The 110985-nt window shown below is 62.5% G+C and carries 113 protein-coding genes, 12 pseudogenes, 1 riboswitch and 1 other annotated feature (2 of these 127 running past the window's edge); of the genes and pseudogenes, 71 read left to right on the plus strand and 54 right to left on the minus strand.

What is annotated here, in order from left to right; genetic code table 11:
- The 9 genes and pseudogenes from P7644_RS20095 to P7644_RS20135 all read left to right on the plus strand — a co-directional run.
- On the plus strand, nucleotides 1-1294 hold the 3' portion of the coding sequence (locus P7644_RS20095; RefSeq protein ID WP_050813863.1) for a sigma-54-dependent Fis family transcriptional regulator. It extends 656 nt beyond the left edge of the window; the window shows 1294 of its 1950 coding nt (coding positions 657-1950); its start codon lies beyond the left edge, outside the window; its stop codon occupies nucleotides 1292-1294.
- Nucleotides 1295-1742: 448 nt separating this feature from the next.
- A complete protein-coding gene (locus P7644_RS20100; protein WP_008905566.1) occupies nucleotides 1743-2699 on the plus strand; it encodes a thiamine pyrophosphate-dependent dehydrogenase E1 component subunit alpha in 957 nt (318 codons plus the stop codon).
- 11 nt (nucleotides 2700-2710) lie between these two features.
- Complete coding sequence (locus P7644_RS20105; RefSeq protein WP_008905565.1) at nucleotides 2711-3730, plus strand: alpha-ketoacid dehydrogenase subunit beta; 1020 nt, start codon at nucleotides 2711-2713, stop codon at nucleotides 3728-3730.
- Between the two features lie 55 nt (nucleotides 3731-3785).
- Nucleotides 3786-4016, plus strand: coding sequence for a biotin/lipoyl-containing protein (locus P7644_RS20110; protein ID WP_008905564.1), 231 nt, complete (start codon nucleotides 3786-3788; stop codon nucleotides 4014-4016).
- A complete protein-coding gene (locus P7644_RS20115; RefSeq protein WP_008905563.1) occupies nucleotides 4013-4693 on the plus strand; it encodes a 2-oxo acid dehydrogenase subunit E2 in 681 nt (226 codons plus the stop codon). The genes P7644_RS20110 and P7644_RS20115 overlap by 4 nt, the downstream gene beginning before the upstream one ends.
- Nucleotides 4694-4887: 194 nt before the next feature.
- Nucleotides 4888-5418 (plus strand): lipoyl protein ligase domain-containing protein, encoded by a 531-nt coding sequence (locus P7644_RS20120; RefSeq protein WP_404303447.1) that lies wholly within the window; start codon nucleotides 4888-4890, stop codon nucleotides 5416-5418.
- 106 nt (nucleotides 5419-5524) lie between these two features.
- Nucleotides 5525-5749 (plus strand): hypothetical protein, encoded by a 225-nt coding sequence (locus P7644_RS20125; RefSeq protein WP_008905561.1) that lies wholly within the window; start codon nucleotides 5525-5527, stop codon nucleotides 5747-5749.
- 134 nt (nucleotides 5750-5883) lie between these two features.
- Entirely contained in the window at nucleotides 5884-6621 is a 738-nt protein-coding gene (locus tag P7644_RS20130; protein ID WP_008905560.1) for an alpha/beta fold hydrolase, read from the plus strand.
- Nucleotides 6622-6670: 49 nt separating this feature from the next.
- Nucleotides 6671-6961: pseudogene (locus P7644_RS20135) on the plus strand (hypothetical protein); the annotation flags it as partial.
- On the opposite strand, the pseudogene P7644_RS20140 reads toward P7644_RS20135, so the two are convergent.
- The 4 genes and pseudogenes from P7644_RS20140 to P7644_RS20155 form a co-directional block, all read right to left on the minus strand.
- Nucleotides 6945-7297 (minus strand): annotated as a pseudogene (locus P7644_RS20140) (carboxymuconolactone decarboxylase family protein). The pseudogenes P7644_RS20135 and P7644_RS20140 sit on opposite strands and share 17 nt — an antisense overlap.
- 18 nt (nucleotides 7298-7315) lie before the next feature.
- Entirely contained in the window at nucleotides 7316-7840 is a 525-nt protein-coding gene (locus tag P7644_RS20145; protein ID WP_008905558.1) for a peroxidase-related enzyme, read from the minus strand.
- 105 nt (nucleotides 7841-7945) lie between these two features.
- Entirely contained in the window at nucleotides 7946-8929 is a 984-nt protein-coding gene (locus P7644_RS20150; protein ID WP_008905557.1) for an MDR family oxidoreductase, read from the minus strand.
- Nucleotides 8930-8978: 49 nt separating this feature from the next.
- Nucleotides 8979-9614, minus strand: coding sequence for a TetR/AcrR family transcriptional regulator (locus P7644_RS20155; RefSeq protein WP_034397988.1), 636 nt, complete (start codon nucleotides 9612-9614; stop codon nucleotides 8979-8981).
- Between the two features lie 275 nt (nucleotides 9615-9889).
- Here P7644_RS20155 and P7644_RS20160 point away from each other — a divergent pair, with 275 nt between their 5' ends.
- Nucleotides 9890-10225: an aminotransferase class V-fold PLP-dependent enzyme gene (locus P7644_RS20160; protein ID WP_404303399.1), complete on the plus strand. Its 336-nt coding sequence runs from the start codon at nucleotides 9890-9892 to the stop codon at nucleotides 10223-10225.
- Between the two features lie 81 nt (nucleotides 10226-10306).
- Nucleotides 10307-10711, plus strand: a complete 405-nt coding sequence (locus P7644_RS20165) for an alpha/beta fold hydrolase (protein WP_085942459.1) — start codon at nucleotides 10307-10309, stop codon at nucleotides 10709-10711.
- 1 nt (nucleotide 10712) lies between these two features.
- Here the strand turns inward: P7644_RS20165 and P7644_RS20170 are convergent.
- Nucleotides 10713-11944, minus strand: a protein-coding gene (locus tag P7644_RS20170; RefSeq protein ID WP_085942460.1) for an IS3 family transposase whose coding sequence is annotated in 2 segments (ribosomal slippage) — nucleotides 10713-11656 and nucleotides 11656-11944 — 1233 coding nt in all. Because the reading frame shifts where the segments join, the coding sequence is not laid out codon by codon here.
- Nucleotides 11550-11666 (minus strand) — a sequence feature (AL1L pseudoknot). (Overlaps the previous gene by 117 nt.)
- Before the next feature lie 78 nt (nucleotides 11945-12022).
- On the opposite strand from P7644_RS20170, the gene P7644_RS20175 reads away from it, so the two are divergent.
- The 3 genes from P7644_RS20175 to P7644_RS20185 all read left to right on the plus strand — a co-directional run bounded on the left by P7644_RS20175 (nucleotide 12023) and on the right by P7644_RS20185 (nucleotide 15187).
- Nucleotides 12023-13380, plus strand: a protein-coding gene (locus tag P7644_RS20175) for an IS3 family transposase (protein WP_274114605.1) whose coding sequence is annotated in 2 segments (ribosomal slippage) — nucleotides 12023-12520 and nucleotides 12523-13380 — 1356 coding nt in all. Because the reading frame shifts where the segments join, the coding sequence is not laid out codon by codon here.
- Nucleotides 13381-13453: 73 nt separating this feature from the next.
- Complete coding sequence (locus P7644_RS20180; protein WP_008902876.1) at nucleotides 13454-13915, plus strand: alpha/beta fold hydrolase; 462 nt, start codon at nucleotides 13454-13456, stop codon at nucleotides 13913-13915.
- A gap of 687 nt (nucleotides 13916-14602) precedes the next feature.
- The gene (locus P7644_RS20185) at nucleotides 14603-15187 is read left to right on the plus strand and encodes a hypothetical protein (RefSeq protein ID WP_404303402.1); all 585 of its coding nucleotides are present in this window, start codon (nucleotides 14603-14605) and stop codon (nucleotides 15185-15187) included.
- A 26-nt stretch (nucleotides 15188-15213) separates the two neighbouring features.
- Here P7644_RS20185 and P7644_RS20190 read toward each other — a convergent pair whose 3' ends face one another.
- Together P7644_RS20190 and P7644_RS20195 are read right to left on the minus strand one after the other, a co-directional pair.
- Nucleotides 15214-15630: a hypothetical protein gene (locus P7644_RS20190; RefSeq protein ID WP_404303403.1), complete on the minus strand. Its 417-nt coding sequence runs from the start codon at nucleotides 15628-15630 to the stop codon at nucleotides 15214-15216.
- The gene (locus tag P7644_RS20195; RefSeq protein WP_404303405.1) at nucleotides 15630-15971 is read right to left on the minus strand and encodes an H-NS family nucleoid-associated regulatory protein; all 342 of its coding nucleotides are present in this window, start codon (nucleotides 15969-15971) and stop codon (nucleotides 15630-15632) included. Before P7644_RS20195 ends, P7644_RS20190 begins: the two co-directional genes overlap by 1 nt.
- A 239-nt stretch (nucleotides 15972-16210) precedes the next feature.
- On the opposite strand from P7644_RS20195, the gene P7644_RS20200 reads away from it, so the two are divergent.
- The 6 genes from P7644_RS20200 (at nucleotide 16211) to P7644_RS20225 (ending at nucleotide 21938) form a co-directional block, all read left to right on the plus strand.
- On the plus strand, nucleotides 16211-16681 hold the full coding sequence (locus P7644_RS20200) for a hypothetical protein (protein WP_404303406.1): 471 nt from the start codon (nucleotides 16211-16213) through the stop codon (nucleotides 16679-16681).
- A gap of 842 nt (nucleotides 16682-17523) precedes the next feature.
- On the plus strand, nucleotides 17524-18054 hold the full coding sequence (locus tag P7644_RS20205) for a GNAT family N-acetyltransferase (protein ID WP_404303407.1): 531 nt from the start codon (nucleotides 17524-17526) through the stop codon (nucleotides 18052-18054).
- On the plus strand, nucleotides 18054-18392 hold the full coding sequence (locus P7644_RS20210) for a nucleotidyltransferase family protein (RefSeq protein WP_404303448.1): 339 nt from the start codon (nucleotides 18054-18056) through the stop codon (nucleotides 18390-18392). The genes P7644_RS20205 and P7644_RS20210 overlap by 1 nt, the downstream gene beginning before the upstream one ends.
- A gap of 160 nt (nucleotides 18393-18552) precedes the next feature.
- Nucleotides 18553-18855 (plus strand): hypothetical protein, encoded by a 303-nt coding sequence (locus P7644_RS20215; RefSeq protein ID WP_404303408.1) that lies wholly within the window; start codon nucleotides 18553-18555, stop codon nucleotides 18853-18855.
- A gap of 69 nt (nucleotides 18856-18924) precedes the next feature.
- On the plus strand, nucleotides 18925-21138 hold the full coding sequence (locus P7644_RS20220; RefSeq protein ID WP_404303409.1) for a hypothetical protein: 2214 nt from the start codon (nucleotides 18925-18927) through the stop codon (nucleotides 21136-21138).
- A gap of 155 nt (nucleotides 21139-21293) precedes the next feature.
- A complete protein-coding gene (locus P7644_RS20225; protein WP_404303411.1) occupies nucleotides 21294-21938 on the plus strand; it encodes a hypothetical protein in 645 nt (214 codons plus the stop codon).
- Between the two features lie 393 nt (nucleotides 21939-22331).
- On the opposite strand, the gene P7644_RS20230 is transcribed toward P7644_RS20225, so the two are convergent.
- From P7644_RS20230 to P7644_RS20300, 15 genes are all read right to left on the minus strand, one after another.
- On the minus strand, nucleotides 22332-23123 hold the full coding sequence (locus P7644_RS20230) for a 2-keto-4-pentenoate hydratase (RefSeq protein ID WP_207374914.1): 792 nt from the start codon (nucleotides 23121-23123) through the stop codon (nucleotides 22332-22334).
- Nucleotides 23124-23134: 11 nt separating this feature from the next.
- The gene (locus P7644_RS20235; protein WP_404303412.1) at nucleotides 23135-23893 is read right to left on the minus strand and encodes an SDR family oxidoreductase; all 759 of its coding nucleotides are present in this window, start codon (nucleotides 23891-23893) and stop codon (nucleotides 23135-23137) included.
- Between the two features lie 38 nt (nucleotides 23894-23931).
- Complete coding sequence (locus P7644_RS20240) at nucleotides 23932-24123, minus strand: 2-hydroxymuconate tautomerase (protein ID WP_008328882.1); 192 nt, start codon at nucleotides 24121-24123, stop codon at nucleotides 23932-23934.
- An 18-nt stretch (nucleotides 24124-24141) separates the two neighbouring features.
- A complete protein-coding gene (locus P7644_RS20245; RefSeq protein WP_008328880.1) occupies nucleotides 24142-25119 on the minus strand; it encodes a tripartite tricarboxylate transporter substrate binding protein in 978 nt (325 codons plus the stop codon).
- Between the two features lie 12 nt (nucleotides 25120-25131).
- Nucleotides 25132-26172 carry a 4-hydroxy-2-oxovalerate aldolase gene (gene dmpG / locus P7644_RS20250; protein ID WP_404303414.1) on the minus strand — a complete coding sequence of 347 codons (1041 nt, stop codon included), beginning with the start codon at nucleotides 26170-26172 and terminating at the stop codon, nucleotides 25132-25134.
- Between the two features lie 13 nt (nucleotides 26173-26185).
- Nucleotides 26186-27100: an acetaldehyde dehydrogenase (acetylating) gene (locus tag P7644_RS20255; protein ID WP_060984466.1), complete on the minus strand. Its 915-nt coding sequence runs from the start codon at nucleotides 27098-27100 to the stop codon at nucleotides 26186-26188.
- Between the two features lie 32 nt (nucleotides 27101-27132).
- Entirely contained in the window at nucleotides 27133-27936 is an 804-nt protein-coding gene (locus tag P7644_RS20260; RefSeq protein WP_008328873.1) for an SDR family NAD(P)-dependent oxidoreductase, read from the minus strand.
- On the minus strand, nucleotides 27933-28535 hold the full coding sequence (locus tag P7644_RS20265) for a hypothetical protein (protein WP_008328872.1): 603 nt from the start codon (nucleotides 28533-28535) through the stop codon (nucleotides 27933-27935). Before P7644_RS20265 ends, P7644_RS20260 begins: the two co-directional genes overlap by 4 nt.
- A 25-nt stretch (nucleotides 28536-28560) precedes the next feature.
- The gene (gene dmpH / locus P7644_RS20270) at nucleotides 28561-29349 is read right to left on the minus strand and encodes a 2-oxo-3-hexenedioate decarboxylase (RefSeq protein WP_008328869.1); all 789 of its coding nucleotides are present in this window, start codon (nucleotides 29347-29349) and stop codon (nucleotides 28561-28563) included.
- 19 nt (nucleotides 29350-29368) lie between these two features.
- Nucleotides 29369-30154 (minus strand): 2-oxopent-4-enoate hydratase, encoded by a 786-nt coding sequence (gene dmpE, locus P7644_RS20275; RefSeq protein WP_008328863.1) that lies wholly within the window; start codon nucleotides 30152-30154, stop codon nucleotides 29369-29371.
- Nucleotides 30155-30177: 23 nt separating this feature from the next.
- Nucleotides 30178-31044 (minus strand): alpha/beta fold hydrolase, encoded by an 867-nt coding sequence (locus tag P7644_RS20280; protein ID WP_008328861.1) that lies wholly within the window; start codon nucleotides 31042-31044, stop codon nucleotides 30178-30180.
- 269 nt (nucleotides 31045-31313) lie between these two features.
- Complete coding sequence (locus P7644_RS20285) at nucleotides 31314-32768, minus strand: 2-hydroxymuconic semialdehyde dehydrogenase (protein WP_404303416.1); 1455 nt, start codon at nucleotides 32766-32768, stop codon at nucleotides 31314-31316.
- 22 nt (nucleotides 32769-32790) lie between these two features.
- Entirely contained in the window at nucleotides 32791-33222 is a 432-nt protein-coding gene (locus tag P7644_RS20290; RefSeq protein ID WP_066786844.1) for a heme-binding protein, read from the minus strand.
- A gap of 144 nt (nucleotides 33223-33366) precedes the next feature.
- Nucleotides 33367-34311 (minus strand): catechol 2,3-dioxygenase, encoded by a 945-nt coding sequence (locus P7644_RS20295; protein ID WP_404303417.1) that lies wholly within the window; start codon nucleotides 34309-34311, stop codon nucleotides 33367-33369.
- 21 nt (nucleotides 34312-34332) lie between these two features.
- Nucleotides 34333-34704 carry a 2Fe-2S iron-sulfur cluster binding domain-containing protein gene (locus P7644_RS20300; RefSeq protein ID WP_404303419.1) on the minus strand — a complete coding sequence of 124 codons (372 nt, stop codon included), beginning with the start codon at nucleotides 34702-34704 and terminating at the stop codon, nucleotides 34333-34335.
- A 126-nt stretch (nucleotides 34705-34830) separates the two neighbouring features.
- On the opposite strand from P7644_RS20300, the gene P7644_RS20305 reads away from it, so the two are divergent.
- On the plus strand, nucleotides 34831-35751 hold the full coding sequence (locus tag P7644_RS20305; RefSeq protein ID WP_066786854.1) for a LysR substrate-binding domain-containing protein: 921 nt from the start codon (nucleotides 34831-34833) through the stop codon (nucleotides 35749-35751).
- Here P7644_RS20305 and P7644_RS20310 read toward each other — a convergent pair.
- The 6 genes from P7644_RS20310 to P7644_RS20335 are packed head-to-tail and all read right to left on the minus strand — an operon-like array spanning nucleotide 35738 to nucleotide 40266.
- The gene (locus tag P7644_RS20310) at nucleotides 35738-36799 is read right to left on the minus strand and encodes an NADH:ubiquinone reductase (Na(+)-transporting) subunit F (RefSeq protein WP_108499289.1); all 1062 of its coding nucleotides are present in this window, start codon (nucleotides 36797-36799) and stop codon (nucleotides 35738-35740) included. The genes P7644_RS20305 and P7644_RS20310 overlap by 14 nt on opposite strands.
- A gap of 7 nt (nucleotides 36800-36806) precedes the next feature.
- A complete protein-coding gene (locus tag P7644_RS20315) occupies nucleotides 36807-37163 on the minus strand; it encodes a phenol hydroxylase subunit P4 (RefSeq protein ID WP_108499288.1) in 357 nt (118 codons plus the stop codon).
- The gene (locus tag P7644_RS20320) at nucleotides 37160-38704 is read right to left on the minus strand and encodes an aromatic/alkene/methane monooxygenase hydroxylase/oxygenase subunit alpha (protein ID WP_108499287.1); all 1545 of its coding nucleotides are present in this window, start codon (nucleotides 38702-38704) and stop codon (nucleotides 37160-37162) included. Before P7644_RS20320 ends, P7644_RS20315 begins: the two co-directional genes overlap by 4 nt.
- Nucleotides 38705-38728: 24 nt before the next feature.
- Entirely contained in the window at nucleotides 38729-38998 is a 270-nt protein-coding gene (locus tag P7644_RS20325; protein ID WP_008344278.1) for an MmoB/DmpM family protein, read from the minus strand.
- A gap of 25 nt (nucleotides 38999-39023) precedes the next feature.
- On the minus strand, nucleotides 39024-40019 hold the full coding sequence (locus tag P7644_RS20330) for an aromatic/alkene monooxygenase hydroxylase subunit beta (protein ID WP_404303420.1): 996 nt from the start codon (nucleotides 40017-40019) through the stop codon (nucleotides 39024-39026).
- Nucleotides 40020-40065: 46 nt separating this feature from the next.
- The gene (locus tag P7644_RS20335) at nucleotides 40066-40266 is read right to left on the minus strand and encodes a phenol hydroxylase subunit (protein WP_008344281.1); all 201 of its coding nucleotides are present in this window, start codon (nucleotides 40264-40266) and stop codon (nucleotides 40066-40068) included.
- A 341-nt stretch (nucleotides 40267-40607) separates the two neighbouring features.
- Here P7644_RS20335 and P7644_RS20340 point away from each other — a divergent pair, with 341 nt between their 5' ends.
- From P7644_RS20340 to P7644_RS20350, 3 genes are all read left to right on the plus strand, one after another.
- Nucleotides 40608-42287, plus strand: coding sequence for a sigma-54-dependent Fis family transcriptional regulator (locus P7644_RS20340; RefSeq protein ID WP_173142690.1), 1680 nt, complete (start codon nucleotides 40608-40610; stop codon nucleotides 42285-42287).
- 8 nt (nucleotides 42288-42295) lie between these two features.
- Entirely contained in the window at nucleotides 42296-43042 is a 747-nt protein-coding gene (locus P7644_RS20345; protein WP_404303421.1) for a GntR family transcriptional regulator, read from the plus strand.
- A 77-nt stretch (nucleotides 43043-43119) separates the two neighbouring features.
- The gene (locus P7644_RS20350) at nucleotides 43120-43812 is read left to right on the plus strand and encodes a hypothetical protein (protein ID WP_146191314.1); all 693 of its coding nucleotides are present in this window, start codon (nucleotides 43120-43122) and stop codon (nucleotides 43810-43812) included.
- 14 nt (nucleotides 43813-43826) lie between these two features.
- On the opposite strand, the gene P7644_RS20355 is transcribed toward P7644_RS20350, so the two are convergent.
- Genes P7644_RS20355 through P7644_RS20365 form a run of 3 tightly spaced genes read right to left on the minus strand, consistent with a single transcriptional unit; the run spans nucleotide 43827 to nucleotide 45688 of the window.
- Nucleotides 43827-44447 carry a MarC family protein gene (locus P7644_RS20355; protein WP_108498389.1) on the minus strand — a complete coding sequence of 207 codons (621 nt, stop codon included), beginning with the start codon at nucleotides 44445-44447 and terminating at the stop codon, nucleotides 43827-43829.
- A 4-nt stretch (nucleotides 44448-44451) separates the two neighbouring features.
- Nucleotides 44452-44937 (minus strand): MaoC family dehydratase, encoded by a 486-nt coding sequence (locus tag P7644_RS20360; protein ID WP_108498388.1) that lies wholly within the window; start codon nucleotides 44935-44937, stop codon nucleotides 44452-44454.
- A 4-nt stretch (nucleotides 44938-44941) separates the two neighbouring features.
- Nucleotides 44942-45688 carry an SDR family oxidoreductase gene (locus P7644_RS20365; protein WP_404303422.1) on the minus strand — a complete coding sequence of 249 codons (747 nt, stop codon included), beginning with the start codon at nucleotides 45686-45688 and terminating at the stop codon, nucleotides 44942-44944.
- A 123-nt stretch (nucleotides 45689-45811) separates the two neighbouring features.
- On the opposite strand from P7644_RS20365, the pseudogene P7644_RS20370 reads away from it, so the two are divergent.
- From P7644_RS20370 to P7644_RS20400, 7 genes and pseudogenes are all read left to right on the plus strand, one after another.
- Nucleotides 45812-46495 (plus strand): annotated as a pseudogene (locus P7644_RS20370) (dienelactone hydrolase family protein).
- A gap of 5 nt (nucleotides 46496-46500) precedes the next feature.
- Nucleotides 46501-47411 (plus strand): annotated as a pseudogene (locus tag P7644_RS20375) (amidohydrolase family protein).
- Nucleotides 47408-47737 (plus strand): annotated as a pseudogene (locus P7644_RS20380) (glutathione S-transferase family protein); the annotation flags it as partial. The pseudogenes P7644_RS20375 and P7644_RS20380, both read left to right, overlap by 4 nt.
- Before the next feature lie 24 nt (nucleotides 47738-47761).
- Nucleotides 47762-48052, plus strand: coding sequence for a hypothetical protein (locus tag P7644_RS20385; RefSeq protein ID WP_404303423.1), 291 nt, complete (start codon nucleotides 47762-47764; stop codon nucleotides 48050-48052).
- On the plus strand, nucleotides 48010-48300 hold the full coding sequence (locus P7644_RS20390; RefSeq protein WP_404303450.1) for a DUF3987 domain-containing protein: 291 nt from the start codon (nucleotides 48010-48012) through the stop codon (nucleotides 48298-48300). Before P7644_RS20385 ends, P7644_RS20390 begins: the two co-directional genes overlap by 43 nt.
- 130 nt (nucleotides 48301-48430) lie before the next feature.
- Nucleotides 48431-48925, plus strand: a complete 495-nt coding sequence (locus P7644_RS20395) for a hypothetical protein (RefSeq protein ID WP_404303424.1) — start codon at nucleotides 48431-48433, stop codon at nucleotides 48923-48925.
- A gap of 471 nt (nucleotides 48926-49396) precedes the next feature.
- Nucleotides 49397-51808 (plus strand): hypothetical protein, encoded by a 2412-nt coding sequence (locus P7644_RS20400; protein WP_404303426.1) that lies wholly within the window; start codon nucleotides 49397-49399, stop codon nucleotides 51806-51808.
- A gap of 380 nt (nucleotides 51809-52188) precedes the next feature.
- On the opposite strand, the gene P7644_RS20405 is transcribed toward P7644_RS20400, so the two are convergent.
- Both P7644_RS20405 and P7644_RS20410 read right to left on the minus strand, forming a co-directional pair.
- The gene (locus tag P7644_RS20405) at nucleotides 52189-54057 is read right to left on the minus strand and encodes a UvrD-helicase domain-containing protein (RefSeq protein WP_404303427.1); all 1869 of its coding nucleotides are present in this window, start codon (nucleotides 54055-54057) and stop codon (nucleotides 52189-52191) included.
- The gene (locus tag P7644_RS20410) at nucleotides 54054-56402 is read right to left on the minus strand and encodes an AAA family ATPase (protein WP_404303428.1); all 2349 of its coding nucleotides are present in this window, start codon (nucleotides 56400-56402) and stop codon (nucleotides 54054-54056) included. Before P7644_RS20410 ends, P7644_RS20405 begins: the two co-directional genes overlap by 4 nt.
- Nucleotides 56403-57037: 635 nt before the next feature.
- Between P7644_RS20410 and P7644_RS20415 the strand changes: the two genes are divergently transcribed.
- Entirely contained in the window at nucleotides 57038-58231 is a 1194-nt protein-coding gene (locus tag P7644_RS20415; RefSeq protein WP_404303429.1) for a hypothetical protein, read from the plus strand.
- A 39-nt stretch (nucleotides 58232-58270) separates the two neighbouring features.
- On the opposite strand, the gene P7644_RS20420 is transcribed toward P7644_RS20415, so the two are convergent.
- Nucleotides 58271-58723 (minus strand): helix-turn-helix domain-containing protein, encoded by a 453-nt coding sequence (locus tag P7644_RS20420; RefSeq protein ID WP_404303431.1) that lies wholly within the window; start codon nucleotides 58721-58723, stop codon nucleotides 58271-58273.
- A 78-nt stretch (nucleotides 58724-58801) separates the two neighbouring features.
- Here P7644_RS20420 and P7644_RS20425 point away from each other — a divergent pair, with 78 nt between their 5' ends.
- Nucleotides 58802-59074, plus strand: coding sequence for a hypothetical protein (locus P7644_RS20425; RefSeq protein WP_404303432.1), 273 nt, complete (start codon nucleotides 58802-58804; stop codon nucleotides 59072-59074).
- 114 nt (nucleotides 59075-59188) lie between these two features.
- On the opposite strand, the gene P7644_RS20430 is transcribed toward P7644_RS20425, so the two are convergent.
- The 3 genes from P7644_RS20430 to P7644_RS20440 all read right to left on the minus strand — a co-directional run bounded on the left by P7644_RS20430 (nucleotide 59189) and on the right by P7644_RS20440 (nucleotide 61395).
- Nucleotides 59189-59500 (minus strand): HU family DNA-binding protein, encoded by a 312-nt coding sequence (locus P7644_RS20430; protein ID WP_404303434.1) that lies wholly within the window; start codon nucleotides 59498-59500, stop codon nucleotides 59189-59191.
- Nucleotides 59501-59570: 70 nt separating this feature from the next.
- Entirely contained in the window at nucleotides 59571-60386 is an 816-nt protein-coding gene (locus P7644_RS20435; RefSeq protein ID WP_404303435.1) for a DNA/RNA non-specific endonuclease, read from the minus strand.
- 310 nt (nucleotides 60387-60696) lie between these two features.
- Nucleotides 60697-61395, minus strand: coding sequence for an SOS response-associated peptidase (locus P7644_RS20440; RefSeq protein WP_404303437.1), 699 nt, complete (start codon nucleotides 61393-61395; stop codon nucleotides 60697-60699).
- 36 nt (nucleotides 61396-61431) lie between these two features.
- Between P7644_RS20440 and P7644_RS20445 the strand changes: the two genes are divergently transcribed.
- From P7644_RS20445 to P7644_RS20555, 23 genes and pseudogenes are all read left to right on the plus strand, one after another.
- Nucleotides 61432-61878 (plus strand): LexA family protein, encoded by a 447-nt coding sequence (locus P7644_RS20445; RefSeq protein WP_404303439.1) that lies wholly within the window; start codon nucleotides 61432-61434, stop codon nucleotides 61876-61878.
- 20 nt (nucleotides 61879-61898) lie between these two features.
- Nucleotides 61899-62000 (plus strand): annotated as a pseudogene (locus tag P7644_RS20450) (hypothetical protein); the annotation flags it as partial.
- A gap of 174 nt (nucleotides 62001-62174) precedes the next feature.
- Nucleotides 62175-62417: a hypothetical protein gene (locus tag P7644_RS20455; RefSeq protein ID WP_404303441.1), complete on the plus strand. Its 243-nt coding sequence runs from the start codon at nucleotides 62175-62177 to the stop codon at nucleotides 62415-62417.
- Nucleotides 62414-63586: a site-specific integrase gene (locus P7644_RS20460; protein WP_066784041.1), complete on the plus strand. Its 1173-nt coding sequence runs from the start codon at nucleotides 62414-62416 to the stop codon at nucleotides 63584-63586. The genes P7644_RS20455 and P7644_RS20460 overlap by 4 nt, the downstream gene beginning before the upstream one ends.
- Entirely contained in the window at nucleotides 63586-64047 is a 462-nt protein-coding gene (locus P7644_RS20465; protein WP_404303442.1) for a hypothetical protein, read from the plus strand. The genes P7644_RS20460 and P7644_RS20465 overlap by 1 nt, the downstream gene beginning before the upstream one ends.
- Nucleotides 64028-65227 (plus strand): hypothetical protein, encoded by a 1200-nt coding sequence (locus tag P7644_RS20470; RefSeq protein WP_404303443.1) that lies wholly within the window; start codon nucleotides 64028-64030, stop codon nucleotides 65225-65227. The genes P7644_RS20465 and P7644_RS20470 overlap by 20 nt, the downstream gene beginning before the upstream one ends.
- Nucleotides 65217-66575, plus strand: a complete 1359-nt coding sequence (locus P7644_RS20475; protein WP_404303444.1) for a hypothetical protein — start codon at nucleotides 65217-65219, stop codon at nucleotides 66573-66575. Before P7644_RS20470 ends, P7644_RS20475 begins: the two co-directional genes overlap by 11 nt.
- A gap of 27 nt (nucleotides 66576-66602) precedes the next feature.
- A protein-coding gene (locus tag P7644_RS20480) for an IS3 family transposase (protein WP_291447256.1) occupies nucleotides 66603-67750 on the plus strand; the annotation gives its coding sequence in 2 pieces (ribosomal slippage) (nucleotides 66603-66864 and nucleotides 66864-67750; 1149 coding nt in all).
- Nucleotides 67751-67796: 46 nt separating this feature from the next.
- Nucleotides 67797-68315, plus strand: a complete 519-nt coding sequence (locus P7644_RS20485) for a hypothetical protein (protein WP_404303445.1) — start codon at nucleotides 67797-67799, stop codon at nucleotides 68313-68315.
- Complete coding sequence (locus P7644_RS20490; RefSeq protein WP_066784037.1) at nucleotides 68308-68709, plus strand: TetR family transcriptional regulator; 402 nt, start codon at nucleotides 68308-68310, stop codon at nucleotides 68707-68709. Before P7644_RS20485 ends, P7644_RS20490 begins: the two co-directional genes overlap by 8 nt.
- Nucleotides 68710-69393: 684 nt before the next feature.
- A complete protein-coding gene (locus tag P7644_RS20495; RefSeq protein ID WP_060986573.1) occupies nucleotides 69394-69825 on the plus strand; it encodes a nuclear transport factor 2 family protein in 432 nt (143 codons plus the stop codon).
- Nucleotides 69826-69869: 44 nt separating this feature from the next.
- Nucleotides 69870-70088 carry a hypothetical protein gene (locus P7644_RS20500; RefSeq protein WP_060986574.1) on the plus strand — a complete coding sequence of 73 codons (219 nt, stop codon included), beginning with the start codon at nucleotides 69870-69872 and terminating at the stop codon, nucleotides 70086-70088.
- Between the two features lie 49 nt (nucleotides 70089-70137).
- Nucleotides 70138-70641 (plus strand): RNA polymerase sigma factor, encoded by a 504-nt coding sequence (locus tag P7644_RS20505; protein WP_060986575.1) that lies wholly within the window; start codon nucleotides 70138-70140, stop codon nucleotides 70639-70641.
- An 18-nt stretch (nucleotides 70642-70659) separates the two neighbouring features.
- Nucleotides 70660-71562, plus strand: a complete 903-nt coding sequence (locus P7644_RS20510) for an anti-sigma factor (protein WP_066785942.1) — start codon at nucleotides 70660-70662, stop codon at nucleotides 71560-71562.
- Between the two features lie 189 nt (nucleotides 71563-71751).
- Complete coding sequence (locus tag P7644_RS20515; RefSeq protein WP_092699702.1) at nucleotides 71752-73179, plus strand: YncE family protein; 1428 nt, start codon at nucleotides 71752-71754, stop codon at nucleotides 73177-73179.
- On the plus strand, nucleotides 73176-73535 hold the full coding sequence (locus P7644_RS20520) for a DUF305 domain-containing protein (RefSeq protein WP_008904210.1): 360 nt from the start codon (nucleotides 73176-73178) through the stop codon (nucleotides 73533-73535). Before P7644_RS20515 ends, P7644_RS20520 begins: the two co-directional genes overlap by 4 nt.
- 70 nt (nucleotides 73536-73605) lie before the next feature.
- Nucleotides 73606-74139: pseudogene (locus P7644_RS20525) on the plus strand (RNA polymerase sigma factor).
- Complete coding sequence (locus P7644_RS20530) at nucleotides 74136-74738, plus strand: hypothetical protein (protein WP_008904212.1); 603 nt, start codon at nucleotides 74136-74138, stop codon at nucleotides 74736-74738. Before P7644_RS20525 ends, P7644_RS20530 begins: the two are co-directional and overlap by 4 nt.
- 85 nt (nucleotides 74739-74823) lie before the next feature.
- On the plus strand, nucleotides 74824-76056 hold the full coding sequence (locus tag P7644_RS20535; RefSeq protein ID WP_062405656.1) for a sulfite oxidase: 1233 nt from the start codon (nucleotides 74824-74826) through the stop codon (nucleotides 76054-76056).
- Nucleotides 76053-76400 (plus strand): cytochrome c, encoded by a 348-nt coding sequence (locus P7644_RS20540; protein ID WP_082753531.1) that lies wholly within the window; start codon nucleotides 76053-76055, stop codon nucleotides 76398-76400. The genes P7644_RS20535 and P7644_RS20540 overlap by 4 nt, the downstream gene beginning before the upstream one ends.
- Before the next feature lie 633 nt (nucleotides 76401-77033).
- A complete protein-coding gene (locus tag P7644_RS20545; RefSeq protein ID WP_235516236.1) occupies nucleotides 77034-78284 on the plus strand; it encodes a site-specific integrase in 1251 nt (416 codons plus the stop codon).
- Complete coding sequence (locus tag P7644_RS20550; RefSeq protein WP_008903160.1) at nucleotides 78281-79282, plus strand: tyrosine-type recombinase/integrase; 1002 nt, start codon at nucleotides 78281-78283, stop codon at nucleotides 79280-79282. Before P7644_RS20545 ends, P7644_RS20550 begins: the two co-directional genes overlap by 4 nt.
- Nucleotides 79275-80302 (plus strand): annotated as a pseudogene (locus P7644_RS20555) (tyrosine-type recombinase/integrase). Before P7644_RS20550 ends, P7644_RS20555 begins: the two are co-directional and overlap by 8 nt.
- A gap of 164 nt (nucleotides 80303-80466) precedes the next feature.
- Here P7644_RS20555 and P7644_RS20560 read toward each other — a convergent pair.
- Nucleotides 80467-82863 carry a DNA polymerase II gene (locus P7644_RS20560; protein WP_404303305.1) on the minus strand — a complete coding sequence of 799 codons (2397 nt, stop codon included), beginning with the start codon at nucleotides 82861-82863 and terminating at the stop codon, nucleotides 80467-80469.
- Between the two features lie 568 nt (nucleotides 82864-83431).
- A complete protein-coding gene (locus P7644_RS20565; protein WP_404303279.1) occupies nucleotides 83432-83803 on the minus strand; it encodes a hypothetical protein in 372 nt (123 codons plus the stop codon).
- Between the two features lie 1210 nt (nucleotides 83804-85013).
- Here P7644_RS20565 and P7644_RS20570 point away from each other — a divergent pair.
- Nucleotides 85014-85167: pseudogene (locus tag P7644_RS20570) on the plus strand (DUF6691 family protein); the annotation flags it as partial.
- A gap of 7 nt (nucleotides 85168-85174) precedes the next feature.
- Here P7644_RS20570 and P7644_RS20575 read toward each other — a convergent pair.
- Nucleotides 85175-86539 carry a chloride channel protein gene (locus P7644_RS20575; protein ID WP_404303280.1) on the minus strand — a complete coding sequence of 455 codons (1365 nt, stop codon included), beginning with the start codon at nucleotides 86537-86539 and terminating at the stop codon, nucleotides 85175-85177.
- Complete coding sequence (locus tag P7644_RS20580; protein WP_008902878.1) at nucleotides 86509-87459, minus strand: LysR family transcriptional regulator; 951 nt, start codon at nucleotides 87457-87459, stop codon at nucleotides 86509-86511. Before P7644_RS20580 ends, P7644_RS20575 begins: the two co-directional genes overlap by 31 nt.
- 120 nt (nucleotides 87460-87579) lie before the next feature.
- Between P7644_RS20580 and P7644_RS20585 the strand changes: the two are divergent.
- From P7644_RS20585 to P7644_RS20630, 10 genes and pseudogenes are all read left to right on the plus strand, one after another.
- Nucleotides 87580-88700 (plus strand): annotated as a pseudogene (locus P7644_RS20585) (YeiH family protein).
- A gap of 66 nt (nucleotides 88701-88766) precedes the next feature.
- The gene (locus tag P7644_RS20590; RefSeq protein ID WP_008902880.1) at nucleotides 88767-89819 is read left to right on the plus strand and encodes a YncE family protein; all 1053 of its coding nucleotides are present in this window, start codon (nucleotides 88767-88769) and stop codon (nucleotides 89817-89819) included.
- On the plus strand, nucleotides 89816-90598 hold the full coding sequence (locus tag P7644_RS20595) for a substrate-binding domain-containing protein (RefSeq protein ID WP_404303282.1): 783 nt from the start codon (nucleotides 89816-89818) through the stop codon (nucleotides 90596-90598). Before P7644_RS20590 ends, P7644_RS20595 begins: the two co-directional genes overlap by 4 nt.
- 37 nt (nucleotides 90599-90635) lie before the next feature.
- Nucleotides 90636-91906 (plus strand): annotated as a pseudogene (locus tag P7644_RS20600) (molybdopterin-dependent oxidoreductase).
- Between the two features lie 9 nt (nucleotides 91907-91915).
- Complete coding sequence (locus tag P7644_RS20605) at nucleotides 91916-92596, plus strand: c-type cytochrome (RefSeq protein WP_404303283.1); 681 nt, start codon at nucleotides 91916-91918, stop codon at nucleotides 92594-92596.
- 64 nt (nucleotides 92597-92660) lie between these two features.
- Nucleotides 92661-92981, plus strand: coding sequence for a high-potential iron-sulfur protein (locus tag P7644_RS20610; protein WP_404303284.1), 321 nt, complete (start codon nucleotides 92661-92663; stop codon nucleotides 92979-92981).
- Entirely contained in the window at nucleotides 92960-93382 is a 423-nt protein-coding gene (locus P7644_RS20615) for a DUF305 domain-containing protein (RefSeq protein ID WP_404303285.1), read from the plus strand. Before P7644_RS20610 ends, P7644_RS20615 begins: the two co-directional genes overlap by 22 nt.
- A 31-nt stretch (nucleotides 93383-93413) precedes the next feature.
- Nucleotides 93414-94808 carry a hypothetical protein gene (locus P7644_RS20620; protein WP_404303286.1) on the plus strand — a complete coding sequence of 465 codons (1395 nt, stop codon included), beginning with the start codon at nucleotides 93414-93416 and terminating at the stop codon, nucleotides 94806-94808.
- A complete protein-coding gene (locus tag P7644_RS20625) occupies nucleotides 94805-95395 on the plus strand; it encodes a hypothetical protein (protein WP_404303287.1) in 591 nt (196 codons plus the stop codon). Before P7644_RS20620 ends, P7644_RS20625 begins: the two co-directional genes overlap by 4 nt.
- Nucleotides 95340-96077, plus strand: coding sequence for a hypothetical protein (locus P7644_RS20630; RefSeq protein ID WP_404303288.1), 738 nt, complete (start codon nucleotides 95340-95342; stop codon nucleotides 96075-96077). The genes P7644_RS20625 and P7644_RS20630 overlap by 56 nt, the downstream gene beginning before the upstream one ends.
- Nucleotides 96078-96092: 15 nt before the next feature.
- Here P7644_RS20630 and P7644_RS20635 read toward each other — a convergent pair whose 3' ends face one another.
- The 11 genes and pseudogenes from P7644_RS20635 to P7644_RS20685 all read right to left on the minus strand — a co-directional run bounded on the left by P7644_RS20635 (nucleotide 96093) and on the right by P7644_RS20685 (nucleotide 103594).
- A complete protein-coding gene (locus P7644_RS20635) occupies nucleotides 96093-96707 on the minus strand; it encodes a class I SAM-dependent methyltransferase (RefSeq protein WP_404303289.1) in 615 nt (204 codons plus the stop codon).
- A gap of 57 nt (nucleotides 96708-96764) precedes the next feature.
- Nucleotides 96765-97601: an anti-sigma factor family protein gene (locus tag P7644_RS20640; protein ID WP_404303290.1), complete on the minus strand. Its 837-nt coding sequence runs from the start codon at nucleotides 97599-97601 to the stop codon at nucleotides 96765-96767.
- A gap of 1 nt (nucleotide 97602) precedes the next feature.
- Complete coding sequence (locus P7644_RS20645; protein ID WP_404303292.1) at nucleotides 97603-98127, minus strand: RNA polymerase sigma factor; 525 nt, start codon at nucleotides 98125-98127, stop codon at nucleotides 97603-97605.
- Nucleotides 98128-98163: 36 nt separating this feature from the next.
- On the minus strand, nucleotides 98164-98541 hold the full coding sequence (locus P7644_RS20650) for a hypothetical protein (protein ID WP_404303295.1): 378 nt from the start codon (nucleotides 98539-98541) through the stop codon (nucleotides 98164-98166).
- Nucleotides 98542-98620: 79 nt separating this feature from the next.
- Complete coding sequence (locus P7644_RS20655) at nucleotides 98621-99346, minus strand: 2,3-diphosphoglycerate-dependent phosphoglycerate mutase (protein ID WP_404303296.1); 726 nt, start codon at nucleotides 99344-99346, stop codon at nucleotides 98621-98623.
- Nucleotides 99347-99532: 186 nt separating this feature from the next.
- A complete protein-coding gene (locus tag P7644_RS20660; RefSeq protein ID WP_404303297.1) occupies nucleotides 99533-100327 on the minus strand; it encodes an ABC transporter permease in 795 nt (264 codons plus the stop codon).
- Nucleotides 100324-100986: an ATP-binding cassette domain-containing protein gene (locus tag P7644_RS20665; RefSeq protein ID WP_404303298.1), complete on the minus strand. Its 663-nt coding sequence runs from the start codon at nucleotides 100984-100986 to the stop codon at nucleotides 100324-100326. The genes P7644_RS20660 and P7644_RS20665 overlap by 4 nt, the downstream gene beginning before the upstream one ends.
- Entirely contained in the window at nucleotides 100973-101332 is a 360-nt protein-coding gene (locus tag P7644_RS20670; RefSeq protein ID WP_404303300.1) for a DUF190 domain-containing protein, read from the minus strand. The genes P7644_RS20665 and P7644_RS20670 overlap by 14 nt, the downstream gene beginning before the upstream one ends.
- 58 nt (nucleotides 101333-101390) lie before the next feature.
- Nucleotides 101391-101832: pseudogene (locus P7644_RS20675) on the minus strand (hypothetical protein).
- Entirely contained in the window at nucleotides 101832-102260 is a 429-nt protein-coding gene (locus tag P7644_RS20680; RefSeq protein ID WP_404303301.1) for a hypothetical protein, read from the minus strand. The pseudogene P7644_RS20675 and the gene P7644_RS20680 overlap by 1 nt, the downstream one beginning before the upstream one ends.
- On the minus strand, nucleotides 102257-103594 hold the full coding sequence (locus tag P7644_RS20685) for a voltage-gated chloride channel family protein (RefSeq protein WP_404303451.1): 1338 nt from the start codon (nucleotides 103592-103594) through the stop codon (nucleotides 102257-102259). Before P7644_RS20685 ends, P7644_RS20680 begins: the two co-directional genes overlap by 4 nt.
- 81 nt (nucleotides 103595-103675) lie before the next feature.
- Nucleotides 103676-103748, minus strand: a riboswitch (Fluoride riboswitch).
- 500 nt (nucleotides 103749-104248) lie between these two features.
- Between P7644_RS20685 and P7644_RS20690 the strand changes: the two genes are divergently transcribed.
- The 4 genes from P7644_RS20690 to P7644_RS20705 are packed head-to-tail and all read left to right on the plus strand — an operon-like array spanning nucleotide 104249 to nucleotide 107508.
- Nucleotides 104249-104881, plus strand: coding sequence for a hypothetical protein (locus P7644_RS20690; RefSeq protein ID WP_404303302.1), 633 nt, complete (start codon nucleotides 104249-104251; stop codon nucleotides 104879-104881).
- Nucleotides 104878-105498 carry a tyrosine-type recombinase/integrase gene (locus P7644_RS20695; protein ID WP_404303303.1) on the plus strand — a complete coding sequence of 207 codons (621 nt, stop codon included), beginning with the start codon at nucleotides 104878-104880 and terminating at the stop codon, nucleotides 105496-105498. The genes P7644_RS20690 and P7644_RS20695 overlap by 4 nt, the downstream gene beginning before the upstream one ends.
- A complete protein-coding gene (locus tag P7644_RS20700; RefSeq protein ID WP_008903160.1) occupies nucleotides 105495-106496 on the plus strand; it encodes a tyrosine-type recombinase/integrase in 1002 nt (333 codons plus the stop codon). The genes P7644_RS20695 and P7644_RS20700 overlap by 4 nt, the downstream gene beginning before the upstream one ends.
- Nucleotides 106489-107508, plus strand: coding sequence for a tyrosine-type recombinase/integrase (locus P7644_RS20705; RefSeq protein ID WP_015012965.1), 1020 nt, complete (start codon nucleotides 106489-106491; stop codon nucleotides 107506-107508). The genes P7644_RS20700 and P7644_RS20705 overlap by 8 nt, the downstream gene beginning before the upstream one ends.
- A 172-nt stretch (nucleotides 107509-107680) precedes the next feature.
- Here the strand turns inward: P7644_RS20705 and P7644_RS20710 are convergent, their stop codons facing one another.
- Both P7644_RS20710 and P7644_RS20715 read right to left on the minus strand, forming a co-directional pair.
- The gene (locus P7644_RS20710; RefSeq protein ID WP_404303305.1) at nucleotides 107681-110077 is read right to left on the minus strand and encodes a DNA polymerase II; all 2397 of its coding nucleotides are present in this window, start codon (nucleotides 110075-110077) and stop codon (nucleotides 107681-107683) included.
- 568 nt (nucleotides 110078-110645) lie between these two features.
- On the minus strand, nucleotides 110646-110985 hold the 3' portion of the coding sequence (locus P7644_RS20715) for a hypothetical protein (RefSeq protein WP_404303279.1). It continues 32 nt past the right edge of the window; the window shows 340 of its 372 coding nt (coding positions 33-372); the start codon falls outside the window, past its right edge; the stop codon is at nucleotides 110646-110648.

Raw genomic sequence — 110985 nt, forward strand, 5'->3', positions numbered from 1 at the left:
CGGACGGCGCGATTTTCTAGAAGTGGCGACAGAGGGCTTGCTCGCGCTGGACGAGGAAGGCCGGATCGTTGCGGCCAACCAGGCCTTTCTGCAATCCGTGGGGCGCACGCCGGCGATGCTGACCGGCGCCCATGTCGAAGACGTTTTCAACGCGCGGATGGAGCGACTGCTTGGCGCTTCACTGGCCCACCCGGAGCCGCTGGCGTTGCGTTTGCTGCACTCGGGCGAGCGGTGTTTTGCCCTGGCGCGCGGGCCACGCAAGCTCACACCAGTGACCGAACGCCAACGACCGATGCTGCATACCCCGGATGACAAGGCGCTGCGTGAACTTGCTGGGAACGATGCCAGCATGACGCGCAATGCCCAGCAGGCCCTCCGTGTGGTAGACAAGGGCCTGGCGATCTTGCTGCAGGGTGAATCGGGCACCGGCAAAGAGGCCTTTGCCAAAGCGATCCACGAGGCGAGCACGCGGCGATCCAAAGCCTTTGTCGCAGTGAATTGCGCTGCCATCCCGGACACCTTGATCGAAAGCGAACTCTTTGGCTACAAAGAGGGCGCATTCACCGGCGCACGCAGCAAGGGGGCCAGGGGCAAGGTTCAGCAGGCCCACGGCGGCACGCTGTTTCTGGACGAAATCGGGGACATGCCTTTGGCGATGCAGACCCGCTTGCTGCGCGTACTGGCCGAAAGGGAAGTCACGCCGCTGGGTTCAGAAACTTCGGTGCCCGTGGACATACAGATAGTTTGCGCCACGCACAGGGACCTCAACGAGCTGGTCGCCAACGGACTTTTCCGCCTGGACCTGTTTTACCGCCTCAATGGCGTCACGCTGGCGTTGCCCAGTTTGCATGAGCGCACAGACAAGGAAGGCTTGATCCGCCAGCTGCTGCAGGAGGAAGGCCGGTCGCTCTATGCCCGTGCGGGCACGGCCTCCCCCCATGCGTTGGCCGCGCTGCAGACCTACCACTGGCCAGGCAACATCCGCCAACTGAAGAACATACTGCGCGCCGCCCTGGCTTTGAGCGGTGGCGAGGCCATCGAACTGGAACACCTCCCGCTCGACATCCAGGGTGCCATGCGTGCCAGCTTGCCCCCACCCCGCATGCTGTCGATTGGCTTACCAGCATCACCTGTCGATGCCGCCGCTGGTTCGGAGCGGGATGATTTGGTGCAGGTTCTGAGAGCGCACCACTGGAACATCACCCATGCGGCGCGCAGCCTGGGCATATGCCGAGCGACTGTCTACCGTCGCATGCAAAAGTTGGGCATCGTCAGCCCCAATCAGCAGGCCTGAATCAGAAGGCGCCGGCACTTTCCGCTTTTGGCGTGATTGGCCGCGAGAGGTCCAGCCCTGGCTTTCCTAGTTGGCGGCGGGGTTGCAGATATACGCAGGTGCGACACCTGTCGCTCGTTCGCTTGCTGGTGCGACACCTGTAGCACACAGGTGTCGCTGCCATGGGCATTCAGCAGGCCGACACACCGCCCTCAAAGCCTTTGGAACGCCCTCAAACCGGCTTTTAGTGCGGTCTCTTTAAGGGTATTCCCGCGATTCTTCTACAGATCCGACTTATGGCATGGCCTTTGCAAAAAAGTACCTGCGAGACGCGCCACCAGGGGGTGACCACTTTGCTTGCGAAGCGGTCCGACGTCGACGAGTTGGCGGCGCACCTGCGTCGTTCGTGTATCTGAGCATTTTTATAGGAGACAAACCAATGACACCAAACCGCGAGAAACAGCATTGGATGTATCGCAACATGGTCACGAGCCGCAAGTTCGAAGAGACCATTGCGAAAATCTATTTCGAGGGCAAGTTGCCCGTGTTCAGCATGGCCGACGGCCCGATTCCCGGTGAGATGCACCTGTCCGACGGGCAAGAACCTGTGGCGGTGGGCGTCTGTGCGCATCTCGAAGCAAGCGACATCGTCACCGCCACGCACCGTCCGCACCACCAGGCCATTGCCAAGGGGGTGGACCTCGACAAGATGGCTGCCGAGATCTTCGGGAAGGCGACCGGCCTTTCAGGCGGGCGTGGCGGGCACATGCACCTCTTTGATCCGAAGGTGAACTTTGCCTGCTCGGGGATCATTGCCCAGGGCATGGGCCCAGCCGTCGGTGCCGCCCTTAGCCGCAAGATGCAGAAAAAGCCCGGCGTTGCCGTGGCTTTCGTTGGCGAGGGTGCCGTGAACCAGGGCGGCTGGCATGAAGCGATGAACCTCGCCGCGACCTGGAAGCTGCCTTTCATTTGCGTCATCGAAGACAACGCCTGGGGGATTTCGGTGTCCAAGGAGGCTTCGACCGCGATCTCCAACAACGCAGACCGTGCGGCCGCTTACGGCATACCTGGCAAGCGCATCGCAGGCAACGACCCTTACGCGATCTATGAGGCCGCTGGTGAAGCGATTGCCCGCGCCCGCGCTGGTGAAGGCCCGTCCCTGCTGGAGATCGAAACGTATCGGCTCGCTGGCCACTTCATGGGTGATGCCGAAGGCTACCGCCCCAAGGGCGAGAAGGACGCGCTGTTCGCGAAGGACCCGATTCCGAAGATGCGCGCCAAGATGATCGCCGATGGCGTGGCCACCGGCGCAGAGCTCGACGCGATAGAGGCACAGGCCGCTGCCCGCGTTGAACAAGCCATCAAATTTGCCCGCGAAAGTGCGGATCCGGCGCCAGAAACCGCGCTGACTTCCGTGTTCGCTTAAGGAGACAGAGCATGAGCGTAGCCAACGAAAGAAAACTGACCATTGCTCGCGCCATGGCCGAGGCCGTGCAACAGGAAATGCAGATCGACCCCACCGTCTTTGTGATGGGTGAGGACATCGGCGCCCTCGGCGGCGTTTACGGCAACACACGCGGTTTGCTGGAGGAATTTGGCCCTGAGCGCATTCGCGACACGCCGATTTCCGAGACCGCCTTCATCGGCGCCGCTGTCGGGGCTGCCCAAGACGGGATGCGCCCGGTTGTCGAACTGATGTTCGTCGATTTCTTCGGCGTCTGCTTTGACGCGATCTACAACCTGATGGCCAAGAACATCTACTTTTCGGGTGGCAACTTCAAGGTGCCGATGGTGCTGATGACGTCGACCGGTGGCGGTTACTCCGACGGCGGGCAGCACTCGCAATGTCTGTATGGCACCTTTGCGCACCTGCCCGGCATGAAGGTGGTTTGCCCGTCGAATGCCTATGACGCCAAGGGGCTGATGACCGCAGCCATGCGCGATGACAGCCCTGTCGTCTACATGTACCACAAGGGCCTGCAAGGCATGGGATGGCTTGCCACAGAAGCGGGCGCAACGGTGCACACCCCAGTGGAAAGCTACACGGTCGAAATCGGCAAAGCCAAGGTCGTGCGCTCAGGAAAAGACGTCACCATCGTCAGCGTCGGGATGGGCGTGCACAACGCTCTGAAAGCAGCCGAGAAGCTGGAGAGCCAAGGCGTCAGCGCTGAGGTGGTCGATCTGGTCAGCCTGGTCCCGCTGGATCGCGACACGATCCGCGCCAGCGTCGCCAAGACGGGTCGCCTCATCGTCGTGGACGAGGACTACATGTCTTACGGCGTCTCCGGCGAGATCATCGCCAGCGTGACGGAACATGACATCTCGGCCCTCAAGGCCGCGCCCAAGCGGGTGGCGTATCCAGATGTGCCGATCCCCTACGCAAGGGTCATGGAGCAGTTCTGCCTGCCCAACCCCGACAAGATCGTTGCCGCGTTCAACAGCATGAAAGCGGCCTGACCGTGCGTCTCGGGGCCGCCTTCACAGGCGGTCCCACCCAACACAGGAAAGCTCCATGACAGACATCATCATCCCCACCAACCTCTGGGAAGAAGACGTAGAAACCGTCATCACCACTTGGTTGGTCAACGACGGGGCCACCGTTGAAAAAGGCGCGTTGATCGCCGAAATCATGACTGCGAAGGTGCAATACGAAATCCACGCGCCCGCGTCGGGCACCGTAGCTATCAAAGAGAAGGCCGACGCGGTGGTTTCCAAAGGCGCTGTCATCGGAACAATTGCATGACCGACGGCGTGCGCACCGTAGCACTGAAAGGCGTGCGCGGCATGATCGCGGACGCCATGGTCAAGAGCCTGGCCACCGCGGCGCAGCTGACCCATCACGGCAGTGCGGACGCTACTGCTTTGCTGGCGGAAAAGGCGCGGCTGGCGGAAGAGGGGACCAAGGCCTCGGTGGAGGATCTGCTGATGCTGGCCGTGATCCGCGCGCTCAAGAAGCATCCCGATGCGAATGGCCGCACCAAGGACCGCGAGGTTCATCTGCACGAAGCGATTGACCTGTCTGTTGCCATCGCACTGCCGGGCAACTTATTGGTGGCCCCGGCGATTTCTGGTGCGGGTGATATGGATGTGAGCGCGTTGCGGAGTGCGCGACAGGACTTGGCGGCGCGGGCCAAGATCAACAAGCTCACCGTGACCGAGATGACGGGCGGCACCTTCACGATCACCAACCTCGGCCTGACGCGGGTGGAGCACTTCACTCCAATCCTGAACGCCGGACAGATCTGCATCTTAGGTATTGGCTGCATGACGGATCGCCCGGTACGGGCACCTGATGGCGGCATAGAGCTTCGCCCTTTTGTCGGCCTCTCGCTCACCTTTGACCACCGTGCGCTGGATGGCGCGCCGGCGGGCGATCTGCTGACCACGATCTGTGAAGAAGTCGAAGGAATGTCCGGGTGACGACGCCTTTGCGCCGATTTGGGTCTGTGTCCGAAGGCTTGACCTTTGAAGCAGGCCTCTTTTCAGCGCAGGGCCCGCAGGTGGGCCTGTGGACAGCAGATGCCAATGCACTCGTGTGCCCGCGCGCCTATGAAACACGCAATGGATTCGCGCAGGCCGCCAGCCTATCGAGCACGCGAGGCTGGCCCGTTCATGTGCGCCCGACCGGAGGTGGCACCGTTCCGCAAGGCCGGGGCATGGCCAACCTGGCGCTCAGCTTTGATGCGCCGGAGGGCTTCACCATCGAAGACGGCTACCGCTTGCTCACCCGGATATTCAGGGCCGGGCTGCGCGTAGAAACACTGGATATTGGGAACACCCCCGGCAGCTTCTGCGACGGCGACTGGAACCTTTCGATAAATGGTAGAAAACTGGTCGGCACCGCGCAACGGTGGCGGCCAACGCACCACGGGAGCCCGCGCGTTCTGGCCCATGCAATGGTCCTTGTGTCAGGGGATATCGCGTCAGGCGCGGACAGCGTTTCCGCCTTTCATCGCGACCTCGGTCTGAGCCCGGTCAAGGCCGACGTCCACACCAGCCTCTGCAGTGCAACACATCACACCGATTTACCCGCCGAAAACCTGTTGGCCGCAGCGCGGGGTGAACTGGCCCATCTTTCAAACCCAATGAACTTTTCAACAAAGGAAACAAACCATATCCACCGACACCATCCACATCCATCTTGAGGTCAAAGTGCCCGAAACCAAGCGCGCTGGTTTCATGACCTTGATGAACGAACTGGTCGAGAGAACGCGCAAATAGCCCGGAACGCTCGTCTATGAGTGGTACGAGGTGGGCGATACCAGCACCTGGCACATCCTCGAGCGTTACGCCGATGCCGAAAACGGTGATCTGCACGTCAAGGGCTTCGCAGAGGGCTATGCGGGCCGCTTCTTCGAGTTGGTGACCAGTTGCACCGGCATCGTGTCGGACAACGCGACGCCCTATATCAAGGGCGTTCTGGCGGGCATCTCTCCACTCTACATTGCGCAAAAAGGCGGCTTCAACCGCTTCTGAGCTGCCCGCACATCTCTTGCTCAGACCGGGCGTAAGATGATGCTTGGTGTGTGGGCCGTCTCGGACATGTTGCAGCGCGCGCCAAGCTCAATCAGTATGCTCGGGGCCAACACGGAAAGCACGAGGACCGACGCATGCTGAACACTGTCACTTATGGGGACGCGCCGGGACCGCCATTGCTGATCGCGCACGGGCTGTTTGGATCAGCGCGCAATTGGGGGGTGCTGGCCAAACGCCTGTCCGAAGCACGGCGGGTGGTCGTCGTGGACATGCGCAATCACGGGTTTTCGGAATGGGCGGCAACCCACAGTTATGAAGATATGGCCGCCGATCTGGCGGCTGTGCTGGACGCACCTGCCGATGTGCTGGGGCATTCCATGGGCGGCAAGGCGGCAATGGTGCTCGCGCTGCAAGCCCCCGACAAAGTGCGCAAGCTGATCGTCGCGGATATCGCCCCGGTGACCTATCGGCATACGCAGATGGGCCCGATTGCGGCGATGCGGCGCGTCGATCTGACCAGCGTGACAACGCGGGCCGAGGCCAAGGCGCAACTGGGTGATCTGGACCCCGGCATCGATGATTTCCTGCTGCAAAACCTTGATCTGAAAGACAAGCGCTGGCGGCTGAACCTGGACGTTCTGGCTGCCGAGATGGACAAGATCATCGGCTTCCCCGATCTGTCCGGATCCTTTGACGGGCCGACCCTGTTCCTGTCTGGCGAGGTGTCGACCTATGTTTCAACAGATCACCGCGGCACGATCAAAGCCTTGTTTCCAAAGGCTCAATTCGCGTGCATTCCTGGAGCGAGCCATTGGCTGCACGCCGAGAAACCGCGCGAGTTTGTGGCCACCGTCTCGACTTTTTTGGGTTGAGGCACACCCGAATTGAGGAACGCTGGCCGCCCCTGAGGACCCATTGCGCATGACTGCAGCTGTACCCGCCACACCCGCGCCGACGCCGTCGCCTCAGCTTACAGTTCCCGACGTGGCCATCAACGTGCGGGACGTATTCGGTTTCGACACCGACATGAAGGTGATGGGTTTCGCCCAGGCCGACGAACATGTTCCCGATCTCGATCCCGACTACATCTTCGACCGGGACACCACGCTGGCAATTCTCGCGAGCTTTGTGCACAACCGCCGCGTGATGATTCAGGGATACCACGGCACAGGCAAGTCGACCCACATCGAACATGTCATCTCGCCGCTTCACCGAACTGATCGTAGGCCTCGAGTGTGCGCATCGCATAGCTGTACGCCGCGCCCGCATTGAGCGCGATCGCGGTGCCCATGGCGCGTCGGTGAGCTCCGCCTCGGTCACGCCCGCCCTGCGCGCGGCTTGCGCATGGACGGCAATGCAACTGTCGCAGCGCGTGGTGACCGCGACGGCGAGCGCGATCAGCTCCTTGGTCTTCGCGTCGAGCGCGCCGTTGCCGTTCTGACCTGCGCTGAGCGCCTGAAAGCCCGCGACCATCCGTGGATTGGCCTTGTGAAGCGCCGCGCCTGCACGGCGGCCGACAAGAAGATAGTCCTTCCAGTTCTTGAACATCGTTGGGCCCCTTGGTGATCAGCCGCGCCCCAGCGCGTAGAACTCGTCGTTGGGCCGCATGCTGGTTACGTTGGCCAGCCGGTTGGACATGCCAAAGAATGCGGAAATGGCTGCGATGTCCCAGATGTCGTCTTCGGTGAAGCCGTGGCTCTTGAGCATGTCGAAGTCAGCTTCACCCACCAGTTGTGCGCTTTGGGAAACTTTCATGCCGAAATCCAGCATGGCCTTCTGACGCGTTGTCAGGTCTGCCTTGCGGTAGTTGGTGGCGACCTGATCGGCGATCAGCGGATTCTTGGCACGAATGCGGAGGATGGCGCCGTGCGCGATCACGCAGTACTGGCACTGATTGGCGGCGCTGGTGGCCACCACGATCATCTCGCGCTCGGCCTTGGTCAGGTTGCCAGGCTTTTCCATCAAGGCATCGTGGTACGCGAAGAAGGCGCGGAATTCGTCGGGGCGGTGCGCCAACGTCAAGAAGACATTGGGGATGAAGCCGGACTTTTCCTGCACGGACTCGATGCGCATGCGAATGTCCTCGGGCATGTCCTTGAGTGCAGGAACGGGAAAGCGACTCACGGGGGCTTGCGTATCTTAGTTCATGGTTTTCTCTTGATTGATGAATCGAAGCTGGCGGGGGAAATCGTGATTTCAGCGGTTCACATCGACAACGATGCGACCACGCACTTCGCCGCTTAGGAGCTGGTTGGCCAACGGGATCGCCTCTGCCAAGCCGACTTCGCGGCTGATATCGCCAAGCTTGGCTACATCAAGATCCGTGACCAGGCGTTGCCACGCGACGAGTCGGTCTGCACGCGGACACATCACGCTGTCGATGCCCGCGAGGGTCACGCCGCGCAAAATGAAAGGCACAACGGTGGCGGGGAAGTCCATGCCTGCGGCCAGGCCGCAGGCAGTCACAACGCCCCCGTACTTGGTTGTGGCGCAGACATTGGCCAGCACATGGCTGCCCACGACATCCACGGCACCAGCCCATCGCTCCTTACCCAGAGGCTTGCCGGGGGAAGCAAATTGAGCGCGTTCGATCACCTCGCTGGCACCCAAGCGCTTGAGGTAGTCCGCGTCTTTCGTCCTGCCGGTAGCGGCCACGACCGTGTAGCCCAGCTTGGCCAAGATCGCGACGGCCACGCTGCCAACGCCGCCAGCCGCGCCCGTGACCAAGATTTCGCCATCCGACGGCTTGACGCCGTGGCGCTCAAGCGCGAGCACGCACAGCATCGCGGTGTAGCCTGCGGTACCAATGGCCATCGCCTGCTGCGGCGTGAACCCCGAAGGAAGAGGAATGAGCCAGTCGCCCTTGAGGCGAGCCTTTTGGGCCAGGCCACCCCAATGCACTTCGCCTACCCCCCAACCGTTGAGCAGCACGGTGTCGCCCGCACGGTAAGCGGGGTTGGCGCTCTCCTCAACAACGCCCACGAGGTCAATGCCCGGGACCATGGGGAAACTTCGCACCACCGGACCCTTGCCAGTGATGGCCAGGCCGTCCTTGTAGTTCAGCGTCGAGTGGCTGACCCGCACGCTCACATCACCTGCGGGCAACTGCGCCTCGTCCATCTGCGCAACCGCTGCGCGATAACCCGATTCCTCCTTCGTGATCAAGATGCCGTTGAACAATTTGCTCTCCTTGGAAAATAGACCGATCGTCTAGTGGTTGACAAAAAAATCACTTCGACCGGAAGCCGGCGAAGAAGAACTGCGTGAACACATCCAGCGGCGCGGCGCGGCGTTCGAGCTTGGCGCGCAAGACTGCGCCTTCCCAGCCGATCCAGAAGAACTCGGCCACTTGCTGCGCATTCACTTCACTCGTGAGTTCGCCCACCTGCTGGGCTTCAACCAGGCACAGTGCGAAACGTCGCTGCCAATCCTCGAAGGTGTGCTGCAGCCGCGCCCGAAAGCTCTCAGGCAATGCGCCCATTTCTTGGCCGAGATTGCCGATCAGACAACCCCGGCGATAGCCAAAGCGCGCCATGGACGACTTGGCGTCATCGATGAAAGCGTGCAGGCGGGCAAGGGGTGTGAGCGTCCGGTTCAGGAGGTGACGGTCAAGCTTGGCCGCGAAGAATTCGCCATAGCGATCGATCAGGCCCAGGCCAAAAGCTTCCTTGCTGTCGAAGTAGTGATAGAAGGAGCCCTTGGGAACACCCACCCTGCTGAGGATTTCCTCGATGCCCGTCGCCGAGAAGCCCTTTTCGGTGAGAACTTCCAGGCCGGCGCGCATAAGCAGCTCGCGCGCATCTGTTAGGCCGTCGCGCTGTCTCGGAGGCCGGCCACGGCGGCGGATGGGGTCTTGCACCTGCATCGAACAATATTAGACCGATTGTCTCTAAAAATGCAAGTGGCAACCGAAGTCAGTGGTTTTCAGCCACCGACAGCATCGCGCCCATCGAATACGTCCACTCTGTCGCGGGGCAACGCTTCAACAAGTCGGCATGCCAACGGGCCTTGTTGCCCAAGCTCGATGGACGCAGTGTAGGTTCTCAGAGTAGATGCAAAAATTCTCATCACTTGCAAAAACTCTGACGCCTTTCACCAGCATCTTTCGACTGGAAATATCAGCGGGGCTGAGTTTTTCTGTTGGATTCCACCGCAACAGGCAGAGTCACCAAGCTCGCAGCAAGTCTGCGTGAGCAGTTAGCAGATCTTAACGGGATCAAGATCCACGATCAGGGCTTGACCAAGTGCGCAATTGTGACTTTTACAAGCGACCGGAAGTCTCCTGAAGAGATCTGCAGGGCACTGAACGCGGCGGGCATCAACGTCTCCGTATCACTCTCAGAATACTCACAGCTCGACCTAGGCGCACGAAGACTGCCTGCAGTGGTTCGGGCTTCTGTTCACTACTACAACACCGCTCAAGAAGTCGAGACATTCGTTGGAGAAATAGCTCGTGTCACCCATCACGCCTCGTGACTCTGCAAAGCGCCTTGGAATCCGAGTTGCAACTTCCTTGTATCAGCACGTTAGGCTCGAGCTACGTTTGGAAGTTCATCAATGCACACGAGAATAGTCACCCAGAGCCAACGCCAGATTGAATATCAGGGCCGTATCAAGCCTGCAAAAGTGTGGACCGGAGGTGTTGGCGCGCCGCTGGTCCTGCTACATGGAGGTTGGGGTGGCGCAGCCGCGCATTGGGACCGCGTCTGGCATCAACTGGCCCAACACTACACAATCATTGCGCCCGAACTTCCAGGCGTGGTCGCTGACGGTTCTTCTGGCGCACCACTTGCAACATACGATGCCTATGCCGAGTGGGTTGAAGCCGTCGTTCGTGGACTCGGCTACGAAAGCGCGTGCTTTGTTGGCAACTCCCTCGGCGCCTCGAATGCATGGCAAGTGGCAATGGAACACGGCCCAATCTGTGAATCGCCCCGGTTTCTGCGGAGGCTGTTTGGTTAAGTCAGCCCACTTCCACAGTGGCCTGACTGGCGAGTTGCCGGTAGTAGTTTGCCTCAGCTTCTGCAGGCGGGATGTACCCGATGGGCTCAAGCAGGCGATGGTGGTTGAACCACGATACCCACTCCAGCGTGGCGAACTCGACTGATTCTTTGGTTTTCCATGGAGCCCGGCGGTGAATCAGTTCGGCCTTGTACAGACCGTTGATGGTCTCTGCCAGGGCGTTGTCGTAGCTGTCGCCCTTGCTGCCCACAGAAGGCTCGATGCCAGCCTCAGCCAGCCGTTCGGTGTACCGGATGCTGACGTACTGCGAGCCTCTATCGGAGTGACAGACCAGGCTGCCATCGCGCTCAGGCTGACGGGCATAGAGGGCCTGCTCCAGGGCGTCGAGAACAAAGTCCATGCGCATTGAGCTGCTTACTCGCCAACCCACGATGCGCCTGGCAAACACGTCGATGACAAAGGCCACGTACAGCCAGCCTTGCCAGGTCGAGACGTAAGTGAAGTCGCTGACCCATAACTGATTGGGCCGTTCGGCGCGAAACTGCCGGTTGACCCGATCCAGCGGGCATGGCGCCTTTGCATCGCCGACCGTGGTGCGCATCACCTTTCCACGCATCACACCGCGCAGGCCCATGCTGCGCATCAGTCGCTCGACCGTACAACGCGCCACGGTCACACCTTCGCGTGTCAGTTGCCGCCACACTTTGTCCGCGCCGTAGACCTGCATGTTGGCCTGCCAGACTCGTTGAATCTGCGGCATCAGCAATTCGTCGCGTTTCGCTCTGGCGCAGCGTTTGTGAGGCTCGCGCACCAGCGCGGCGTGGCGCCGATATGCTGACGGGGCAACCTGCAAGACTTTGCAGAGCGGCTCGACCCCGAAAGCATTGCGCTGCTGGTCGATAAAGGCCCTCAAGACTTGAGCCGGCGGTCGAGCTCCGCCTGGGCAAAAAACGCGCTGGCCAGCTTCAATATCTCGTTGGCCCGGCGCAGCTCTTTGACCTCGCGCTCCAACTCCTTGACCCGCTGGGCTTCGGCTGTTGTGACGCCTTCTCGCGTGCCTGCATCCACTTCGGCACGCTTGACCCACTCGTTCAGGGTCTGCGGCACGCAGCCAATCTTGGGGGCGATGGATTCGATAGCTGCCCATAGCGATGGGTACTCCCCGCGCTGCTCCTGCACCATCCTCACTGCGCGCTCACGCACCTCAGGCGAGAACTTGTTTGTCTTCTTCATGGCTCAATCCTCTCAGAGTGTTGAGCCTCCTCAAAAATGAACTGACCCCCAGAAGTTGGACAAACTTCAAGGGGTTACATGAAGAAGTACAAAACGGAGTTCAAGCTGGAAGTGGTCCAAAGCTTCTTGGCAGGCGAAGGCGGCGCGAAGCTCTTGGCTCGGCGGTGGTCAGTTCCCGAGGAGAAGGTTCGCACGTGGGTGAGCCACTACCGCCTGCACGGCATCGATGGTTTGCGCCCCAAGCGCAGCGCGTACAGTGTGCAGTTCAAGTTGCAGGTGCTGGCTCATCAGGATCGCGAGCAGCTTTCCAGTCGTCAGGTCGCGGCGCTGTATGACATCCGCAATCCCAACCAGATTGTGGTCTGGCGGCGCAATCTCGATCAAGGCCGCCTGCAGGCGTGCGAGACCAGGAATGAAGAACAGCCCAAGATGAAGCCAGAACGACGCTCTGCCGCACCGTCGAGCACGGTCGTCGCCGATGCGGAGAAAGCCCTGCGGGAAGAGAACGACCGACTGCGCGCGGAGGTCGCGTACTTAAAAAAATTGCAGGCCTTGATCCGGTCGAAGAGATCAGCTGCGCCGACAAAGCGCGACTGATTGCCGGGTTGAGGCAACACCATAAATTGGCGGATCTGTTGCAGGTAGCAGGCTTGGCGCGCAGCACGTTCTACTACCAATGCCAGGCGAGCCAGCGCGCCGACCAGCAAAGCGCCATGGAAGCCAGAATCCGCACTGTCTATGACGAGCACAAGGGCCGCTACGGATACCGGCGGATCACGGCAGCGCTGTGCAATTCAATGGCACAACCGGTCAACCACAAGTGCGTGCAGCGTCTGATGCAAAAGATGGGGCTACGTGCGTTGATCCGGGCGAAGAAGCGCTCCTGGCATGTCCCGGGCACCAGCGATGCGCACGTACCCAACGTTCTGCAGCGCGACTTCTGCGCGACCGCGCCGAACCAGAAATGGGCGACCGATGTCACCGAGTTCAATGTAAGCGGCCAAAAGCTCTACCTGTCGGCCTGCATGGACCTGTACAACGGCGAGATCGTCGCGTACCGCATGGCAAGGCGGCCGGTCTTCGAGATGGTTTCCAGCATGCTTGAGGCCGCGCTATCGCGGACCAATTGCGTCGCAGGCCTGATCGTGCATTCTGACCAAGGTTGGCACTACAAGATGCAGCCCTACCGAGCGATGCTCGTGCGACGCGGAGTCGAGCAAAGCATGAGCCGCAAGGGCAACTGCTTTGACAACGCGGCGATTGAAAGCTTCTTCGGCACACTGAAAGCCGAGTACTTCCATCTCGAAAGGCCCGATAGCATTGATACGCTCGAAGCGGGCGTGCATGATTACGTCCACTACTACAACCACGAGCGCATCAAGCTCAGATTGAACGGACTCAGCCCGGTGGGATACCGGCTGAGAAACACCGCCTGATTGGCGGCGAGGCAACCGTCCAACTTCTGGGGGGCAGTTCAAAACCGGGGCGATTCACTGCAGCTCATTGGTCATGGTCGATGGCTTTCCGCCTCCAACGATTCCCGCATTTGTAAGGTTCTTCATCGAACGAGTTCCAGGGATTAGAAAGCTGATTCTTAATGAGCTCAAGAAGGTCAGCTACAGCTCTGATTGTCTGAAATCTGCCTTCTTTAACGCGGAAAACGCCCCGCGACAGGTTAGGGCTACGCTGTTGGACGTAGACCAGCGCCAGCTTGAACATATGCTCACGTTGCTGATGAACAACCGTAGTCGGCCTGCGGTCCCCAAACAGCGTACCCTCATCGTTTGGGGTGCGCAGGACAGGCTGCCGAACGCCGACACTGACGTTGCAATCTCACTGCATCAACGAATTGAGCAGTCAGAGCTTCAGATCATTCCTGACGCCGGACACCTTCCTCAGGTTGAGCAGCCAAACGCCTTCGTAAGAGTCATACGGGAGTTTCTTCAGGAGGACTCATCAGTGACTACCTGAAAGCAAAGACCAGCAGCACTTGACCACCGAGTGCGCTGTAACTTGCCCACGCCCGCAACATTTACTTGACCGACCGGACCCCGGCCCAGTGCCAGTCGGAGTTACTCGGCGTAGGAATGACTCCTCCACTGGTAAACATCAAATCCAAGACAAAGTTACCTTGCAGAACCGAAGTACGCTAGGCCGCATGCTGCTGGGACTGCCATCGACAGGCGATAGTGATCACTGAGTCCGGCAGACTTGCCACGGATCCGTTCAATTGACCACGAGATTGGCCGCACTCGCCTGGTACGTACAAGCACCCTTCATTGGGCCATTACGCTGGAGGCAGGGAGGGGGCAGCCATGCTACGGTTTGACCCGAGTAAAGTCGAAGTCTGAATCAGGCTGATTGCGGAACTTGGCTATGGCTTGGTGAATGACAGATTCGATCCGCCAGCGGCCATTCGAGCCGTCGAATTCGTCCACCAGAAAAGCGAGCCTCTAGTCACCGGATATCGATAAGTGCGTGTTATCGCTAGGTGGCTGCACGCATGGGTGCCATCGGATGATCTTCGACGAATAGGCCTACCAACACCTCTGCAGCGGTCAGTGCTCCCACGACATTGGGTGCTGCTCCATTTTGTTGCAGACAAGCATCACAAGCGATAAGTTAACGCCTAGTGGTACACGAAGAGGCAAATAGCGTATGAGCAAAATATGGGGAATAGCACGGTTCTACGGCATGGGCTCGATGGAATACCTGCTGGAATCTGAAGATTGGCTGGCGGACAGCAAGCTCTTTGACGGAGCCCCACTGCTGCTTTTTGAAACCATGGAAGAGGCCGACGTTGCTGCAAAAGCGTTGCGCACTGGCCGCAACGCCCATGGCGTTCAGTTCATCGTGGACTCCGAGAATCGGGTTCTCACTTGGAAGAGCGCGAAGGCAAAAGAGCTTGCGACGGCCAAACAGCCGCCACGGCCCAGAAAGGCCGCGCAATTCACAATCTTTGAAGACTCGATGGGCTACTGGTGCGTACCGCACGACCAAGAGGCCGCAGCGATTTCAACCCCTGAAAGCTTCCGCAAGGTCGTGCACCGAACGAAAATCGCGGCATGCCGCCAGGCGCTCGAATTGGCCCTCAGAGAAGGTGCGACGGAGTTGCACTTGCACGGCATGGGCGCGACAACTGGGATCAAGCGTGAGTCCATCGCTAAAGGCATTCAGCCGTTCATCTATTTCCCGTCTGTGAAGACGAAAATCGCCCCCCTCCTGCCGTCAGGGAAGCGATGACAGCGCGACCTATCACCTCGAGACATTTACCGGGTTGGCGTTGACCGGCGCAGTGAGTCATTTTCCTTGGCTGCTTCACCCGAGCACATCTTGTAGGCCTGCATGCGCACTTCGACATCAGGCATACCCGCCATCCCGTGATAGGCCGCCTGAAAAACTCGCCTGCCTTGCGGCATTACACCGAAAGTCACGTCACGCTGGTTGATAGCGGCTTCATACGACAGTCCATTTGCCGCCCCCTTGGCCACGACCACCGCCTCCTTCGCAATACTGCCGCAAAGCGCATTGTCGATTTCCTGCAAATCATCGATCAAATCACCCGCGCTCTTGGCCCTGCGATCGACCTGAGCATGCACGAGCAGGGGAAGCACCAGTACCAGTGCAAGAAGTTTCTTCATGTCTAGATCAATCTCGAAGGGTTGTTTGGGCAGCAAGGAAAGCATCACGCCTGCGCGTTATCGGCCTGGATGGCAAACTGCGCTCGATCCTTACCTGAAATCCATTTGGGAGGCAGACCACGACCTGACCAGGTTGCACCAGTGGCTGGATCGCGGTACTTGGGGGCCACCGAAGGGCGCTGCCCACGGGAACTGCGGCCTTGCGGGAATACATCCGCCTGCGTCAAACCAAACTCAGCGATCAACTTTCGGGCCGATTCAATGGCGCCAGAAACTTCCTGAGCGCGCGCATCAGCAATCTGTTTTTCCAAGGCATCTCGTTGGGCCAAGAGTTCTTTGTAGCTGGTTGTCGTCACTATGTTGTTCCTATAAAAATTGATTGGCATGGCCTGTACAGACCACTATTCTCACCAAGCCTCTCAAATTGAGATAACAAATATTACCCCATACTCCAGCTGCAAACGATGAGTTTTAAATGCCGAGATGCATTTGACCGGGGGCGAATTTTGTAGCTGTTTCGCAAGTGCCCGAAGAAAGAGAAAAGACGGAGGGAACCTGCAGAAACGAATGGTTTTGAGAGATACTTTGTCTTGGTTCAACTCCACTGCTTGAGGGATTTTTGAAGATGAAACCGCTTGCGTCCTTCGCCCTGATTGCCGTCCTCTCAGTGGGCCCTGCAGGCTCTTTCGCACAAGGTCGCGACGGCTACTTCTGTACGACGGACCTAGCCACGGGGTTCGCGTTCAACAAAGCAAAGAAACAGTGGGTGACTGTTTCCTTCCATGAAACCGAAAAGTTCTTGATTACCAGGGCGTCCCTCGCCGAGTTGAAACTTGGGAATGTATGGGTCGTGAAAAAAGTCGGCTCCAATACTCCAGACTTTGTATGCCCGGCGGACTTCACCGACGGCGGCTATTTACATTGCAAAGGGTTTAGCGAGTTCACATTCAATCGCAAGAACAACAGATTCTTGAGTTCATACATGATCGGGTATGTCACGGACGCCATAGAGGGCACTGAAACGGCAAGCGCATTGTTGGGACAAGAGGGCAGCAACACACCAGCGATACAAATTGGCAGGTGTAGTCCGCTCTGAAATCCTGAATGGGCATTGCAAATCGAAAGGCTGGGATGAAGAGCCCCGGGCACATCAACGAAGATTCCCTGAGCGCCCAGGAGTTGGCGGAGGCAAGCAGCCAGGGCACTACAGGTACACGACGACATACCAGTGCGTTCGCAATCGAACTTGCACGCCAGCTGGTCAGCACGCTGCCACATGGCCTCCCGGGCCTGTTCAATCCGTGGTTCGACAACTGTCCTGATGACGAGCCTCACAACGGTCCAGAACGCAAGCTTGCCCGTTTGGCCGCACATCTGGACTGCGCCCCCGAGTTGATTCTGGTTGGAGAGGCCGCTGGGTACAAAGGGTGCCGACACACGGGGATCGCCTTCTCCAGCGAAGCTCAGCTATGCGAGACAGGCCTTCCCCGCCTTCCCGTTGAACCGCGCCTCACACGGCGACACATCCCCTACAGGGAATCCTCCGCGACGGTCGTGTGGGGGGAGCTTGAAGACCTCCACTTGAGTGAGACAACCATCTTGTGGAACGCCCTGCCGCTGCATCCTCACAGAGTGACCGACCGCAACTCAAACAGCACCCCGCGGAAGGCCGAAATGGATCTCGGAGCCCCGGCGATGCACATTCTGGCCCAGGCCTTTCCAACAGTGCCCATTGTGGCCATCGGAGGCAAAGCCGAGAAGTTGCTGAAGACCATGAAGGTGCCTACGTTCGCCTCAGTGCGCCACCCTGCAAAGGGTGGGACCACAGAGTTCAGGGCCGGCATGCGGAACTTGGCCAAGAGTTTGCCGAACTTGCGCTCGAAGAAGGTAGATCCAGCCCAGCACCCAGAGTCAGCCTTGTCGCATATTCTGTAGCTGATGCTTATTCGAGAACTCAATCTTGCAGATGCGGGGGCCTTGCGCAATCTTCGCGCCCTGGTCGATGCCGGCGGCACACTCGGACCAGAGTCTGAACGTCTCCGAGCACTCACGCCTGAAGGGATCGAGCAGCTGCTTCGGCCGCCGTATGAGACCGTTGGTGCCTTTGTCGGAGAGAAGTTACTCGGGTCCGCTTCTCTCTACCAATATCCGGTGGAGCCATTTGACCCATTCGATGTGCCTTGGTTTGCACTTGCGGGCGTCATCGTCCATCCACTTGCATGCAAGCAAGGGATCGGGAGAAAGTTGGTCGTATGCCGTCTCAACAGAATGCAAGAGTTAGGAGCCCATGGTGTTTCTCTTCTCGTGAATGTTCCCAATCCAGCGGCAATGGCACTGTACGAGTCGCTGGGTTTCCAGTCCTACGAGGTGAACGAAGGTGCCTACGTGCACAACGGGCAGAGATATGACGAAGTCACAATGAGACTGCGGTTCGCGTCCTTATCCTCCACTGGAGCTGAGTCGCCTTGATGGACGTGAATGAAATCCTTCACTGCGTGGCCAAATGGGCTGTATCCAAGCCTCTGGTCAAGCGTGTATATCTCTTTGGCAGCCGCGCTCGCCAGGACTATCGGCCCGACAGTGATCTGGACTTAGCCATCGAAATCGATCCCCAAACATTCCAGGGCTCCGACGAAAGCGGCGGCTTGGCTACGTGGATGGCCGAGACTGACGGCTGGGCTGAAGAACTCAGTTGTCTCACAGGATTCCAAGTGCAGCTTGAGCAGTTCGTTGATGCGATTCAGACACCCACGATCGCACGCGGCCTTCTGGAATCCAGCCTGATGGCGTATGACAAGACCTCATGAGCCCCCCGGTCGCGACCCTCATGCATTGATTCGTGCACTCGCATCCGCTGTAAGGTCTGCTATCGACCGCATCCCGAATGAGAAGCGGCCTGTCACTTTCAAAAATTTCTCTCGCGGTTCGTGTGGTGACACGGCATTGGTCCTGGGTACCTACCTCGCAGTGGACTGCAAAATCCCCGGCTTCCAATACGTGTCTGGCGAACGGGGCAGCGTGAGCGCGGGCACCTGGACCACACACGCTTGGCTTGAGCGAGATGGCCTGGTGGTGGATATCACGGCAGACCAGTTCAGCGACGAGTGCCGCAGCGTCATTGTCGAGACCAACTCACTCCTGCACTCAAGTTTTCGGGACATCCAACGGATGAAATCGAACTACTTCGAATGGACGGGCGACTTTACTGCCGTTTCTCGCGTATATGCGCTGGTCAAGAATGACATTGGGGAGGCTTGGAAAGCCTGGTGATGCCAGAGGCAAAGTGCCAATTAGCTGCAGGCACAATGCATTCGCACCGAATCAGGAACATGCGACCAGATGGCCAAGATGAACGTGATGCAGGGGCATGTCCAAGCCCCCACGCCAGAAGAAGCGAAGGCGAGTGCCGGCAAACCCATGCGCTGGGCAGCACGCGAACATTCCGGGCTGGCCGTCTCTATCTGTGACCTTACCCGCAAAGAAACCGGACTGGCGTGCAAGTGCGTCTGCCCGGCCTGCGGCAGCGCCCTACAAGCGGTAAATGCTGGGGTCGATAGAGAGCATTTCCTGCGCGCAAATACCCTCGGCCAGTTCTTTCGCCACGAGAGCGGTCAACAACGGGACAACTGCCTTGTTGTCATCGGGCGGATCGCCGCCCTGCAGCTGCTCATCGACCGCGGAGAAATTGACCTGCCACCGCCTACGCGCCGGGCACATGTTCAAGGTCTATCCGGGCATCTGTACCCCGGCGAGGCGACCGCCATACGCCAGCGCATGCATGTGGCGGAACATCGGTGGATCGACTCCCAGCTTGCCTCCATCACCCTTGATGACGGCCACATCGTTTTGATTCGCCTTGACACTCAACGCACGGTGAAAAACGAAGGCGACTATGACGCCATCATCACGATTACCGTAGACAACCCGGATGTCGCATCGTGGGATATGGCAGAAATCCTCGCGAGGATGAAGATAGGCGACCAGGTTCAGTCCTGCTGGGACAAGCATTGGGACGATGGCGAACTCAATAGGTTGGCCAGACAAGACGCCGAGAGGCAAGCAGAAGAGCACCTTGACCTCCTGCCCTCTGTACTAGGCCATCTGGAAGGACTCACGCTGGCCCAGAAGTCCGAAAGCCTTCTGCACCACGTGATCAAGTCAATCCTCCTGCAGGCCAACTCAATCTCCACGCCTGCCTACACTCAGCCTCTGCACCGGTATATGGCGGACGGCGACACGGTCAGCCACGAGGTTGTGCTTGCCCTTGGGGATCTGAATCTAAGTGACTTGTCCTCGGAGTCGCAGTTAGCAGGAATCGTGGCGGACATCTATTGCCGCGCGGATGCTGCGCGCCATGATCCATTCGATCTCATCATTGAAGTGGCAGTGACACACCGGGTCGATGAAGACAAGAGCAAGAAGATCAAGGCCATGGATATCGCCTGCCTTGAAATCGATGTGCGTGGCTTTCGTCAAAGCGGCCGCATTACTGTGGCCGAACTCGCTCACGAAGTCTTGCGAAACCCACAGAACAAGCGCTGGATCCATCACCCGTTGATGGCGCAAAAAATTGCCGGTGAACACCTGGCACTTGATGAGCAAGAAAAGGCCAGAAGGGATGCAATAGAGCAGCAGCGCCGCACACGCGGATGGCTCAATTCAATGACACAAGAGCAATTGCTTGGGATCTACCTTCAAGCCCTGGTTCACTATTGGAAGTGGGGCGGAGACAGTGCAGTTGCCGGCCATTTCGTCGAGCTGTCCGACCTCAGTAGCCGATTGGTATCCATGGGGCTCGCCGGCGCGGCCGAGAGCCCCATTGCTGAAAAAGGTGGTGTGCTTCATTTTCTACACCTGTGCAAAACATACAGCCACGCCCCGGTGCCAGCCAACATCTCACTCACCGAGATGTGCAGCACACTCGCTCAATCACGGTACTTTCGGTCGCTCATCACATACTGCCTGGTGGGGATCAAGGTCTACAAACCGCTGCTTCGAGGCGCACAGGGACCCGAGATGCAGGCCATCCGAACGCATATCCTGAACTCGTTGCAGAGAGGTGAGAGCCATTTCGCCCGGTTGCGGAAGTTCGACGCACTCATCGGAGCTTTGTTTCCTGAACTCCGCTCCAGCCTGGCGGCCGAGTTTGGCACCGAGGATCATGCAAGGGCATTGCAACTTGAAAAGCGCAAGAGAGAGTCTGAGCGGAACGAGAAGGAGCAGGCGTCCCGTGCAGCACTCGAACGAGCAATGAAGCACGAGCAAAACCGGAACGCAGTCACACAGGCCATATTTGAAGCGACCAGGTGCGGTTGGCTACCAAAACTTGGCCTTGCAAGTGACGTCGAGCAGATCCTAGCTACGCGGGAAATGAGAGTCGCGGCCAAAAGATTCATGGCACATGGCTTTGATGTGCAAGAAGTGATCTCCTCTGCATGGAGTGCGCGTGAAAGTGGCACCACAGCGTACGCCTGGTTCCGAACCCGGTACTTCAGCGACGCGTCTGAGGTGCACAAGCTCAAGGATCTCTTAAAGCTGGGGTGGATGCTTTGAACCTTGGGGCTGCAGATGCTTGCGCTAGGGCCAGTTGGATAAAAAAACCAAGCTGCGCATTCCGGTGATGCCCACCAGTTAATCCGGCACCAGGAACACCTGCAGCAGGTATCCTCCGATCAATAATATATTTTCAAGCACCCAAGGAGAGAGAATTGAACAAAAAAGTTGCCGTCTGCATTTCAGCATCAGCCGCTTTATTGATTGTCGGCTGTACCGAGAACGCCAACATAGGAGCCCCCAATCTTCAAACGGATACTCCCAAAGTCCCGCCGTTAGAAAAGACAATAACGCTAAAAGATTTGACTATTGGAAAGCCAATTAAAAGCGTCAAAGGAGCAAAAGAATACAGTAGTAAAATGTATTTATTCAAATATGAATACTTTGGGGAGAAACGAACTTTTAACGTCACAACAAACGATGCTGGTTTAATAACAAAATACCAGACAAGATTCAGCAGTGGATCCGAAAGCCTGAAATCTGCAATCGAAGAAAAGCTGAGTGCTGAAAATGGAAGGCCGGTTAAATTCGACTGTGATAGCAGTAAGTTTTCGCCAGATAGTAGCGCCGATATGGAAATAAAGACCTGCAAAATTGCCAGTCGAGACGAGATTCTAATGATTACAGAGTCACGGATGCAACCAACTGCCAAACAAGCTGGACTTCCTCAACTGCCTGCCGTAGTGACATCGATTGAGTTGGTGGGTAAAGTTCTAAATTCGGATGCAGAAGCTGCCAAAAAGAAAGCAGATGAAAGCAAAGCCCAGGCAGCAGAAGCGAAACGGAAAAGTGACGTTTAACGGACATCTAGATGTTCCTACCTTTGTTCACGACAGCAATGGATCATGTCCAACATTCAGCGTCCGCTTGAATCTCCAGGAACAGACCGCCCTGACCGCTTGCGACCGCTGACTGAGGATCTGCTGTGGAGTTTTCATAGTGCCGGATTGACCGATCACCATCGTAGGAATCCGTGACTACTGATGGCGGCTTTCTCACCGGGGCCTGCCCAGGCCTCACTGGCATCAGGCAAGACGTGACAGTGCTCATTTTCAAACACCGGCCGCTTCCAATCAGAAGGAGGCGCTCGCTAAAAAACTGTGGAAGACCGCAATCGCTGCACTGGCGTCTTTGATGGAGCCGTTCGTTGAACGGGTTGATGTGCAGGCGATCCGCACCTATCAGGTGTCGTTTCACAGACGCCGCACAGTCACATCTACCGACCAAGCGTCCCCAAACGAAAACACCCCCGTCAACCTCCCCCCCACCTCCAGCTCACAAGCCTTTGTCAGCCCACCCGTGATCACCAGATCACCCGCCTCCAGCCGCTGACCAAACACGGCCAGCTCCCGCGCCAGCCGCGCCACCGCGTCCAGCGGGTGGCCGTCGGCGTCGGCGCCCACGCCCTGGCCCAGCGTGTGGTGGCTGCCGTCGTGCAGGCGCACCGCAACGGTGCCCGCCGCCATCATGTCGGTCACCGGCAGGCGCGGCCCGACGACGACCTGGCCGGCGGACGAGTTGTCGGCGGTGTTCTGTTCGAGGTTGAAGCGGTAGCCGGTCCAGGTGGAGTGCACGACCTCGAGGCAGGCGTAGGCGCCCTCCACGGCGGCGGCCACGGTGTGGCGGTCGGCGGGCGCGTGCCGCGCGTCGAGGGCGGTTTGGAGGCGCAGCCCGATCTCGGGTTCGACCCGCGGCTGCACCAGGCGCTCGTGCACCGCGTCGCCCGAGTTCAGCAGCATCCGGTCGGTCAGCGGCCCGATGTTGGGCCGGGCTATGCCCATCTGGCGGCGCATCACTTCCGACGTGTAACCCAGCTTCCACCCGACAACGCGCTCGCCGGCGGCCAGGCGCAGGCCGAGCAGCGCGCGCTGGATGGCGTAGGCGGTGGCGAGGTCGGGCGAGCCGACGGTGGCGTCGGCGTCCAGCGTGCGCCCGGCCTGGCGGGCGGCCCAGATCGCTTCGGCAAGTTGGGCCACCGTCTTCATCCCAGCCGCCCTCAGCCGATGACACCGCCGCCCACGAACAGCACCTGACCGGTGATGTACGAGGCCTCGGGCGCGCCCAGGAAGCCGATGGCCGCGGCGATCTCTTCTGGTGTGCCCAGGCGGTTCATCGGCGTGTCGCGCAGCGACTGGGTGTAGATGGCTTTCATCCAGCCGGTCTCGGCCTCGCTCAGCGGCTGCGGGTTGCGCGGCACGATGCGCTGGCCGTTGTCGATGGCACCGGGTGAGACGCAGTTGACGCGCACGCCGAATTCGGCGAGTTCCATCGCCATGGCCACCGTCATCGCGTGCACGCCGCCCTTGGCCGCGGCGTTGGGCACGCGGTAGATGCCGCGGGTGGCGATGGAGCCGACGTTGACGATGGCGCCATCGCCCTGGCGCTTCATCAGCGCCGCCATTTCGCGGCAGCACCACAGCGTGGGCCAGAGCGAGCGGTTGATCTCGCGCTGCATCTCGTCGGGCGTGTATTCCCAGAACCGCTTGGCCCAGATGGTGCCGCCCACGTTGTGCACCGACACGTCGATGCGGCCGTGGGCCTGCAGGGCCGCCTGCGCCACGGCCTGCGCGGCTTCGTGCTGCTCCAGGTCGGCGGCCACCAGCAGGCCCTCGCCGCCTGCAGCGGTGATCTGGTCGCGCACCGCCTCGCAGGGGCCGGCGGCGCGGTCCACCAGCACCACGAGCGCGCCCTCGGCCGCCATGCGCAGCGCGCAGGCCCGGCCGATGCCCTGCGCGGCGCCGGTCACGACGACCACGCGCCCCTGGTAGCGCTGGGCGGCGATTCCGGTCCTGGTCAGCGGCCGAGGTCTTTGGCGCTGACGCCCGCGATGCCCCAGTTCTCCTTGGGCATTTCGTGGATCCAGACGCGGATGGTTTCCTTCTTCGCGTCGATGGCCTCGTGCAGCGCCTGGGTGACCTTCTCGATCACGGCCTTCTTCTGCTCGGGCGTGCGGCCTTCGAGGATGTAGATCTGTGCGAACGGCATGGTGGTGGTCTCTCGGGGTCAGTTGGCTTTGATGTCCAGCTTGCGGATCAGGGCACCCCAGCGGTTGTTCTCGGCCTTGATGAAGGCGTCGAACTCCTGGGGCGTGGTGACGCGCAGGTTGCCGGAGATGTTGTCGAACGCGGCCTGGGCCTCGGCGGTCTTGGCGCCTTTGGCCCAGGCGTCGTGCAGCTTCTGCACGACGGCGGCCGGGGTGGCGGCGGGGGCGACCAGGCCGAACCAGGTCTCCACCGCGAAGCCGGGGTAACCGGACTCGGCCACGGTCGGAACGTCCGGCAGGGCCTTGGCGCGCGTGGGCGAGGTGACGGCCAGCGCCTTGAGCTTGCCGCTGCGGATGTGCTGCAAGGTGGTGGCCAGCGAGCTTTCCATGCTCATGATCACCGTGCCCGAGAGCAGGTCCGGCACGATCTGGCTCGACCCCTTGTAGGGGATGTTGGTGAGTTCGATGCCGGCCACCGACTGCAGCAGCTCGGCCGCCAGGTGGTTGCTGGTGCCGATGCCGGACGTGGCGTAGCCGAGCTTGCCCGGGTTGGCCTTGGCGTAGGCCACCAGACCCTTGAGGTCGGCGAACGGTGCGCTCGGGTGCACGACGATCACGCAGGGCGTGGTGCCCACCAGCGAGATCGGGGCGAAGTCCTTTTCCACCTGGAACGGCAGCTTGTCGTAGAGGTAGGGCGCGATGGCCAGGCTGCTGATGGCCGACAGCCCGATGGTGTAGCCGTCCGGTGCGGCCTTGGCCACCGCGTCGGTGCCGATGTTGCCGCCGGCGCCGGCCTTGTTCTCGACCACGAAGGACTGGCCCAGCGCGTCGCCCATGGCCTTGGCGGCGGTGCGGCCCATGATGTCGGTGGGTCCACCCGGTGGGAAGGGCACGATGAGCTTGACGGGACGGGCGGGGTAGGCGTCCTGCGACCAACCAGCGGCGGGTGCCAGGGCCAGGCCGGCCCCCACGGAGGCGATGAAATCTCTGCGTTGCATAGGGTGCGTTCCTCAGGCCGCTTTTTTCTGCTCGCGCGCATCTCGCGCGCGAGCCATGGTCATGGCCGTGTCTTCGATCATGTCTTCCTGGCCACCGACCATCTTCTTGCGGCCCAGTTCGACCAGGATGTCGCGCGCCGACAGGCCGTACTTGACGGCGGCGCGTTTGGCGAACAGCAGGAAGCTGCCGTACACGCCGGCGTAGCCCAGCGTGAGCGCGTCGCGGTCGATGCGGATCGGGAAGTCCATGATGGGCGTGACCAGGTCTTCGGCCACGTCCTGGATCTTCCAGACGTCCACACCGGTCTGCACGTCCATGCGGTCGAGCACGGCGACCAGCACTTCCATCGGCGTGTTGCCTGCGCCCGCGCCCAGGCCGGCGGCGGCAGCGTCGATGCGGGTGGCGCCACATTCAATGGCGGCGACCGAGTTGGCCACGCCCATGGCCAGGTTGTGGTGGCCGTGGAAGCCCAGCTCGGTCTCGGGCTTGAGCGCGTCGCGCACGGCCTGCAGGCGGGCCTTCACGTCGGCGGGCAGCATGTAGCCGGCCGAGTCGGTGATGTAGATGCAGTTGGCGCCATAGCCCTCCATCAGCTTGGCCTGTTTCACCAGGCCTTCGGGGCTGTTCATGTGGGCCATCATCAGGAAGCCCACGGTGTCCATGTCGAGCTTTCGGGCGAAGGTGATGTGCTGCTCGCTCACGTCGGCTTCGGTGCAGTGCGTGGCCACGCGGATGGTGTGCACGCCCAGGCCGTGCGCCATCTTCAGGTGGTCGACGGTGCCGATGCCGGGCAGCAGCAGGGCCGAGACCTTGGCCTGCTTCATCAGCGGGATCACGGTGCCCAGGTACTCCTCGTCGGAGTGGGCCGGGAAGCCGTAGTTGACGCTGGAGCCGCCCAGGCCGTCGCCGTGGGTGACCTCGATCAGCGGCACGCCGGCGGCGTCGAGGCCGCAGGCGATACTCTTCATCTGGTCGAGCGTCATCAGGTGGCGCTTGGGGTGCATCCCGTCGCGCAGGGTCATGTCGTGCAGGGTGATTTTTTGCTGGCTCATGGGGTGCTCCGGATCAGGCGGCGATGGGTTCGAGCACGAGCTCGCCCTTCAGGATTTCTTCGGCAAACATCTCGGCGGTGCGCGCGGCGGCGGCGGTCATGATGTCCAGGTTGCCGGCGTACTTGGGTAGGTAGTCGCCCAGGCCCTCGACCTCCATGAAGACGGAGACGCGGTTGCCGTCGAAGACGGGGCCGTTGACCAGCTTGTAGCCCGGCACGTACTTCTGCACTTCCTTGATCATGTCGTGCACCGACTTCGTGATCGCGGCCTCGTCGGGCGTGCCTTCGACCAGGCAGTGCACCGTGTCGCGCATGATCAGCGGCGGCTCGGCCGGGTTGATCACGATGATGGCCTTGCCCTTCTTGGCGCCGCCCACCTTCTCGACCGCGCCGGCCGTGGTGCGGGTGAACTCGTCGATGTTCTTGCGCGTGCCGGGACCGACCGATTTGCTGGACACGGTGGCGACGATCTCGCCGTAGCTCACCGGCTGCACGCGGCTGACCGCGTAGACCATGGGGATGGTGGCCTGGCCGCCGCAGGTGACCATGTTCACATTCATCTCGCGCTGGCCGACGTGCTGCTTGAGGTTGACCGGCGGCACGCAGTAGGGGCCGATGGCGGCGGGCGTGAGGTCGATCATCATCGCGCCCTGTTCGTTGACCTTGCGCGAGTTCTCGGCGTGCACGTAGGCGCTGGTGGCGTCGAACACGATCTGCACGCCGTCGGCCTTCATGTGCGGAATCAGGCCGTTCACACCCTCGGCGGTGGTCTTGATGCCCATCTCCTTGGCGCGCTTGAGGCCGTCGGAGTTGGGATCGATGCCCACCATCCACACGGGTTCGAGCACGGGGCTGCGCTGCAGCTTGGCCAGCAGGTCGGTGCCGATGTTGCCGGGCCCGATGAGGGCGCACTTGATTTTTTTGGTCATGAGTTGACTCCTGGGGGAAGAAGAAAAAAGGTTCAGGTGAGCGTGCGCACCACGCCACCGTCCACCCGCAGCGCGGCGCCGGTGGTGGCGCTGGCCTGCGGGCTGCAGACGTAGGCCACCATGGCCGCCACCTCGTCGGGGCGGATGAAGCGGCGCAGCAGCGAGGTGGGGCGCGCGTCGCGGAAGAAGCGGGCCGCGGCTTCGTCGAAGCTCAGGCCCTGCTGCGCGGCGAGCGTGTCGAAGAAAGCGCGTGCGCCTTCGGTCAGCGTGGGGCCGGGCAGCACGCTGTTGACCGTGACGGCGGTGCCGGCGCAGCACTCGGCCAGGCCGCGTGCCACGGACAGCTGGGCCGACTTGCTCATGCCGTAATGCACCATCTCGGCCGGCGGGCAGATGCCCGACTCGCTGGAGATGAAGACGATGCGGCCGCGGTTGCGCGTCAGCATGCCGGGCAGCGCGGCGCGGGCGAGGCGCACGCCGCTCATCACGTTGACCTCGAACAGGTGCTGCCAGTCGGCGTCGGCGATCTGCTCGAAGGGCTTGGGCTCGAAGATGCCGAGGTTGTTGACCAGGATGTCCACATCGGCCAGCCGGGTCGCCACCTGCTCGCAGCCGGCGGCGGTGCCCAGGTCGGCGGCGATGCCCGACACCTCGGCCTGCGGGTGCTGTTGGCGCAGGGTCTGCAGGGCGCGCTGCACCGACGCCTCGCCGCGGCCGTTGAGCACCACATGGGCGCCGTCGGCCAGCAGGGCCTGGGCGATGGCCAGGCCGATGCCAGCGGTCGAGCCCGAGACGAAGGCGGTCTGCCCCGCCAGGGGGCGTGGTGCCGGGCTCATGGGCGCCCTCCTACGGGCGGACGGGCGTGCAGCCAGCCGGCCAGCCAGCGGGTCAGGCGCGGCGCCACCACCCAGGTCATGAGGACCACCACCAGCACGGTGATGACCATGGTGCGCGGCACCAGCGGCCAGTCGGCCAGCAGCGGCGCCACGGTGAGGAACAGCAGCAGCACGGTCGGGAAGATGCCCAGCCAAGTCACGATCGCCACCTTCCAGCGCGGCGGCGCCTTGGTGGTGCTGCCCGCCGGCGCGAACCAGTAGTCCAGCCCGCTGACCCGGCGCATCTCCTGCGCACCGACGGTGTGGGGTGCGACTTGCGCGAGCCAGCGGGCCCGCTCGGGCGAGTCCTGCCAGGCGGCCAGGTGCGCCTCGTTGTCGAAGGCGAAGACCACGTGGTAGAGCAGGGGCTCGTCGCCGCCGCCGGCCTCGCCAGGGCGCACCAGCTGGCCGCCCAGGTGGCCGCCCAGGTGGCCGGGGAAGTGGGTCGCTGCCTCGATCATGCCGGCCATGGCCGTCTCGAAGCCGGCCACGCCTTGGGGTGCGACCCGGCGCGTGACCAGCACGGTCACGGCGCGCGACGGGGTGGCGGGTGCGTTCATGGGTGCAGGCGGCTCAGGGCGGCGCTCAGACGAATCGCATGCCAACCGTGCCCAGGTCCTGGAAGCGCACGTTCACGCTGTCGCCGGCCTGCACCGCAATGGCTTCGGTCACGCCGCCGGTCATGATGAAGCTGCCCGTCGGGATCTCCTGACCGCGCGCGCCCAGGTGGTTGGCCAGGGCGGCGATGGCGGCGGCCGGGTGGCCCATCACGGCGGCGCCGGCGGCCATGGCCACGATCTGGCCGTTCTTCTCCAGCACCACGCCCAGCGTGCGCAGGTCCAGGTCTTCCACACGACGGGCGCGGCCACCGATCACGAAGCGCGAGGCCGAGGTGTTGTCGGCGATCACGCTCTTGAGGTCGAACTTGAAGTCGCGGTAGCGGCTGTCGATGATCTCCACGCCGGGGATCACGAAGTCGATCGCGGCCATCACGGCGCCGACGTGGCAGCCCGGACCTTTGAGCGGCGCCTTGGTGACGACGCAGATCTCGGCCTCGACCTTGGGGTGGATGAGTTCGGAGGTCTTGATGTCGCTGCCTTCGGCGCAGGCCATGTAGTCGCTGACGAAGCCGAAGACCGGCGTGTCCACGCCCATCTGCTTCATCTTGGCGTAGGAGGTCAGGCCGCACTTGAGGCCCACCGTCTTGTGGCCACGGCTTTCCTTGCGCGCGCGGATCAGGTCCTGGATCGCGTAGGCGTCGTCCCAGTCCATGTCCGGGTGGTCGTCGGTGATCTTGGTGACGTCGTGCGCCTTCAGCTCGGCGTTTTCCAGGTGCTCGGCGAGCTGGGCGAGGGTGTTCTTGTCGAGTTTCATGTGGTTGTTTCCTTCCCGCTCAGGCGACGAAACGCACCGACGTGCCGCCCAGGCCGCCGACGCTGCAATACAGGCTGTCGCCCGCGACCACCGGCACCAGCGGCGACTGCGAGCCAGAGAGGATGATGTCGCCGGCCTTGAGGCCGATGCCCAGACGGCCGAGCGTGTTGGCCAGCCAGGCCACCGCGTTGACCGGCGAGCCCTGCACCGATGCGCCGCAGGACGTGCTGATGATTTCGCCGTTCTTTTCCAGCACCATGCCGGCCAGCGCGAGGTCGAGGTCGCGCGGGCTCTTGCGCAGGCCGCCGAGCGTGAGCACGCCGCAGGAGGCGTTGTCGGCCACGGTGTCCTGGATCTTGATCTTCCAGTCCTTGATGCGCGAGTCGACGATCTCGAAGCACGGCATCACGCAGTCGGTGGCGCGCAGCACGTCGGCCGCGGTGACGCCGGGGCCTTCGAGGTCGCGCGCCAGGATGAAGGCGACCTCTGCCTCGGCCTTGGGCGCGATCATGCTGCTCACCGGGATGGGCTGGCCTTCGTTGTAGACCATGCCCGAGAGCAGGTGGCCGAAGTCGGGCTGGTTGACCTTGAGCATGTCCATCACGACCTTGCTGGTCACGCCGATTTTCTTGCCCACCACGCGCTCGCCCGCGTCCAGCCGGCGCTGGATCATGCGCAGCTGGATCTGGTAGGCGTCCTCGATGGTGATGTCCGCTTCGCGGTCGGTCAGCGGAGCGACGGGTTGGCGGTCGAGCAGCGACTGGTAGAGCTCGTCGCCGTAGTGCTGGATCTTGGAGTTGTCCATGGTGTTCTGTGTGGGAAAAGGGGTCAGGCGGACGCGGCGCCCTGCGCGTCGGCTTCGGCGAGGAAGTTCGACACCAGCTGGGCGAAGCGCGCGGCGTGTTCGATCTGCGTCCAGTGGCCGCAGTGGCCGAACACGTGCAGCTGGCTGTTGGGAATCCACTGGCTCAGCGTGAGCGAGGTCTGCAGCGGAATCACCTGGTCCTCGCGGCCGTGGACGATGAGCGTCTCGTGCGGCAGCGCGCGGATCGCCGATTCGGGGCTGGCCATGGCGTCGACCCAGCGCTGGCGCGGGGCCGGGAACATGGCCGAGAAGGATTCCTGGAAGCCGGGGCGGATGCTGGCCTGGTAGCGCAGCTCGGCCAGCTCGTCGGTGACCAGCGCGCGGCTGTGGGCGAAGATGTCCAGCAGGCGCTTCATGGTGGCCAGCGAGGGCTCGTAGCCCCAGACCGCGTCCAGGCCCGGCGTGATCGGGAAGGGCACACCGACCGAGCCCATGAGCACCAGGCGGCGCACGCGCTGCGGCGCGCGGATCGCCAGCGCCAGCGAGAGCGCGCCGCCAAAGCTGTTGCCGACCACGTCGGCTTTCTCGACGCCCATCGCGTCCATGACATCCAGCGCCTGCTGGACCCAGGTGTCCATGTTGTAGGTCATGCCGGCGGGGCGGTCGGTGTAGCCGAAGCCCACCATGTCGGGCGCGATGACTCGCCGATCCTTGGCGATGACCGGCATGGCGAGGCGCCAGTTGGCCCAGGCGCTTACACCCGGACCGGAGCCGTGGATGAACAGCACCGGAGGCTGTCCCGGCTTGGAGCTGCCGAGGTCGTGCACGTTGGTGTTGAAGCTGCCTGTGCGAACGCTCAGCGCAATTTCAGGGTTGTGTGGGGCATTCATGTGTCTTGTCCTTGAGGTCTTTGCTTTGAAGGGGCGGCGAGTGGGCCGGGACGACTGGTTCCGTTCATGTCCCCCGTCGGTCGCTGCGCGCTCGCCTCCTCCTTTACTTCACTGCACCAGTCGCCCCGGCCCACTCGCTGTCGGCGCACGAGGCCGTTCGTCCAGGGCAGCCGTGGAACCGGCTATGCCGGGCCACAGGCGGCGTCCCCCTCGAAGCGTCGAAGACGCGCACCGGAGGGGGGAAGCCGCGCAGCGGCGCAGGGGGGAGATCACAGCTTCACCATCACGTTGCGGAGTTCCGTGTAGAACTCCAGCGAGTGCACGCCGCCTTCGCGGCCGATGCCCGAGGCCTTGCTGCCGCCGAAGGCGGTGCGCAGGTCACGCAGGAACCAGCTGTTGATCCAGCACAGGCCGACTTCGATGGCCGCGGCCATGCGGTGGGCCTTGCCCAGATCCTGCGTCCACACGGTGGTGGCCAGGCCGTAGTCGGTGGCGTTGGCCAGGGCAATCGCTTCCTCTTCGGTGTCGAAGGGCGCGATGTGGCAGCAGGGGCCGAAGATTTCTTCGCGGATCACGCTGGCGCTTTCGGGCAGGCCGGTCCAGATGGTCGGTTGGACGAAGTGGCCGTTGGCGTACTCGCCCGTCATGGCCGGTTCGCCGCCGCCGGTGATCACGGTCGCACCCTCGGCTTTGGCTTTGGCGTAGTAGCCCATGACCTTCTGCTTGTGCTCCGCCGAGATCAGCGGGCCGATGCCCACGCCCGGCATGTCGGGGCCGCCGATCTTCAGGCCTTCGGCCTTGGCTTTCAGTGCCGCGACGAACTTGTCGAAGATCGGGCGCTGCACGTACACGCGCTCGGTGCCCAGGCAGACCTGGCCGCAGTTCTCGAAGGCGCTGCGGGTGATGCCGGCGATGGCCTTGTCGAAGTCGGCGTCGGCGAACACGATGCCGGCGTTCTTGCCGCCGAGTTCGAACGACACCGGGCGCACACCCTTGGCGGCGGCGGCCATGATGGCTTCACCCGTGCGGGTCTCGCCGGTGAAGGTGATGCCGTTGACACCCGGGTGCTTGGTGATGAATTCGCCGGCCGAGCCGGGGCCGAAGCCGTGCAGCACCTGGTACACGCCCTTGGGCACGCCGACCGCGTTCATCACCTCGCCCAGCAGGGTCGCGGTGGCGGGGGTTTCCTCCGAGGGTTTGACGATGACGGTGTTGCCGCAGGCCAGGGCCGGGCCGACCTTCCAGGTCATCAGCAGCAGCGGCAGGTTCCAGGGGCAGATCACGCCGACCACGCCCAGGGGCGTGCGCAGACCGTAGCTGATGGCCGTGCCGCCGTCGGGCGTGGTCATCTGGAAGCTCTCGGTCGGAACGTTCTTGACGATGTCCGCGAAGATCTTGAAGTTGGCCGCGCCGCGCGGGATGTCGATGTGCGAGGCCAGCGAACGCGGCTTGCCGGTGTCGGCCAGTTCGGCCGCCAGGAAGTCGTCGAAGCGGCGGTTGATCTCGTCGGCCACCGCGTGCAGCAGCTCGGCGCGCTTGACCACGCTCATCGTGCCCCACTCGCCCTTGAGCGCGGCACGGCCCGCGGCCACGGCGGCGTCGACCTCGGCCTGGCCGGCCTCGTGCACCTGGCCGACCACTTCATTGGTGGCCGGGTTGCGGTTGTCGAAGGTCTTGGCGGTGGCGACGAATTCGCCGTTGATGAAGTTCAGGAACTGTTTCATGGTGCGTGAGTGAGATGAAAAATCAGTCGAGGCCCAGGGCTTTCAGGCCGGCGCGGGCGCAGGCCTCGTCCTGCTCGGCCGAGCCGCCGGAAACACCTATACCGCCAATGCGCTGGCCGTCGGTCACGACCGGCAGGCCGCCGCCGAACAGCACCAGGCGCTGGCGCTGGTTCAGGCCAATGCGCAGCAGCTCGTCGTCACCGATGACGCCGCCCCATTGCGAGGTGGGAAAGCCGAAGCTCGCGGCGGTGTAGGCCTTGTCGATCGCGATGTCGATCGAATGCAGGAAGGCATTGGGCATGCGCAGAAAAGCGGCCAGCGTGCCCGAGGCATCGGTCACGGCCACATTGATGCGAATGCCCAATGCCTCCGCGTGCGCCACCGCCGCCTGGCAGGCCATCGAAGCCGCCGACGCGGTGATGACGGAAGAGGGAACAGAGAGAGCGGATGTCATAAGAAGAAGCGGCGAGAGAAAGGTGACTCCAGTTCGAGGGGCACCGAGGAACCGGCTCCGCCGGGCCTCAGGTGCCGTCCCCCCTCCAAGCGCCGAAGGCGCGCCAGAGAGGGGGGAAGCCGCGTCAGTGGCGCAGGGGGGTGATCACGTGTACACCTCGGTGAAAGACGGCACCAGATTGCCCGTGTGATAGAAAATCCCGCTGCCCAGTTGGTCTTCGGTCCAGGTTGTCACCGGCCGGTCGCGCTGGGCCAGGTAGCCCAGGCCGGCGAAGGTCTCATTGCGGTTGCCGCTGGGATCGAAGAAGTAGATGGTTTCGCCGCGCGTGATGCCGTGGCGGGTGGGGGCCACGTCGATGCGCGTCTTGGTCTTGGCCATCACGTCGGCGGACTTGAGCACGTCGTGCCACGAGTCCAGGAAGAAGGCGATGTGGTGCAGGCCGCTGCGCGGGCCGCCCACGAAGGCGATGTCGTGCGGCGTGGTGGTGCGGGCCATCCAGGTGGCCGCCTGCATGTTGCCTTCGGGTCCGACCAGCACCTGCTCGGTCAGGAAGAAGTCCAGTGCCTCGGTCATGAAGCGGGTGTTGTCGGCCACGGTGTTGATGCCGGCCTCGGGATTCATCTCGCACATCAGCAGGCAGTGGTCCAGCCAGTGAGCGCCTGCGCCCTTGAGGCCGTCGGGCCAAGGGTCGGGGTTGGTGCTGCCCACGTCGGTGCCGACAAACTCCTTGCTGGCATAGAGGCGCATTTCGTGCCCGCTGGGCAGCTTGAACTGCAGCATGCGGCCGGTCGAGGGCAGGGTGCCTTCGTCGAGCATGGTGGTCTTCACGCCCCAGGCCTCGATCTTCTGCTGAAGCGCTTCAAGGTCGGCTTCCTTTTCGACCTTGTAGGCCAGGTGGTTCATGCCGGCCTGGTCCGATGGGGTCAGGATGACCGAGTACTTGTCCCACTCGTCCCAGCACTTGAGGTAGACGTTGCCCGCCTTGTCCTTCATGGTGGTCTTCATGCCCAGCACGTTCTCGTAGTGCCGGACGGCCGCGTCGATGTCCATCACTTTCAGGCTGGCGTGCCCGATGCGCATCACACCCATGTTTTGTCTCCTTGTGGTTGGTTACTGCTGCTGAATTGAAGGGCCGGCAGTCGCAGACTCTGCGCGCCCCTTGGAAAACGGTTTTCTCAACTTGCCGGCCACTTCGACGTTCACCGGCGTCTGGGGCGCCACGCGGCAGGCCAGCGTGTAGCCATGGTTCTCTTCGTCGAGCGTCACGTGTGCACGGCTGATCGGCCCCAGGGCCTTGATCTGTCCCTCGACGATGCGGACCTTGCAGACCCCGCAGCCGCCGTTGACGCAACCCACCGGGATGCCCTTGCGGCCGAGCCGGACCATGCCCGTCAGCAGGCTTTCGTTGCCGGCACAGAGATAGGTCTCGTCCGTCTGGGCGACGTGCACGGCGAATTTGGGGCGGGAATCAAACAGGGACATGTCTCAGTTCTTCTTCAACGCAGCAGCTTCAGCTGCCAAAGATAGGGCGGAGCGGTCATACCGTCCAATACCGAATTTTTGCGACCCTATACTGGTGAGGTATTGCGAACCGAACCAGGAGGCCCCATGGATCTCAAAGACATGCGCCAGTTTCTGGCGGTCGCCGAAGAGCGCAACTTCACCCGCGCGGCCGAGCGCCTGCACATGGCGCAGCCGCCGCTGTCGCGCCAGATCAAGGCGCTGGAAGACGAGATGGGTGCGCCGCTGTTCCTGCGCACGCCGGCCGGTGTGGAGCTGACCGAGGCGGGCCAGGCGCTGCTGGACGAGGTGCCCAACCTGCTGCACCTGGCGCAGCGCGCGGCCGAGCGCACGCGGCGCGCGGCGCAGGGGCTGACCGGACAGCTCGACGTGGGCATCTACGGCTCGGGCGTGCTGGACGTCATTCCCCGTGTGCTCGCGAAGTTCCACGCGCAGCGGCCCGAGGTGCGCATCGCGCTGCACAACCTCACCAAGTCCGAGCAGCTGCAGGCGCTGCGCGAACGGCGCATCAGCGTGGGCTTCAACCGACTGGTCCCGCCCGAGCCGGACCTGGTGGTCGAGTCGGTGCTGCGCGAGCCGCTGCTGGTGGCGATGCACGAAGCGCACCCGCTGGCGCAGCGCAGGCAGGTCGGGATGGCCGACCTCGACGGGCTGCCCATGATCCTCTACCCCAACGAGGCCATCCACGGGCTGGCGCAGGAAGTGGCCGAGGCCTTCCGTCAGGAAGGCGTGCGGCTGGCGGTCGAGCAGGACGTCGAGGACGTGGTGACGGCCGTGGCCCTGGTGGCCAGTGGCTTCGGGCTGACCATCGCCACCCGGTCGGCCGCCAGCCTGCGCCTGCCGGGCGTGGTGTTCGTGCCCTTGCGCAGCCGCCACCTCAAGGACCTGGAGTTGAGCTGCCTCTACCGGCGCGGCGATCCGTCGCCGGTGCTGGCCATGTTCCTGGAGGTGGTGCGTGCGCATGGGAAGAGCGAAACGAAGGGCGGCAACGGCCTCAGACCTGCCTGAACAGCGGGCTGCGGGCAGCCTGCGCGTCGGCCGCCGAGAGGAACTTCTCGGTGTAGATGTCGCGCTCGAACAGGCGGCCCTGCATCAGGGTGGAGATGCAGGCCTCGATCATGGGCGGCGGCCCGCACAGGTAGGCCTTCTGGCCCGCAAAGCTGCCGCCGAAATGCGCCTTGGCCGCTTCGTGCACGAAGCCGCGGAAGCCGTCCCAGTCCGAGCCCTCGGGCTCGTGCGAGAGCGCCGGCACGTACGTGAAGTTGGCGTGCTGTTCGGCGAGCGCGCGGAACTCGGCGTCGTAGTACAGCTCCTCGTGCGAACGCTGTCCGTAGACCAGGGTGATGGGCAGCGTGCAGCCGCGCGAGAGCAGGTCCACGATCATCGAGCGCGGGCTTGACAGCCCCGAGCCGCCGGCCATGAACAGCATCGGCTGGCGCGCCGACTCGCGCACGAAGAAACGGCCGTAGGGGCCGGCCACGCGCAGGCGGTCGCCGGCCTTGAGCTGCTCGTGCAGCCAGGTGGTGCCGGCGCCGCCGGGCAGCTTGCGCACGTTGAGCTCGATGCCCTTCGTGGCGGCCACGTCGGCGGGGTGATTGGCGATCGAGAAGGCGCGGCTGCCCACACCCGGGATCTCCACCTGCACGTACTGCCCCGCCTGGAAGTCGATGGCCTTGTCCAGCTGCAGGTGGATCGCTTTGATGGTGGGCGTGAGGTCCTCGACGCGGCTGACCGTGGCCGCGAAGTCGCGCACCGGGATCACGCGCGCATCGGGTTCCTCGTCGATGTCGGCCTCGATGGTGGTGTCGGCCTGCAGCGTGGCGCAGCAGGCCAGGGTCTTGCCGTCGTCGCGCTCGAAGTCCATCAGCGCGAACGGGTTGGCCGCGCCGTGGTCCACCTCGCCATCGCAGACCTGCACCTTGCAGGTGCCGCAGAGGCCGTGGCCGCAGGCGTGCGGCAGGTAGAGACCCTGCCGCAGCACCGCGTCCAGCACCGTCTGGCCTTCTTCGACCTCGATGGTCGCGCCCAGCGGCTCGATCGTCAGTTGGTAGCTCATGGCCGGATCAGCTGAACGAACCTTTGATCCCTGTGAGCCCAGGGGTTCTGAAGCGGATCGCGTCCTTGTGCACCAGGCCGTTCTCGGCCAGCGACTTGGCCGGGTCGGGCGTCCAGGGCTGGCCGTTCTTCTTCCACTCGACCTGGGCCCAGTCGATCTTGGCGAAGTCCGGGTGGTAGCCGTAGATGCCGGGCAGCACCGCGGCCGACAGCGCGCCGAACGGGGTGTCCGGCGGCAGCGGCAGGCAGACGGGGGCGCAGAACATCAGGTGGTCTTCCCAGCCGATGTAGAGCAGCGGGGCGGGGAAGTTCTCGCGCACATCCCTGGGCGTGAACTCGTAGGGGGCGATGGCGACGACGCTCATTTCGTGTCTCCTTTCCACATCGCAAAGTTCTTCTGGTCTTCCGAACCTTCGAAGTCGAAGTTATCGCGGCCGACTTCCATCTCGTAGTACTTGAGCACGGCCATCAGCGGGTCGAAGCCCTCGGCGGTCGGGTCGGTGCCTTCGGGGAAGCAGTGGCCCTGGTAGATCTGGTGCACCGGCAGCCAGCTCTGCACGTACTTCTCGGGCTCGTGGTCGAAGATGCTCTTGCAGTGGTCGCTGCAGAAGTGGTACTTGTAGGCCTTGTAGTCGCTGTCGCGGTAGCAGATCTTGCTGGGGTCACCCTCTTCGGTGAACAGCATCGGGATCTGGCAGGTGGTGCACAGCATCGGCAGCGTCATGTTGTAGAAGCGCTTGCCTTCGGCGGCCTGGTCGCGCCAGAACTCCCAGCGCGGGCGGTAGTACTTGTCGAAGGTCTCGGGGTACTTCTCGCTCAGCCAGGCCAGTTCGTCTTCCTTGGGCACCCAGGTGTGGAACGGGGCGGCGCCGTTGTAGTTGTAGAAGGTGGCCCAGGCCTGGTGGCTGATGTGGTCCTTGCCTTCGCAGGCCTGCTTCCAGCCGGCCGGCTCGCGGATGCCGTAGCGCGCCAGGTCCTTGAACAGGGCGCCGCCGTTTTCTTCGGCGTACATCTCCCAGGCTTCCTTCCAGCTCATCACGCGCTTGGGCAGCATGTAGTCCTGCATCATCGCGACCAGGGTCAGCAGGCGGTAGCCGCGCCAGAACCACTTGTCGATCCAGCGCTGCACGATGGGCACGTTGTCCGGGTCCTGCTCCAGCAGGAACTTGATGCACTCGATGCCCAGCGTCATGTGGCGGCTCTCGTCGCTCTGCGCGCTGAAGCCGAAGGTCACGGTGGACATGTCGCCGTTGTGCGCCGCGCCGCTCATGAAGGGCACGAACAGCAGGTTGGTCAGCACGTACTCGAAGCTGAAGCTGACGGCTGTGAGGAACTCGAACGGACCACCGGTGCAGGCGTCTTCGAAGAAGGACTTCGGCACCGACAGGTACCACACGCGGTCGTACCAGTGGTTCGAGTGGTGAATGCCGTTGAAGTACTTGTTGTAGTGGCTGATCGCGTGCGTCTCGGTCTGGTAGTGGCGCAGCTCGTCGATGGACTGCATCTGCGCCGCGACGCGGGCGCCTTCGCCGGTGAACTGGCGGCCCACATGGGCGAAGCCGCGGTGCGCGTAGTACTCCAGCGGCGTCACGCCCTGGATGAACAGCTTGAGCGCGTTGACGTAGCGCGCGTCGGTCACGCCGAGCTGGCCGTTGTTCTGCGCGAAGGCCTCGATGACGGCGTAGAGCTTCTTCTCCTTCTCGCCCTGGTACTTCCAGTACGCGTCCATCGTCAGGCGGAACGGGTCCTGCCACTTGTCCCAGTCGTGGATCTTGATGCCCTCGTACTTGTCGTACGGGAACACCTTGTCCATCGGCTGGTAGCTGGTCTCCCAGCCCAGGCCGCGGGTCATGGCGGCGTAGCGTTCTTTCAGGCCGAGCTTCTTGCTGGCAACACGGGTGTCCATGCGTTGTCTCCTTCTGCGTTGTGTTCAGTGCTTCCAGCTCAGCGTGAGCTGGTCGTCGTCCTCGTCGATGTAGCCCGAGAGGGTGACGAGGTTGACGTGGATGGCTTGCAGGTCGTAGGGCCGCCCGGTGAGGCCCTCGATGGTTTCGCGGCGGATGGTCAGGCTGCCGGGCGCGTTGATCTTGACCAGGCCGGTCGGGTGGGTCAGCACCGCGTTCGGGTTGTCGGCCACGATGGCGTCGATCACCGGACGGGACTCTTCGTTGTGTTGGAAGGCGATGAATACGTCGGACATGTTGTGGTCTCCTGTTCAGGCCTGGTCAGGCGGTGACGCCGGTCTTGGCCAGGCGCGCCTGCAGCTGCACGCGGGCGTCGCTCAACACGGTTTCTCCGGTCTCGCCCAGGGCCAGGCGGGCGATGGGCGAGAGGGCGGCCTGGGCGCGGTCCATCCAGTGGCCGGCCCAGCCGCGCAGCAGGGCTTTGTTGGCGTCCGATTCGGCGCCCGCGGCCTTGATGACGGCGTCGATCCAGCGCGCGGTTTCGTCGTGCCACTCGGGCATGAAGCTGGTCAGCATTGCGACCGCGGTGCCGCCCTGCAGGGCGACGTGGTCGTCCACGAAGCCACCGTAGATCAGCGGGTACAGCAGGCCGTCGAGCGCGAAGTTCTGCGCCACGAACAGCTCGAACGGGTCGCTGACCACGAAGCTGTCCTCGACCAGCCGGCGCAGGCCCTGCCACTCGGGGGCGTCCAGCCAGGCCTGCTTGCCGTCTTCCAGCGACTGCGGCTCGCCCAGCACCAGGCCCAGGCGGGTCAGGTACTGCGCCACACCCAGGTTGTCCATCGCGTGGAACATGGCCGGCGCGGTGAAGGCGGTGCCGTAGCCGTAGGCGCAGATGGACGCGTTGTTCATGTTGGCGCCCCAGGCCGCGTGGCGCAGCGGCATCAGCACCGTCAGGGCCTTCTCGCGCACGCCGTCGGGCATCTTGCCGACCATGCCGCGCTGCTCGACGAACTGGAAGTTGGCCTCCATCGCGTCCTGCTGCTTGGCGCGGGTCATGGTCCAGGTGGCGTAATAAAACTGGCGCGGGTCTTTGAGCACGTACCAGTCGGCCAGCACGATCTTGCTGCGGCTGGCGTCGAAGAGTTCGTGGCCCGGGTCCCAGGTCGGCCGGTAGTGGAAGTTGACCATCGGCTGAGCGCCGAAGGTGGCCTCCTGGTAGCGGCTGGCGGTCTTATCGCCGCCGATGTATTTCGCCACGTGGGCGTAGGTCTGGCGCAGCGGCGTGATCTCCCGCGCCTGCAGGTCGATGTTCATCGGTGCTTGTCTCCGTTGGAATGGTTGTTGAACGGCTCTCGGGAACTCAGGTGTCCAGACGCTGCACCCGGTTGTTGACGCAGAAGGCCTCGAAGGCCGGGGCCGGCAGCATCAGCTCCACTGCCAGCTCCGGCCAGCCGATCGAGAACTCGAAGGCGACCAGGCCGTCGGCACGGCGCTCGATCACCCGCACGAAGCGCAGCGAGGCGTCGACGGCGGGCAGGGAGGTGTCGGTGGTCTGGGGCATGGTGCTTGGGGCGGTCGGTGCGTTGTCGGACGCGTCCCCTCTCGCAGATGGCGTGCCAGTCCGCCGGGGTTGGGCCAAAAATCTCGATATTTCAGGGAAATCCCTGAGAAAAATGTCGGTGTGCAGCGCAGCATCTGGATCGCCAGACACCCTTCGATAGTCTGTTTCTTGGACTGTTGCGGCGCAGCACGTGAGAAAAATCTCGATTTGATGAGGCGCTTTTTGCTGCGAGTGATCAAATGATCAAATTCAGGCACTGCTTCGCCGGTTTGTCGATTTGGGGCGCTTGGCGGAAAATATCGAGATTCCAGTCGCCGCAGAGCGACCCACCGGAGACACCTTTGGACCCCCATCTGACCTACCCGCCCGACAACGACCTGCGCCGGCTGCTGCGCTTCGAGCCGCACAGCGGCGCCATCTGGCTGGGCGAGCGGCGCATGGTGCTGCTGCACACCGCGGCGCTGACGGCGCTGCGCCACGACCTCATCACCTCGGTCGGCAAGGACCACGCGCGGCGCCTGCTCACGCGCATGGGCTATGCCTGCGGCCTGCACGATGCGGGCTTCGCGGCCAAGACGCGCGGCAAGAAGACACTGGAAGACATGTTCCTGGTCGGGCCGCAGCTGCACATGCTCGAAGGCGCGGCGCGCGTCACGCCGGTGCGGCTGGAGATGGACGCCGCGGCCGGCCGCTTCGAGGGCGTGTTCCGCTGGGACGACTCCTGGGAGGCGCACGCGCACCGGCTGCAATACGGCGTGGTCGACGAGCCGGCCTGCTGGACCCTGCTGGGTTACGCGAGCGGCTACACCAGCGCCTTCATGGGCCGGCTGATCCTGTACAAGGAGACGAAGTGTTCGGCCTGCGGCGACGACCATTGCCTGATCGAAGGCCGGCCGATCGACGAGTGGCCCGACGGTGACGCGCACCGCCAGTACTTCGAGGACGACTCGCTGCTGGAGAAGATGGCCGCGCTGAGCCAGCAGGTCGAGGCGTTGAAGAACACGCTGGAGCCGGCCGAGTCGGGTGGCATGCTGGTCGGCTCCTCGCCGGGCTTCCAGCACGCGCACGACCTGATGCGCCGCGCCGCGGCGACGCAGGTGACGGTGCTGCTCACCGGCGAGACCGGCGTGGGCAAGGAGCGCTTCGCGCGCGCACTGCACGAACACTCCGAGCGCGCCGCCGGGCCGTTCGTGGCGGTCAACTGCGCGGCGCTGCCGGCCGAGCTGATCGAGGCCGAGCTGTTCGGCGTCGAGAAGGGCGCCTTCACCGGTGCCCACGCGGCGCGGGCCGGCCGCTTCGAGCGGGCCGAAGGCGGCACGCTGTTCCTCGACGAGGTGGGCGACATGCCGCTGCCGGCGCAGGCCAAGCTGCTGCGCGTGCTGCAGGAGGGCGAGATCGAGCGCCTGGGCAGCGAGAGCGCGCGCAAGGTCAACGTGCGCCTCGTGACGGCGACCAACGTCAACCTCGAAGCCGCGGTCGAACGCGGGCAGTTCCGGCGCGACCTGTTCTACCGCCTCAACGTCTACCCGATCTGCATCCCGCCGCTGCGCGAACGCAGCAGCGACATCGAGCCGCTGGCTCGGCACCTGCTGGCGCGCTTCACCGCGCTGCACCAGAAGCGCCTGGGCGGCTTCAGCGACCGCGCGCTGCAAGCGCTGGCTCGCCACCGCTGGCCCGGCAACGTGCGCGAGCTGGAGAACCTGGTCGAGCGCGGCGTGATCCTGGCGGCGCAGGGCGGCGTGATCGAGGTCGAGCACCTGTTCCCCAACCAGTCCGAGCCGGCGCAGGACGGCATCGACCCGCAGGGCCGGCTGGCGCGCCGTGCGCCCGAGGACGAGCTGCGCCTGTGCGCGCAGGTGCTCGATGCCGGCGTGCCGATCGAGACCCTGGAGGCGCAGGTGCTGGCCCTGGCGGTCGAGCGCAGCCGCGGCAATCTGGCCGGCGCCGCCCGCCTGCTGGGTCTGAGCCGCGCGCAGCTGGCCTACCGGCTCAAGCGCGCCCAGAACCCCGAACCCGACTGAGCACGTTCATGTTGCACACACTGCTCCAACCCGTCCACGCTGCCGGCCCTGCGCCGCGCAGCGACGAACCCGAACCCCGCACGCTCACCGAACGCGCCTACCGGGCGCTGCGTCACGACATCGTGTGTGGCGATCTGCAGCCGGGCCAGCGCCTGCGCGTCGAGCACCTCAAGGACCACTACGGCGTGGGCGCCGGCACGCTGCGGGAGGCGCTGGCGCTGCTGGTGTCCGACGCGCTGGTCACGGTCGAAGGCCAGCGCGGCTACCGCGTCAGCGCGGTCTCGCTGGACGATCTGCGCGACCTGACCGACACCCGCGTGCGGCTGGAAACCGAAGCGCTGCGCCAGTCGATCCGGCTCGGCGACGCGGGCTGGGAGCGCTCGGTGCGCGGGGCCTTTGCACGGCTCAGCGTGGCCGAGGAGGGCGGCGCCGGCCGCGACCCGGACCAGTGGGAGCGCGCCAACCGCCACTTCCACGAAACCCTGATCGCGGGCCACAGCTCACCCTGGACGCGGCACCTGCTGGACATCCTCTACCGCCACGGCGAGCGCTACCGCCACATCGCCATCCGCATCGGCGCCACGCCGGGCTTCGACCGCGATGTGCACGCCGAGCACCAGGGCATCTTTCTGGCGGCGATGGCGCGGCAGGAGGCGCGCGCCGCGCTGGCGCTGGAAGCCCACATCCGCCTGACCTGCGACATCCTGACGCGGCACGCAGACGCGGCGGCAGGGGGCGGATTTAAGCTGTCTTAATACGGGTAGGGGTACCATGGTCTTCCCCTTGTCCACCTGCAACGGCCATGAAGTACCCACACCTCCGAGTCCTGTCCGTGCTTGTCCTTGCCGCGGGCGCCTGCGCCTGGCCCGCCTGGGCGGCCGACCCTGTCACCGATGCCCTGCAGAAGGCCTACGTGCCCTACCGTGCTGCCCTGTTCAAGACCAACGCCGGCCAGGCCGGCGAGTCCGCCGAAGCGCTTAAGCAGGCACAACAGGCCTGGGCCCAGGTGACCCAGCTGGTGAAGTCCCAGCCCACCGTGCCTTATGCCAACGATGCGCTGATGGCCAAGACGCTGACGGGCGTCGACGGGTACTACGCGGTGGCCGCGCAACAGGTGGCCGCTGGCAAACTGACCGACGCACACGCCACGCTGGAGTCGGTGCGCGACCTGCTCAGTGAACTGCGGCGCCAGAACCAGGTGATCGTCTACAGCGACCACATGAACGCCTACCACGCCCAGATGGAGCATCTGCTGGACGAGGGGCCGAAGTGGCTCCAGGCGGACGGCGGTTTGCCGAAGCTGGCCGCGCAGGCCGGCGTGCTGAACTACCTGGCGGGCCTGCTCGCCAGCGAAGCCACTGCGGCGGCGCAGTCATCGCCAGAGTTCAAGGAACTGCTGGGCGCGGTGACTCGGTCGGTGGAGGCGCTGAACGCGGCGGTGGCGGCGGGCGACAGGGCCTTGATCGAGAAGGCCATCGGCCAGGTCAAGGCGCCCTACAGCAAGCTGTTCATCAAGTTCGGCTGAACCGGGGTCGCTGCTCAGGCGCCCAGCGCCGGGAACAGCTTGACCAGACCGGCGGCCATCACCTCCACCGCGAGCGCGGCCAGGATCAGGCCCATCAGCCGGGTCATCACGTTGATGCCGGTCTGGCCCAGGAAGCGCGCGATGGGCCGGGCCGCGGCGAAGCACACGGCGGTGGCCAGCGCGATCACCACGCCGTAGCCCACCAGGGCGGCGTGCTGGAAGAAGGTCTTGGCCTGGTCGGCGTAGATCACCACCGTGGACATGGTGGCCGGGCCGGTGAGCAGCGGGATGGTCAGCGGCACCACCGCGATCGAGGCCTTGGTGCCCGCGTCGTCCACCTCGCCCTTGGTGGCCTTGGCCTCGGCCGGCTGGGCGTTCAGCATGGACAGGGCCGAGGTCAGCAGCAGCATGCCGCCACCCACCTGGAAGCTCGCCAGCGAGATGCTGAAGAACTCCAGTACCTGCAGGCCCATGATGGCGCAGGTGGCGATGACCACGAAGGCGCTGAATGACGAGATCAGGATGGTGCGCTTGCGCTGCGCCGCACTGAAGCCCTGCGTGTAGTGGATGAAGAAGGGCACGATGGCCAGCGGGTTGACCAGGGCCAGCAGGGTGATCAGGGGCTTGAAGTCCATGCCGCTATTGTGCGGGCTCCCGTCTTCTGAACATGCCGTAGCCCTCCATGTGCAGCACTTTCTCGCCCTGCTGGTTGAACATCTCCCAGATCGTGCGCACCAGGCCGACGTCGGGGCGTTTGCTCATCGGCCGCTTCTCGGTGATGGTGTGCTGCAGCCGCAGCACGTCGCCGGGGTAGACCGGCTTGGTCCACTTCAGGCTCTCCAGGCCGGGCGAGCCGAGGCTGGAGGTCTCGTGCAGGAAGTTGGTCACCATCAGCCGCATGGCCATGGCGCAGGTGTGCCAGCCGCTGGAGCTGAGCGCCCCGAACACCGAGGCCCGGCCGCCTTCTTCACTGAGGTGGAAGGGCTGCGGGTCGAACTGGCTGGCGAAGGCGATGATCTCTTCCTTCGTCGGCGAGATGCTGCCCAGGTCGCGCGTCTGGCCGATCTCCAGGTCTTCCCACCAGATCTTGATGTGCGGGCTGTTCTCGGGTGTGGTCGCGGTCATGGTTCTAGCGTCCTCCAGAGACGTCGATCAGGGACATGGTGGTGTAGCTTGCAGCATCCGACAGCAGCCAGACGATGGCCTGCGCCACCTCGTCGGCCGTGCCGCCGCGCTGCATGGGCACCTGGTGCTTGAGCAGGTTCACCCGGTCGGGGATGCCTCCCGAGGCGTGGATCTCGGTCTCGATGAGGCCCGGTCGCACCGCGTTGACGCGGATGCCGTCGCCCGCTACTTCCTTGGCCAGTCCGATGGTGAAGGCGTCGATCGCGCCCTTGGCCGCCGCGTAGTCCACGTACTGTCCGGGCGCACCCAGCCGCGCCGCGGCGCTGGACAGGTTGACGATGGACCCGCCGTCGCCGCCGTGGCGCGTGCTCATGCGCCGCACCGCCTCGCGAGCGCAGAGAAAACTGCCGAACACGTTGATGTCGAACATGCGCTTCCAGCGCGCCGCGCTCATCTCGTCGACGCGGGCCGTCACGTCGACCACACCGGCGTTGTTCACCAGCCCGGTGAGCCGGCCCAGCTTGGCGTCCACCTTCTCGAACATGCGCAGCACCTGCGCCTCGTCGGCCACGTCGGCCTGCACGGTGATGGCGGTCCCGCCGCTGGCGCGGATGCTGCGCACCACCTCGTCGGCCGCCAGCGAATTCGCGGTGTAGTTCACCGCCACCGCCCAGCCCTGGCGCGCCGCGAGCAGCGCGGTGGCCGCCCCGATGCCGCGGCTGCCACCGGTGACCAGCAAAACCTTGTTCATGTCTGTGCCTCCTGCAAACGGCCCGAAACAGCGGTACAACCGCATCTACCGGAACATAACGCAGCGCCGGGGGCCTCGCCCGTCGCCGACCGGACCCACAACAACCCATCGTTCGGAGACTTCATGGGAACCTTTGCCCAGCTCACCGCCGCCGACGGCTTCACCTTCCCCGCCTACGTGGCCCAACCCGCCGTCCAGTCCAAGGGCGGCCTGGTCGTGCTGCAGGAAATTTTCGGCGTCAACAGCCACATCCAGGCCGTGGCCGACGGTTACGCCGCCGACGGCTATTTCGTCGTCGCGCCGTCCACCTTCCACCACGTCAAGGCCGGCGTCGAGCTGGGCTACACCGAGGCCGACATGGGCGCCGGTTTCGAGCTCAAGACGGCGGTGGAAGCCCTGCCCGCGCCCGGCGTGCTGGCCGACATCCAGGCCGCCATCCGCCACGCCGCGCAGGGTGGCAAAGTGGGCATCGTGGGCTACTGCTGGGGTGGCCTGCTCACCTGGCGCAGCGCCTGCGAACTGGTGGGCCTGAGCGCTGCCGTTCCCTACTAGGGCGGCGGCATGACCACCCCGGCCGAGGTGTCGCGCCAGCCCCAGGTGCCGGTGCTGGCCCACTTTGCCGAAGAAGACAAATGGATCCCGCTGGACAGCGTGCAGGCCTTCCGCCAGGCCCATCCGGAGGTGATGGTGCACACCTACCCGGCCCACCACGGTTTCAACTGCGACCAGCGGGCCAGCTGGAACGCCGACGCCGCCCGCCTGGCGCGCGAGCGCAGCCTGGCCTTTCTGGCGCAACACCTGGGCTGACGGCCATGTCACCCGCCGTGCGGCTGCTGGGACTGCTGGCGGCCGCCACCGCCACGGCAGTTCAGGCGCAGACGCCTTACGCCGGCCCGCTGTTCGACGCCCACCTGCACTACAACGACGAAGCCTGCGTGCACGCCACGCCCGAGCCCGCCTGCCCGCACCCGCTGGAGGACGTGCTCGCGCGCATGCAGCGCAACGGTGTGCGCGCCATCGTCGCCAATTCGCGCCCCAACGACGGCACCCGGGCGCTGGCCCAGGCACGTGCGCAGACCCAGGCCGCCGGCGTGATGGTGGTGCCCTTCGTGCGCCTCTACTGCGACCGGGCGGGCTACCACAACTGGTTCCGCGACCCCGGCATCGCCGAGCTGGTGCAGACCGAGCTGGCGCGCGGCACCCCGAGCGGCCCCTACCGCGGCCTGGGTGAACTCACCTCTACGACAGTGCGAACGCCAACGGGCCGGTGGCGCAGGCGCTGATGGCGCTCGCCGAACAGAAGGATCTGGCCGTTCTGGCGCACGTGGACGACGTGGCCATCGATCTGCTGATGGCGAACGCGCCGTCCAAAGGCCGCAAGCTCAAGCTGGTCTGGGCGCACACCGGCATCGGTGGAACACCCATCGAACGGGTGGACCAGTTGCTGGCGCGCTACCCGCAGCTCATGGGCGAACTCTCCTACCGCCCGGGGCTGACCTGCGATGGCGGCCAGCTCTGCCCCGAATGGCGCGCCCTGCTGCTCAAGTACCCCGACCGCTTCCTCATCGGCTCCGACACCTGGGTCAACCAGCGCTGGCTGTACTACGACGACCTCATGCAGGGCTATCGCGCGTGGCTGGGCGGCCTGCCGGCCGACGTGGCGCGCCGCATCGCGTGGAACAATGGCGCCCGACTCTTTGGGCTGACCCCCGCGAACCGATGATCCAGCTGCACCACTACCCCAGCACCGCCAGCATGGCGCCGCACATCCTGCTCGAAGAGCTGGGCGAGCCCTTCGAGCTGGTGCTGGTGGACCGCATGCGCGACCAGCAGAAGTCGCCCGACTTCCTGCGCCTGAACCCCAACGGACTGATCCCGGTGTTGATCGATGGCGACCTCGTGCTCTACGAAACCGCGGCCATCTGCCTGCACCTGTGCGACACGCGCCCGCAGGCGGGTCTGGCGCCCGCGCTGGGCACGCACGAGCGCGCCCATTTCTACAAATGGATGGCGTGGCTGACCAACACCCTGCAAGCCACGCTGATCGTCTAGGGCGTGTTAACACTAATTGCGATGGAAGTCACCGAATGTGAAACTGCAGGCATGGAGACCCAAGCGCCTGCGCCGCTCATCGGCAGCGCAATGATGGCCGTCATGGCGTCAGTGACACAAGCCAAGGTCGACGTGGAAGGACTGACCGGTGAGGCAACACCCTGTAGCCTGATCGTGGCAGTCGTTGCGGACATAGTGCCAACAGGCCTTACTCGGCAATCAAGCAGTTTCAGCGCCTTAGACATGAGGGCGAAACCCGCAGCAATGAGATTCTTCGGGACCCTCAGGCGACTCGACAGCTTCTTCGACTGACAGCCGGGGCCACTTGCCTACGGCAACAGTTTGCCGCTGAAATGGAGTTGAGCCTGCGTCCAGACGGTGCTTATGCGGATGTCCGTGATCAGGCTTCGAAGGCAGTCGAGATAGCAACCCGAATGGCTGGTGTCATGCATTGCTTCTTTCAACTCGATGGTGACATCGACGAGCGCACGATGCATGACGCAATCGCTCTCATGCGTTGGCACTTGGAGGAGTACAAGCGGCTGTTCGGTGATCCTTGACGAGCTCATGGTTGTGTATGCGAGTTGGTTCGGCAGATCAAAAATTGACAACGCGCGACGTGAGCGGGAACGTGCCTGTGGGGCATTGGTCAAACGAATGCTCGCTTTCAAAAGAAGATACCCCAAGCTCATGGTCATCAGACTCGATGTGGGCTACGGTAAGCAATATGCGGCCCGCGCCGATTCAAGTCACGAGATCCTAGACCACTGGAGTGATCTGTTGCACGCGATCAAGGAGGGCTTTGCCGCGAGCTTTCTTGGCTATGCCGCCAAGATTGAGTACGGAGTGCGTAAGGGCCCCCACATGCATCTAATGCTGCTTTTCAATGGATCGAAAGTTCGCCAGGATGTGACGATCGCTCGGCTCATCGGGGAGCTGTGGAAGAACAAAGTGACGAGGGGTGCGGGGCTATATCACAACAGCAATGATCCGAACTACAAGGCCCGTTTCACTTACTGTGGTGTGGGCGTTTTTAGTGGACTTGATGACGCGACGATCGCGGGGTTTCAGCGAGTTGCTGACTACCTGGTCAAACGAGAGCTCCTTGTCAGGGTGGCAATGCCGCATTTGGGTCGAGCACTCAGGACTGGACTTGTGCTTCCTTCTGCGCATGGCCAGCAGTAGGGATAGAGAGGAGCAGCTTTAGGGGCGGTGGACTGTATTGCAGCGGTTGTCGTCATCTGCGATTAGCCGCCGAGTTCACGCTGCTTGGCACGAAGCAGTCGCCGACGCACCTCGGCGGCTGACGGCTTCAGCGTCCGTTGTCAAGGGTGCTGCGGTCGTCCAGCCTGGCTGCCCGCAGTTGTCGCCGTCAACTCGCTCCGGAATGTTTGCTGTTCGAAGCGTTGGGACGGCGCTACCGACCCAAAGCGGGCGCGGGTAGGTGTCATCCGAGATAACCGCAGGCGGTCACGTACCCGTCGGTCTGCTCACCCGCCGGCCCCTTGGCGTTCCGGGGTGAACAGTATCTTGGTGGCCTGCGTTGCCAGCTTCGGTAGAACGTTCGGCTGCACCTGCGAGTGTCCTCGGCCTTACGCCGCCGGTCGATCAGACGTTGTTAGACCTGTACCATCTCGTACACGGAGGATTCGAAGAGTGACTACCCTTTACGAAGCACTGAGGAACGTTAAGACCGAGGAAGACGTCAAAGACGCATACATAAAGGCGCTGGGGCTAAAGGCGTACACGAAGGGCCTCATCGATATTCAGACAGATGAAGTCTGGTTTGAGGCGAAGCATACGGGCAAGCACAGCACGTATGCCCAGTTCACGCAGCTGCTCCACTACGTCCAGGTCGCCATCAACAACGGCGAGAAGCTACCTGCGTTCCTTGCGGTCATTGACACCGAGAAAGCCGCCATCATGAAGTCGGCCGACGTTGTCCCTTTCTTGGCCAAGAAGACAGTCAAGTGGGGCAAGTCCGCGAGCCAGTACACACAGGAGGCGCTAGAAGCCATCTCCGCACACATCGGCACTCACTTCGTCAGCTTCCGGATTTCGACGCACGAGAAGGAATTCGTCGAAACTCTCCAGACGGCCATCAAATCCGGGGAAATTATCCGGATTCAAATCACCCCGGCAAATCTAAAGCAGGTGTACGACAAGTGGGTTCAGATGATTGGTTTGGAAATCAACGGCGCCAAGGAGGAGGACTACGCCCTCCTGTTCTACGCTGATGTGATGAACGATGGCAAGGTCGAGACCTACCAGGGGCTGCCAGCCCGCCTTGCCTGGGTCGGCAACGCCCCTGCATTCATCCTCAACGGGGCCGTGTACGAGTTGGGCAACAGGGAGGGGTACCGTCGATTCTGGGCCATCTACCACCGCCCGCCAGTAGCGGAGCATCGCGACTATCTGCTGGAGCGACGCGACAGCCTCATCCCGCTCGATGAGCGCATGTTCAAGGGCGCGTACTACACGCCGCTGAACGTCGTCGACAAGGCTTATGACAAGCTAAGCGAGGTGCTCGGAGCCAACTGGCAGAAGGAGTACTTCGTCTGGGACATGTGTTGCGGAGTCGGCAATCTGGAGGTCAAGCATTCGAACCACCGCCGCATCTTCATGAGCACGCTAGACGAGCCCGACCTGCGCATGATGCAGTCCACTAAGACCTGCGCGGCGGCTGTTCGTTTCCAGTACGACTACCTCAACGACGACCTTGCAGAAGACGGCTCCATCGACTACTCAAGGACGAACAAGGTGCCGCCCGCTCTGCGGCAGGCCATCGCCGATGGCAAGAAGATTCTGGCCCTGATTAACCCGCCCTATGCGGAATCCACAAACGCCGACAACACGATGGGCGATGGTGGAGGTGACTCGAAAAAGGAAGTCGCCAGCACGATGATGGGGAAGTCAATGGCTGGGTACGGCTACGCCGCCCGCGAGCTGTACCTCCAGTTCCTGGTGCGCATCGCACGGGAGATGCCGAACGCCACGGTGGCTTGCTTCAGCAAGATGAAGCACGTCAACGCCCCAAACTTCGCCCCATTCCGCGATCGCTGGAATGGGGAATACTTGGGTGGCTTCATCGTACACAGCAAGGCGTTCGAAGGCTTGGCCGGCAATTTCCCTATCGGCTTCCTTATTTGGAAGCTCGCGCCCCTGACTAAACGGGTGCCCCAGTTTACGGACATCACAACCGACGTCATCGACAAGAACGCTAAGCCGATTGGGACTAAAACGTTCTACGCCCTGCCATCGTCCCGCTTAATGGGAGAGTGGATCAAGAGGGTGCCTCCGAACGACGAGGACGCGTTACCGCTAGGGCACGCCTTCTGGCCCGCGAAAGGCACTAAGGATGTTCGCGGTAAGAAGTGGGCGGACGACGCCATCGGCGGCATGATTTGCAAGGGCTCGGATCTGCAGAATGCTCCGGACTCTACGGCCTTCCTGTCGTCCCCCTACTGCAGCGCAGGTGGCCTATACGTCACCCGGCAGAACATCGACCAAGCGGGCGTTGTCTTCGCCGTCCGCCGTGTCATGCCAAAGCGCTGGGTTCACGACCGAGACCAGTTCCTCTCGCCGCTCAAACCTCTGCCTCAAGAGTTCGTCGACGACTGCCTCGTCTGGGCGTTGTTTGACATTCGCAACTACAGCGCGAGCGCAAACGGGCTGCAGTGGAACGGCAGAAGTTGGGACCTAGTGAACCACTTCGTTCCGTATACAGAGGACCAAGTTGGCGCGTCGGAACGCTTCGAGAGCGATTTCATGTCGCAACACCTGGCGGGCAAGACGCTGTCAGCTGAAGCGGATGCCGTGCTCAAGGAGGGGCGCATACTTTGGAGCGCTTACTTCGACCACATTGACTCTCATACGGTGCGAGCCGAGTGGCGCCTTGAGCGCCCCGACGTCGGCTGGTACCAAGTGCGGAACGTGCTGAAGTTGCGCAACGCTTCGGGCGACTACACGCCAGTCAGCTTTGACGCCTTCAATCAGGCGCATGACGTGCTGGGCGCCAAGATTCGCCCCGACGTCTACACACATGGTTTTTTGATGAAATCCGAGTGAGGGGAGGGATCTCGATGGCGTCCGCTCCTGGCCGGGACCGGGTCCCCAGCAGATTTGCCGTTAGCCGACCCATGACCGGTCGAATCTTTCCACCGAAGGTCAGGTTACGGTCTCGCCAAGCAAGACCCGGTACCGGCCATGAGCAGTCATCGACAGACCTTCCTTAAACGTCCGGTCAAGGCTCCGCTCGACTATTGGTAATTGAACAGTTGCCCGGCCAACCCTGCCGACCGAAGTCGACATCTGTGATGGACGCTAGGCCTTGAGAGAGGTTTCTCGACCTTGCCGGGCAGTGCGGTGGCGTCGGATGTCATAGGCCAGTTTCTGCCCTCGCTTCCGCGCCAAGCCAGGTAGCGATCGCGTTCAAAACAAACTATCTGTCAGTCGGGAACTCCGACAACGACCTCATCGGCGTTGAACCATTCTTCCTGAAGCACGAAGCTTTGGACTCGGTCTGGGGCCGAAGAATATGCAACGAGTGCGAGGCTTTCCTTTGCACGGCTCGCCGTCACATAAAACAGCCGCTTGGTGCTTTCAACGGTTTTCTCACCCGCTGCTTTGCCCCCGAACAGGTCTTCGTACTTGAATAGAAAACCTCTTGCCTCTGCGTCATCCATGATGACCATGACACGATCAAACTCAAGCCCTTTCACGCCTTGATGCGTGTCGAAATGAGCGTCCCCCGAGAGGTACTCCATCATTGGACCGATCTGAGAGAACGGCGCATTCAGGAAGGACTGAATGGCAAGCGCCCGTTCGGTCTGCCGGTCCTCGCGCTCATCCTCATCGGAAGCTACGGCTTCAGCACTTTCCTCTGACGCGCTGGCTTGAAGGGATTCAGGAATTTCGAGGAGATTGTGTTTTGCGACGCAGCGCAGAACCTGAAGCAAGGTCGGATTGGCCCCGTCTTTCCAAAGCTCCATCAACACGTCAATTGAAGCATTCACCTGCTTCAGATGTTCCTGGGTGTCTTTGGCCGCGCGCAAGGCCTCTTGCGTGAGGCGCGGGGAGTAGGCTTTAGCGATACGCGCAACAGCAAACCGATCATTGTTCTGCTTGGCATTCACGAGCGAAAGCACTTGGTCAGAGAAGAACCGCGATGCAGGCAGCGTCCCGTCGAGGAAGCTGGTACGCCAACCCTCCACGTCATAGAGCGGAGAGAAAGCATCAAGGAAGCCCAAGCGTGATGCTGCCATCCGATGCTCAAGTGTCAGGGTCTTGATCGCCTTGGGTTCATTCCACTTTTCATCGCCCGTCGTCCTCGACATATAGGCTGCGATTTTCTGTTCAGCGGCGGGCTTGTTTGCGAGGTCACTTGGCAGGATGAAGAGACGAACGACGCCATCAACTGCGGCGGCGATGGGCTGCTGGTGTTGCTGGTCTGTTGAGCTACGGACCTTGTTGATCAGGGCAATGACCCGTTTGGGGCAACGGTAATTGAGCTGCTTTCCGGGGGTCGCCCAATCCGGGGGAAGTCCCTGCCCCAGCCCTTCTTTCCCGTCGTTATAGATGCGCTGCATCATGTCTCCGAGAAGGCCAAGAATGAACTTCCCTTTGAGCTTGGCTTGAACCGCAAACAACGCATCGATCAGATGCTTGTTGGTGTCCTGACTCTCGTCGATGAGCATGATGGGGTAGCGGCCCGTGAGGATGCTTTGCATAGCAGGCTTGGTCTGGAGGAAATGCGCCGTCAGTTGCAAGACTTCAGAATGATTCAAAGCATCGCGCCCGCTATTGTCCCCGGTCGGGCTGTACGTGAATGACTTGACGTTTGGCAGGTTCTGGAGACGCTTGGTTTTGGACTCAATTTTTTTGAGGCGATCCGTCGATGCCTTCGTACCCTTTCGACCCTTGGCCTCATCCACGTTCAGCTTTGCGATGTCTTCTGCCAGGTCAACGCGCAGCCATTCACGGATATCGTGGTTGAGGCCTTCGATCAAAGACCAGGCAAAGCTATGAATTGTGCGAACGTCGATCAGCGGATCAAACAGCAGCCGCCTCTTGATTTCGTCACTGGCTGCATTCGTGAAAGTGATGACCCCCACGCGCTGTCCTTTGACCCGGAGACGCTCGCCCAGAGTCGTCTGCACATGCTGTAGCGCAGTCACAAGGGAGCGCGTCTTTCCAGAACCAGCACCAGCAAAAAGGAAGAAGCTCTTCGGGGTGTCCAGATTCAAGCAAGCTGCGATCTCTTCATCAACATGAGCATCAACGATATCCGTGCTGGCAACGGCTGTCTGGCGACTCATGCGGCGGCCTTCGTAGTCTCGGCGGCGCTTTCCATAACTTCCGCCGGTTCAAGGGCCTTGCCTGAGATGCCATCTTCTTTGCGCTTAAGCTGTGCAGCGAGCCAAAGCAATCCGCTGTCAATGTAGGCCGGTACTTTCATCGTGTCGATCTCGTCGCTGTCGAGAAGATCCATGGTGAATTCAGCCTTGCCGCCTTTCGCCAAGTCAATAAGCATTCGGGGAGCGAGATCGCCGAGATCAGTCGCTGCATCAAGACTTTTGCGAATCCTGCCCATCAGGCCCGTCCCCTCCATCTTCTGGAACAAGTCGAGGTTTTCATAGACCAAGGCGTCTTCAAACGTATTGGCAAGCGCCTCTTTGTGTTCCTTGGATTTGAACTTGGCTGAGATAGGCTGCTGGTAGGCGACGCGAATGCCGTAGCCGCTTGGATCGTTAAGGACGATCTCTTCGGGTTTCTTGTCGAGCAGCGTGTCCAGATCCTCGACCGCAGGAACCCAGGTCTTGAGCGTCTCATTACGGGCCTTGAGGTTTGAGCCACGCACCGGGGGAACCGACACTCCAGCAGCATCCTTCGCGTCAAGGTCTGTGATGATCAACGTGTTCAAACCAAGATGCTCAAGCAAGGACTTCAGCCTGTGCGCATGACTTCCGCCGATCTCAAGCCAGGTGATGTAGCAGCGACGCAGATACTCGTACTGGTCACGCTTGCGAACAAAGTGGGGGACAAGAATGCGCTCAGCAGGCCCTTCGACCAGCACAGCGCCATCAGCAAAGAACAGATCACAGTGCGTCGCCTTCAGGTATCGCTTGACGAAGCGGCCTGTCTCTTCCCCGCTTCCGAAGGTCTCGGATAGGTTGACAACACATGACACCGGCACGGAGCCACCCACTGCCTTGACAGGAAGGCGACGGAAGTACCGCAGGGAAGCGAAGTCGGCTTCGTGTGCGAGATGGCTTGAGTGTGTACTGATGACAAGCTGTGTGCGGAGGTCCTTCGCATCCTTGAGTTTGTCGTGCTTGCGCAAAACGTCATAGGCTTGCTTGATGAAGACTTGTTGGACTTGTGCATGCAGATGCGCCTCCGGCTCTTCAATCAGGACAAGATGAAGCGGTGGACGAAGGGCTTCTTCGAGGTCGGTTGACTTGGAAGCCTTGCCAACCTTCATCCACTTGTCGCGGAAGCTCATCAGCGCAAAGACAATTGAGACCAGATTTTGATACCCAAGGCCGTTTGAGTCTTCAGGGAGGCGGTGCGCAAAACCTTCTCCCTCCTTGAGGTGCGTGGGGACTTCATATTGAACCGCCGATGCATGGTTCAAACCGTCGATGGGCTTGATGCTTGTGGTGATCGTAAGTTTCGGGTCGGTGACGCCGGGATAGCCGATGTCCTCAAGCTCTTTCAGAGCCGTTGAAAAGCAGGTCGCCAAACGTTCGCCAAAAGCGGCCTGAGCGCTATGGAGTGCCTGCAAAGCCTCCAGATCTTTTGGCTCGGGCTGATCGAAGGGGTCAAGATGTTGGGTGTAGTAGTTGCGAAGCTGGCTGGACAGCTTCTTGCCACCCCGCGAGTTCCCGTCCTCCTGTGAATCGTCCCCTCGATTTGAAGCATTAACAAATCCAAATCCGCGTTGTGCGCTGATTTCATCAATGCGAATGATTTTCTTGAACGGGTCTCCTTCGATTGGCTCACTGCCAACCGGAAGGGCCTGAGGAGTGGCAATACCGTTCTTTGGCGTCACGAGCTTTTCGGGGTCAAGGAGATATGCTCGAACCTCAAAGGATGAACGCAGCCGAAGTGACAGGAAGTCCATCATCGACTTCGGCCACAGCGCGAACCCTTCCACGAGCGGGATCGCTGCTGCCGTGGTGCCCTCTGCCGATGCCGGTACAGTGCCCATGACAGAAGCAGCGGAGAGCTTGGCCGCCAGGTACTCTTGCTTCAGGGCTTGGACATCCTTGGGTTCGTAGCGCAGTCGAACGCCGATATGCGCCCCCGCCCAATCGAGGGTGGGAAGAATCTTCTGAACATAGTGAAGATCCTCTGTCGGAACATTCAGCCAGACATCGAGGTGCGGCAGAACTTCACCCCAATTGAACTCTGCTTCTTCCTCTCCGGGAGTGGAGGTCTCCCAGGCGATGGCCATCGCATCAAGCTTGGCCCAATGGAACAAGGTGAAGTCATTGATGGAAAAATCAGTTCGGTCAACAAGGAAGTGGCGAAGCGCAACCATGGCCGACGTTTTTCCGCTGTTGTTCGCGCCCACGAAAACTGTCGTTTGCTCGGCGAAGTCCACCCGTACGGCTTGAAGCTTTCGAAAGTTGCCGATCTCTACATGTTGAATGTGCATGGTGTCTCCCTGTATGTGCCAACTCGACAGGACCTTGGGTCAGCGGGCTTGCCGTCACAAACATATTGCCGCAGAGTGTTAGATGTAACGAGATATTAAGACACGATCTTTGCCTTCGCTCTACCCCTAGACCACGGCAAGATTTGCCGACACAACCGACACAACCGCCTGCTCGCGTGTGATCTCGCCGACGCAACCTGCCATCGACTGTTATTCCAAACTGGCTCCCAGCATCTGCACCCGCCCTCGTGTCGGACAACGTGATTGCAACCAAGGTCAGCGTTGCTCAGCGGTCCTTCGCCGTGAGCAGTGGTACTTCCGCTTTGGGGCGGTACCGCCATTTGGCAATTTTCGAAAGCTGCCGCTGACCGGCACGCCTCATTGGATCCTGGCAGTCAGAGGCACAAGTTTCGACGAAGGTCAGATCCTGGAGGTGCAGCAGTCACTCAGTTTGCGAACAACTGAATGACCGGTGCTGACGGCAGCGGTCGTCGGCATGCCAAAACTCAGCGGCAGCTACCAGCCTGAAGCAGTCAGGGCCTCTCAGACGTGCCTCGCAATCACAAGGTCGCCGTGCGCAATTTTTAGTTGCCTAAAACTGCGTTCCATCTAGAGTGCGGTCGTAGGAGGGACCTATGCACGCCGCATGCGCAAAGATCGCAATTCATCACCAAAAATCGTCGCCTTCAGTGTGCACTGTTGCGCGTCTAGTTGCGGTAGCCGCAGGTGGTCTGGCCCTCTCCAGCGCCGCCGTCGCCTTTCAAATCGCCCCCATGGGCTCAGCCTTTGAATCCAAGCTGACCAACGAAACAGAAAACTCTCTGGCGAGGGCTGCCGATCGCTTGGGTGTCCTGATCAAGGGCCGCGTCCATGAAGAGATCACCCAGATTGGCATGGGTTGTCCGATAGAGCCGGGCACCCTGGCCCAAGACGTCAGCTGCAGCTCTCGGGATCTGCCCTTTGCCACGCCCTATGTCATCTACGGCGTGCGTTGGAATGATCTACCTCCGTTCAAGCTTTCACCCGACGAGGGCAACTGCACCTACCTCGGCAAGTCCTGCAACGTGTCCCAGACCATCCGGTTCTCGACCCAACCGCTGTGTTGGTACTGTCTCTTCAAGGATGCAGAGAAGAAAGCGCAGACCCAAGCGATCGTTGGGTGCAGCAAGACCAAGGGTAGTCTGCAAGGCAATGTGATGACCCGCTCGCACTTCGGCGACTTGCAGTTCCTGCATGCCATGGCCAGTGAGGAGGGAGTACACCCTGGCGCGACCCGCGCCAAGGTGCTGGACTGGCTGGAGTTCGCCTGGAAGGTGTCCTCGCGCGAAATCAAGCCCGACACCTTTCTTCGAGACATCGACAACGCCACTTTGAAAGAGCACTTCGGATGCACACAGTGGAGAGTCTCGGACCTCTACATCCTGGGGCGTCAGGACAAGCTGCTTCCGTACTTGCATCATGTGGCGTTCGGATCTGTGCTCCACACAGTCCAGGACTCGTTTGCTGGAGCCCATGCCTCACGTGAGAACTCAGCTCCAAGTGGCATGTGTCAGGAAACTGGCTTTGCAAAACCGAGGCGGATCGTGGAGTTCCATACCTATGGCGCGCAGGACGGAAGTCTGCACGACGAGCAAGACAGCCGAGAAGCTATGACGCGCGTAAGCGCTGCAGACAGGTGGCCAGATGCTGTGGAGGCGACGCGCAATCTGTCGCGCTTCTATGAAGACCGCGCCCGATGGAGCGACGTCCAGCCCTACATGCAGTGTCTGTTCGAACTGGCGGACGAACGCAATGACTCGTCACCAGGAGAGCCGTACCGTCGCCGCTGAGAGCATGGCGGGGGAGCCCGCCGACTCACTATCCGCCGTTCACTGCGGATTGAGCAGTGCCAGCGCCTTGCGCTTGCCTAGCTTGAGCACTTCAGCGATGCGCTCCAATTGCGCGGCCCGTGGGTGTACCTGGCCCGACTCCCATTTGTAGACAGACAGCGAGGAAGCCCCCAGCAGCTGGGCCATCTGCTTCTGAGTGATGCCCAGATCCGCACGTTTCTCAACCAGTGCCTGCGCATAGAACTGGATCTGCCTTGATCTCTTGGGAGTGGCGTCTTCTGTCACGACCTTGGCCTTGGGCGTATCCGCTACCCTGACTTGGCGCTGGGTGGCTTTGAGCTGGGAGGTCAGGGCCTTGACCTCACGCTTCAATGCCGCGATCTCGGAGCGATGGCCGGTGATGGCCTTGCGCATGCCCTGAAGTTCAGGTTTGAGCTCCTTGCGCGCCATGCGAACAACTTCAGCGCGAAACGCATTCGAAAATGTATTCATGGCCCTGATGGTACGAGATGCCCCTGTCTGCCACTCAGAGCACCACATCGACACCCCCACCTCGTAAGATCCCGCGCCATGACCACCAAACCCACCTGGACGCAGGAAACCCTCGAACAAACGCCGTGGGCGAAGGAGTTCAAGAAGGAAGCGCCCGTCAGCTATGCCACGGCCATTCGTTATGCCCTGGAAGACAGGCTGGAGGTGATCATCGAGCACACCACCGAATCAGGCGAGCCACAGTGGGTCATCCGTGTACTGGAAGATCCCTCGTTCTGGATGGACGCCGTACCCACCAAGGCTGCAGCTGTGCAAATCAGCCGAGAGATGGGCTGGAAGATCGTTCGGTAGCCTTTGATTGGCTACAAACCATCTATCTCCGCCCTCGGCCGACATTCAAGAAAAAACCGCCAGAGGCTTGAGCCCATGGCGGTTCTTTCTCGGCATTCACCGAGAGTGCTGTACTTACATCCCAGCCTTGTCCGCCTTTCGCTTGGCAGCTTTGGGATCCACCACGGCCTTGAACTTCGCACCCGCCACGAACTTCGGCACCGTGCTCGCTGGGATCTTCAGCGCTGCACCGGTCGATGGGTTCTTGCCCGTGCGGGCTGCACGCTTGGCCGACTTGAAGGTCCCAAAACCCACCAGCTGCACGGCGTCGCCCTTCTTGACGGCGGTCTGGATGGTGTCGATCAGCGTTTCCAGTACTGCATTGGCTGCGGTCTTGGACAGATCATTCTTGGAGGCCAGGATTTCAACGAGTTCTGCGCGGTTCATGGATGCTCACGTGTAGAGGTTGGAAAGGCCTGATTTATACCGCCGCCGCTGACACGTCCCTTGCTGCCACTCAATGCTGCAGTGCACTTCTGGGCAAAAACTCCACTCCCGTGCGCTTCACCAACTCCTGGTAGCTGATCGGCCGATCCACCGACTCCCCCTCCTGATTCGTTTGCCAATGCGCCCAGGCTCTTTGGGTGGTCGCGTCGTACACCAGCTTGTACAGATAAGTCGGCACCTTCACCCCATTGGCTCCAATTCGTGGCCCTGCATCCGTGAACACCGGCCCGGTGATCACAAACACATCCCCCTTGGCCCGCTTCACATAGTGCCGCGTGTCCTGCTCGATCTTGTTCCAAGCGCCGCCGTTGTGCTGCGCATTCTGCGGAACCATGTTCGCCAAGCTAAAGCTCTGCGCCATGGCCGTCGGTGTCGGCATGTCCCCCGCGGGTGCCATGTGCCCACGGGAGTAGCCAGAGTTCTTGTAGTCCTCCAACTCCGCCCGTTCGCCACTGGGCAGGCGCGCATCTACAAAGAACCGCTTCGCCCGTTTCTCGTCCGCATCCTCGATGAGTCTGCGGTTCAGGCGCTGGGCCACGAACACCGGTGTCTTGGTGGTTCCGGAGTGCAGCACCGCAAAGGCTTCATAGCAAAGCTCGCGCAGCTGCGGCCGGGGCGTGATGGCCGGTGGCGTGCCATTCGCAAAGAACTGCGGGCACTGGGCAAAGGAGGTGGGCTCGGGAGTGAGCAGCGCCGCACTGTCGAACTGCGGGGAACGCGCCCAGGAAGGATGGGGGAGGGCAGCGCCGGCAAGAGTCAGGGCCAGCAGAGCTGCCAGACGCACACGGCCTGGCCAAGAGGACAAACGATTCACAGAAGAAGACATCAAGTCAAACAAAACGGAGCCCGATTGGAGCACCGTTCATTTGTCACTTGGGGCACGAATGCCCGGATCCCGCAGGGATTTACAGCTGCTTGCAGAGATGTGGTCCGCAAACAGAAAGGGCTCCCAAAGAGAGCCCTTTCTGCCTGCCCGCCCCTGCGGTTCAGTTAACACTTCCCATGGCAGCAGCACCCGCAAATGCAAAGTGCCACCACCATGGGAAGTCCCGCAACTGCTTCAACCAAACCCAAGCAGTTGGTCTGCCAAATTACATGGCGCTGAATTCGCCAAAGGGAGAGGGCTTCTTCATGCGTCACACTGATTCAACAGGTAACTCTACCTGCTGTGCCGGATCCTTCGCTCGGTGCACAAACAGCTGCAGTGGCGGCACCTTGACCAGCGCCTCTGCCTGCTCGATGGTGCCGCGCAGCCAGGTGTCCCAATCCCCCTTTTCGAGCGGCACCACCGTTCGCTTGTCCTGCATATCGGGCGCGCGCTTGGGGTCGGGCCGGTGCATCAGGTTCAGAACGGGCACATCGTCGCAGTTCTGCGTGATCATGGTGTAGCTGGGCAGCACCTCGCCCGTGGCCGGGTCGGTCCACTCGCTCCACAGGCCCGCGAGGCCCCAGGGCTCGCCGTCGGCGCGCTCAAACTGCCAGGGGATGTGTTTGCCTGTTCCCCAGTAAGGTTCGACGTACAGCTGCGCCGGGATGATGCAGCGCTGCCCCTTGCGCCAGGGGCCGCTGTAGGTCCATGACTTGGCCATGCCTTCGCGCCGGGCGTTGACGGTGCTCAGGCGCTTGCCGTCCTTGCCGGTAGGGATATGCGTCTTGGAGTTCGGCGGGATCATGCCCCACTGGCCCACCACCAGCTCGCGCCCGGCTTCGCCCTTGGCCCGCAGGAACGGTCCCCGGTACAGCGGGCTCATCTTGTCGCGCCACTCTTCCTCGGGAACGTCACCGAAGTGCAGCACCAGCTGCTCACGGCCCGGGACCTCGTAGTAGGTACACATGGCAACATTCTGGCAGCAGGGAGCTATACTGTAAATATGTACAGTCTTTGGAATTCCCCGCTCCCTGTGCCGTACGACACGGCGGCGCATTCGCTGGCTTTGCCCCTCTGTGGGGTGAGCGTGCGTGCGGGGTTTCCATCGCCAGCTGACGACTTTGTGGTGGAGCGGCTGGACATCATGCAGCTGCTGGTGAAGCACCCCCAGGCCACCTACTTCTGGCGCGTACGAGGCGACTCGATGCGCGACGCTGGCATTGAGGACGGCAGCATCATCGCGGTGGACCGGGCGATCAAGCCCAAGCACAACAGCATCGTCGTGGCCATCGTGGACGGCGAATGCACCGTGAAGTATCTGCACCAGCGTGCCGGCCGCATCAAGCTGCGCGCGGCCAACCCGACCTATCCCGACATCATCCCCCGCGACAGCCAGACCATTGAGGTGTGGGGTGTGGTGAGCGGGTGCGTGAAGCTGTTTCTCACCTGATCTGATGGACGGAGGCCAGCATGTATGCGCTGGTGGATGGCAACAATTTTTACGTGAGCTGTGAGCGGGTGTTCCGCCCCAGCCTCAACGGCCGCCCGGTGGTGGTGCTAAGCAATAACGATCTTACGGATCAGGTTTGTTAGTAGGATGCATCATGTCTTCCGGACCCCTGGTATTTGGATTCATCGTCTCTTTGAGACGAGTAGCAGGTGGGGGTCTGGGGGAGGAAATGGAGCGCAATGAGATCTGTGGATAACTCGGAGCTGGGACGATGGCGGGAGCTGGATTCAATCCATGTGCTTCGCCTGCTGGCGGAACACGTCAAAGAAGATCTCTCGTTCCACCCAAGATCAAGTCATCTGACCACTCGATGGCACGTCCATGTTGCCGGACATGATTGGGAGTTCTTGTGCACTGGGCCAAAATTTTGGGATGTGCGTATGGACTGTGGCGGCGGCGGTGCCGTTGATTTGGTCATGCACATCTATGGCCTCAACTTCAAGGCGGCCGCAAAGCTTCTGAAAGACATGGGTCTATGAGGCTTGTCTTGGCCACGGCTGATCTCATGGTTGAAGGCCGATCGTTTGAGGGCTTCCCATTGCTGCTGGCCGATGACGGCTGGCCTTTGGAACCAGCACAATCGTTCCTGTGGCACGCCTTGGTCACCCAAGGAAGCATTGAAAGCAAGCTCACATGGGAAGCATATGGCCGCAGGCTTTATGACTACTTTGCGTTCTTGTCTGCCAACGGCCTGGCCTGGGATGAAGACCCAAAGCCGCACGGACTCAGCGTTGTGGCAAGGTATCGCGACTGGTCGCTCGGAGAGCTGGGCTTGAATCCCAACACTGTGAACAAGCGGTTGAATCTGGTGGTCCGGTTTTACGATTGGTGCAAACGCCAGGGGCACATCACTTACCTACCGTTTGGCGTGCGCGATGTTCGCACGCCATCGCATCAGGGCTTTCTTGCCCATGTGGATCGCGCGGGCGGCGTCGTTTCAAAACCGACGGTGATGGCGCGCGAGCGCAAGGCAACGATCAAATTCCTGACCAAAGAGCAGGTTAGGCAATGCCTTGGCGCGAGGCTTGACCCAAGCCATGCGCTGTTGTTCAACCTGATGGTTCGCACCGGGATGCGATCCTGCGAAGCGCGCACGTTTCCTCTAGCCTACGTCTTCAATCCGAGAGCCCGAAAAGGGCTGACACCTGGGCAGATGATCCGCGTCACTCTGGAGCCCGCTGACATGCACATCAAGTATGGCAAGCCCAGAAGCGTGGACGTGCCTTGGTCTCTCATGGAAGACATGTGGGCCTATTCGCTGCACCAGCGAGAAGTCCGGCAGCAAAGAGCCGGGAACGCCCCTGCAGCACTTGTTCTGACAGAGCTTGGAACAGAGTTCTCGAAAGGGGCCATTGTGGATGCGATGAAAGCCATCGAAAAGGAAGTTGGCTTTCCGGTGCGGGCGCACATGCTGCGGCACACCTATGGAACCTACACGCTGTCGGCACTGCGCAAGAGCGCTGACTTCCAGGGTGAGCCGCTGCTGTATGTTCGCGACCGCATGGGGCACTCTGACGTGCAAACCACAGCGATCTACCTGCATCTAATCAATCAGTTGGACGCACAGATCGTTTTGGCCCATGAAGATGAAATGGACATGCTGTTCGCCAACGGTGGCGAGGATTCCATAGCGATGGGGAGTCATTGATGGCCCGCGCCAAGGACTACAAGGCCAAGACACCTGCAATCACAATCGACCTTGCGGCGGATTCTGATGCATCCGGCGCGATCGTCGCGCTGCCTCCCAATCCGCGAAACCACAACATCATTGACTTGCGTCCATGGTTGGGACATGGCTTTGACGACTGGGTTTGGGCGGCAGCGACTGTCTTGAAGGCGCGACTCCACAGCGGCAACTATTCGGTGGCCAGCATTGTGAGCTTCGCGGCCAACGGGATGAAAGTCTTTCTGCCCTACCTCACAGGCAATCAAGGGGGCATCGTGCCGTCGCGTCCATCAGATATGACAGCGACAGATGTCGTTCGCTATATCGCTTGGCTCAGGCTCAAATACCCGAACGGCTCCACTGCCAAGAACTATTACTCTGCCTTCAAGTCGGTGTTGGTTGGACTCATGGACTCATGGACTCATGGACTACGGCTTCATTGACCAATCCCATGATGTTTTGCTACCTGCCAATCCGTTCCCAATGAATGGGGCGACGACGCGAGGTGAAACTCCACTAAGTCAATCTGAAATGGAGCGTTTGGCCGCGGCGCTCAAGCTAGATCTTATTGCCATTCACCACGGGGGGTTCAGCGGTTTGGACTCAGAGGCGCTTGTGGTTCTGATGCTCATTGTTGGCATGCGTTCGGGCATCAACACCACTCCGCTCCTTGAAATGAAGCGGGATTGCTTGGGTCCACACCCCTTTATGCCCAACTTGATGCTGGTCAGAACTTTCAAGCGCAGAGGAAAAGGTGCGCAATTAACGTCACTGCGGCAAACTCATATCCACGACCTTGCAGCGTCGATCCCCATGGATGGCGTCGCGGTGCTAAAAAAGGTGCTGGGAATGACGCAGAACCTCGTCGCCGGGGCACCAGACGGCATCAAAGATCGTGTTTGGCTCTACCGCTCATCACAACGCGGTGACCTCAAGGGGCAAACACTTTGTCTGAATATGGGCCGCGTTCACGAAAATACCAAAGCAATAGTTCACCGCCACGGGTTGTTCGCCGATGACGGCTCAGTGTTGCGAGTCACACTTGGACGCCTACGAAAGACCATGGAAAACCGTCTATGGAAGCTCAGCGATGGCGACCTGCTTGCCGTGTCCGCAGTGATGGGCCATTCCCCCCAGGTCGCAGACAACCACTACTTGCACCTTGATGAGCGCACCAAGGCCGAGGGTGCCAAATTCATTGGCGAGGCGTTGCCAGGCAAACTCAGGGGGCACGACCTCGTGCCCACCCCCACGGGTAGTTGCAAGGACAGCTTGCAAGGCGCGCTCGCTCCGAAGGACGGCTCAACACATTGCGCGGAGTTCACGCATTGCCTAGGGTGTCCGAGCTATGCCATTGTGGGGACGGTCAAGGATCTGCACCGGCTCTTCAGTTTTCAGCGCTTCCTGATGTCGGAGGTAGGCTACTACGCCACGGACGAGTGGAGTGAGTGGCGCCTTCACCATCAGGACCTCATTGCAAGAATCGACCAAATTGCATACGACAACTTCATCCCGGAAATGGTGGCGCAAGCCAAGGCGCTTGCCGAGAAAAATCCCCATCCCTTCTGGGCGATACGCATGCGCCAGTCGCAACTGAGTCGAGAGGCACGCTATGGCCGGTAACGCGATTGCATCGCAGCCGCCAAAGGCCTACGACCTCTTGGCTGCCCAGCCCGCTTCATCCAAAGGGCTGTCGGAATCCGAGAAATCCAATATCGTGGTCAGTGCGGTGGCTGACATGGACGGCAGCAACCACGTTCTGTCCCGATTTGGTGATCCGGTGTGGGACTTCAGGCCCTACTTTGAGCAATCCAATGTGGCCGATGGTCAGAAATACATTCCCTGGCCTGAGGACTGCTCGCAAGAGTTGGTCGACGACTGCAAGGTTGTTCTGTATGTATGGTTCAAGCGAGGCCTGCCAGGCTCCAAGCCTCCGGTGGCAATGGGCATCTGCCAGACTGCCATCGCATCCGCGATTCCGATGATGCGTTGGCTGACTGCGTTGAACATCAAGAGATTCGACCAGGTCAGACCCATACACGTCGCGAACTACGTCCATCACACCAAAGCACGCCTGACCCGCAATGCGCATAGCGTCTACGACAGCTTGCGCATCCTGGACTTCTTATGGGTGTTTCGCAACGAGACTTCATCTCCGCTTGCTGCATGTCCATGGGGCGAGAGCTCACTGTGGCGGGTCAGCGGATTGGCAAAGCAACCCGGAAACCAATTTGGGCGAACTGAAACCGGGAAAACGCCCATCATTCCTGCTGATGTTCAGGCCAAGGTGTTCAACTATTGTGAAGAGGTTCTTGCAGCGGCACCGGAAATTCTGAACGAGCGCGATGCCGGGAGGTTGGGGTTTAGAAATCCTGCGTTGATCCGCATTCGGGATGCTGCACTTTACGTCCTGTCGATAACCAGTGGCATGCGCAATGAGGAGGCGATTGGGGTCGAGTCTGGGTCATGGCGCAGCGAAGTGCGAGACGGCGTTCAATTCCACTGGGTCGCTACCACCGAGCATAAGACAGGAAAAGGCAAGGTCGAATTCTTGATCCCCGAACTCACAGTCAAAGTCTTGGATCTGATGAACCGCTATGCAAAGCCGCTTCAAGAAAAGCTGGCTCTTGAAGTTGCGGAACTGGAGTGCAATCCAACACCTCAGGATTTGACGAATCGGATGCTGCGATTGGCGAAGGCAAAGCGAGACGTCAGAAAGCTTTTTCTATGCACCAGCATGTCTGGTCAGAGTGAATCGGCTGGATACCACGTTGATGCGCTATCCAATGGTGGATCAAAGGTCTCATTCCGACGATTGGCCATGGCTGCCGGAACGGACTGGCAGTTGGCACCGCACCAATGCCGTAGAACTTACGCGCGCAACATTGTGGAGTCGCGCATGGGGCGCTCCTCGCTTGTATTCCTCAAATGGCAGTTTGGGCTGCTGCCGGTTTCGATGACACCTTGTTAAGGTGGAAGATGAAACCGGAGGTGGTTCATGGAGAGAAGAAGGACATTCAGCCGCGAGTTCAAGCTCGAGGCGGTCAGGCTGGTCACCGAGCGTGGCGTGGCTGTGGCCCAGGCAGCCAAGGACCTGGACGTTCACGAGAACGTGCTGCGCAAGTGGGTTCGTGAGTTGCGAGAGGAGCCCCAGGAGGCGTTCCCTGGCAACGGCAAGCAGAAGGCCCAGGACGCGGAGATAGCGCGACTGCGCAAGGAGGTTGCCAAGCTCAAGATGGAGCGCGACATCCTGAAAAAAGCCGCGGCCTACTTCGCGAAGGAGTCGATGTGAAGTTCGGCTTCGTGGCGAAACACCGAGGGGCCTGGCCGGTCAATCTGATGTGCGAGGCGCTCGGTGTCTCGCGGGGTGGCTTCTACGCGTGGCTCACACGGCCCAGGAGCCAGCGCAGCCTCAGCGATGAAGTGCTGGGCGCGCAGGTCCACCAGAGCTTCGTGCGCAGCGACCGCACCTACGGCGCGCGCCGTGTGTGGCACGACGTGTTGGAGCAAGGTCAAGCCTGTGGTCTGCACCGCATCGAGCGACTCATGCGAGAGCAGGCACTACGAGCCAGGCCCCGACGACGTGGACTGCCCAAGGACCGGGGCACGCGCAGCGCGGTGGCCGATAACGTGCTGGACCGCCAGTTCCGGGCCGATGGCCCGAACCAGAAGTGGGTAGCCGACTTCACCTACATCTGGACAGCCGAGGGCTGGCTGTACGTGGCGGCGGTGCTGGACCTGTACTCGCGGCGCATCGTGGGCTGGTCGATGCAGGAGAGCATGACCTCGCAGCTCGTGGTGGATGCGCTGATGATGGCCGTGTGGCGGCGAGGCAAGCCGGTGGCCTTGTTGCATCACTCGGACCAGGGTAGCCAGTACACCAGCGAGCACTTCCAGAAGCTGCTGGATGAACAAGGCATCACTTGCAGCATGAGCCGGGCCGGTGAGGTCTGGGACAACTCGGCCATGGAGAGCTTCTTCAGCTCCCTCAAGACCGAGCGCACGGCCAGGAAGGTGTACCGCACACGAGGGCAGGCCCGTTCAGATGTGTTCGACTACATCGAGTGCTTCTACAACCCGACGCGCCGGCATTCGACGCTCGGCTATCTCAGTCCCGTACAGTTCGAGAAAGCTCAAGAAGCTTAGGTCGGTGTCAACGGAACCGGCAGCAGCCCAGTTCAAACATTCCAGCATGAGCATGACCCAGTTGTATGCGTCCAACCCAATGCAGGATGCATCGCTGTTCGATGAAGTTCTGGAGGAGATGACCAACTTCAAGGTGGACTTGATTGAGTCTTGGCTTGGGGATCAGCCTTTGAGCGGCGGAGCCGGGCACGAAATCAAAAAGGCGCGCGCGATTGCCTTGAAAAGTCGCACGGCATTGTTGGCGGAGACGGCGCCTCAAGTTCACATCCGTGCTACCGGCCACGGGTGGTGCTTGGCCCAGGAAAAAGGATGCGGAGGCGCGGGATTGTATGAAACAACCCGATGTGTGGGATGTAAGAACGGTGTGATTGATCAGTCGTTTGCGGACGTCTGGAGAGGTATCTATGACCAACAAAACGAATTGCTGGCCATTGACGATGCGGGGCCAGCGGTCAAGCAACGCGCTGAGCGTGACGTTCAATGGGCGCGCCAGGTCATGGTGGATCTCGGGGTGCTCCCACAAGCGTCGTGTGAGTCAAATTTGAGCGGAGCTTCAAATGAATGATCCCAAGGCTCGTAGTCGAAAGAAAACTGTTGATGAAATTCAACGGGCCATTGTGCAATTGCAGGCTGACCAAGGCAAGCTGTCCATCTCTGCGGTTGCCAAGTTGGCTGAAGTCACCCCTGGACTGATTCACAACACATACCCTGACCTCGCCGAGAAAATTCGAGGCCTGGTGGGCAAGGCGACGCGCGCCCAGCGCGACGCCAAGCATGACGCACTGGTTCATGAGCGCGAGGTAAACCGCGCTCTAAGGCAGGAACTCGCTGAGACGCGTGCGGACTTGTCAAAGCTTGCGTCGATCAATCAAGTGCTTGTCCATGAAGTGGCCTTGCTCAAGGGCATGGCCACGGGGAAGGTGGTCTCGATTCTTCAACCCAAAGGCACAGGCATTTAGTCATGTTCGCTCTGGTTGGTGGCAATAATTTTTACGTTAGTTGGTCTTGACCTATGAGATGGGAGACTGCACTCGGCCAAGAGCGACCAACTGATGTGAGAACCCGAGCGGCAGTTTGAGGCTGGTTGCGGACGACCGCCGCCAAGTTTGTGAATGGCCGCAATGTTTATCAACAGTCACTCGCACCTACGGTGTCCAGAGGACGGCAGCGCCGCCCATACAAGTCTCTCACCAGGGCGGAGCCTGCGGGATGTCACATTCAACTTGAGAACCAGAGAAACATGCCATCGACTTGCATACGCCGGCGACCTCTTGCGAATAAGGTATCAATCCAAATCGCCGTCATCTGCAAGGCGCGAACGCACCATCCGCAGTAAGCGTCGCCCCTTTTTGCATGGTTGATCGCAGTCGGTGAGGTAAACAAGCGCTGGGTGCCCGCGCTGCTGATGTGAAACATTGACTTTGTTCGATGAGCCAACACGCGGAACACCCTCTGCTGCGTGCGCCTTTGACTTCGCGAGCACATCAGCCGAAGCACTGGTCCGGTGGCGACAAAAAAGATATCAAGAAAGTTTGTGTTCATTGGAATACCAGCCCGGCGCTCACCGTCTACCCACATGAAGGAACCTGAAGGTCCCTCCGCTGGCCCCACCTCAACGACGCTTTCCAATCTCAGGATCAACCATGTTCAAGACCCTCGTACTTGCCGCCACCGCCTTGACTCTCGCCGCTGGCAGCGTCTCTGCCGCCCCTCTCGACGACGCCCGCACGCACTTTCAGGCCATCGCCTCGGGTGATACGCAGATCGTCATGCGCGCTTACGCCGACCAGGCTCAGCTGAACTGGGTGGGCGGTCCGCTGGATGGTACGTATGCCACCACAGAGAGCATCCGCGCCACCTGGGAGAAGTTTGGCAAAGCGGTTGGCCCCTTGAAACTCACCGTGGGCCAGATCGACGAGTCGGCCAACCCCAAGGGATCCACCGTGTCCGCCAACGTGGTGTTTGAGGGAAAGATGCCCATCAAGGTGCGCTATGTGCTGACCTTCCGCGAAGGCAAGATCGTCAGCGAAACCTGGCAGATCGACCCCAAGCTGGCCGTGGCCGCAGCCTACTGACATGGCAGACAAGTCATCAGCTTGACGAACCGCCAACGACTGCCATGAAACACCCCACCTCCTTGGCCAGCGTGCTTGTTGCAACGGCATCGCTCATGGCTCCGCTTGCGCAGGCGATGACAGCCGGCCCACCGGCCACGCTGGTCGGTGTCGGACTGGTCGATGGAAAGGGCCAGCCGTTCTGCGCCTGTCAGGCTGTTCAAAAGCCTGGTGAGCGCGCCAATGACCACTTCAAGGTCATGTGGCAAATCGTCGTGGAGTGACACCTGGCGATACCTCCAGAGCCCGCTGCGACCCAATTGGACTGCGCCGATGCACGAAGACACCCAATTCCTGGCCTGGCTGCCGCGCCTGCGCCGCTACGCGAGAGCGCTGGCGGGCAACCGCGAGGACGCCGACGATTTGGTGCAGGACACCCTGGAGCGGGCATGGACCAAGGCAGACAGGTGGCGCGGCGTGTCCGACATGCGCGCCTGGCTATTCAGCATGATGCACAACTTGTACGTCGATGGCGTGCGTCGGCCCAAGCTCAGCACCGTGACGATGGACGAAGACACCCCCGAGGTGCCTTTGGCACCCACACAAGGCGATCGGCTGGCGGTGCTCGACCTGCAGGCCGCGCTCGATCTGTTGCCTGTGGAGCAGAAAGAGGTTCTGTTGCTGGTCGCGCTGGAAGACATGGCCTACGCCGATGTGGCACTGACGCTGGGCATTCCCATCGGCACGGTCATGTCGCGCCTGTCGCGTGGCCGCGAGCGCTTGCGCGGGGTGATGGAAGGCCGTTCTGAGCCGGTGCGCTTGAAGGTTGTCAAATGAATCATCGAAGGGCTCGCCATGAACGCTGAACTTCCCCCGTCCACCAACGCGCCGGTCACCGAAGCCGAACTGCAAGCCTTCGTCGACGGCCAACTGCCCCCAGCCCGCAAACTTGACATTGAAAGCTACCTGGCGACCCGGCCCGCAGAGGCGCTGCGGCTTGAGGCCTATCGGGCGCAGAAGCGCGGACTGCATGCCTTGTTCGACCCTGTGCTGAACGAGCCGTTGCCACAACGCCTGCGGGCGTCTGCCCGACCTCGCATCGCCTCTCAAACCCCTTGGTACCTGCAACGCCTGGTCGCCGGGCTGGCCATTGCGGTCGTCAGTGGCGCGGCGGGGTGGGGACTGCGCGGCGGTTTGCCGACGTCTGGCACAGGCGACTCAGCGCAGCTGGCTGCGGTGACGGCGACGCCAGGTGCAGTCACGCGGGCGTCGACCAACGAATTCACGCAACGTGCCGCGGTGGCCCACGCGGTGTACAGCCCAGATGCCCGGCGCGCGGTCGAGATCGACGCAGCGAACGAGGACCAATTGGTGGCCTGGTTGTCCAAACGCATGGGCGCACCGATGAAGCCACCCCATTTGCAGGCCCAGGGCTACACGTTGGAGGGTGGGCGCTTGTTGCCGGGCGGGCAGGGGCCGGTGGCGCAGTTCATGTACCGCAACGAGGGGGGCAACAAGCTCACGCTGTATGTGTCCAACGACGTCGGTGACATTGGAAGTGCCGGTGGATGGAGCCCGGCGGTAAGAGCTGAACCAACCAATGACACCGCCGCCTTCCGTTTTGCTCAAGAGGGCGCAATCAACGTCTTCTACTGGGTCGACGGACCGTTTGGCTACGCGCTGTCATCCGATGCCGACCGCAGTGTGTTGGCCCGGGTGTCGACCGAGGTGTACCGGCAGTTAGGCGTCTCTCGCTGAGGGGCCCTGAGGCCAGCCCGGTGCTGCCGTTGTTTGCTTGCGGCATGGAATCAAACGCGGCGCAGCGCGCTCTTGATCGTTTAGGCGCTGTTACACCACCTTCGTTTTCTTCAAGGTACTGCCCACGCAAGGGCAGACCGTCTTGTTTTCTGTCTTGCTCTTCTGCAACCCATCAACTCAAAGGCATCCATGAGTACCCAACGCCGCGACATCCTCAAGTTTTCCCTGGCAGCGGCCACCGCCGCAGCGTTGCCCGCCGGCCCGAGCCTGGCCCAGGCCCAGACCCCGACGCCCGCACCAACACCAGCAACAACGCTGGCGCCCGGCACAGCGGGCAGCAACATCGACCCGCGTGACCGCGTCTTCATCACCAACGAAGACTCCAACACCTTGGTGGTCATCGACCCCAAGACCAACACCGTCGAGTCGACGATCAACCTGACCAGCTTTGACGAAGACCCTCGTCCCCCGTTTCGCTTTGTGACGGCCGGCGTGGCGCCAACGCACGCGGCGATGGTCCACAAGCCGCTGTACCACGGCTGTATCGATGCGCACGGCGCGGTGCCGTCGCCCGATGGCCGGTTGCTGGCCACCAGCGGGCGCGGCTCCAGCAACATTTATCTGATCGACGCCGAGCAGCGCCGCGTCATCGGCAACACACCCAACCCTGCGTCTGGGCCCACCACCAACCCCGAGCGCCTGAGTAGTGGCCTGCTGCTGGGCCGCGAACCGCACGAGCCCACTTTCACGCGCAACGGCCGCGAGCTGTGGGTCACGCTGCGCGGTGAAGACCGCATTGCCATCGTCGGCGTCGATCGTGCCGTTCGCCAGCTCAAGGGGGCCGACAGCCCGGGCTCCAGCGCGGTTCGCCAATACCTGCCCACGCTGAGCGGCCCGGCGCAGGTGTGGTTCAACCGTGAGGGTACGTTGGCCTTTGTGGCCAGCCAGAAGGTGTCGAAGATCGACGTGTTCCGCGTCAACCCCGGCGCGGATGGCCACAGCCAACCGCAGCGGCTGACCACGCTGGACATCAGCGCACAGGACAAACCCGGCTTCACGCCCTTCATGAAGACCACACCCGACGGTGCCGAGGTGTGGTTCTCGCACAAGCTGGCTGATGCGGTGTCTTGCCGCTCGACGCAGGGTGGCTTCGACCTGATCGACACCGTGCCACTCGGCATGGGCGCTCGGCCCAACCACGTTGAGTTCGTGCGCAATGCGCGCGGCAGCGTGGTCTATGCCAGCCTGGCGCGCATCGACGATGGTGGCCCCGGCGGCGTGGCGTCGAGCCCGATCGCCATCATCGACCGCAGCGCTCCGGGCGGACAGCGCAAGGTGGTGGGCACCTTCTCCAGCCGTGGCCGCGAGTCGCACGGGTTGTGGACCAACCCCGAGAACACGCTGCTGTATGTGGCCCACGAACAGGACGAGCTGCCCGGCACGCCCAACGCGGGCCAGACCGTGTGCAGTGCATTTGATGTGAGCGACCCGCTGCGCCCGACCTTCATTGCGCAGATCCCCCTGGGCAATCTGACGCTGCCCTCTGGCGCGCTGCGCAACAAAAAGAGCATCAACCTCGTCTACGTGCGTGTGGGCGAGAAGGGCCAGACGGCATGAGCGGCGCGCACACCAGCCACGGCGCCAGCGCCGCGCACACCAGCGCATTCCAGCGGGATATGGACGAATCGATGGCCCGCATGATGCAGGCCATGCACAGCCCGGGCTACGCAGGCCAGGCCGACCAGGACTTTCTGGCGATGATGATTCCGCACCACGCCGGCGCTGTGGACATGGCGCGGCTGGTGTTGCAGCATGGGCGCGATCCTGTCACCCGGCAGTTGGCCGAGGAAATCATTGCCGGGCAGACGGTGGAGATCCAGAGCATGCAACGCCGACTGCACACCCTGCAGCAGCGCACAGCCAAAGGTGCGGAAGCGGAATTTCCGTCGCTGGGTGGGACGCGGGGGCCTTGATCGACAGCCCTAGGGAAAGTACCGATGAGCGCCACGGAATGAACCAAGCCACGCAGCGCTCTTGATCACCATGCTGTTCCAGTCTGCCGAGTCCCGCTATAACCAATGGGTGCGTGAGCACTACCGTTTTTTGCTGCGCAGTGCGTGGGCGCTCACTGGTTCGCGCGCCATTGCCGAAGACGTGGTGCAAGACTGTTTTGCCAACGCCTGGAAGCACCGGGAGTAACTGCGCGACGCTGCGCTGGCACGGGCTTGGCTCTTTCAGATCATGCGCCGCGCCGCCTTTCGCCAGGCCGCACCCAGCATGCAGTCGCTGGACGATGAAGAGCAGCCCGAGCAAGCGGCGCCCGACGCGGGGCTGGACGACAAACTCGATGTCGTCAAGGCGCTCGCGCGCCTGGCGCCCATCCACCGCGAGGTGCTGGTGCTGTTTTATTTCGACGACATGCCCACCGCCCAGATGGCCGAGGCGCTGGAGATCGCGCCCGGCACGGTGTTGTCGCGCCTAGCCCGTGCGCGCGACGCTTTGAAGCTGGCCATGGGGGTACCTGCGACACCCAAGGCCGATGTCAACGTTACCCCGTTTCGCAGGACCAAGACATGAGCCCCGATACCGACGCGCCTTTCCTGCCCGACAGCGAATTCGATTTGCGCGCGCGCGCCGAGTTGGCGATCGCCTTCGAGGCCAGCGACGCACCGGCACACCTGTACCGAAAGCCGCAGCCGCTGCTGGCGCGACGCGGCTTGCAGCGTTTTCTGGCTGCGCTTTTGCTGGCCGGTGGCACCAGCGGCGGGGTGCTAGCCGTGCGACCGCCAGCGATGGTGCGCGACGCGATCGACCACGAATACCACGAGCGCAGCTTGCGGGGCAGTTTCATGGAGCAGCGCCAGTTGCTCATGCACCTGGGCATGCGGGACGCCAACGTGGTGCCCGGGTTTCCCCAACTCATGCGGCCATGCGATATCGAAGGTCACCTCGCTTACCACCTCACCACGTTCTTCGAGAAGGGCGGCATGGTGACGGTGTATGCCTTTGACCAGCCTGTGGACCTGCGCGAGGCCAGCGGCTGGTGGAGCAACGTGCACTGGAAGGTGATCCGCTCGCGCGAGGGCAAGCCCTTGTTGCTGGTGGCCCAGAAAAAGAAGGCACTGGCGGTCGCGCAGACGGCACTGCAGGCACCTCCCGTGTCCGGGCCAGGCTGAGGCACCGCGTCCCTGTCAACGAATCAACCGCTCACCCCTTTCACCCCAACCGGCGCACGACGCCCAACCACCGGAGACCCCAGAAATGAACCAACAACCCACCTCGCTCCCCCGGCGCCACCTGCTGGCCGGCAGCGGCGCTGCTTTGGCTGCCGTTGGTCTGGCCAGCTTTGGCCGCACCGCAGCCGCTGCTGGTGAGACCGCGCCCGTCGCCGTGGCCGGTGCTGCCAAGCCTCTGCCAGCGTACGTGGGCTGGAAGGACCCGGCCAGCCTGATCGTGCACAGCAGCACCACCATTGAGACCAAGCGCAGTGTGTTCGGCACCAGCGTAATCACGCCGTCCGAGCAGCTCTACATCCGCAACAATCTGCCCGCGCCCGACGCCTCGATCCTGGGCAACCGCGATGCCTGGGAGATCAACATCGAGGGGGTGAAGAACCCGCGCAAACTCACGCTGGGCGACCTCAAGCGCATGGGCATCGAGACCACGGCGATGGTGTTGCAATGCTCTGGCAACGGACGCGGCTACTTCCCCAACAAGCCCAGTGGAACGCCTTGGCAAGTGGGCGCAGCAGGCTGTGTGGTGTGGAGCGGTGTGCCGGTGCGCTGGGTGGTGGATGCCCTGGGCGGCGTGGAGGCCGGCATGGCCTACCTCACCGGCACAGGCGGCGAAAAACTCCCCGATGGACTGGACCCCAAGAGCGTGATCGTGGAACGCTCGGTGCCTGCTGCCGCACTCGCCGATGCCCTGCTGGCCTGGGAAATGAACGGTGTGCCGATTTCGCTGGCCCACGGCGGCCCACTGCGCTTGATCGTGCCGGGTTACACGGGCGTGAACAACATCAAGTACGTCAAACGCCTGGCCTTCACCGCTCAGGAGACCGACGCACGCATCATGTCGCACGGCTACCGCATTTCACCGCCCGGCGCGAAGGGCGACCCGTCGCAGCCATCGGTGCAGGAAATGACGGTGAAGTCGTGGATCAACGGTCCCGGCACGGACGGCGCCCCGCTTAAAGCGGGTGACACACAGATCCATGGCGTGGCGTTTGGCGGCATGAACGCGGTGGCCAAGGTCGAGGTTTCTCTGGACGGCGGAAAAACCTGGCAGCTCGCGCGCATGGTGGGGCCCGACCTCGGCCGCTTTGCGTGGCGGCAGTTTGTTTTTGCGGCACGCCTGCCGGCGGGCCAGTTCACCCTGGCGAGCCGAGCCACCGACACCGCAGGCAACGTGCAGCCCGAACAACGCATGGAAAACGCGGGCGGCTACAACAACACCAGCTGGGCCGACCACGCCGTGAAAGTGAGCGTGGCATGAAGCGCACAATCCAAAAACACGCGTTGGTCGCTGCCCTGTTGTCGTTGGCATTCACAGTGCTGCCCGTGCACGCCGCCGACGATGCCGCGCAACTTCAACAAGGCAAGGTGTTGTTCGGCCAAGGCGCGGTGCCTGCCTGCGCCCTGTGCCATGCGCTCAAGGACGCGGGAGCCGAAGGCGCCGTGGGCCCCAGCCTGGACGAGCTCAAGCCCGATGCCAAGCGCGTGGCCACCGCGCTGCGCAATGGCATTGGGCAGATGCCGTCCTACAACGGCAAACTCAGTGATGCGCAAATTGCCGCCCTGGCGGCCTACGTGGCCAAGGCTTCGGGTGGATCAAAGTGATGGCTGGTTGGCCACAGCGCTGTTGCGCCAACTGACAAAAAGGACGGGATCACCTGCAAACAGCGATCCCGACTGAGTGGCTGACCCAGGGCGGGTCAGCCACTCACCATCACTTGCCTGGTTTGATGTCGGGGACCACCATCCAGCCAGCCCCCATCATCACAACCGCCGGGAACTTCTCGCCGGCCTAAGTCTTGCCCAGCATGGCCTTGTGCTCGCGGTAAACCATCAACGCTGGCGACACGCCCAGGTGATTGATCGCACCATGCTTGATGCTGCTGCAGTCTTGCTCGTCGAGCTTGCAGATCTCTGCACGCTGTTGTCAACTCTCTAGCAATGTCAACTGCGCGCCTGAAACCTGTCTCTGCGCATTACCACGATGCATGAATAGGAGTGATCGCAATCCGGCACGCCAAGGGCATTCACGTTGAAAACTCGAACGGCAGCAACCGCTGCTTATGGAGAGCTCTCCATAAGCAGCGTTATGCACAGCACGCAGTTATGGACAGTTGGCCAGTCTGAACGCGCCAGAGGCTGTGATCGCCCTGGTAGATCGCAAGGAGGCGGTGCCGTTGAACTGGACATAAGTTCGCAGTCGGCGCATGAATGGTGATCTCACAACTGGAGATCACCATGGACTTGATTCTTTCGATGCACCCGATGGCCAGGGCATGGCTGCTCGATGGCCCGCTGTCTTCATACGTCGGGGCGTTCCAGGCATTGCTGGAGCGCGGCCGGTACGCCGAAGGCAGCTCGGAGACTGCCCTTCGTGCCTGGTCGCACTTTGCCCACTGGATGGCGAAGTGCCAGGTATCTGCCGAACAGATCGACGAAGCCCTCGTCGAGCAGTTTCTGGATTCGCATCTGCCGCGCTGCGACTGCCATCCCGCGGCTCTGCGTACACGCAGCGGCTTGAGCGCCAGTCTCGGACACCTGCTCGCCTTGTTGCGGGAACAGCATGTCATCGTGGAACTGCCAGGCCCCAGCGGTCCCATTGCAGAAGAACTGAACCGTTACAACGTCCACATGCGCGACGCCCGCGGCCTGGCGATAGGCACGCGCGAGGATCGGCTGGTACTCGTAGGTCGTCTGCTGCAATGCAAGTTCGCGGGCAAGGCCATCGCCATCGGCGAGTTGCAGCCGGAAGACGTTCGCGGCTTCATCGCAACCGAGCTCACGCGGGTCAGCAGCGGGTCGCATTCCAGCGCGGTCACTGCTGCGCTGCGGGCCTACTTCCGATACCGCGGGACCTGCGGTGACGCAGTGAACAGCCTGCTCGGCGCTATCTCGTCGCCGGTGCGATGGAGCCAAGCATCGTTGCCGCGCGCGCTGACGACCGAGGAGGTCCAGCGCCTCGAAGCGCATTGCGCCGAGGCCAAGCGGGCTCCGCTGCGCCTGCTGGCCATGGTGCGCCTGGCCTTGGATCTCGGACTGCGCGTGGGCGAGATCGCCAAGCTGGAGATCGGCGACTTCGATTGGCGTGCCGGAACGGTGACCTTGAAGCGAACAAAGTCCCAGCGCCAGGATGTCCTACCGCTGCCGGTGCTCACCGGGCAGGCTCTGGCGGAGTACATGAGACACGAGCGGCCCGCAACCACGCTGCCATCGCTGTTCGTCCGTCGGTTGGCGCCACACGACAAGCCCATCGGCGTCGATGCAGTGAGCCAGGCAATCGGGCGTGCCCTGCGAGGTGCCGGCATCTCACGCGGTTGCCATTCGTTGCGTCACACGCTGGCCTGTCGCCTGGTCAACAGCGGCAGTTCGATCAAGGAGGTCGCCGATGTGCTTCGGCATCGATCGCTGGACACCTCGTTGATCTACGCCAAGCTCGACTTGCAACTGCTTGCCGAGGTCGCTCTGCCTTGGCCTGGGAGTGCATCATGAGCGCCGCAGCATCGGCGAACATCGACCTCACCGCCAAGGTGGAGCAATACCTGACTGAACGCCTGCGCCTCGGGTTCAAGCCGTGCTCCTCTGATCTCGCTGTGCGCAGCTTCACTCGCTTCATGGTCGGAGAGGGACGCGACATCGCGTTGACGGTAGACGTGATGGTCCAGTGGGCGCACCAGGTACAGCCTCGGTATCTCGTGGGCGGCCGGGCCAATGTCGACACGGCAGCGCGCCGACTGGCAACGCTGCGCCCCTTCATGCGCTGGCTCCAGCAGTTCGATCCGACTGTCGAAGTTCCTGACGATTCCAGCTTCGGTCCGATCCCGCGCCGCGTGGCGCCTCACATCTACAGCGAAGCCGAGATCGCGGCATTGATCGTCGCTGCCCGCCGACTCGGCCCCTCGGATGGCCTTCGTGCCACCACCTATGCAACGCTGTTCGGTCTGATCGCATCGGCCGGGCTTCGGGTCTCTGAAGCGATCAACCTGGCCGACTCGGATGCAGATCTGGACGGCGGCATCCTGACCATACAGCAGACCAAGTTTGGCAAGTCCCGCATGGTGCCGCTGCACCCCAGCGTGATCGGTCCGATGGCAGCCTACCGGGCCTTGCGCCGCCAGTACGTGCCTGCGAAGCCGCAGATGACATTCTTCGTGGGCTCGCGTGGCGTGCACCGGGGTGAACCGCTGGGAGATCGGCAGGTGCATCGAGTGTTCTGTCAGCTGCGCGAGCAATTGGGTTGGATCGATCGCGGCGGCCATGGCCGACCGCGGGTGCATGACCTGCGCCATAGCTTCGCCGTGAGACGGATGATCCTGTGGCACCAGCAGGGAGCGAACCTTGACCAACGAATGCTGGCCCTGTCCACGTACATGGGCCACATCAATATCTCCAGCACGTACTGGTACCTGAGCGGCGTGCCGGAGTTGATGGCGTTGGCCGGCGCTCGATTCGAACGCTTCGCCGACGTCGCGGAGAACGACGATGAGTAGTTCTGAACACCGCAAGCCCGCTCCGCCGAGCTTCGCGACGCTGGTCCAGTCCTTCTTCGCCGAGCACCTGACGCAGCAGCGCGCGTTGAGCCCGCAGACCGTTGCGGCCTATCGGGACGCGTTCGTGCTGTTCCTGGACTTCGCCCAGGCGCAACTGCACAAGACGCCCACGACGCTGTCGCTCGCCGACCTGACGCCCGCGCTGATCCTGGACTTCCTCGATCATCTCGAACGCGATCGGCACAACACCGTTCGCAGCCGCAATGCGCGACTGGCCGCGCTGCGCTCGTTCCTGAAGTTCGCGGCCCGGCGAGACGTGACGGCACTTCAGGTCGTCGAGCAGGCGCTCGGCGTGCCGATGAAGCGCTTCGAGCGGCCGATGTTCGAGTTCCTGACACGCGAGGAGATGCTGGCCGTGATCGGCGCGCCAGGAGCGGATTGGATGGGCCAGCGAGACAAGCTGCTGCTGGCCCTGCTGTACAACACCGGTCCCGCGTGTCGGAGGCAATCGGCGTAAAAGTGGGCGACGTCGTGCTGGCACCCGCCGCCTGCGTGCATCTGCATGGCAAGGGACGCAAGCAGCGGTCGGTGCCGCTCTGGCGATCGACGGTCAAGGTGATCCGCGCCTGGCTGAAGTTCAACCCGGACCTGACTCCCACGTCGGCGCTGCTGCCCAACCGTGGCGGACAGGCGATGACGCGGTCCAACGTGACGCAGCGCCTGGCATTGGCCGTCAAGAAAGCCGCGCTCACGACGCCGAGCCTGGCCGGAAGAACGATCTCTCCACACTGCCTGCGTCACTCGACCGCCATGCACCTTCTGCAGTCGGGCGTGGAAATCAGCGTGATCGCTCTGTGGCTCGGACACGAGAGTCCGGCGACAACGCATCAGTACATAGAGGCCGATCTCGCCATGAAGGAAAAGGCACTGGCCAGGCTTCAGGATCCCAATGTGGTCCCACAGCGGTTCCGGGCAGAAGACGATCTGTTTGAAGTTCCTCAAGACCTTGTGATTACGTGAAGTTCAAAGACGCGACCGCAGCCCTCTTGCGAGGGCGGCGACGCCGCGCTGCCGGACCAACTGTGCATAACTGCGTGCTGTGCATAACGCTGCCAAGCTGCCCCCTACTGTTCAGGTAGTTACGTCATTAGGTATCGCCCCAGGTTGTCCTCCTGAACGATTCCCTAGAACAACACCTTCTGCGCACTCGTCAATGCCGCAAAGCTGTCGCCCAACGGCTGAAGAATCGCTTCAGCAATGGGCTGCAGTTGCTTGACGAGGTAGTGCTCATAGTCAATGCGCGAATACCGGGCCTCCAGCGGTTCGGGGCCGCTCTGCGTCATCACGTACTCGATCCAGCCTCCACGCTGGTACTGCTGCGGACGGTTCAGCTTCGCGTTGTGCGCGTCAGCAATGCGCGCCGCGCGCACCTGGGGAGGCACGTTGACCTCATAGGCATCGAGTCGGTGGCGCAGGCGTTTTCGGTAGACGAGCAGCGCATCCATCTGACCATCCAGCATTGACCGCGCATAGTCGGTCACGAACGCTCGGTAGGGCTCACCATGGAAGATGCGTGACAGCAAGCCCTCCTGGAACTGGCGCGCCAACGGGGTCCAGTCGCTGCGGGCCATCTCCAGCCCGCGATAGACCATCTCCTCCCGTCCCTCTTCATCGATGCTCAGGCCGGCGTAGCGCTTCTTGCTGCCGACATCCGATCCTCGGATGGTGGGCATGAAGAACTTGGCGTAGTGGGTATCGAACTCGATTTCGAGGAAGTTCTCCAGCTGCTGCTCTTCTCGCAGCTTGCGGGTCCACCAGGCGTTGACTTCCTGCACCAGATGGGCCGCAATGGCGTGCGCCTCCGCATTGGGATAGGTGCGTTTGAGCCAGATGAAGATGGAGTCGGTGTCTCCGTAGATGACCTGGTATCCACGCTCCTCAACGAACTTCCGGGTGAGCTTCATCACCTCGTGGCCGCGCAGGGTCACGGCGGACACCAGCTTCGGGTTAAAGAAGCGGCACTCGGACGCGCCCAGCACCCCGGCGAAGGAATTCATGAGCAGCTTCAGGGCCTGCGACAGCGGCTGGTTCCGGTTCCGCTTGGCCTCGTCCCGGGCATTCGAGAGTGTGGTCACGATGTCCGGCAGACAGTGTTTGTCGCGCGAAAACAGCGTGCCTTGCGGCCCCTGCACCAACCCGCTCTGGATGTCGGCGCTCTCTCCCTCGGCCAGACCCACGGGGTCCACCAGAAAGGTCCGGATGATGGAGGGGTACAGACTCTTGTAGTCCAGGACCACGATGGAGTCGTAGAAGCCCGGGGTGGAGTCCATCACATAGCCGCCGGGAAAGGCCTTGGCTGCGATGTCACCCACGTTGGGTGCCACGTAACCCAGCCGGTGCATGCGCGGCAGGTAGTGGTGGCTGAACGCAGCAATGGAACCACCAAAGTGATCTATCTGCAAACCCGTCGTCTGCGCTCGCTCCAGCACGAACGGCAGCAGCTCCAGTTTGTCGAAGATACGCAGGACGAGCGCGCAGTCGCGGATGTTGTAGCTGGCCAGCGCGGGCTTGTCTTCCTGGTAGCGCCGCTCGATCTCCGCCATCTTGTCGTAGGCATCGCCGATCTCCTTGCCCTCGCCCAGCAATGCCTGCGAGACCGCTTCGAGGCTGAACGACGGGAAGCTCCACATGCCCGCCCGCAGTGCTTCGATGCCATCGACAACCACACGCCCGGGCATGGGCGCGAACAGGTAGCCCTGGCGGCCGGGGTGCGTACGCCACGCGATGGGGCGGCGCTCGCGTCCGAGCAACAGCTGCACGGAGTTCGCATCGGCGGTCTTTTGCAGCACCCGCAGGTCGAACTGGATCACGCTCCAGCCGACGATGACATCCGGGTCATGGTCCGCAAACCAGGCATTGAGCTGCTCGATCATCGCCCTGCGAGTTGAGCAGTACACAAGCCTGAAGTCCATCGGCGACACAGCTGGCGCCGACACAGACTCTGGTGCTTCCCCCAGCATGAACACCACCCGGTCACCCGCACCATCCAGTGCGATGGAGTACAGATCCTCCGTTGCGCTCGTCTCGATGTCCAGCGACACCACCTTCAACACCGGGCGCCAACCAGACGCGGGCTTCAACCTGCCGTCGAGGATGGTCGAACCTTCGCGCTGACCTCCCTCGACCAGAACACCAGCCGTGATGAACCGCTCCATCAGGTAGCGATCGTGCGGGCGGACATCCGCTTCGTAGAGCGGTATCCCCAGCGGCTGAAGTGCGCGCGCCAGCTTGCCCAGATCGCGGAACCTGCGAGCATAGACACCGAGGACGGGCTTCTGGTCGAACGTCTTCAGATCGAGCTCCCTTACCTCCAAGCCCTGCAGGCTTGCCAGCGGAGCTTGCGCTGCGGCCCGATCGCAGTCAGGCAGAAAGGCGACCGACGTCTGTCGGGTTATCAGCACCTTCTTCGGCCCCTCGTCGGTGGCCAGCCAGTATTCGATCTCGGTGCCGTCTGGGAGGTCCCGCCAGTTGCGGGTGAGAAGGAAGCCCCGGAGTTCGGTGGTTGCGAGGGCTGAGGGCATCAGGTGGAGCGGAAGACGGTGGCACGCTAATTCTGATGCCTCGGGAGAGCAGGTTGAGAGCTACGAAGCACTCTTGCGCATGATACTGATTTTTTATACAGTATTGTGAAACCGACACCGAAAAGACCATGCACAAACCATCGCGCTATGTGTTCCGTCCTGCCCGGCCAGCACCCGCGTTGCTGCGCCGTATCTGGGCATGGTTCTAAGCCGGCACCACAGCGCTGTGAAGGCATGCCTCCGCAGGCCACCACAATGCCCTAAATGCTCCCCGCTACCAGGTCCACCAGTACTTAGCCTGCGGAAACTCAAGGGTGCGCACTGTCTGTGCCGACAGCTTGAGGCTGATCTGAGTCACTTACAGTCCAATGCCTGAGCGGCAGCACCAACTGTTGAACGACGCCGGTTTGGAACAGCCGCTTCGCCCTCGGTAGCGACCTCTCGATTGCGCGGTCCGCCGCGTACCCACATGGAAGACCTCCATCGTCGGCCGCGTCGCGGTTACCTGTCTTGACGCAGATTAGCGTCGAGAACGATGGCCGCAATTCCCCTCGACCTCTTCGCCCCATCACACCAAAGCAATCACTCGGCTCCTAAACTCATCAGCACTGATGCCCGCTTCCGCGAGCTTCCTCGTTAAGTTGATGTGCGGATGCGCCGTACCACGATACGAGGTACGCAGACCCCGGGTTACGCCAAGGTCATCGAAGACAGCTGCTCGAAGTTCCATAATCCTGGCGCCTCCATCCGAAATCCAAATCTCATTCTTGGCCCCGTGCTGAGCGACTGCAACACGCAATGGCCTCTTCATGTTGAACTTTGACCGGGCAGGATCGAACACGATATATGGGCTGTCCGCGCGCTCATGCCAATCAACGGGATGCCCTGGGGGGAAGCGCTCATGCCGCACGCATTGATCGCGATTGTCATAGGTGACCAAGACGTTCAAATGGTTGCGGAACCGACGAAGCTCGTCACTTGTGCTGTCGCTCCACACCTCACGTCGCCTGTCTTCAATTCGGACTCCTACCGTCCCAACACCTGCATAAAAGTATTCAGTGTGCCCAGTGCATATCAGCCTTCTTGCGCAAAAATACAGGACGATATCGCCCGGATACAACTTCTCGCGCACGTTCGGCCGACACACGCCCCATGCTGCCAGCTCTGGGCGCCCGTCGTGGTACTCCGCACTGAAGAACGAAGGGTCGTCACCCCAGTCATAAACAGACCGCTCCGATCTGTATCGCTTTAATAGCTCCGCTAAATCTGGGTACCGCGTGGCAGCATCATTGACAACGTCCCAAGCGCGCGTTGCGTTTGGCAAGACCTGCCGATACACACACACGTAGACGAGAGGGGCACGGTTTGGCCTTGCTCGCACCACCGTTTCTCTGGCCAATGATCGGCGGTTACGTCCTCTGCCTTCTGAACCTGTAACTTGAGCGGCGTCTGCGACGTAACTGGATCGGGCCGGGACCGCGCTTTTCCGCTCCCTAATAGGACCACATGACGACATGCTGATTTTCCCTTTGGTTCTACCCGCCTGCACAAGCAGAGCACCTCTCGGTGTGTGAATTTCAAGGCCAATTTGGTTCGCAGAATAGCGCGCTTACCAAACGTTGAAATGGTACCCAGTGTTTCTGATCATGGCGCAGAGCCGCAAGTCCGGGAGGGGAGCGCTTTTCTTTTTTTGCCGTTTAGCGCTAGTAGGTCGCATCCCTTTGACTGGCCGCAACCGCTGCTGAGTCGGCTGTGCGGCAGGTCTGCTTCAGGCTGGTTGCGGTCAGTCGGTCTCGAGCATCGACTGACCGCTTGCACTGCAAGCGGAAATTGCGACGCGGCAAACGTATGCAAATCGAGAGCGCGCGGGCCCGAAGTGCTCCAGACCCCCTTGCGGGCCGCCGTTATCGCTCGCTTCGATTGATTTCAAGCGATGGCCTCAGGTCGGCGGCCGAGTTCAACCCGCGCGAGGCGAGCGTCCACCATTTTGGGAAGGAATCGCAGCGTCGATCGACGGAGAAGAGTGCGGGCGCACCCTCGGCGATCGAAACCCATCAAGCGGGGGAGAAAAGTCGCAGTGATGGCCATCCGTTCCGCCAATGTATCGCCGGCATCCTCCTTGGCATCAAGCAGCACCACGCTTCGCTCGGGGATTTGCGGGTTTCTGTCCCGGACCGGGTCGGGTGGCGCTCGGAATAGGGGAAAAGCAAGGCGCTTGTCTTCACGGCTGCGATGCTCACTGGAATGATCGTCTTCGAAGGCATTGAGCGTCGCAAGTCGCTGCGTGCAGAACCCGCGATCTAACACAGGCTCAGGGATTCGGCTTCTGCGCCATCGGCGATTCGATCGGATTTCCATAGAGCGGTCGGGCGCCGAATTGTGTGCTGATGGCGTAGGCCACGCCGCAGGCCAGCATCACTGGAACGGTGAGCTGGAATTGATTTGTCATCTCCAGCACCATCACGATCGCCATCAGCGGCGCATGGGTGACTGCGGCCAGCACCGCCGCCATGCCGACCACCGCGAGCAGACGCGGATCGCCCACCCATGCCGCCGGCAACCAGAGCGCTGCCACTTGGGCCAAGACACTTCCAGCGGTCGCCCCGACGAAAAGCGATGGCGTGAACACACCGCCGATCGCGCCGCTGCCAGAACTCAGTGTCGTCGCCACCACTTTTGCGAGCAGCACCCACGCGAGCCATTGCCAGGCGTGGTCACCGTGAAGCACCTGCGACACCACGCTGTAGCCATTGCCCCAGACCTGCGGCACCCAAGCCGACAACAGCCCCACGAGCAAGCCCCCGAGTCCGAGGCGCAGGACTGGCGTACGGATGCGCGCGAACCAGCTTCGCCCCAATTCGAGCAGCGCCAGCAACCCCCAGCCCAACCCGCCGAACAGCACGCCGGCGAGCAAGGCGATGCCGAGGCTCGTCGGTGCCATGACGACAGGCGGAACGTCGTAGAGCGGTTTGGGTTCGACCAGCCAGTAGATCAGTGAACTGGCCGTGGCCGACGCGATCAGCACTGGCGCGACCGTGTGGCGCGCGAGAAAACCGAGCGCCAGTTCCAGAACAAAGACAACGCCGGCGATGGGTGCGTGGTACGCCGACCCGATGCCTGCGGCGATGCCGCACACCAGCAGCGTGTTGCGTTGCTCCGGCGCCGTCGCGACGAGTCGTGCCAGCCGCGCACTGACCCAGGCAGCCAGTTGGATCATCGGCCCTTCGCGTCCGATGGAAGCGCCCGTGCCGACGGAAAAGAGCGAGGACACCGTGCGTGTCAACGTCGTTCGATCGTTCAGGTCGACTCTTCCGGCGCGCGCGGCATCGATGTAGTCGAGGTTCACCGCTCCGCCTGGCCCCCGCCTGGCCCAGACCGTTCCGCCTTGCAGGACCAGCCCTGCGATGAAGCCGCCGCCCGCGGTGCAGACCAGCGCGCGGTGCCAGGGCGACAACGACAACGCGGCTACGACCAGTCCGCCGCGTTGTCCGGTAGCCAGTTCTTCGACCCATTGCGTCAACCACCGGAAGCCCACGACGGCAGCCGCAGCGAGCGCGCCCGTCACGCCCGCCCACGACCAGACGCGCAGCGTCTTGGCGGCCGGCCCCATGCCCCACAACCGGGCAAGGCTGCGTTTCGCTGGCACTAATTCGTCGGGTTTTTCGTTGGCAGCCACGGGGATTCCATTTCAAGACGCTCGCAGTGCGCCACAAAGCGCTGCAGGTTGCCCGAAAGGCGCTTTTTCTGATGGTGCACCAGATAGAAGCGGCGTGTCAGGCGAGGCAACGTGGTTCGCAGAATGACCAATCTGCCGAGCGTGACCAAGTCCTGCACCGCGCACAGCGACAGGCAGGCTAGCCCGAGGCCCTCGGCCGCGGCCTGCTTGATGGCCTCGGTGCTGCCCGGCTGCATGTCGCCGTTCAGGTGGTACAGGTGCGGCAGCAGCGCATGCTCCACCGCCTCGCGCGTTCCGGAGCCGGGTTCGCGAAGCAACCAACTCGCCTGACGCAAAGCCTTCAACGAGACGCGCGCCTGCGCACCGGGCTGCACCAGTGCATGCGTCGGTGCCGCCACGATGACCAGTTCGTCCTGCAGCCACGGCGAGACACGTAGCTCCGTTTCGTGGCACGGTCCCTCGATCAGACCGATGTCGACCTCCAGCCGCGCCACGGCGGCGGCGACGTCGCGCGTGTTGCCGATGACCACGTCCACCGTGGCACCGGGCCATGCCTTTCGGTAGGCCGCGACCAACGCCGGCAGCACGTAGTTGCCGATCGTCGTGCTGGCACCAACGCGAAGGCGCGTGACCAAGGGCTCGGTTGCAGGTCCCGTGCTGCCGAGCCCGAACCAGCTTTCGATCTCCTGCGCGCCGTCGAGCAAGGCCCTTGCCTGCGGAAGCAATGCACGACCGTTGTCGTTCAGAAGCAAGCGCTTGCCGATGCGGTCGAACAGTCGGGCGCCGAGCAGGCTTTCCAGCTCGTTCAGCGCACCGCTGGTCGCCGACTGCGACAGTGAGACCCGCTCTCCGGCGGCGGTGGTGCTGCCGGTGTCGGCCACGGCCGTGAAGATCAGGAGTTGACGCAATGTCAGACGCATCCAAACGCTTTCGTTACCTGTTCGACGACTAGGTTATAGCGGAAGTATCCGTTTGCCGGATAGATCGCATCGGTTCAAAGTTCGTCCATGCCTTCCGAAAACGACGCGATGGAGAAAACGATGCACACCGCCACCCTTACCGCTCAACCGATGCGCACCCCTGCTGGCATGCAGCGTGTGCGCCAGTTGGCTCCCGGCCTCGCACTGACGGGTGTCCTGGCATTCGCGTCGATCCAGCTGGGCAAGATCGGCTGGCTGCAATCCAACGGCATCAGCGCCCTGACCCTGGCCATCGTGCTGGGCATGGTGGTCGGCAATACCGTCTACCCCCGCATCGGCGCCACGGCCGGCGCCGGCGTGACCTTCTCCAAGGCCAGCCTGCTGCGCCTGGGCATCATCCTGTACGGCCTGCGCCTGACCTTCCAGGACATCGGCGACGTCGGCTGGACTGGCGTCGCGATCGACGCGACGGTGCTGTGCAGCACTTTCGGCCTAGCCTGCTTCCTCGGCACGCGGGTGTTCGGCCTCGACCGCAAGACGGCCATGCTGATCGGCGCCGGCAGTTCGATCTGCGGCGCGGCGGCGGTGATGGCGGCCGAACCCGTCGTGCGCGGCCGCGCCGAGCAGGTGATGGTCGCGGTGGCCACGGTGGTGGTGTTCGGGACGCTGGCGATCTTCCTGTATCCGGTGCTGTATCACCTGATCGCGCAATACCGGCTGTTCGACCTGTCGCCGACCGCCTACGGCGTGTTCGCTGGCTCGACGATCCATGAAGTGGCACAGGTGGTCGCTGCCGGTCGTGCCGTCGGCGAGCAGGCCGCGAACACCGCCGTCATCGCCAAGATGGTTCGCGTGATGATGCTGGCGCCGTTTCTCATCATCCTGTCGGCTTATCTCTCCCGCTCCGCTGCCAGGGACGCGGATGCGGTCGATCGCGAAGCGAAGTGGAAGACAAGGCCTCGCCACGCGGCGGCATCGTGATTCCCTGGTTTGCCCTCGGGTTCGTGGCGATCGCCGGGCTCAACTCGCTCGCTGTGCTGCCCCACGCGGTGGTGAGGCAGGTGATCGACATCGACACGGTGCTGCTGGCGATGGCCATGGCCGGGCTCGGCTTGACGACGCACGTCTCGGCCCTCCGCAAGGCCGGCATCAAGCCGCTGGCGCTGGCGGCCGTGCTCTTCGTCTGGCTGGTGTGCGGCGGCTTCGCCATCAACGCGGGCATCACGTCGCTTCTGAATTGACAGGGCGGACCTGGAATAAATCGGCTCCGCCATTCGTCCACCCCTCCAGACCACCGAAAGATCCTCATGAAACTCCGTGCCCTCGCACTCTCGCTGTGCCTCGCCCTCTCGACACTCGCCTCGATTCCTTCGGCAGCTTCGGCACAACCTGCACCTGTCGCTGCATCCGCAAGCGCGACGCAGCGCTGGACCTTCGACGGCGCCATCCGCAACAACTCGCTGGCGCTCAGCCCGGACGAGGGCACGGCCGTGGTGTCGTACAGCGAACGCCCGGACGTCGTCGTCTACGACCTGAAGGCGGGCAAGGTGCGCGCGGTGCTGAACGGCTTCGTGACGCCGCGCAACATCGTGTTCGCGCCGTCGGGCGAATTCTTCTATGTCTCGGACAGCAGCCTGGGCACCGTGGCCAAGATCGCCACTTCCAGCCTGACGACGGTCGGCACCTTGCCCGCAGGCCCCGGCGCCTTCGGCACCGTGCTGAGCAAGGACGGCGCCACGATGTACGTGAACAACCAGGCAGCCAGCACCGTCACGCGCTTCGATCTCGCGAGCGGCGAGCCGCGTGCCGTCATCACGGGCTTCGCGCAGCCGCGCCAGGGCGTGCGCCTGAGTCCCGACGGATCGGCCTTGTACGTCACCAACTTCATGGGCGACAAGATCACCATCGTGAACACGGCGACCAACAAGATCGACGGGGAGATCACCGGCTTCAACAAGCTGCGCGCGATCTCGGTCACCGCCGATGGCAAGACCCTCTTCGCGGCGAACAGCGGCAGCAACACCATCGCGGTCGTCGACCTGGACAAGCGCGCCATCGATTCGACGATCGCCGTCGGCAAGGACCCGTACGGCGCGGCGCTGTCGCCCGATGGCCAGCGCATCTACGCCGGCAACCTGGGCGACAACTCGCTCTCCGTCATCGACGTCGCGAGCAGGAGCGTGGTCGCCACCATCACGGGTTTCAAGGAGCCGCGGCAGGCGATCGTCTTCACGCGCGACGGCAGGACGGCCTATGTGCTGAATGAAGACCTGGGCCTGGCCAAGGTGGACCTGGCGAGCAACCGGGTGGAGGCGACGCTGGCTGCGCCGGCGGCGAAGATGCAGAAGGCCGCACCATGAAGTGGGTGTCGCGAAGAATTGCGGTCCATTTGCTGGCCTGCGCGTCCGCGATGCTGCTGGCAGTCGGTCCAGCCTGGGCCGGTTCAACGCTCAACGTCTATGGCCCGGGCGGTCCCGCTCCCGCCATGAAGGAGGCAGCCAAGACCTTCGGCGCGCTTCAAAACGTGGAAGTTAACGTTACAGCAGGCCCGACTCCCCAATGGGTAGAAAAGGCCAAACAGGATGCAGACGTCATTTACAGCGGCGCTGAAAACATGATGAGCGACTTTGCGAAGGCACTGCCCGGTGCGTTCGATCTGAAGGAAGCTGAACCACTGTACCTGCGACCGTCCGCCATCCTCGTTCGCCCTGGAAATCCCAAGCGCATCCGGGGATTTCGCGACCTTCTGGCCCCGGGCATCAAGGTGATGGCCGTTGCGGGCGCCGGGCAGACCGGGTTGTGGGAGGACGTGGCCGGCCGTACGGGCGACATCGCCATCGTTCGCGCATTCCGCAAGAACCTGTTGTTGCCCGAAGCCGCCAACAGTGCGGAGGCGCGTCAACGCTGGACCCAGGAGCCTGACATCGACGCCTGGTTGATCTGGAACATCTGGCAGGTGTCCAACCCCGATCTGGCGCAACTGGTGGAGATGGATGAACCCTTCCGCATTTACCGAGACGTTGGCGTCGTCATCACCCATCGCGGCGGGGCAGCGCCTCAGGCGAAAGCGTTCGTGGACTACCTGAAATCGCCTGCTGGACAAGCAATCTTCGCAAAGTGGGGTTGGAAGACACCCTGAATCGCCGCTGTATTTATCTAACAAATGGAGACAACCCATGAGATCAGGTCGCGAAACCGTACCCACCGCGCAGCAAGACGCCCAGCGCGCTTCATCCCGTCGGCGCTTCGTCCAGAGCGCCGGTCTTCTCGCGCTGGGTGCGTCGCCGCTTGCCGCGCTGGCGGCCGGTCGCGAACCGGTGACGGCGTAACCTTTGCAGACGGACCGCGGCCGCTGGTGACCTACCCGCAGAAGCGCCCGCTGATCCGCGTGACGACGCGGCCACCGCACCTCGAGACCCCGTTCTCGGTCTTCAACGAAGGGCCGATCACTGCCAACGACGCCTTCTTCGTGCGTTACCACCTGGCCAACATCCCGCTGGCGGTCGACCCTGCCACCTACCGGCTCACCGTCAAGGGAAAGGTCAACACGCCGTTGAATCTGTCGCTGGCCGAACTGAAGGCATTGGCCGAGCCGGTGGAGGTGGTGGCGGTCAACCAGTGCTCCGGCAACAGCCGCGGGTACTCGTCGCCTCGCGTCTTCGGCGCCCAGCTCGCCAATGGCGCGATGGGCAACGCCCGCTGGGTCGGCGTGCCGCTGCGCAAGGTGCTCGAGAAGGCGGGGGTGGCCGCAGGTGCGCGGCAGGTGACCTTCAACGGCCTCGATACGCCGGTGCTGCCCGCCACCTCGGACTTCCGCAAGGCGCTGGACATCGAACACGCGCTGCAGGATGAACCGATGCTCGCGTGGGACATGAATGGCAAGGACCTTCCGTTCCTCAACGGCTACCCGGTCAAGCTCATCGTGCCGGGCTACTTCGGTACCTACTGGGTCAAGCATCTCTCGGAAATCGAGGTCATCGACCATGTGTTCGACGGCCATGACGCGCTGTTCATGACGACCGCCTACCGCGTGCCCGACAACGACTGCCAGTGCGTGGCACCGGGTTCCGCAGCGGCGAAGACGCGGCCGATCTCGACGCTGCCCGTGCGCAGCTTCATCACCAGCGTCCAGGCCGGTGGCATCCTGCCCTCCGCCCGATCGATCGAACTCAAGGGCATCGCCTTCGATGCCGGTGCCGGCATCAAGACGGTGGAGGTCTCCATCGACGGCGGCCAGAGCTGGAAGGCGGCGACGCTCGGCCAGGATCTGGGGCGCTTCTCCTTTCGTGAATGGCGGGCGCCGGTGAGCTTCGCGAAGAAGGGCCGAGCCGTGCTCATGGTCCGCGCGACCAACCAGAAGGGCGAAGGCCAGCCTGCCACGGTGGACTGGAATCCGGCGGGTTACCGCCGCCATGTGGTCGAGTCCACGCCGGTCACCATCGCCTGAGGACGCGCCATGACAACCACCACTTTCCTGGCCCGCGCCGTTCTTGGCTGCTGCGTGTTGATCGCGTTCAACGCGTTGGCCGCGCCGCCCGACATCAAGCTGCAGCCCGATACGTCGAAGCTGCGCCCATCGAAGCTGCCGGGCTACGCCATCGCGATGCAGAAATGCGCGATCTGCCATTCGGCGGACTACGTCAACTACCAGCCACCCGGCATGACGCAGACGCAGTGGACCGCCGAGATGGCCAAGATGCAGCACACCTACGGTGCGCCGATCAGTGACGATGAGGTCAAGCAGGTGGGTGCCTACCTGGCGGTCGCCTACGGGTCCGCAAAGGCCACAGACGCCAGTGTGATCGCCGCATCCACACCCGCGCCAGTGCCGCCCGCTCCGCCAACGTCACCGGGTGCTGCGGCCACGCCACCGGCCGGTGGCGCGAGCGTCAATGTGCAGGCGCTTCTGGCGAGCAACGCCTGCCTGAGTTGCCATGGCCTGAACCAGAAGATCGTCGGCCCGGGCTATCACGACGTCGCCGAGAAGTACAAGGCCGACCCGCAGGCGCAGTCGAAGCTGGAGGCCAGCATCCGTGGCGGCAGCGTCGGCAAATGGGGCAGCGTGCCGATGCCGCCTTTCGCCGCATTGAAACCCGAAGAGGTGAAGGCGCTGGCTGCGTTCGTCTTGAAGCAATAAACACGTCCCCAACCACCGGAGCAAAGATTCCGGCACCTTCGAAAACCCTCACGAGATCCAAAAAATGACCCCCACGAATCGCCGCTTTTTCATCATGCAAGTTGCCGGCGCGGCAACTGCGCTGTCCGTCGCCGCCGCACACGCACAGTCCGGCGGCCCGAAGCTGGCGGAGACCGATCCTCAGGCCATGGCGCTCGGCTACAAGGAAGACACCACCAAGGTCGACGCCAGGAAATTCCCGAATCACGCGGCCAGCCAGAACTGCGCGAACTGTCAGCTGTTTCAAGGCAGGCCCAAGGAAGCGATGGGTGGCTGTCCGTTGTTCGCCGGCAAGCAGGTCGCCGCCGCGGGCTGGTGCAGTGCATGGAACAAGAAAGCGGCATGAGCCGCGGCTTCGTTCGCGCCGCTGTCATTGGGTTGATGGTCGCAGCCAGCTCGTTGGCACAGGCGGCCGATCAGCATGCGCACGGCATGGAGGCCGAAGATGCCGCACCGGCCAGCTTCGTGGCCAGCACAGCCAAACCCTTCGATGCGCTGATGAAAGACGCGATGACCGTGATGGACCGCGACATGCGCGCCGCGCCCATGAACGGCCAGCCCGCGCACGACTTCATGACCATGATGATTCCCCATCACCAAGGCGCCATCGACATGGCCAAGTCGATCCTGCTCAACACGCAAGACCCGGAAGTGCGCAACCTCGCACAGGGAATCATCACCGAGCAGGCCAACGAGATCCGGCTGATGAAGGCCTGGCTCGCACGCCACGCCTCACCCGCCAAGTAGTCGCTCGAGACACGTCGAAGAAGGACCTTCCATGAATTCACTCAAACCCCTGGTCCTTGCCACTGCGCTGGCCGTTTCATCTTTCGCTGCATCGGCCGCTTCCAATCCCGGCGACCGTGTCTACACCGCTGACCAGAACACCAACACGGTGTCGGTGATCGACCCGAACACCAACACCTTGCTCGGCCAGATCAAGCTGGGCAACCAGCGCCCCGACGTGCTGTCGCCGATCTACAAGGGCGAGATCAACGTTCATGGCCTCGGCTTCTCGCCCGACCACCGCACGCTGGTCGCCATTGCCAACGGCTCGAACTCGGTGACCTTCATCGACACGGCCACCAACAAGGTGAAGGGCGTGACCTATGTCGGGCGCTCTCCGCATGAAGCCTTCTTCACGCGCGACGGCAAAGAGGTCTGGGCCGTGGTGCGCGGAGAGAACTACGTCTCGGTGATCGATGCGAAGACCTTCAAGGAAAAACGCCGGATCGAGACTGCGCCCGGCCCCGGCATGGTGCTGTTCACGCCGGACGGTGGGCGTGCTTTCGTGGTGTCGAGCTTCACGCCCGAGGTTGCGGTGATCGACACGCGCGCGTACAAGATCGTGAAACGGATTCCGGTCGTGAGTCCGTTCTCGCCGTTCCTGCAGTTCACGCCGGAGGGCAAGGAAGTCTGGATGGGCCACAAGGACGTCGGCAAGGTCACACGCATCGACGTAAAGTCGATGAGGGTGACCGGCGTGATCGACACCGGCTTTATCACCAACCATCTCGGCTTCGCCAAAACATCGCGCGGCACGCTGGCGTATGTCGCGGTAGGTGGCGAGAACGTCGTGAAGGTCTATTCGACCGATGGCGAGGCGAAGCTGCTCAACACCATCGCGACCGGCGCGTTGCCGCACGGCGTCTGGCCGTCGGACGACAGCGAGCGCATGTACGTCGGCCTGGAAAACGGCGATGCGGTCCAGGTGATCGACACCGCCAGCGACAAAGTCACGGCGACGGTGCCGATCGGACAGGCTCCGCAGGCGCTGGTCTACGTTTCGAACGCCGTGCCTTCAGGGTCCGGCACAGACAACCTGAAGCCGCTGGCGAACGCGGTGCCGGTCAACATCCCGCTCATGCCCGATTCCGGCGACGCCAAGGGCTTCGTGGTGGCGCGAAATTTCGGCGTGGTCGATGCGCTGGAACTGTTCCTCTACAAGCTCAAGCCGGAGACGGTCTACAGCATCTATGTGGGCGATCAGAAAGTGCCCGTCGCCAGCTTCAAAACCAATCCGATGGGAATGGCCGACGGCACGGCGATCGGCGAAATCCGCGAGGTCACTCGTCTGCAGTCGGAAGCCAATCCTAAGACCGCATCGATCGTGGTCATCGAAGGCGATGGGCCGATGGATGCAGCCAAGGTGGTACTGCGCAGCCCGAAGTGATCGAAGGCCCGCGCATCTTTCGGTACGTCGTGCGGCAAGACCGCGGCGGGTCGCCGAATCCTTTTCACGGCTGGTGCTCGCTCGCGGTGTGCAAGCCGCAGATTCGTCGCTCGGCACGCGTCGGCGACTGGATCCTCGGCCTGCGCAGCCGTCACAACGACCAGCTCATCTACGCGATGCGCGTCGATGAAGTCATGGCGCTGGGCGACTACTGGGCGGACCCGCGTTTTGTCGCCAAGCAACCTGGCGGCGACGGCCCCCCGGACAATTTCTACCGTGCGATGGCGAACGGTTCGATGAAGCAGGTGGCCAACACGTTGCACGACGACAGCGAGGCCGCGCGAGACATCGCGGGCCTCAACGCACTGGTGTCATGGCATTTCTGGTACTTCGGCGACCAGAGCCCGCCGCTGCCGACCGATCTGGTGCACCTGACGCATTCGGGCCAGGGACACTCGCTGCACCGGCAGCGGCGGGCTGATGATGTCGCCGTGCTGCAGCACTGGCTGGACCACTGGCCGATGGGCCGCAATGGAGCGCCTGTCGATGCCTGGCGGCCGCGCGTGGTCGCCACGAGGCGGGCCTGAAGCCGCGGTGGTCAAGCGCTGCTCTTTTTCAATTTTTCTGATGAGACTCTCGATGACCTTCCAGCCATTTGTTGCAGCGGCATTCGCCATCGCCATCGCAGCCGGTGCCCCGCCCGTTTTTGCACATGGCGACGACAGGCCGGCCGCAGTCCCCGGTGGTGCCGAACTGCTCATACAGGGCGGGCAACTCGGCAAGTCCGTGTTTCCTGACGGCAATACCGCCCGTGGCGGCCAAGGCCAGCCGGTGGATGGCATCGAAGGTTCAAGCCAGGAGATGCTCAAGACCCATTTCCATGCCCACCTGGCCATTTACCACAAGGGCGAACAGATCGCAGTGCCACGCGGCATCGGCATCATTGCGCCGCTGCGCATCGATCGCGGTTTTGTCAGCGGCGGTAAGGGCTACTACTGGCTGCACACGCATGATGCCAGCGGCATCCTGCATGTCGAATCGCCAAACGACCGGGTGTACACGCTGGGCAACTTCTTCGACGTGTGGGGACAGCCGTTGGCGGCCGACAACGTGGCGGGGTTCAAGGGCGCGCTGCGGGTGTATGTCAACGGCAAGGTGCAATTCACGCCGGTGCGCGACCTTCCGCTGAAGCCGCACGACCAGATCGCGCTGGTGATCGGGCAACCCTCGGCGTCTCCTGTGATCTACACGTTTCCCGATGGACTGTGAAGTACGGGCCAAGCTTCAGTGCATCACGCAGTGGCAATAGACAAACTGCTGCTCCACGCCTGCGGGTGTCCGATGGGCTTCCGACGCATGTTCGACGAGTTTGAAGGCGTCGCCGAACTCGGCGTGCAGCGCATCGGGCGCATACCGCATCACCGGGAGCCCGCTGCACTGTATCGGCCCGTCCGGCCCGAACACCGCGACGATGACGTGACCGCCCGGGCGCACGGCCTGGCGCATTTGCGCGATGTAGGCATGGCGTTGCTCGGGCGTGGTCATGAAATGAAAGACGGCCCTGTCGTGCCAGATGTCGTAGGCTTGTGCGGGCAAGGCAAGCTGAGTGATGTCTCCCACAAGCCAGCGCACGAGGCCAGCGTTTGAGGCAAGCCGTTGACGGGCCACTTCGAGAGCCCGTTTTGAGATGTCGAGCACGGTGACGTCGAAGCCATCCAGTTTCAGCAGGTCGTCCGCCAGTGTCGAAGAACCGCCTCCGACGTCGATGATCCGAGTCTGCTCGCCAGCGACAATTCGCTGAATAAGGCCGAGAGACTGGTCCGCGCGCGGTTGAAACCAGCTCAACGCACTGGACGACTTTGTGCTGTAGACACGCTCCCAATGCGACTTGTACTGCATGGTTCCAATTCCTGAAGATTTGCGGATCGAAAAGATCTCGCGCGTCGAAAGACCAAATTACTTGCGCGCTTCAAGCTGGCTGTAAACCGCCTCGGCAACGCGCAGCATCTCCTGCTTGCTGTTGCCCGACGAGATGGCGTAGCCGAAGTCCTTGTCGACCCAATAGAAGACATTCACCGGACCGTCCTGACCGAACTTGAAAGCCGTCTCGCGTCCGGCGTCCTCGCGGGTGACATACAGCGTCAGGCGCTCTCCCTTCGCGCCGCCGAACATGAACTGTGCCACCGGCCCCTTGTCGCCCGGCAGCAGCCGCCCGCCGATGAGCTCGTAGCCCAGGGCGCGCAAGTCGGGCGGTTTCACTTCGGCGCCCATGCGTTTGGTCAGCCAGGTGACGAGCGCCTGCTCCTGGTCGGCGCCGACTTCCACCGGGCGACGCACGTCCGGGCTGTAGACCACGTGAGCCACGGCGGCGCGGTGGGCGAAACCATTGAGCGTGCCGGCCTTCGCAGCGGCCAGCGTGGCGCTGCGCTGCAACTGCCCGTCATAGGCGCCGCGGCCCCACCAGGCCGACCCGGTGCTGACGACCGCGATCGCCACGCCGGCCGCCAGCGATCGCCATGGCCAGTCCTGCCAGCCGGCCCCCGGCGCCGGCTTCAAAGGCAGGCGCAACGGCAAGGGCTCGGACAGGACCGGGTCGAGCATCTGCTTGAGCGCCAGGTTCTGGGCGCGCCAGTCGTCCACGCGCTGGCGTTCGGCCGGGTGGGCATCCAGGAAGGCATCGATCTCTACATGCCGCGCAGGGTCCAGAAGCTGATCCGCATAAGCATGCAGATCGGCTTCGGTCACCGGCTTGATGCCGTCGGAGGAAATGGGTTTGAGTGGGGGAGCGTCCATGTCACTTGATCCTACGCAGGGGCGCGGCAACTTGGGCTGATGGCGCACGGCCTTGCAGTTCCTGTCGCAGCCTGTCGCGGCCGCGCGCCAGCCGCGACATCACCGTGCCGATGGGCACGCCCAGCGCTGTGGCGGCTTCCGCATAGCTCATTTCCTCGACCGCGATGAGCAGCATCACCTCGCGTTGCTCCACAGGCAACCGCTGCAGGACACGGTCCAAATCGCGGACCTCGATGCCGTCGGACTGGCTGGCGCGCTGCGGGATGTCGGGCAGGTCGTCGCCCGCGCTGTCCTCGGGTCGGCTACTCCTGGCGCGTACGCCGTCGATGAAGTGGTTGTGCATGATGCCGAACATCCAGGCGCGGATGTCGCCGCGTTTCTGCCAGAGCGATAAGCGGCTCCAAGCCCGCTCCAGCGTGTCCTGCACCAGGTCGTCGGCCCGCGCGGTGTCTGCCACCAGCCCGCGCGCGTAACGGCGCAGGCTGGGAATGCAGGCGACGATCGCGGCTTCGTCCTGTGCGCGCATGGGCTGAGGCGTTGTGCTCTCTGCGGTTCTGGTCGATCAGGGCTTGATGACGTGCCAGACGTTCTTAAAGTTGTCGCCAGTCATGTCGCCGACCTTCATGTCGGACTTGTACAGGTACACCGGCTTGCCCTTGTAGGCCCATTGCTTGGTGCCGTCGTCGCGGGTGACGATGCTCATGTCGCCTTCGGGCTTGGCATCGGCCTCTGCCATGACCGGCGGCCACAGGCCGGCGCACGGGCCGTTGCAGGCGCTCTTGCCGCTGCCCGCGACGTCGTTGTCGAAGGTGTAGAGCGTCATGCCGCTGGTGTTGACCAGCATGCCGCCGGCCGTCTTGACCGGAGCGGCGGCCATGGCGGCGCCAGAGGCGAGTGCGGCGAGCGCAAGAATCACGGTGGGCAGAAGGGAAGATTTCATGGGAAGTCCTGTGGAAGATGGAATTGATCAGAGCTGACATCCATACAGACGCTTAGCCGCCTGCGTTTATTCCGCTGTCTCAAAGAATTTTTGAGATAGGCGCCAGCACAGATGGCTGCCAGATGCATTGCAGATGCAGTGTGCGACCAGCGCCTGACTCATAGGCACGCATTTCGCCGTTGGCGATCTCCAGACACGAGACCGCGTGTTCACTGAGTTCTTCAAGCTGCATCACCAGCGCCCGCAGGCTGTTGCCATGACCAACGACAGCTACCGTTTGGGCCGACGCCAATGATGGTTCGATCAGCTCCTGCCAGAGCGCGGTCACCCGCAGAACGGTTTGCGCGAGTGATTCCGCCAAGGGCAGGGGTTCCAGCCCTGTGCAGGGTGGTTCCATCGATGGATCCATCGCCACCCGACCGACATTGTTCTGAGTCCACGGCGGCGGTACCGCGCGGTAGGACCTGCGCCAGGCTTGCACCTGATCGGCACCGTACCGGGCGATGGCTTCGGCCTTGGATGACCCCGTCAATGCACCATAGTGCCGCTCGTTCAAGCGCCAGTCGGCTGTGCGTGGCGCCGATGGACTTCCTGCTGCGAGCAGCAAGCAGTCGACAGACCGTATGCAACGGACCAGCATGGAAGAGAAGACGCGGTCGACGACCAGACCTGACCGCCGAATCGCACGGCCGGCCTCCTGCATCTGACGCACACCCCGCGGCGTGAGACCCACGTCGGCCCAGCCGGTGAAACGCTGTGCCAGGTTCCATTCGGACTCACCGTGCCGGATGAGCAGCAGTTGCACCTGCGATCGTGGCGCCGACACGTTCAATCGCCCTGCCTGTCGGCATGCGGATCCAGCGGCGTGGGTGTCCTCAGCCGGGCCAGTGAACATCGCAGATGCGGCGGCGATGCCCAGACGAGCGCGCAAGCAAGGTGCCTGTTCATGATCTTCTTTAGATTCGGGATTTTTCGAAACATGATCTGAGTGCTACTTCAGACGATCTGCCCGCAGGCGCTGTCGGTCGTCGGTGACGGCCCTCGCCGCCAGATAGACCGCGCCCGCCGACGCGAGACCGCCGGCGCCTGTGAGCAGGAAAAGCAGCAGGATCTGGTATTTCACGGCTTCGAGTGGATCCATGCCGGCCAGCAACTGCCCCGTCATGATGCCGGGCAGCGTGATGACACCCGCGGCCGACATCTGGTTGATGATTGGAATCATCCCGCGGCGGATCGCATGGCGGATCGGTGCGGCCAGCGCTTGGTGGATGCTGACGCCGAGCGCCAGCTGCGCCTCGATCGCCGGGCGCCCAGTGCTGATGCCTTCGAAGAAGCTGTCGAGACCCAGGCTGGCCGAATTGAGCACACTGCCGAGCACGATGCCCATCAGCGGGATGGCGTAGCGCGGGTCGTACCAGGGCTGCGGGCGGATCGCCGTCATCAATGCGAGCAACACGGTGGCGATGCTCGAGAAGCCGACGACCACCGCCGCGATGCGGTAACTCCCGGCACCCTTGAGACGCTGAATTGGACGCACGGCGACTTCGCGCGCGGCCGCCAGCAGCATGAGCGCGACGATCCCGAGAGTGGCCGCCGGCGACGCCGCCTGGAACACGAAGCGCAGCACCAGGCCGACCAGCAGGAGCTGGACGACCATGCGGGTAGCGGCCCAGAGCACCTGCCGATGCAACTGCAGGTGCAGGAGCAAGGACGCAAGGGCGTTGATAAGCACCACCAGCAACGTGGCGAGCGCCACGTCCGTGGCGTGGAGATGGATGGTGCTCATAACGGATGCAGCCTGCCGTCACGCATCTCGAAGTGGCGCTGGCTCATCCGCGCTGCCTGCTCGCGCGAATGGGTAACCATCACGATGCCGAGGCCAAACCGGAGCTGTTGCAGAAGCAGGGATTCCATCGCCAGCGTCGACGCGCCGTCGAGCGAGGCCGTCGGCTCGTCGAGCAGCAACACCTTGGGCTCCCGCACCATCGAGCGGACGAGCGCCAAGCGTTGGCGCTCGCCTGTCGAAAGGCGCGCGATGTCGACGTCCAGCACATCGGAACCAAGTCCCAGCGCGGCCATCAGTTCGGCGACGCGTTTTGTAGCGGCCGGCGGAAAGTGCGCTGCCGGTGTCGGCGCCCACCACGCGGGCTCAGCTGCCTGGTAGATCACTTGACCTCGCCAGGCCGGCGCTGCGAATGCCTCCCGTCGCTTGCCGGCCAAGCTCACGTCGCCGGTGCCGGGGTCCATGTCGGCTATCAGGCGCAGCAGGACGCTCTTGCCCGATCCCGATCTGCCGAGCACGCAGACACATTCGCCGGCGTTCAAGGCCAAATCGAACGGACCGCCGAACGGCGACGCAAGACCGGAGAGCGCCAGCAAGCAGTTGTCGACAGTCATTCGTAAACGGTCCTCGGCGAAGTCAACGCTGCGGTCAATCGTCGGCATCAGCGGCATCGCCGGCCAACGCGGGCGGCGTTGCTTTGCCGATCCGCCCGTAGACCATTGGCACCTGGATGTAGAACACCGTGACCGGCTCAAGCGCAATCGCTGCAAGCAGTCGTTCGGCGACCTCTTCCGTGGCCGATACGGTCACCGCCACAGGCTGCTGGGCCAGTTCGAAAAAGTGGGTGGAATGCATTTTTCCGGCGGCTCCGAAACCCGTTGCCGCGCCCATCAAGCTTCCGCCCAGCGCACCGTTGTCCTGGGCAAATTGCAAAAGCCAGTCTCCCATGGGGGTGTGGCCGTGTCGATGTTCCTGCTCGGCAAAGAACGTGATCTGAAAACCCTTCATGATGAACTCCTGGTGAGCGTGAACGAAATAGAGAAACCGACGCCAATGACTGGCACTCTCATGAGACGCATGCCGTTGATGGCGGCACTGGCGGCCGGCACGATTGGGCGTTGGTTGGCGACTCCGAATCGCCGTCGGTCATTGGAAGCTCGCAAGCGAACAGAACGGCCCGCACCTTGCCCAACTCCTCCGCGTGCTCCTGCATGAAGGTCCGAAGCCGAGTTTCAGAGTCAAGCAACTCCAGACATTGCGGATGTCGCAAAGCATGGCCTTCAAGGTGGTGGTGCGTGAGCCGCTCTCCTGGCAGGTAGCCCGATCCGATGGGGTACAGCAAGGCTTGCTGAATACCCGAGCGACGAGCAACCTCCAACAGGTGCTGCGCCAGCGCGGGCGCGCCCAAGCGGTGCCAGAAACGCGTGGCCTTGGCGCGGCTGTTGGCGGGGAAAGTACAGACGCAAAACGGTCAGGTCGTGCGTATGAGTGGGGCCCTGAGTCGTCATTACTTTGTCTCCTCCAAAACAGCGTCCTGCTTCTCCTGCTTCTGCTTGCGCCGGAACTGAGCGATGTCCACCTGCCGATGGTTTTTGGGCAAGGATTGGCGATGCTTGCCATGGCGGACGCGCTGCGCGTGACAGATGAACGCCCGCAGCTGCATTTCGGTGTCGATCAGCTCCAGGCACTGCGGATGCAGTATGTGGGAGCCGTCGATCTGGTGATGTGTCACGCGCTCTCGTTTGAGGTGGCCCGATGCGACGTGGTAGAGCAGCGCCGACTGCAGGTGCGCGCGCTTTGCCGAGGCCAACAGTTGCTGCGCAAGCCCTGGAACGCTCAAGTGGTACCAGATACGGGTTGGGTTCGCATGGCTGCCGGCTGGGAAATACAGCCGCAGTGCCATCACCGTTGACAGATAGTTTTCAGCGCGACTCATGAGTGGTCATCTTTGGTTGCGGAGACGTGCTGGGTCTGCTGCTTTTTACGGAATTGCGGGACATCGGCGATACGCAGTTCTTCCGGGGGACCGCCATGGTGTTTGCTGTGGCCGACGCGCTGTGCGTGGTAGATCCCGGTGTGGCCGGAGCAGAGGTAGCTGGTGATGCAGCCGATGGCTGCGAGCGGTCCGATCTGCGGCCCAAACAGTTCGATTGCCATGACGATGGTGGTTAGTGGCGTGTTGGCCGCGCCCGCGAACACGGCCACGAAGCCGATGCCGGCGAGCATGGCGAAGGGCAGCTGCAGCATGGGCGCCAGGGCGTTGCCCAAGGTCGCGCCGATGTAGAACAGCGGCGTGACCTCGCCGCCCTTGAAGCCTGTGCCGAGCGAAGCGACGGTGAAGGCCAGCTTGCCAAAAAAATCCCACGGCGCCGAAGGTTCCTGGAAGGCGTTGACGATGCTAGGAATGCCCAGCCCGATGTAGCGATGCGCATCGAAGCCCGCTCTGCCGAGAGCCCAGAGGGCGAGCGCGATCACGATGCCGCCCAACATCGGGCGCAGCGGCGGATAGGAGATCCATCGCTTGACAAGCCCTCCGAGCTGGTGCGTCGCGGTCGCAAACACGAGGCCGACGAGACCGAAAATCACACCAGCGATCACGACGGCTCCGACGCTCCAAGGCGTCACCGCGACCACCTCTCCGATCGCGTAGTGCATGTGGTGCACGCCCCAGGCCATGCCGACCTGGTCGGCCACGATGCCAGCGACCACGCAGGGCAATAGGGCGTCGTAGCGCATCCGGCCAATGGCCAGCACCTCGAGGCCGAAGAGCGCCCCCGCCAGCGGGGTCCCGAACACGGAGGCGAAGCCAGCGCTGATGCCCGCCATCAGCAGGATGCGGCGATCGGCAGGCTGGAATCGAAAGACGTGCGTGAGCTGGTCCGCCAGTGCGCCGCCCATCTGCACCGCCGTCCCCTCGCGACCGACGGACGCGCCGAAGAGATGTGAGATGACGGTGCCGCCCAGGACGAGCGGGACCATGCGCAGCGGCACGACCTTCTTAGGGTCGTGGATCTCGTCGATCAGCAGGTTGTTGCCGGCCTCGACCTGCTTGCCAAGCTTGAAGTACACCCAGCCGACCGCGCCACCAGCAAGCGGCAGCAACCAGGTGATCCAACGGTTGGCCTCGCGCCAGGCGGTGGCGCGGTCGAGCGCGAAGAGGAAAAGTGCGGAAGCGCTGCCGGCCAGGAAGGCCACAACGGAGGCGATCACGAGCCACTTGCCGATGTACGGCAGCAGGTCGAACTGTTCAGGTCGTCTAAATCGGCTCATGCGGGTCAAGGAAACGAATCAATCGGCCTGACCAAGCAAAGAATCTGAGCGCGAACGCCTACAGCCCTGTAATGTGATCAGGTGTCTGTAGGCATCATTAGCCCCGGGCGATGCCAGGGCGGTTCACGGAAGGAATGCCATCTCCGTCGAAAAATTATAGCGAGATGGACCGGTGAAAGTAAAACGGTGCGGCATGCGGTTGAGGCAGCTTCAGATCACAAGGCAAACATCAACTCGGCAAGTCATGAAGAGGTCGTACTTGCAACATACCCTGCCTGACATTTCCGTCACCTGGGGCCGCTGGCGCAGGGAGCATCGCACTCGCCGGCAGCAATGGCGACGTCAGGAACATTGACGTGGGCGACGCCGCACAGTAGGGATGTTCGTCCGAAATAAGCAGTCACCCGTCAGCAAAGGGCAGCTACCCCGCCTTGAGCAGACACTGATCGGCTGACGGCCGCCGGCAGCAATCGCTGCTTATGGAGAGCTCTCCATAAGCAGCGTTATGCACAGCACGCAGTTATGGACAGTTGGCCAGTCTGAACGCGCCAGAGGCTGTGATCGCCCTGGTAGATCGCAAGGAGGCGGTGCCGTTGAACTGGACATAAGTTCGCAGTCGGCGCATGAATGGTGATCTCACAACTGGAGATCACCATGGACTTGATTCTTTCGATGCACCCGATGGCCAGGGCATGGCTGCTCGATGGCCCGCTGTCTTCATACGTCGGGGCGTTCCAGGCATTGCTGGAGCGCGGCCGGTACGCCGAAGGCAGCTCGGAGACTGCCCTTCGTGCCTGGTCGCACTTTGCCCACTGGATGGCGAAGTGCCAGGTATCTGCCGAACAGATCGACGAAGCCCTCGTCGAGCAGTTTCTGGATTCGCATCTGCCGCGCTGCGACTGCCATCCCGCGGCTCTGCGTACACGCAGCGGCTTGAGCGCCAGTCTCGGACACCTGCTCGCCTTGTTGCGGGAACAGCATGTCATCGTGGAACTGCCAGGCCCCAGCGGTCCCATTGCAGAAGAACTGAACCGTTACAACGTCCACATGCGCGACGCCCGCGGCCTGGCGATAGGCACGCGCGAGGATCGGCTGGTACTCGTAGGTCGTCTGCTGCAATGCAAGTTCGCGGGCAAGGCCATCGCCATCGGCGAGTTGCAGCCGGAAGACGTTCGCGCTTCATCGCAACCGAGCTCACGCGGGTCAGCAGCGGGTCGCATTCCAGCGCGGTCACTGCTGCGCTGCGGGCCTACTTCCGATACCGCGGGACCTGCGGTGACGCAGTGAACAGCCTGCTCGGCGCTATCTCGTCGCCGGTGCGATGGAGCCAAGCATCGTTGCCGCGCGCGCTGACGACCGAGGAGGTCCAGCGCCTCGAAGCGCATTGCGCCGAGGCCAAGCGGGCTCCGCTGCGCCTGCTGGCCATGGTGCGCCTGGCCTTGGATCTCGGACTGCGCGTGGGCGAGATCGCCAAGCTGGAGATCGGCGACTTCGATTGGCGTGCCGGAACGGTGACCTTGAAGCGAACAAAGTCCCAGCGCCAGGATGTCCTACCGCTGCCGGTGCTCACCGGGCAGGCTCTGGCGGAGTACATGAGACACGAGCGGCCCGCAACCACGCTGCCATCGCTGTTCGTCCGTCGGTTGGCGCCACACGACAAGCCCATCGGCGTCGATGCAGTGAGCCAGGCAATCGGGCGTGCCCTGCGAGGTGCCGGCATCTCACGCGGTTGCCATTCGTTGCGTCACACGCTGGCCTGTCGCCTGGTCAACAGCGGCAGTTCGATCAAGGAGGTCGCCGATGTGCTTCGGCATCGATCGCTGGACACCTCGTTGATCTACGCCAAGCTCGACTTGCAACTGCTTGCCGAGGTCGCTCTGCCTTGGCCTGGGAGTGCATCATGAGCGCCGCAGCATCGGCGAACATCGACCTCACCGCCAAGGTGGAGCAATACCTGACTGAACGCCTGCGCCTCGGGTTCAAGCCGTGCTCCTCTGATCTCGCTGTGCGCAGCTTCACTCGCTTCATGGTCGGAGAGGGACGCGACATCGCGTTGACGGTAGACGTGATGGTCCAGTGGGCGCACCAGGTACAGCCTCGGTATCTCGTGGGCGGCCGGGCCAATGTCGACACGGCAGCGCGCCGACTGGCAACGCTGCGCCCCTTCATGCGCTGGCTCCAGCAGTTCGATCCGACTGTCGAAGTTCCTGACGATTCCAGCTTCGGTCCGATCCCGCGCCGCGTGGCGCCTCACATCTACAGCGAAGCCGAGATCGCGGCATTGATCGTCGCTGCCCGCCGACTCGGCCCCTCGGATGGCCTTCGTGCCACCACCTATGCAACGCTGTTCGGTCTGATCGCATCGGCCGGGCTTCGGGTCTCTGAAGCGATCAACCTGGCCGACTCGGATGCAGATCTGGACGGCGGCATCCTGACCATACAGCAGACCAAGTTTGGCAAGTCCCGCATGGTGCCGCTGCACCCCAGCGTGATCGGTCCGATGGCAGCCTACCGGGCCTTGCGCCGCCAGTACGTGCCTGCGAAGCCGCAGATGACATTCTTCGTGGGCTCGCGTGGCGTGCACCGGGGTGAACCGCTGGGAGATCGGCAGGTGCATCGAGTGTTCTGTCAGCTGCGCGAGCAATTGGGTTGGATCGATCGCGGCGGCCATGGCCGACCGCGGGTGCATGACCTGCGCCATAGCTTCGCCGTGAGACGGATGATCCTGTGGCACCAGCAGGGAGCGAACCTTGACCAACGAATGCTGGCCCTGTCCACGTACATGGGCCACATCAATATCTCCAGCACGTACTGGTACCTGAGCGGCGTGCCGGAGTTGATGGCGTTGGCCGGCGCTCGATTCGAACGCTTCGCCGACGTCGCGGAGAACGACGATGAGTAGTTCTGAACACCGCAAGCCCGCTCCGCCGAGCTTCGCGACGCTGGTCCAGTCCTTCTTCGCCGAGCACCTGACGCAGCAGCGCGCGTTGAGCCCGCAGACCGTTGCGGCCTATCGGGACGCGTTCGTGCTGTTCCTGGACTTCGCCCAGGCGCAACTGCACAAGACGCCCACGACGCTGTCGCTCGCCGACCTGACGCCCGCGCTGATCCTGGACTTCCTCGATCATCTCGAACGCGATCGGCACAACACCGTTCGCAGCCGCAATGCGCGACTGGCCGCGCTGCGCTCGTTCCTGAAGTTCGCGGCCCGGCGAGACGTGACGGCACTTCAGGTCGTCGAGCAGGCGCTCGGCGTGCCGATGAAGCGCTTCGAGCGGCCGATGTTCGAGTTCCTGACACGCGAGGAGATGCTGGCCGTGATCGGCGCGCCAGGAGCGGATTGGATGGGCCAGCGAGACAAGCTGCTGCTGGCCCTGCTGTACAACACCGGTGCCCGCGTGTCGGAGGCAATCGGCGTAAAAGTGGGCGACGTCGTGCTGGCACCCGCCGCCTGCGTGCATCTGCATGGCAAGGGACGCAAGCAGCGGTCGGTGCCGCTCTGGCGATCGACGGTCAAGGTGATCCGCGCCTGGCTGAAGTTCAACCCGGACCTGACTCCCACGTCGGCGCTGCTGCCCAACCGTGGCGGACAGGCGATGACGCGGTCCAACGTGACGCAGCGCCTGGCATTGGCCGTCAAGAAAGCCGCGCTCACGACGCCGAGCCTGGCCGGAAGAACGATCTCTCCACACTGCCTGCGTCACTCGACCGCCATGCACCTTCTGCAGTCGGGCGTGGAAATCAGCGTGATCGCTCTGTGGCTCGGACACGAGAGTCCGGCGACAACGCATCAGTACATAGAGGCCGATCTCGCCATGAAGGAAAAGGCACTGGCCAGGCTTCAGGATCCCAATGTGGTCCCACAGCGGTTCCGGGCAGAAGACGATCTGTTGAAGTTCCTCAAGACCTTGTGATTACGTGAAGTTCAAAGACGCGACCGCAGCCCTCTTGCGAGGGCGGCGACGCCGCGCTGCCGGACCAACTGTGCATAACTGCGTGCTGTGCATAACGCTGCCAAGCTGCCCCCTACTGTTCAGGTAGTTACGTCATTAGGTATCGCCCCAGGTTGTCCTCCTGAACGATTCCCTAGAACAACACCTTCTGCGCACTCGTCAATGCCGCAAAGCTGTCGCCCAACGGCTGAAGAATCGCTTCAGCAATGGGCTGCAGTTGCTTGACGAGGTAGTGCTCATAGTCAATGCGCGAATACCGGGCCTCCAGCGGTTCGGGGCCGCTCTGCGTCATCACGTACTCGATCCAGCCTCCACGCTGGTACTGCTGCGGACGGTTCAGCTTCGCGTTGTGCGCGTCAGCAATGCGCGCCGCGCGCACCTGGGGAGGCACGTTGACCTCATAGGCATCGAGTCGGTGGCGCAGGCGTTTTCGGTAGACGAGCAGCGCATCCATCTGACCATCCAGCATTGACCGCGCATAGTCGGTCACGAACGCTCGGTAGGGCTCACCATGGAAGATGCGTGACAGCAAGCCCTCCTGGAACTGGCGCGCCAACGGGGTCCAGTCGCTGCGGGCCATCTCCAGCCCGCGATAGACCATCTCCTCCCGTCCCTCTTCATCGATGCTCAGGCCGGCGTAGCGCTTCTTGCTGCCGACATCCGATCCTCGGATGGTGGGCATGAAGAACTTGGCGTAGTGGGTATCGAACTCGATTTCGAGGAAGTTCTCCAGCTGCTGCTCTTCTCGCAGCTTGCGGGTCCACCAGGCGTTGACTTCCTGCACCAGATGGGCCGCAATGGCGTGCGCCTCCGCATTGGGATAGGTGCGTTTGAGCCAGATGAAGATGGAGTCGGTGTCTCCGTAGATGACCTGGTATCCACGCTCCTCAACGAACTTCCGGGTGAGCTTCATCACCTCGTGGCCGCGCAGGGTCACGGCGGACACCAGCTTCGGGTTAAAGAAGCGGCACTCGGACGCGCCCAGCACCCCGGCGAAGGAATTCATGAGCAGCTTCAGGGCCTGCGACAGCGGCTGGTTCCGGTTCCGCTTGGCCTCGTCCCGGGCATTCGAGAGTGTGGTCACGATGTCCGGCAGACAGTGTTTGTCGCGCGAAAACAGCGTGCCTTGCGGCCCCTGCACCAACCCGCTCTGGATGTCGGCGCTCTCTCCCTCGGCCAGACCCACGGGGTCCACCAGAAAGGTCCGGATGATGGAGGGGTACAGACTCTTGTAGTCCAGGACCACGATGGAGTCGTAGAAGCCCGGGGTGGAGTCCATCACATAGCCGCCGGGAAAGGCCTTGGCTGCGATGTCACCCACGTTGGGTGCCACGTAACCCAGCCGGTGCATGCGCGGCAGGTAGTGGTGGCTGAACGCAGCAATGGAACCACCAAAGTGATCTATCTGCAAACCCGTCGTCTGCGCTCGCTCCAGCACGAACGGCAGCAGCTCCAGTTTGTCGAAGATACGCAGGACGAGCGCGCAGTCGCGGATGTTGTAGCTGGCCAGCGCGGGCTTGTCTTCCTGGTAGCGCCGCTCGATCTCCGCCATCTTGTCGTAGGCATCGCCGATCTCCTTGCCCTCGCCCAGCAATGCCTGCGAGACCGCTTCGAGGCTGAACGACGGGAAGCTCCACATGCCCGCCCGCAGTGCTTCGATGCCATCGACAACCACACGCCCGGGCATGGGCGCGAACAGGTAGCCCTGGCGGCCGGGGTGCGTACGCCACGCGATGGGGCGGCGCTCGCGTCCGAGCAACAGCTGCACGGAGTTCGCATCGGCGGTCTTTTGCAGCACCCGCAGGTCGAACTGGATCACGCTCCAGCCGACGATGACATCCGGGTCATGGTCCGCAAACCAGGCATTGAGCTGCTCGATCATCGCCCTGCGAGTTGAGCAGTACACAAGCCTGAAGTCCATCGGCGACACAGCTGGCGCCGACACAGACTCTGGTGCTTCCCCCAGCATGAACACCACCCGGTCACCCGCACCATCCAGTGCGATGGAGTACAGATCCTCCGTTGCGCTCGTCTCGATGTCCAGCGACACCACCTTCAACACCGGGCGCCAACCAGACGCGGGCTTCAACCTGCCGTCGAGGATGGTCGAACCTTCGCGCTGACCTCCCTCGACCAGAACACCAGCCGTGATGAACCGCTCCATCAGGTAGCGATCGTGCGGGCGGACATCCGCTTCGTAGAGCGGTATCCCCAGCGGCTGAAGTGCGCGCGCCAGCTTGCCCAGATCGCGGAACCTGCGAGCATAGACACCGAGGACGGGCTTCTGGTCGAACGTCTTCAGATCGAGCTCCCTTACCTCCAAGCCCTGCAGGCTTGCCAGCGGAGCTTGCGCTGCGGCCCGATCGCAGTCAGGCAGAAAGGCGACCGACGTCTGTCGGGTTATCAGCACCTTCTTCGGCCCCTCGTCGGTGGCCAGCCAGTATTCGATCTCGGTGCCGTCTGGGAGGTCCCGCCAGTTGCGGGTGAGAAGGAAGCCCCGGAGTTCGGTGGTTGCGAGGGCTGAGGGCATCAGGTGGAGCGGAAGACGGTGGCACGCTAATTCTGATGCCTCGGGAGAGCAGGTTGAGAGCTACGAAGCACTCTTGCGCATGATACTGATTTTTTATACAGTATTGTGAAACCGACACCGAAAAGACCATGCACAAACCATCGCGCTATGTGTTCCGTCCTGCCCGGCCAGCACCCGCGTTGCTGCGCCGTATCTGGGCATGGTTCTAAGCCGGCACCACAGCGCTGTGAAGGCATGCCTCCGCAGGCCACCACAATGCCCTAAATGCTCCCCGCTACCAGGTCCACCAGTACTTAGCCTGCGGAAACTCAAGGGTGCGCACTGTCTGTGCCGACAGCTTGAGGCTGATCTGAGTCACTTACAGTCCAATGCCTGAGCGGCAGCACCAACTGTTGAACGACGCCGGTTTGGAACAGCCGCTTCGCCCTCGGTAGCGACCTCTCGATTGCGCGGTCCGCCGCGTACCCACATGGAAGACCTCCATCGTCGGCCGCGTCGCGGTTACCTGTCTTGACGCAGATTAGCGTCGAGAACGATGGCCGCAATTCCCCTCGACCTCTTCGCCCCATCACACCAAAGCAATCACTCGGCTCCTAAACTCATCAGCACTGATGCCCGCTTCCGCGAGCTTCCTCGTTAAGTTGATGTGCGGATGCGCCGTACCACGATACGAGGTACGCAGACCCCGGGTTACGCCAAGGTCATCGAAGACAGCTGCTCGAAGTTCCATAATCCTGGCGCCTCCATCCGAAATCCAAATCTCATTCTTGGCCCCGTGCTGAGCGACTGCAACACGCAATGGCCTCTTCATGTTGAACTTTGACCGGGCAGGATCGAACACGATATATGGGCTGTCCGCGCGCTCATGCCAATCAACGGGATGCCCTGGGGGGAAGCGCTCATGCCGC

It is taken from the genome of Alicycliphilus denitrificans (genome assembly GCF_044792555.1).
Lineage (GTDB): Bacteria > Pseudomonadota > Gammaproteobacteria > Burkholderiales > Burkholderiaceae_C > Alicycliphilus > Alicycliphilus denitrificans_A.

What these genes read in the sequence shown, in the direction of transcription:
- P7644_RS20100 (WP_008905566.1), top strand. Translation starts at nt 1,743, where the DNA reads ATGTATCGCAACATGGTCACGAGCCGCAAGTTCGAAGAGACCATTGCG.
- P7644_RS20105 (WP_008905565.1), top strand. Translation starts at nt 2,711, where the DNA reads ATGAGCGTAGCCAACGAAAGAAAACTGACCATTGCTCGCGCCATGGCC.
- P7644_RS20110 (WP_008905564.1), top strand. Translation starts at nt 3,786, where the DNA reads ATGACAGACATCATCATCCCCACCAACCTCTGGGAAGAAGACGTAGAA.
- P7644_RS20115 (WP_008905563.1), top strand. Translation starts at nt 4,013, where the DNA reads ATGACCGACGGCGTGCGCACCGTAGCACTGAAAGGCGTGCGCGGCATG.
- P7644_RS20130 (WP_008905560.1), top strand. Translation starts at nt 5,884, where the DNA reads ATGCTGAACACTGTCACTTATGGGGACGCGCCGGGACCGCCATTGCTG.
- P7644_RS20145 (WP_008905558.1), bottom strand. Translation starts at nt 7,840, where the DNA reads ATGCCCGAGGACATTCGCATGCGCATCGAGTCCGTGCAGGAAAAGTCC.
- P7644_RS20155 (WP_034397988.1), bottom strand. Translation starts at nt 9,614, where the DNA reads ATGCAGGTGCAAGACCCCATCCGCCGCCGTGGCCGGCCTCCGAGACAG.
- P7644_RS20165 (WP_085942459.1), top strand. Translation starts at nt 10,307, where the DNA reads ATGCACACGAGAATAGTCACCCAGAGCCAACGCCAGATTGAATATCAG.
- P7644_RS20180 (WP_008902876.1), top strand. Translation starts at nt 13,454, where the DNA reads ATGGTCGATGGCTTTCCGCCTCCAACGATTCCCGCATTTGTAAGGTTC.
- P7644_RS20185 (WP_404303402.1), top strand. Translation starts at nt 14,603, where the DNA reads ATGAGCAAAATATGGGGAATAGCACGGTTCTACGGCATGGGCTCGATG.
- P7644_RS20190 (WP_404303403.1), bottom strand. Translation starts at nt 15,630, where the DNA reads ATGCTTTCCTTGCTGCCCAAACAACCCTTCGAGATTGATCTAGACATG.
- P7644_RS20195 (WP_404303405.1), bottom strand. Translation starts at nt 15,971, where the DNA reads ATGCCAATCAATTTTTATAGGAACAACATAGTGACGACAACCAGCTAC.
- P7644_RS20200 (WP_404303406.1), top strand. Translation starts at nt 16,211, where the DNA reads ATGAAACCGCTTGCGTCCTTCGCCCTGATTGCCGTCCTCTCAGTGGGC.
- P7644_RS20205 (WP_404303407.1), top strand. Translation starts at nt 17,524, where the DNA reads ATGCTTATTCGAGAACTCAATCTTGCAGATGCGGGGGCCTTGCGCAAT.
- P7644_RS20210 (WP_404303448.1), top strand. Translation starts at nt 18,054, where the DNA reads ATGGACGTGAATGAAATCCTTCACTGCGTGGCCAAATGGGCTGTATCC.
- P7644_RS20220 (WP_404303409.1), top strand. Translation starts at nt 18,925, where the DNA reads ATGGCCAAGATGAACGTGATGCAGGGGCATGTCCAAGCCCCCACGCCA.
- P7644_RS20230 (WP_207374914.1), bottom strand. Translation starts at nt 23,123, where the DNA reads ATGAAGACGGTGGCCCAACTTGCCGAAGCGATCTGGGCCGCCCGCCAG.
- P7644_RS20240 (WP_008328882.1), bottom strand. Translation starts at nt 24,123, where the DNA reads ATGCCGTTCGCACAGATCTACATCCTCGAAGGCCGCACGCCCGAGCAG.
- P7644_RS20245 (WP_008328880.1), bottom strand. Translation starts at nt 25,119, where the DNA reads ATGCAACGCAGAGATTTCATCGCCTCCGTGGGGGCCGGCCTGGCCCTG.
- dmpG (WP_404303414.1), bottom strand. Translation starts at nt 26,172, where the DNA reads ATGAGCCAGCAAAAAATCACCCTGCACGACATGACCCTGCGCGACGGG.
- P7644_RS20255 (WP_060984466.1), bottom strand. Translation starts at nt 27,100, where the DNA reads ATGACCAAAAAAATCAAGTGCGCCCTCATCGGGCCCGGCAACATCGGC.
- P7644_RS20260 (WP_008328873.1), bottom strand. Translation starts at nt 27,936, where the DNA reads ATGAGCCCGGCACCACGCCCCCTGGCGGGGCAGACCGCCTTCGTCTCG.
- P7644_RS20265 (WP_008328872.1), bottom strand. Translation starts at nt 28,535, where the DNA reads ATGAACGCACCCGCCACCCCGTCGCGCGCCGTGACCGTGCTGGTCACG.
- dmpH (WP_008328869.1), bottom strand. Translation starts at nt 29,349, where the DNA reads ATGAAACTCGACAAGAACACCCTCGCCCAGCTCGCCGAGCACCTGGAA.
- dmpE (WP_008328863.1), bottom strand. Translation starts at nt 30,154, where the DNA reads ATGGACAACTCCAAGATCCAGCACTACGGCGACGAGCTCTACCAGTCG.
- P7644_RS20280 (WP_008328861.1), bottom strand. Translation starts at nt 31,044, where the DNA reads ATGAATGCCCCACACAACCCTGAAATTGCGCTGAGCGTTCGCACAGGC.
- P7644_RS20285 (WP_404303416.1), bottom strand. Translation starts at nt 32,768, where the DNA reads ATGAAACAGTTCCTGAACTTCATCAACGGCGAATTCGTCGCCACCGCC.
- P7644_RS20290 (WP_066786844.1), bottom strand. Translation starts at nt 33,222, where the DNA reads ATGACATCCGCTCTCTCTGTTCCCTCTTCCGTCATCACCGCGTCGGCG.
- P7644_RS20295 (WP_404303417.1), bottom strand. Translation starts at nt 34,311, where the DNA reads ATGGGTGTGATGCGCATCGGGCACGCCAGCCTGAAAGTGATGGACATC.
- P7644_RS20300 (WP_404303419.1), bottom strand. Translation starts at nt 34,704, where the DNA reads ATGTCCCTGTTTGATTCCCGCCCCAAATTCGCCGTGCACGTCGCCCAG.
- P7644_RS20305 (WP_066786854.1), top strand. Translation starts at nt 34,831, where the DNA reads ATGGATCTCAAAGACATGCGCCAGTTTCTGGCGGTCGCCGAAGAGCGC.
- P7644_RS20310 (WP_108499289.1), bottom strand. Translation starts at nt 36,799, where the DNA reads ATGAGCTACCAACTGACGATCGAGCCGCTGGGCGCGACCATCGAGGTC.
- P7644_RS20315 (WP_108499288.1), bottom strand. Translation starts at nt 37,163, where the DNA reads ATGAGCGTCGTCGCCATCGCCCCCTACGAGTTCACGCCCAGGGATGTG.
- P7644_RS20320 (WP_108499287.1), bottom strand. Translation starts at nt 38,704, where the DNA reads ATGGACACCCGTGTTGCCAGCAAGAAGCTCGGCCTGAAAGAACGCTAC.
- P7644_RS20325 (WP_008344278.1), bottom strand. Translation starts at nt 38,998, where the DNA reads ATGTCCGACGTATTCATCGCCTTCCAACACAACGAAGAGTCCCGTCCG.
- P7644_RS20330 (WP_404303420.1), bottom strand. Translation starts at nt 40,019, where the DNA reads ATGAACATCGACCTGCAGGCGCGGGAGATCACGCCGCTGCGCCAGACC.
- P7644_RS20335 (WP_008344281.1), bottom strand. Translation starts at nt 40,266, where the DNA reads ATGCCCCAGACCACCGACACCTCCCTGCCCGCCGTCGACGCCTCGCTG.
- P7644_RS20345 (WP_404303421.1), top strand. Translation starts at nt 42,296, where the DNA reads ATGTTGCACACACTGCTCCAACCCGTCCACGCTGCCGGCCCTGCGCCG.
- P7644_RS20355 (WP_108498389.1), bottom strand. Translation starts at nt 44,447, where the DNA reads ATGGACTTCAAGCCCCTGATCACCCTGCTGGCCCTGGTCAACCCGCTG.
- P7644_RS20360 (WP_108498388.1), bottom strand. Translation starts at nt 44,937, where the DNA reads ATGACCGCGACCACACCCGAGAACAGCCCGCACATCAAGATCTGGTGG.
- P7644_RS20365 (WP_404303422.1), bottom strand. Translation starts at nt 45,688, where the DNA reads ATGAACAAGGTTTTGCTGGTCACCGGTGGCAGCCGCGGCATCGGGGCG.
- P7644_RS20385 (WP_404303423.1), top strand. Translation starts at nt 47,762, where the DNA reads ATGGAAGTCACCGAATGTGAAACTGCAGGCATGGAGACCCAAGCGCCT.
- P7644_RS20395 (WP_404303424.1), top strand. Translation starts at nt 48,431, where the DNA reads ATGGTCATCAGACTCGATGTGGGCTACGGTAAGCAATATGCGGCCCGC.
- P7644_RS20405 (WP_404303427.1), bottom strand. Translation starts at nt 54,057, where the DNA reads ATGAGTCGCCAGACAGCCGTTGCCAGCACGGATATCGTTGATGCTCAT.
- P7644_RS20410 (WP_404303428.1), bottom strand. Translation starts at nt 56,402, where the DNA reads ATGCACATTCAACATGTAGAGATCGGCAACTTTCGAAAGCTTCAAGCC.
- P7644_RS20415 (WP_404303429.1), top strand. Translation starts at nt 57,038, where the DNA reads ATGCACGCCGCATGCGCAAAGATCGCAATTCATCACCAAAAATCGTCG.
- P7644_RS20420 (WP_404303431.1), bottom strand. Translation starts at nt 58,723, where the DNA reads ATGAATACATTTTCGAATGCGTTTCGCGCTGAAGTTGTTCGCATGGCG.
- P7644_RS20425 (WP_404303432.1), top strand. Translation starts at nt 58,802, where the DNA reads ATGACCACCAAACCCACCTGGACGCAGGAAACCCTCGAACAAACGCCG.
- P7644_RS20430 (WP_404303434.1), bottom strand. Translation starts at nt 59,500, where the DNA reads ATGAACCGCGCAGAACTCGTTGAAATCCTGGCCTCCAAGAATGATCTG.
- P7644_RS20435 (WP_404303435.1), bottom strand. Translation starts at nt 60,386, where the DNA reads ATGTCTTCTTCTGTGAATCGTTTGTCCTCTTGGCCAGGCCGTGTGCGT.
- P7644_RS20440 (WP_404303437.1), bottom strand. Translation starts at nt 61,395, where the DNA reads ATGTGTACCTACTACGAGGTCCCGGGCCGTGAGCAGCTGGTGCTGCAC.
- P7644_RS20445 (WP_404303439.1), top strand. Translation starts at nt 61,432, where the DNA reads ATGTACAGTCTTTGGAATTCCCCGCTCCCTGTGCCGTACGACACGGCG.
- P7644_RS20460 (WP_066784041.1), top strand. Translation starts at nt 62,414, where the DNA reads ATGAGGCTTGTCTTGGCCACGGCTGATCTCATGGTTGAAGGCCGATCG.
- P7644_RS20465 (WP_404303442.1), top strand. Translation starts at nt 63,586, where the DNA reads ATGGCCCGCGCCAAGGACTACAAGGCCAAGACACCTGCAATCACAATC.
- P7644_RS20470 (WP_404303443.1), top strand. Translation starts at nt 64,028, where the DNA reads ATGGACTACGGCTTCATTGACCAATCCCATGATGTTTTGCTACCTGCC.
- P7644_RS20475 (WP_404303444.1), top strand. Translation starts at nt 65,217, where the DNA reads ATGGCCGGTAACGCGATTGCATCGCAGCCGCCAAAGGCCTACGACCTC.
- P7644_RS20485 (WP_404303445.1), top strand. Translation starts at nt 67,797, where the DNA reads ATGAGCATGACCCAGTTGTATGCGTCCAACCCAATGCAGGATGCATCG.
- P7644_RS20490 (WP_066784037.1), top strand. Translation starts at nt 68,308, where the DNA reads ATGAATGATCCCAAGGCTCGTAGTCGAAAGAAAACTGTTGATGAAATT.
- P7644_RS20495 (WP_060986573.1), top strand. Translation starts at nt 69,394, where the DNA reads ATGTTCAAGACCCTCGTACTTGCCGCCACCGCCTTGACTCTCGCCGCT.
- P7644_RS20500 (WP_060986574.1), top strand. Translation starts at nt 69,870, where the DNA reads ATGAAACACCCCACCTCCTTGGCCAGCGTGCTTGTTGCAACGGCATCG.
- P7644_RS20505 (WP_060986575.1), top strand. Translation starts at nt 70,138, where the DNA reads ATGCACGAAGACACCCAATTCCTGGCCTGGCTGCCGCGCCTGCGCCGC.
- P7644_RS20510 (WP_066785942.1), top strand. Translation starts at nt 70,660, where the DNA reads ATGAACGCTGAACTTCCCCCGTCCACCAACGCGCCGGTCACCGAAGCC.
- P7644_RS20515 (WP_092699702.1), top strand. Translation starts at nt 71,752, where the DNA reads ATGAGTACCCAACGCCGCGACATCCTCAAGTTTTCCCTGGCAGCGGCC.
- P7644_RS20520 (WP_008904210.1), top strand. Translation starts at nt 73,176, where the DNA reads ATGAGCGGCGCGCACACCAGCCACGGCGCCAGCGCCGCGCACACCAGC.
- P7644_RS20530 (WP_008904212.1), top strand. Translation starts at nt 74,136, where the DNA reads ATGAGCCCCGATACCGACGCGCCTTTCCTGCCCGACAGCGAATTCGAT.
- P7644_RS20535 (WP_062405656.1), top strand. Translation starts at nt 74,824, where the DNA reads ATGAACCAACAACCCACCTCGCTCCCCCGGCGCCACCTGCTGGCCGGC.
- P7644_RS20540 (WP_082753531.1), top strand. Translation starts at nt 76,053, where the DNA reads ATGAAGCGCACAATCCAAAAACACGCGTTGGTCGCTGCCCTGTTGTCG.
- P7644_RS20545 (WP_235516236.1), top strand. Translation starts at nt 77,034, where the DNA reads ATGGACTTGATTCTTTCGATGCACCCGATGGCCAGGGCATGGCTGCTC.
- P7644_RS20550 (WP_008903160.1), top strand. Translation starts at nt 78,281, where the DNA reads ATGAGCGCCGCAGCATCGGCGAACATCGACCTCACCGCCAAGGTGGAG.
- P7644_RS20560 (WP_404303305.1), bottom strand. Translation starts at nt 82,863, where the DNA reads ATGCCCTCAGCCCTCGCAACCACCGAACTCCGGGGCTTCCTTCTCACC.
- P7644_RS20580 (WP_008902878.1), bottom strand. Translation starts at nt 87,459, where the DNA reads ATGCGTCTGACATTGCGTCAACTCCTGATCTTCACGGCCGTGGCCGAC.
- P7644_RS20590 (WP_008902880.1), top strand. Translation starts at nt 88,767, where the DNA reads ATGAAACTCCGTGCCCTCGCACTCTCGCTGTGCCTCGCCCTCTCGACA.
- P7644_RS20595 (WP_404303282.1), top strand. Translation starts at nt 89,816, where the DNA reads ATGAAGTGGGTGTCGCGAAGAATTGCGGTCCATTTGCTGGCCTGCGCG.
- P7644_RS20605 (WP_404303283.1), top strand. Translation starts at nt 91,916, where the DNA reads ATGACAACCACCACTTTCCTGGCCCGCGCCGTTCTTGGCTGCTGCGTG.
- P7644_RS20610 (WP_404303284.1), top strand. Translation starts at nt 92,661, where the DNA reads ATGACCCCCACGAATCGCCGCTTTTTCATCATGCAAGTTGCCGGCGCG.
- P7644_RS20615 (WP_404303285.1), top strand. Translation starts at nt 92,960, where the DNA reads ATGGAACAAGAAAGCGGCATGAGCCGCGGCTTCGTTCGCGCCGCTGTC.
- P7644_RS20620 (WP_404303286.1), top strand. Translation starts at nt 93,414, where the DNA reads ATGAATTCACTCAAACCCCTGGTCCTTGCCACTGCGCTGGCCGTTTCA.
- P7644_RS20630 (WP_404303288.1), top strand. Translation starts at nt 95,340, where the DNA reads ATGGAGCGCCTGTCGATGCCTGGCGGCCGCGCGTGGTCGCCACGAGGC.
- P7644_RS20635 (WP_404303289.1), bottom strand. Translation starts at nt 96,707, where the DNA reads ATGCAGTACAAGTCGCATTGGGAGCGTGTCTACAGCACAAAGTCGTCC.
- P7644_RS20640 (WP_404303290.1), bottom strand. Translation starts at nt 97,601, where the DNA reads ATGGACGCTCCCCCACTCAAACCCATTTCCTCCGACGGCATCAAGCCG.
- P7644_RS20645 (WP_404303292.1), bottom strand. Translation starts at nt 98,127, where the DNA reads ATGCGCGCACAGGACGAAGCCGCGATCGTCGCCTGCATTCCCAGCCTG.
- P7644_RS20650 (WP_404303295.1), bottom strand. Translation starts at nt 98,541, where the DNA reads ATGAAATCTTCCCTTCTGCCCACCGTGATTCTTGCGCTCGCCGCACTC.
- P7644_RS20660 (WP_404303297.1), bottom strand. Translation starts at nt 100,327, where the DNA reads ATGAGCACCATCCATCTCCACGCCACGGACGTGGCGCTCGCCACGTTG.
- P7644_RS20665 (WP_404303298.1), bottom strand. Translation starts at nt 100,986, where the DNA reads ATGCCGACGATTGACCGCAGCGTTGACTTCGCCGAGGACCGTTTACGA.
- P7644_RS20670 (WP_404303300.1), bottom strand. Translation starts at nt 101,332, where the DNA reads ATGAAGGGTTTTCAGATCACGTTCTTTGCCGAGCAGGAACATCGACAC.
- P7644_RS20680 (WP_404303301.1), bottom strand. Translation starts at nt 102,260, where the DNA reads ATGAGTCGCGCTGAAAACTATCTGTCAACGGTGATGGCACTGCGGCTG.
- P7644_RS20685 (WP_404303451.1), bottom strand. Translation starts at nt 103,594, where the DNA reads ATGAGCCGATTTAGACGACCTGAACAGTTCGACCTGCTGCCGTACATC.
- P7644_RS20690 (WP_404303302.1), top strand. Translation starts at nt 104,249, where the DNA reads ATGGACTTGATTCTTTCGATGCACCCGATGGCCAGGGCATGGCTGCTC.
- P7644_RS20700 (WP_008903160.1), top strand. Translation starts at nt 105,495, where the DNA reads ATGAGCGCCGCAGCATCGGCGAACATCGACCTCACCGCCAAGGTGGAG.
- P7644_RS20705 (WP_015012965.1), top strand. Translation starts at nt 106,489, where the DNA reads ATGAGTAGTTCTGAACACCGCAAGCCCGCTCCGCCGAGCTTCGCGACG.
- P7644_RS20710 (WP_404303305.1), bottom strand. Translation starts at nt 110,077, where the DNA reads ATGCCCTCAGCCCTCGCAACCACCGAACTCCGGGGCTTCCTTCTCACC.